107 protein-coding genes, 3 tRNA genes and 1 pseudogene (1 of these 111 running past the window's edge) are annotated in these 111,814 nt (G+C 58.8%); 74 read left to right on the forward strand and 37 right to left on the reverse strand.

All coding sequences use genetic code 11. The annotated features are described in order from the left end of the window. Positions 1-453, forward strand: partial view of a histidinol-phosphatase gene (gene hisN / locus AC2FNR_RS21340; protein WP_353393718.1) — the 3' portion only. 339 nt of this gene lie to the left of the window's left edge; only the last 453 of its 792 coding nucleotides appear in the window; its start codon lies beyond the left edge, outside the window; its stop codon occupies positions 451-453. Positions 454-568: 115 nt separating this feature from the next. Further along, the gene (locus AC2FNR_RS21345; protein ID WP_496851323.1) at positions 569-1,903 is read left to right on the forward strand and encodes an 8-oxoguanine deaminase; all 1,335 of its coding nucleotides are present in this window, start codon (positions 569-571) and stop codon (positions 1,901-1,903) included. A 62-nt stretch (positions 1,904-1,965) separates the two neighbouring features. Here AC2FNR_RS21345 and guaD read toward each other — a convergent pair whose 3' ends face one another. Continuing rightward, positions 1,966-3,255 carry a guanine deaminase gene (gene guaD, locus AC2FNR_RS21350; RefSeq protein ID WP_496851325.1) on the reverse strand — a complete coding sequence of 430 codons (1,290 nt, stop codon included), beginning with the start codon at positions 3,253-3,255 and terminating at the stop codon, positions 1,966-1,968. A gap of 138 nt (positions 3,256-3,393) precedes the next feature. Here guaD and mgtE point away from each other — a divergent pair, with 138 nt between their 5' ends. Beyond that, a complete protein-coding gene (gene mgtE, locus AC2FNR_RS21355) occupies positions 3,394-4,788 on the forward strand; it encodes a magnesium transporter (protein ID WP_496851327.1) in 1,395 nt (464 codons plus the stop codon). Then, complete coding sequence (locus AC2FNR_RS21360; protein ID WP_353393724.1) at positions 4,785-5,342, forward strand: 5-formyltetrahydrofolate cyclo-ligase; 558 nt, start codon at positions 4,785-4,787, stop codon at positions 5,340-5,342. The genes mgtE and AC2FNR_RS21360 overlap by 4 nt, the downstream gene beginning before the upstream one ends. Position 5,343: 1 nt before the next feature. Here AC2FNR_RS21360 and AC2FNR_RS21365 read toward each other — a convergent pair whose 3' ends face one another. Next, entirely contained in the window at positions 5,344-5,571 is a 228-nt protein-coding gene (locus tag AC2FNR_RS21365) for a putative hemolysin (protein ID WP_170352464.1), read from the reverse strand. An 89-nt stretch (positions 5,572-5,660) separates the two neighbouring features. On the opposite strand from AC2FNR_RS21365, the gene AC2FNR_RS21370 reads away from it, so the two are divergent. The 3 genes from AC2FNR_RS21370 to AC2FNR_RS21380 all read left to right on the forward strand — a co-directional run bounded on the left by AC2FNR_RS21370 (position 5,661) and on the right by AC2FNR_RS21380 (position 9,162). Further along, a complete protein-coding gene (locus tag AC2FNR_RS21370) occupies positions 5,661-6,476 on the forward strand; it encodes a TIGR00282 family metallophosphoesterase (protein WP_480867715.1) in 816 nt (271 codons plus the stop codon). 64 nt (positions 6,477-6,540) lie between these two features. Beyond that, the gene (locus AC2FNR_RS21375) at positions 6,541-8,319 is read left to right on the forward strand and encodes an SLC13 family permease (protein ID WP_496851329.1); all 1,779 of its coding nucleotides are present in this window, start codon (positions 6,541-6,543) and stop codon (positions 8,317-8,319) included. A gap of 96 nt (positions 8,320-8,415) precedes the next feature. Next, a complete protein-coding gene (locus AC2FNR_RS21380) occupies positions 8,416-9,162 on the forward strand; it encodes an META domain-containing protein (protein WP_496851331.1) in 747 nt (248 codons plus the stop codon). Here the strand turns inward: AC2FNR_RS21380 and AC2FNR_RS21385 are convergent, their stop codons facing one another. The 4 genes from AC2FNR_RS21385 to AC2FNR_RS21400 all read right to left on the reverse strand — a co-directional run bounded on the left by AC2FNR_RS21385 (position 9,163) and on the right by AC2FNR_RS21400 (position 14,283). Further along, entirely contained in the window at positions 9,163-10,824 is a 1,662-nt protein-coding gene (locus AC2FNR_RS21385; RefSeq protein ID WP_496851333.1) for an FAD-binding dehydrogenase, read from the reverse strand. It abuts the gene before it with no gap. After that, positions 10,821-11,687 (reverse strand): bile acid:sodium symporter family protein, encoded by an 867-nt coding sequence (locus AC2FNR_RS21390; protein ID WP_170753192.1) that lies wholly within the window; start codon positions 11,685-11,687, stop codon positions 10,821-10,823. The genes AC2FNR_RS21385 and AC2FNR_RS21390 overlap by 4 nt, the downstream gene beginning before the upstream one ends. Positions 11,688-11,759: 72 nt before the next feature. Then, complete coding sequence (locus tag AC2FNR_RS21395) at positions 11,760-12,494, reverse strand: glutamine amidotransferase (protein WP_496851335.1); 735 nt, start codon at positions 12,492-12,494, stop codon at positions 11,760-11,762. 16 nt (positions 12,495-12,510) lie between these two features. Then, positions 12,511-14,283: an SLC13 family permease gene (locus AC2FNR_RS21400; RefSeq protein WP_496851337.1), complete on the reverse strand. Its 1,773-nt coding sequence runs from the start codon at positions 14,281-14,283 to the stop codon at positions 12,511-12,513. Between the two features lie 110 nt (positions 14,284-14,393). Here AC2FNR_RS21400 and AC2FNR_RS21405 point away from each other — a divergent pair, with 110 nt between their 5' ends. Further along, positions 14,394-15,134: a YebC/PmpR family DNA-binding transcriptional regulator gene (locus tag AC2FNR_RS21405; protein ID WP_496851339.1), complete on the forward strand. Its 741-nt coding sequence runs from the start codon at positions 14,394-14,396 to the stop codon at positions 15,132-15,134. Between the two features lie 120 nt (positions 15,135-15,254). Next, positions 15,255-16,529, forward strand: coding sequence for an MFS transporter (locus AC2FNR_RS21410; protein WP_480867705.1), 1,275 nt, complete (start codon positions 15,255-15,257; stop codon positions 16,527-16,529). Between the two features lies 1 nt (position 16,530). On the opposite strand, the gene AC2FNR_RS21415 is transcribed toward AC2FNR_RS21410, so the two are convergent. Then, the gene (locus AC2FNR_RS21415) at positions 16,531-17,415 is read right to left on the reverse strand and encodes a LysR family transcriptional regulator ArgP (RefSeq protein ID WP_496851341.1); all 885 of its coding nucleotides are present in this window, start codon (positions 17,413-17,415) and stop codon (positions 16,531-16,533) included. Between the two features lie 88 nt (positions 17,416-17,503). On the opposite strand from AC2FNR_RS21415, the gene AC2FNR_RS21420 reads away from it, so the two are divergent. From AC2FNR_RS21420 to AC2FNR_RS21445, 6 genes are all read left to right on the forward strand, one after another. Beyond that, complete coding sequence (locus AC2FNR_RS21420; protein ID WP_496851342.1) at positions 17,504-18,103, forward strand: LysE/ArgO family amino acid transporter; 600 nt, start codon at positions 17,504-17,506, stop codon at positions 18,101-18,103. 40 nt (positions 18,104-18,143) lie between these two features. Beyond that, positions 18,144-19,052, forward strand: coding sequence for a DMT family transporter (locus AC2FNR_RS21425; protein ID WP_496851343.1), 909 nt, complete (start codon positions 18,144-18,146; stop codon positions 19,050-19,052). Between the two features lie 88 nt (positions 19,053-19,140). Beyond that, positions 19,141-19,713 (forward strand): choline-binding transcriptional repressor BetI, encoded by a 573-nt coding sequence (betI, locus tag AC2FNR_RS21430; protein ID WP_496851344.1) that lies wholly within the window; start codon positions 19,141-19,143, stop codon positions 19,711-19,713. Then, a complete protein-coding gene (gene betC, locus AC2FNR_RS21435; RefSeq protein ID WP_496851345.1) occupies positions 19,710-21,218 on the forward strand; it encodes a choline-sulfatase in 1,509 nt (502 codons plus the stop codon). The genes betI and betC overlap by 4 nt, the downstream gene beginning before the upstream one ends. Positions 21,219-21,306: 88 nt before the next feature. After that, on the forward strand, positions 21,307-22,965 hold the full coding sequence (betA, locus tag AC2FNR_RS21440; protein WP_496851347.1) for a choline dehydrogenase: 1,659 nt from the start codon (positions 21,307-21,309) through the stop codon (positions 22,963-22,965). A 78-nt stretch (positions 22,966-23,043) separates the two neighbouring features. Further along, entirely contained in the window at positions 23,044-23,283 is a 240-nt protein-coding gene (locus AC2FNR_RS21445) for an HP1242/YdcH family protein (protein ID WP_170352480.1), read from the forward strand. Between the two features lie 74 nt (positions 23,284-23,357). On the opposite strand, the gene AC2FNR_RS21450 is transcribed toward AC2FNR_RS21445, so the two are convergent. Both AC2FNR_RS21450 and AC2FNR_RS21455 read right to left on the reverse strand, forming a co-directional pair. Beyond that, positions 23,358-24,758, reverse strand: coding sequence for a helix-turn-helix domain-containing protein (locus tag AC2FNR_RS21450; protein ID WP_480496876.1), 1,401 nt, complete (start codon positions 24,756-24,758; stop codon positions 23,358-23,360). 65 nt (positions 24,759-24,823) lie between these two features. Beyond that, a complete protein-coding gene (locus tag AC2FNR_RS21455) occupies positions 24,824-26,029 on the reverse strand; it encodes a multidrug effflux MFS transporter (RefSeq protein ID WP_496851350.1) in 1,206 nt (401 codons plus the stop codon). Positions 26,030-26,213: 184 nt separating this feature from the next. Here AC2FNR_RS21455 and AC2FNR_RS21460 point away from each other — a divergent pair, with 184 nt between their 5' ends. The 4 genes from AC2FNR_RS21460 (at position 26,214) to AC2FNR_RS21475 (ending at position 28,828) form a co-directional block, all read left to right on the forward strand. Beyond that, complete coding sequence (locus AC2FNR_RS21460) at positions 26,214-27,746, forward strand: acyl-CoA carboxylase subunit beta (RefSeq protein ID WP_496851352.1); 1,533 nt, start codon at positions 26,214-26,216, stop codon at positions 27,744-27,746. A 262-nt stretch (positions 27,747-28,008) separates the two neighbouring features. Beyond that, a complete protein-coding gene (locus tag AC2FNR_RS21465) occupies positions 28,009-28,338 on the forward strand; it encodes a DUF6497 family protein (protein ID WP_353393756.1) in 330 nt (109 codons plus the stop codon). Between the two features lie 2 nt (positions 28,339-28,340). After that, on the forward strand, positions 28,341-28,481 hold the full coding sequence (locus tag AC2FNR_RS21470) for a hypothetical protein (protein ID WP_214648750.1): 141 nt from the start codon (positions 28,341-28,343) through the stop codon (positions 28,479-28,481). Next, on the forward strand, positions 28,475-28,828 hold the full coding sequence (locus AC2FNR_RS21475; protein ID WP_480496880.1) for a hypothetical protein: 354 nt from the start codon (positions 28,475-28,477) through the stop codon (positions 28,826-28,828). Before AC2FNR_RS21470 ends, AC2FNR_RS21475 begins: the two co-directional genes overlap by 7 nt. 86 nt (positions 28,829-28,914) lie before the next feature. On the opposite strand, the gene AC2FNR_RS21480 is transcribed toward AC2FNR_RS21475, so the two are convergent. Further along, positions 28,915-30,072 (reverse strand): DcaP family trimeric outer membrane transporter, encoded by a 1,158-nt coding sequence (locus AC2FNR_RS21480; protein WP_480867687.1) that lies wholly within the window; start codon positions 30,070-30,072, stop codon positions 28,915-28,917. 650 nt (positions 30,073-30,722) lie between these two features. Here AC2FNR_RS21480 and AC2FNR_RS21485 point away from each other — a divergent pair. Continuing rightward, positions 30,723-30,926, forward strand: a complete 204-nt coding sequence (locus tag AC2FNR_RS21485; protein WP_480867685.1) for a hypothetical protein — start codon at positions 30,723-30,725, stop codon at positions 30,924-30,926. A 114-nt stretch (positions 30,927-31,040) separates the two neighbouring features. After that, a complete protein-coding gene (locus tag AC2FNR_RS21490; protein WP_496851356.1) occupies positions 31,041-33,086 on the forward strand; it encodes an acetyl-CoA carboxylase biotin carboxylase subunit in 2,046 nt (681 codons plus the stop codon). Positions 33,087-33,162: 76 nt separating this feature from the next. Here AC2FNR_RS21490 and AC2FNR_RS21495 read toward each other — a convergent pair whose 3' ends face one another. Then, a complete protein-coding gene (locus tag AC2FNR_RS21495) occupies positions 33,163-33,609 on the reverse strand; it encodes a DUF4174 domain-containing protein (protein ID WP_170352489.1) in 447 nt (148 codons plus the stop codon). Between the two features lie 169 nt (positions 33,610-33,778). On the opposite strand from AC2FNR_RS21495, the gene scpA reads away from it, so the two are divergent. From scpA to AC2FNR_RS21525, 6 genes are all read left to right on the forward strand, one after another. After that, positions 33,779-35,905 carry a methylmalonyl-CoA mutase gene (scpA, locus tag AC2FNR_RS21500; protein WP_480867682.1) on the forward strand — a complete coding sequence of 709 codons (2,127 nt, stop codon included), beginning with the start codon at positions 33,779-33,781 and terminating at the stop codon, positions 35,903-35,905. Positions 35,906-36,005: 100 nt separating this feature from the next. Continuing rightward, the gene (locus tag AC2FNR_RS21505; RefSeq protein ID WP_496851359.1) at positions 36,006-36,608 is read left to right on the forward strand and encodes a VOC family protein; all 603 of its coding nucleotides are present in this window, start codon (positions 36,006-36,008) and stop codon (positions 36,606-36,608) included. Further along, positions 36,605-37,129 (forward strand): GNAT family N-acetyltransferase, encoded by a 525-nt coding sequence (locus tag AC2FNR_RS21510; protein WP_496851361.1) that lies wholly within the window; start codon positions 36,605-36,607, stop codon positions 37,127-37,129. The genes AC2FNR_RS21505 and AC2FNR_RS21510 overlap by 4 nt, the downstream gene beginning before the upstream one ends. Positions 37,130-37,138: 9 nt before the next feature. Then, entirely contained in the window at positions 37,139-37,819 is a 681-nt protein-coding gene (locus tag AC2FNR_RS21515; protein WP_170352493.1) for a molecular chaperone DjiA, read from the forward strand. 5 nt (positions 37,820-37,824) lie between these two features. Next, positions 37,825-38,823 (forward strand): endonuclease/exonuclease/phosphatase family protein, encoded by a 999-nt coding sequence (locus AC2FNR_RS21520; RefSeq protein ID WP_496851363.1) that lies wholly within the window; start codon positions 37,825-37,827, stop codon positions 38,821-38,823. A gap of 37 nt (positions 38,824-38,860) precedes the next feature. Next, complete coding sequence (locus tag AC2FNR_RS21525) at positions 38,861-39,232, forward strand: hypothetical protein (RefSeq protein ID WP_170753148.1); 372 nt, start codon at positions 38,861-38,863, stop codon at positions 39,230-39,232. Between the two features lie 3 nt (positions 39,233-39,235). On the opposite strand, the gene AC2FNR_RS21530 is transcribed toward AC2FNR_RS21525, so the two are convergent. The 5 genes from AC2FNR_RS21530 to AC2FNR_RS21550 all read right to left on the reverse strand — a co-directional run bounded on the left by AC2FNR_RS21530 (position 39,236) and on the right by AC2FNR_RS21550 (position 45,023). After that, on the reverse strand, positions 39,236-40,780 hold the full coding sequence (locus tag AC2FNR_RS21530; RefSeq protein WP_170753146.1) for a Ppx/GppA family phosphatase: 1,545 nt from the start codon (positions 40,778-40,780) through the stop codon (positions 39,236-39,238). Between the two features lie 49 nt (positions 40,781-40,829). Continuing rightward, positions 40,830-41,519, reverse strand: coding sequence for a P-loop NTPase family protein (locus AC2FNR_RS21535; protein WP_480867674.1), 690 nt, complete (start codon positions 41,517-41,519; stop codon positions 40,830-40,832). Next, positions 41,520-42,593 (reverse strand): AI-2E family transporter, encoded by a 1,074-nt coding sequence (locus tag AC2FNR_RS21540; RefSeq protein WP_170352498.1) that lies wholly within the window; start codon positions 42,591-42,593, stop codon positions 41,520-41,522. Between the two features lie 91 nt (positions 42,594-42,684). Next, complete coding sequence (locus tag AC2FNR_RS21545) at positions 42,685-43,659, reverse strand: isopenicillin N synthase family dioxygenase (RefSeq protein ID WP_496851366.1); 975 nt, start codon at positions 43,657-43,659, stop codon at positions 42,685-42,687. Then, complete coding sequence (locus tag AC2FNR_RS21550; RefSeq protein ID WP_496851368.1) at positions 43,659-45,023, reverse strand: FAD-dependent oxidoreductase; 1,365 nt, start codon at positions 45,021-45,023, stop codon at positions 43,659-43,661. The genes AC2FNR_RS21545 and AC2FNR_RS21550 overlap by 1 nt, the downstream gene beginning before the upstream one ends. 167 nt (positions 45,024-45,190) lie before the next feature. Between AC2FNR_RS21550 and proS the strand changes: the two genes are divergently transcribed. Together proS and AC2FNR_RS21560 are read left to right on the forward strand one after the other, a co-directional pair. Continuing rightward, positions 45,191-46,531, forward strand: coding sequence for a proline--tRNA ligase (proS, locus tag AC2FNR_RS21555; protein WP_170753139.1), 1,341 nt, complete (start codon positions 45,191-45,193; stop codon positions 46,529-46,531). Next, entirely contained in the window at positions 46,515-47,405 is an 891-nt protein-coding gene (locus tag AC2FNR_RS21560; RefSeq protein WP_496851370.1) for a glycosyltransferase family 2 protein, read from the forward strand. The genes proS and AC2FNR_RS21560 overlap by 17 nt, the downstream gene beginning before the upstream one ends. Here the strand turns inward: AC2FNR_RS21560 and AC2FNR_RS21565 are convergent. After that, positions 47,402-47,758, reverse strand: coding sequence for a hypothetical protein (locus AC2FNR_RS21565; protein ID WP_496851372.1), 357 nt, complete (start codon positions 47,756-47,758; stop codon positions 47,402-47,404). The two genes, AC2FNR_RS21560 and AC2FNR_RS21565, sit on opposite strands and share 4 nt — an antisense overlap. 324 nt (positions 47,759-48,082) lie before the next feature. On the opposite strand from AC2FNR_RS21565, the pseudogene AC2FNR_RS21570 reads away from it, so the two are divergent. The 4 genes and pseudogenes from AC2FNR_RS21570 to AC2FNR_RS21585 form a co-directional block, all read left to right on the forward strand. Further along, positions 48,083-48,772 (forward strand): annotated as a pseudogene (locus AC2FNR_RS21570) (DUF6492 family protein); the annotation flags it as partial. Positions 48,773-48,778: 6 nt separating this feature from the next. Then, entirely contained in the window at positions 48,779-49,072 is a 294-nt protein-coding gene (locus AC2FNR_RS21575; RefSeq protein WP_496851374.1) for a hypothetical protein, read from the forward strand. A 65-nt stretch (positions 49,073-49,137) separates the two neighbouring features. Then, the gene (locus AC2FNR_RS21580; RefSeq protein WP_496851376.1) at positions 49,138-50,433 is read left to right on the forward strand and encodes a lipoprotein-releasing ABC transporter permease subunit; all 1,296 of its coding nucleotides are present in this window, start codon (positions 49,138-49,140) and stop codon (positions 50,431-50,433) included. Further along, positions 50,426-51,112 carry an ABC transporter ATP-binding protein gene (locus AC2FNR_RS21585; RefSeq protein WP_170753129.1) on the forward strand — a complete coding sequence of 229 codons (687 nt, stop codon included), beginning with the start codon at positions 50,426-50,428 and terminating at the stop codon, positions 51,110-51,112. The genes AC2FNR_RS21580 and AC2FNR_RS21585 overlap by 8 nt, the downstream gene beginning before the upstream one ends. Here the strand turns inward: AC2FNR_RS21585 and AC2FNR_RS21590 are convergent. Beyond that, a complete protein-coding gene (locus AC2FNR_RS21590) occupies positions 51,096-51,533 on the reverse strand; it encodes a DMT family transporter (protein WP_170352507.1) in 438 nt (145 codons plus the stop codon). The two genes, AC2FNR_RS21585 and AC2FNR_RS21590, sit on opposite strands and share 17 nt — an antisense overlap. A 92-nt stretch (positions 51,534-51,625) precedes the next feature. Between AC2FNR_RS21590 and AC2FNR_RS21595 the strand changes: the two genes are divergently transcribed. Further along, positions 51,626-52,027 (forward strand): c-type cytochrome, encoded by a 402-nt coding sequence (locus AC2FNR_RS21595; RefSeq protein WP_480496895.1) that lies wholly within the window; start codon positions 51,626-51,628, stop codon positions 52,025-52,027. Positions 52,028-52,029: 2 nt separating this feature from the next. Here the strand turns inward: AC2FNR_RS21595 and AC2FNR_RS21600 are convergent, their stop codons facing one another. Together AC2FNR_RS21600 and AC2FNR_RS21605 are read right to left on the reverse strand one after the other, a co-directional pair. Continuing rightward, positions 52,030-52,716, reverse strand: coding sequence for a hypothetical protein (locus AC2FNR_RS21600; protein ID WP_496851379.1), 687 nt, complete (start codon positions 52,714-52,716; stop codon positions 52,030-52,032). A 41-nt stretch (positions 52,717-52,757) separates the two neighbouring features. Beyond that, entirely contained in the window at positions 52,758-53,420 is a 663-nt protein-coding gene (locus AC2FNR_RS21605) for a DNA-3-methyladenine glycosylase I (RefSeq protein WP_496851381.1), read from the reverse strand. Between the two features lie 390 nt (positions 53,421-53,810). Between AC2FNR_RS21605 and AC2FNR_RS21610 the strand changes: the two genes are divergently transcribed. From AC2FNR_RS21610 to AC2FNR_RS21630, 5 genes are all read left to right on the forward strand, one after another. Beyond that, complete coding sequence (locus tag AC2FNR_RS21610; protein ID WP_209195063.1) at positions 53,811-54,761, forward strand: ABC transporter substrate-binding protein; 951 nt, start codon at positions 53,811-53,813, stop codon at positions 54,759-54,761. A gap of 10 nt (positions 54,762-54,771) precedes the next feature. Then, positions 54,772-55,821 carry a quaternary amine ABC transporter ATP-binding protein gene (locus AC2FNR_RS21615; RefSeq protein ID WP_496851383.1) on the forward strand — a complete coding sequence of 350 codons (1,050 nt, stop codon included), beginning with the start codon at positions 54,772-54,774 and terminating at the stop codon, positions 55,819-55,821. Then, positions 55,818-57,878, forward strand: coding sequence for an ABC transporter permease (locus AC2FNR_RS21620; protein WP_496851385.1), 2,061 nt, complete (start codon positions 55,818-55,820; stop codon positions 57,876-57,878). The genes AC2FNR_RS21615 and AC2FNR_RS21620 overlap by 4 nt, the downstream gene beginning before the upstream one ends. A 102-nt stretch (positions 57,879-57,980) precedes the next feature. Continuing rightward, positions 57,981-58,646, forward strand: coding sequence for an NnrU family protein (locus tag AC2FNR_RS21625; protein ID WP_496851387.1), 666 nt, complete (start codon positions 57,981-57,983; stop codon positions 58,644-58,646). Positions 58,647-58,717: 71 nt separating this feature from the next. Beyond that, complete coding sequence (locus AC2FNR_RS21630; RefSeq protein ID WP_170352515.1) at positions 58,718-59,239, forward strand: DUF2478 domain-containing protein; 522 nt, start codon at positions 58,718-58,720, stop codon at positions 59,237-59,239. Positions 59,240-59,397: 158 nt separating this feature from the next. Here AC2FNR_RS21630 and AC2FNR_RS21635 read toward each other — a convergent pair. Further along, positions 59,398-59,481 (reverse strand) — tRNA-Tyr (locus tag AC2FNR_RS21635). 116 nt (positions 59,482-59,597) lie between these two features. Here AC2FNR_RS21635 and rlmB point away from each other — a divergent pair. The 4 genes from rlmB (at position 59,598) to AC2FNR_RS21655 (ending at position 61,880) form a co-directional block, all read left to right on the forward strand. Next, the gene (gene rlmB, locus AC2FNR_RS21640; RefSeq protein ID WP_496851388.1) at positions 59,598-60,371 is read left to right on the forward strand and encodes a 23S rRNA (guanosine(2251)-2'-O)-methyltransferase RlmB; all 774 of its coding nucleotides are present in this window, start codon (positions 59,598-59,600) and stop codon (positions 60,369-60,371) included. Then, the gene (locus AC2FNR_RS21645; protein ID WP_353393909.1) at positions 60,352-60,654 is read left to right on the forward strand and encodes a hypothetical protein; all 303 of its coding nucleotides are present in this window, start codon (positions 60,352-60,354) and stop codon (positions 60,652-60,654) included. The genes rlmB and AC2FNR_RS21645 overlap by 20 nt, the downstream gene beginning before the upstream one ends. A 100-nt stretch (positions 60,655-60,754) precedes the next feature. Further along, complete coding sequence (locus tag AC2FNR_RS21650; protein ID WP_234899415.1) at positions 60,755-61,210, forward strand: YHS domain-containing (seleno)protein; 456 nt, start codon at positions 60,755-60,757, stop codon at positions 61,208-61,210. 199 nt (positions 61,211-61,409) lie between these two features. Further along, complete coding sequence (locus tag AC2FNR_RS21655) at positions 61,410-61,880, forward strand: CoA-binding protein (protein ID WP_353393800.1); 471 nt, start codon at positions 61,410-61,412, stop codon at positions 61,878-61,880. A gap of 1 nt (position 61,881) precedes the next feature. On the opposite strand, the gene AC2FNR_RS21660 is transcribed toward AC2FNR_RS21655, so the two are convergent. The 3 genes from AC2FNR_RS21660 to hisF all read right to left on the reverse strand — a co-directional run bounded on the left by AC2FNR_RS21660 (position 61,882) and on the right by hisF (position 63,585). Next, positions 61,882-62,448 carry a hypothetical protein gene (locus tag AC2FNR_RS21660; protein ID WP_353393802.1) on the reverse strand — a complete coding sequence of 189 codons (567 nt, stop codon included), beginning with the start codon at positions 62,446-62,448 and terminating at the stop codon, positions 61,882-61,884. A gap of 61 nt (positions 62,449-62,509) precedes the next feature. Then, positions 62,510-62,827, reverse strand: a complete 318-nt coding sequence (locus tag AC2FNR_RS21665; RefSeq protein ID WP_170753107.1) for a phosphoribosyl-ATP diphosphatase — start codon at positions 62,825-62,827, stop codon at positions 62,510-62,512. Continuing rightward, positions 62,824-63,585 carry an imidazole glycerol phosphate synthase subunit HisF gene (gene hisF / locus AC2FNR_RS21670; protein WP_170756401.1) on the reverse strand — a complete coding sequence of 254 codons (762 nt, stop codon included), beginning with the start codon at positions 63,583-63,585 and terminating at the stop codon, positions 62,824-62,826. Before hisF ends, AC2FNR_RS21665 begins: the two co-directional genes overlap by 4 nt. Before the next feature lie 174 nt (positions 63,586-63,759). Between hisF and AC2FNR_RS21675 the strand changes: the two genes are divergently transcribed. Together AC2FNR_RS21675 and AC2FNR_RS21680 are read left to right on the forward strand one after the other, a co-directional pair. Continuing rightward, entirely contained in the window at positions 63,760-64,152 is a 393-nt protein-coding gene (locus AC2FNR_RS21675) for a DUF302 domain-containing protein (RefSeq protein ID WP_170753524.1), read from the forward strand. Between the two features lie 106 nt (positions 64,153-64,258). Then, a complete protein-coding gene (locus AC2FNR_RS21680; protein WP_496851392.1) occupies positions 64,259-64,633 on the forward strand; it encodes a hypothetical protein in 375 nt (124 codons plus the stop codon). A gap of 16 nt (positions 64,634-64,649) precedes the next feature. Here the strand turns inward: AC2FNR_RS21680 and hisA are convergent, their stop codons facing one another. Beyond that, a complete protein-coding gene (gene hisA / locus AC2FNR_RS21685) occupies positions 64,650-65,372 on the reverse strand; it encodes a 1-(5-phosphoribosyl)-5-[(5-phosphoribosylamino)methylideneamino]imidazole-4-carboxamide isomerase (protein WP_480867647.1) in 723 nt (240 codons plus the stop codon). 134 nt (positions 65,373-65,506) lie between these two features. Between hisA and AC2FNR_RS21690 the strand changes: the two genes are divergently transcribed. Continuing rightward, entirely contained in the window at positions 65,507-65,908 is a 402-nt protein-coding gene (locus AC2FNR_RS21690) for a DUF2147 domain-containing protein (protein ID WP_496851394.1), read from the forward strand. A gap of 4 nt (positions 65,909-65,912) precedes the next feature. Here AC2FNR_RS21690 and hisH read toward each other — a convergent pair whose 3' ends face one another. Next, positions 65,913-66,551: an imidazole glycerol phosphate synthase subunit HisH gene (gene hisH / locus AC2FNR_RS21695; RefSeq protein WP_496851396.1), complete on the reverse strand. Its 639-nt coding sequence runs from the start codon at positions 66,549-66,551 to the stop codon at positions 65,913-65,915. Continuing rightward, a complete protein-coding gene (hisB, locus tag AC2FNR_RS21700; RefSeq protein ID WP_170352535.1) occupies positions 66,552-67,139 on the reverse strand; it encodes an imidazoleglycerol-phosphate dehydratase HisB in 588 nt (195 codons plus the stop codon). Positions 67,140-67,295: 156 nt separating this feature from the next. Here hisB and AC2FNR_RS21705 point away from each other — a divergent pair, with 156 nt between their 5' ends. Next, positions 67,296-67,535 (forward strand): Lrp/AsnC family transcriptional regulator, encoded by a 240-nt coding sequence (locus tag AC2FNR_RS21705; protein ID WP_170753098.1) that lies wholly within the window; start codon positions 67,296-67,298, stop codon positions 67,533-67,535. Here the strand turns inward: AC2FNR_RS21705 and AC2FNR_RS21710 are convergent. The 7 genes from AC2FNR_RS21710 to AC2FNR_RS21740 all read right to left on the reverse strand — a co-directional run bounded on the left by AC2FNR_RS21710 (position 67,532) and on the right by AC2FNR_RS21740 (position 76,006). Continuing rightward, positions 67,532-68,398, reverse strand: a complete 867-nt coding sequence (locus tag AC2FNR_RS21710; protein WP_170753097.1) for a GNAT family N-acetyltransferase — start codon at positions 68,396-68,398, stop codon at positions 67,532-67,534. The genes AC2FNR_RS21705 and AC2FNR_RS21710 overlap by 4 nt on opposite strands. A gap of 97 nt (positions 68,399-68,495) precedes the next feature. Then, a tRNA-Gly gene (locus AC2FNR_RS21715) sits at positions 68,496-68,570 on the reverse strand. Between the two features lie 33 nt (positions 68,571-68,603). Continuing rightward, positions 68,604-68,678 (reverse strand) — tRNA-Gly (locus AC2FNR_RS21720). Positions 68,679-68,994: 316 nt separating this feature from the next. Next, positions 68,995-69,378 (reverse strand): MAPEG family protein, encoded by a 384-nt coding sequence (locus tag AC2FNR_RS21725; protein WP_496851399.1) that lies wholly within the window; start codon positions 69,376-69,378, stop codon positions 68,995-68,997. A 78-nt stretch (positions 69,379-69,456) separates the two neighbouring features. Next, entirely contained in the window at positions 69,457-72,894 is a 3,438-nt protein-coding gene (locus tag AC2FNR_RS21730; RefSeq protein ID WP_496851400.1) for a pyruvate carboxylase, read from the reverse strand. Between the two features lie 124 nt (positions 72,895-73,018). Continuing rightward, on the reverse strand, positions 73,019-74,176 hold the full coding sequence (locus tag AC2FNR_RS21735) for an alpha-hydroxy acid oxidase (protein ID WP_480867640.1): 1,158 nt from the start codon (positions 74,174-74,176) through the stop codon (positions 73,019-73,021). Positions 74,177-74,215: 39 nt separating this feature from the next. Continuing rightward, a complete protein-coding gene (locus AC2FNR_RS21740; RefSeq protein ID WP_496851403.1) occupies positions 74,216-76,006 on the reverse strand; it encodes a sensor domain-containing diguanylate cyclase in 1,791 nt (596 codons plus the stop codon). Between the two features lie 179 nt (positions 76,007-76,185). Here AC2FNR_RS21740 and AC2FNR_RS21745 point away from each other — a divergent pair, with 179 nt between their 5' ends. Then, a complete protein-coding gene (locus tag AC2FNR_RS21745) occupies positions 76,186-78,579 on the forward strand; it encodes an ATP-dependent helicase (RefSeq protein WP_496851405.1) in 2,394 nt (797 codons plus the stop codon). Positions 78,580-79,098: 519 nt separating this feature from the next. On the opposite strand, the gene AC2FNR_RS21750 is transcribed toward AC2FNR_RS21745, so the two are convergent. Beyond that, positions 79,099-79,323, reverse strand: a complete 225-nt coding sequence (locus AC2FNR_RS21750) for a DUF1127 domain-containing protein (protein ID WP_496851407.1) — start codon at positions 79,321-79,323, stop codon at positions 79,099-79,101. A 903-nt stretch (positions 79,324-80,226) separates the two neighbouring features. Here AC2FNR_RS21750 and mraZ point away from each other — a divergent pair. The 9 genes from mraZ to AC2FNR_RS21795 all read left to right on the forward strand — a co-directional run bounded on the left by mraZ (position 80,227) and on the right by AC2FNR_RS21795 (position 89,909). Further along, positions 80,227-80,730 carry a division/cell wall cluster transcriptional repressor MraZ gene (gene mraZ, locus AC2FNR_RS21755; protein WP_170352544.1) on the forward strand — a complete coding sequence of 168 codons (504 nt, stop codon included), beginning with the start codon at positions 80,227-80,229 and terminating at the stop codon, positions 80,728-80,730. A 4-nt stretch (positions 80,731-80,734) separates the two neighbouring features. After that, a complete protein-coding gene (rsmH, locus tag AC2FNR_RS21760) occupies positions 80,735-81,727 on the forward strand; it encodes a 16S rRNA (cytosine(1402)-N(4))-methyltransferase RsmH (RefSeq protein WP_496851409.1) in 993 nt (330 codons plus the stop codon). Further along, the gene (gene ftsL, locus AC2FNR_RS21765) at positions 81,724-82,092 is read left to right on the forward strand and encodes a cell division protein FtsL (RefSeq protein WP_496851411.1); all 369 of its coding nucleotides are present in this window, start codon (positions 81,724-81,726) and stop codon (positions 82,090-82,092) included. The genes rsmH and ftsL overlap by 4 nt, the downstream gene beginning before the upstream one ends. Next, a complete protein-coding gene (locus AC2FNR_RS21770) occupies positions 82,089-83,876 on the forward strand; it encodes a peptidoglycan D,D-transpeptidase FtsI family protein (RefSeq protein WP_496851413.1) in 1,788 nt (595 codons plus the stop codon). Before ftsL ends, AC2FNR_RS21770 begins: the two co-directional genes overlap by 4 nt. Positions 83,877-83,898: 22 nt before the next feature. Next, the gene (locus tag AC2FNR_RS21775; RefSeq protein ID WP_496851415.1) at positions 83,899-85,380 is read left to right on the forward strand and encodes a UDP-N-acetylmuramoyl-L-alanyl-D-glutamate--2,6-diaminopimelate ligase; all 1,482 of its coding nucleotides are present in this window, start codon (positions 83,899-83,901) and stop codon (positions 85,378-85,380) included. Continuing rightward, positions 85,377-86,771 carry a UDP-N-acetylmuramoyl-tripeptide--D-alanyl-D-alanine ligase gene (locus tag AC2FNR_RS21780; RefSeq protein WP_496851417.1) on the forward strand — a complete coding sequence of 465 codons (1,395 nt, stop codon included), beginning with the start codon at positions 85,377-85,379 and terminating at the stop codon, positions 86,769-86,771. The genes AC2FNR_RS21775 and AC2FNR_RS21780 overlap by 4 nt, the downstream gene beginning before the upstream one ends. Positions 86,772-86,795: 24 nt before the next feature. After that, positions 86,796-87,878 carry a phospho-N-acetylmuramoyl-pentapeptide-transferase gene (gene mraY / locus AC2FNR_RS21785; protein WP_170352550.1) on the forward strand — a complete coding sequence of 361 codons (1,083 nt, stop codon included), beginning with the start codon at positions 86,796-86,798 and terminating at the stop codon, positions 87,876-87,878. A gap of 150 nt (positions 87,879-88,028) precedes the next feature. Next, positions 88,029-89,429, forward strand: a complete 1,401-nt coding sequence (gene murD / locus AC2FNR_RS21790; protein WP_170753072.1) for a UDP-N-acetylmuramoyl-L-alanine--D-glutamate ligase — start codon at positions 88,029-88,031, stop codon at positions 89,427-89,429. A gap of 105 nt (positions 89,430-89,534) precedes the next feature. Continuing rightward, positions 89,535-89,909, forward strand: coding sequence for a glycine zipper family protein (locus tag AC2FNR_RS21795; RefSeq protein WP_170753070.1), 375 nt, complete (start codon positions 89,535-89,537; stop codon positions 89,907-89,909). Here the strand turns inward: AC2FNR_RS21795 and AC2FNR_RS21800 are convergent. Beyond that, the gene (locus AC2FNR_RS21800) at positions 89,906-91,084 is read right to left on the reverse strand and encodes a BaiN/RdsA family NAD(P)/FAD-dependent oxidoreductase (protein ID WP_496851484.1); all 1,179 of its coding nucleotides are present in this window, start codon (positions 91,082-91,084) and stop codon (positions 89,906-89,908) included. The genes AC2FNR_RS21795 and AC2FNR_RS21800 overlap by 4 nt on opposite strands. Before the next feature lie 150 nt (positions 91,085-91,234). Between AC2FNR_RS21800 and AC2FNR_RS21805 the strand changes: the two genes are divergently transcribed. From AC2FNR_RS21805 to AC2FNR_RS21880, 16 genes are all read left to right on the forward strand, one after another. Next, positions 91,235-91,570: a cupin domain-containing protein gene (locus AC2FNR_RS21805; protein ID WP_170352553.1), complete on the forward strand. Its 336-nt coding sequence runs from the start codon at positions 91,235-91,237 to the stop codon at positions 91,568-91,570. Positions 91,571-91,707: 137 nt separating this feature from the next. Further along, positions 91,708-92,871 (forward strand): putative lipid II flippase FtsW, encoded by a 1,164-nt coding sequence (ftsW, locus tag AC2FNR_RS21810; protein WP_170753068.1) that lies wholly within the window; start codon positions 91,708-91,710, stop codon positions 92,869-92,871. Beyond that, a complete protein-coding gene (locus tag AC2FNR_RS21815) occupies positions 92,871-93,968 on the forward strand; it encodes a UDP-N-acetylglucosamine--N-acetylmuramyl-(pentapeptide) pyrophosphoryl-undecaprenol N-acetylglucosamine transferase (RefSeq protein ID WP_480867624.1) in 1,098 nt (365 codons plus the stop codon). The genes ftsW and AC2FNR_RS21815 overlap by 1 nt, the downstream gene beginning before the upstream one ends. Further along, positions 93,965-95,374, forward strand: a complete 1,410-nt coding sequence (murC, locus tag AC2FNR_RS21820) for a UDP-N-acetylmuramate--L-alanine ligase (protein WP_496851420.1) — start codon at positions 93,965-93,967, stop codon at positions 95,372-95,374. The genes AC2FNR_RS21815 and murC overlap by 4 nt, the downstream gene beginning before the upstream one ends. 72 nt (positions 95,375-95,446) lie before the next feature. Beyond that, complete coding sequence (locus AC2FNR_RS21825) at positions 95,447-95,695, forward strand: DUF2484 family protein (RefSeq protein WP_170352557.1); 249 nt, start codon at positions 95,447-95,449, stop codon at positions 95,693-95,695. Continuing rightward, the gene (locus tag AC2FNR_RS21830) at positions 95,692-95,946 is read left to right on the forward strand and encodes a DUF2484 family protein (RefSeq protein ID WP_170352558.1); all 255 of its coding nucleotides are present in this window, start codon (positions 95,692-95,694) and stop codon (positions 95,944-95,946) included. Before AC2FNR_RS21825 ends, AC2FNR_RS21830 begins: the two co-directional genes overlap by 4 nt. A gap of 45 nt (positions 95,947-95,991) precedes the next feature. After that, positions 95,992-96,918, forward strand: coding sequence for a UDP-N-acetylmuramate dehydrogenase (gene murB / locus AC2FNR_RS21835; protein ID WP_496851423.1), 927 nt, complete (start codon positions 95,992-95,994; stop codon positions 96,916-96,918). Between the two features lie 102 nt (positions 96,919-97,020). Further along, the gene (locus AC2FNR_RS21840; protein ID WP_480867620.1) at positions 97,021-97,944 is read left to right on the forward strand and encodes a D-alanine--D-alanine ligase; all 924 of its coding nucleotides are present in this window, start codon (positions 97,021-97,023) and stop codon (positions 97,942-97,944) included. Further along, on the forward strand, positions 97,932-98,933 hold the full coding sequence (locus AC2FNR_RS21845) for a cell division protein FtsQ/DivIB (protein WP_496851425.1): 1,002 nt from the start codon (positions 97,932-97,934) through the stop codon (positions 98,931-98,933). The genes AC2FNR_RS21840 and AC2FNR_RS21845 overlap by 13 nt, the downstream gene beginning before the upstream one ends. 8 nt (positions 98,934-98,941) lie before the next feature. Then, positions 98,942-100,276 (forward strand): cell division protein FtsA, encoded by a 1,335-nt coding sequence (gene ftsA, locus AC2FNR_RS21850; RefSeq protein ID WP_496851486.1) that lies wholly within the window; start codon positions 98,942-98,944, stop codon positions 100,274-100,276. Next, positions 100,263-100,676: a hypothetical protein gene (locus tag AC2FNR_RS21855; protein WP_496851427.1), complete on the forward strand. Its 414-nt coding sequence runs from the start codon at positions 100,263-100,265 to the stop codon at positions 100,674-100,676. Before ftsA ends, AC2FNR_RS21855 begins: the two co-directional genes overlap by 14 nt. A gap of 350 nt (positions 100,677-101,026) precedes the next feature. Then, entirely contained in the window at positions 101,027-102,628 is a 1,602-nt protein-coding gene (gene ftsZ / locus AC2FNR_RS21860; protein ID WP_496851429.1) for a cell division protein FtsZ, read from the forward strand. A 213-nt stretch (positions 102,629-102,841) separates the two neighbouring features. Continuing rightward, on the forward strand, positions 102,842-103,762 hold the full coding sequence (gene lpxC / locus AC2FNR_RS21865) for a UDP-3-O-acyl-N-acetylglucosamine deacetylase (protein ID WP_170352563.1): 921 nt from the start codon (positions 102,842-102,844) through the stop codon (positions 103,760-103,762). Positions 103,763-103,889: 127 nt separating this feature from the next. After that, entirely contained in the window at positions 103,890-104,732 is an 843-nt protein-coding gene (locus tag AC2FNR_RS21870) for an outer membrane protein assembly factor BamD (RefSeq protein WP_209195103.1), read from the forward strand. 35 nt (positions 104,733-104,767) lie between these two features. Then, a complete protein-coding gene (gene recN / locus AC2FNR_RS21875) occupies positions 104,768-106,417 on the forward strand; it encodes a DNA repair protein RecN (protein ID WP_496851432.1) in 1,650 nt (549 codons plus the stop codon). A gap of 81 nt (positions 106,418-106,498) precedes the next feature. Then, complete coding sequence (locus AC2FNR_RS21880) at positions 106,499-108,184, forward strand: chloride channel protein (RefSeq protein ID WP_496851434.1); 1,686 nt, start codon at positions 106,499-106,501, stop codon at positions 108,182-108,184. Here AC2FNR_RS21880 and AC2FNR_RS21885 read toward each other — a convergent pair. Further along, positions 108,181-109,548 (reverse strand): DUF3179 domain-containing protein, encoded by a 1,368-nt coding sequence (locus AC2FNR_RS21885; protein WP_496851436.1) that lies wholly within the window; start codon positions 109,546-109,548, stop codon positions 108,181-108,183. The genes AC2FNR_RS21880 and AC2FNR_RS21885 overlap by 4 nt on opposite strands. A gap of 222 nt (positions 109,549-109,770) precedes the next feature. On the opposite strand from AC2FNR_RS21885, the gene AC2FNR_RS21890 reads away from it, so the two are divergent. Beyond that, on the forward strand, positions 109,771-111,396 hold the full coding sequence (locus tag AC2FNR_RS21890) for a PQQ-dependent sugar dehydrogenase (protein ID WP_496851438.1): 1,626 nt from the start codon (positions 109,771-109,773) through the stop codon (positions 111,394-111,396). Positions 111,397-111,814 lie beyond the last annotated feature (418 nt).

A 111,814-nucleotide genomic window follows, 5' to 3' on the forward strand; every position in this document is an offset into this window, starting at 1 on the left:
GGACCCGTCATGGGGGTGATTGATCAGCCCTATATTGGCGAGCGTTTCATAGGGTCGGCGGATACTGCCGAGGTCTCAGGTCCGACTGGTACGCTACCTTTGAAGACGCGCGCGACAGAAACGCTGGATCAAGCCGTTTTGTTTACCACGTTCCCCGAGGTGGGAACTTCGGAAGAACGCGCAGGATTTGAATCCGTAGCGCAGCACGTACGCCTGACACGTTACGGCATGGATTGTTATGCCTACGCGTTGTTGGCAGCGGGGCAGGTCGATCTGGTGATTGAATGCGGCTTGAATGCCTATGATATTCAGGCACCCATCGCAGTGATCGAGGCTGCAGGCGGTATCGTAACTGACTGGCAAGGTGGCCCGGCACATCAGGGTGGACGCGTGCTTGCTGCGGCGAATGCTGACCTGCATGCCAAGGCGCTGGCCATTCTGCACGACGTTTGAAACAGGTTGATGCGGGGGCGATGGTCAGGTAGCGTTCATCCCGCTGGTTCTTGAGCCCGTTTTCCGCCAGCCATCGCACTCCATGCATGAAACGGGCATGTGCAAGGAGGGCGAAGTGACAGAATTCCTTATCAAAAACGCAGATTCAATCCTGACCATGGATGACGCGCGCCGTGAACTGGCGGGTGCGGATATCTTGGTCCGGGGCGGTCAGATTGCTGCGATTGGCCAAGGGCTGACAACGCTGGGGGACGTGCACGATGCAGCCGGATGCGTCGTCACGCCGGGTCTGGTTAACACGCACCACCACCTCTATCAGACCCTTACGCGTGCTGTCCCCAATGGGCAGAATGCATTGCTGTTTCGGTGGTTGCAGACGCTCTACCCGATCTGGTCACGATTTGGGCCGGAAGAGATGTTTGTCTCGGCACAGATCGGGCTGGCCGAGCTTGCTTTGTCGGGCTGCACCCTGAGTTCTGATCACCTGTATCTTTACCCCAACGGCGCAAGATTGGACGATACCATAGCGGCGGCGGCCGAGATTGGCCTGCGTTTTCACCCGACCCGAGGCGCGATGAGCATTGGCGAAAGCGACGGGGGCTTGCCACCGGACGCGTTGGTTGAAAAGGAACAGGCAATCCTAGACGACATGATCCGCGTGGTGGACGCCTTCCATGATCCGTCCGAAGGCGCAATGTGCCGCGTCGGGCTGGCCCCCTGTTCGCCGTTCTCGGTCAGCCGCGACTTGATGCGGGATACAGCTGTTCTGGCGCGGGACAAGGGCGTGATGCTACACACCCATTTGGCCGAGAATGACGAGGATATCGCCTATTCTCAGGCGCAATTCGGCTGCCGTCCGGGGCAATATGCCGAGGATCTGGGCTGGACGGGTTCGGACGTCTGGCACGCCCATTGCGTTAAGCTGGACGGGGCCGAGATTGACCTGTTCGCCCGCACGCAAACCGGCGTCGCCCATTGCCCCTGTTCGAATTGCCGTCTGGGGTCTGGGATCGCCCCGGTCCGGGCGATGCGGGATCGCGGCGTTCCGGTGGGTCTGGGCGCGGACGGCTCGGCCAGCAATGACAATGGCAGCCTGATCCTTGAAGCCCGGCAAACCATGCTGCTGCAACGGGTCGCAAACGGAGCCGATGCGATGTCTTCCCGCGAGGCACTGGAAATCGCCACGCGCGGCGGTGCGGATGTGCTGAACCGCCCTGATTGTGGCCGGCTAGAGCCCGGAAAACGCGCCGACATTGCCATCTGGGACACGCGTGGCATCGAAAGCGCAGGCAGCTGGGACAAGGCTGCGCTGTTGTTGTCCGGTCCGATGAAGGTCAAACACCTGTTCGTCGAAGGCCGCCAAATCGTGCGCGACGGGCAGATCACAACGCTGGACCTGCCTAAAATCATCGAAACCCAAAACCGCCTAGCCCGCGCGTTGGCGGACTAGGTACGGATCCGCTTTTCATCTGACCAAAAATATCCCCGCCGGAGGCATGGGCCGCAGGCCCATCAAATTGAAACAGCCCGTCCCCCGACCCAGACCTCTGCTATGGCGCGGTCGTCACCCATCATGATGGTTGGAAAGATCGCCTCCCAAATATCGTCCGCACAAGCTTCGCGCTGGGCGATAGCAGGGGTTGAGGCCAAATCGAGCACAACCAGATCCGCTTCCATACCCGGCTCAACGTTTCCGATCCGGTCGTCTAGCCGCAGCGACCGCGCCGATCCCACGGTGCCCAACCACAACAGCTGCGCCGCGTGCAGGGGCGCGCCGCGCAGCTGGCCGATCTCATAGGCCGAGGCCATCGTGTGCAGCATTGAAAAGCTCGACCCGCCGCCCGTATCCGTGGCCAGCCCTACCCGGTGCCCGTCGCGCATCAACCCGGTCATGTCGAACAGACCCGAGCCAATGAACGTATTCGAGGTCGGGCAATGGATCAGCGCCGCGTCCACCTCGCGCAGACGATCCCGTTCGCGCGTCTCCAAATGGATGACATGGCCGTAGACGCCATGCGATCCCAGCAGGCCGAATTTCTCGTAGGTATCCAGATAATCCCGCGCCTCGGGGAACAGCTCGCGGACCCATGTGATCTCATCGGTCTGCTCGCTCAGATGGGTCTGCATCAGGCAATGAGGATGCTCGGCCCAAAGCGCGCCCATGGCCTCAAGCTGTTCAGGGGTCGAGGTGGGTGAAAAGCGCGGCGTGATGGCATATGACAACCGGTCGATGCCGTGCCATTTCTCCAACAGCGCCTGCGACTGGTCATAGGCGGTCTGCGCCGTGTCCCGCAGCCCCTCGGGCGCGTTGCGATCCATACAGGTTTTCCCCGCGACCACCCGCTGATTGCGGGCCTGGGCTGCGGTGAAAACCGCGTCCACACTTTCGGGATGAATCGTGCAAAAGCTGCACATGGTGGTGGTGCCGTGTGCCGCCGTCAGGTCCAAATAGCGGTTGGCAATCTCGGCGGCATAGGTCGGGTCGCCGAACTTCATCTCTTCGGGGAAGGTATAGGTGTTCAGCCAGTCGATCAGGCGTTTGCCCCAGCTGGCGATCATCGCCGTCTGCGGGTAATGCACATGCGCATCCACGAACCCTGCCATGATCACGTGCTGTCCGTGATCGACGACCGCCGCCTCAGGGTGATCTGCGCGCAGGCGAGTGGCCTCCCCAACGCCGGCAATGCGGTCGCCGTCGATCAGAACCGCCTCGCTGATTTTCGCCGCATCAGTGGGGTTGCCGTCAAAGGGCGAGCCCTCAAAGCTCAGCACACGGCCTTTCAGCAGCGTTTTTTGCGCCATTTTTTGTCATCTCCGCCTGTATGGGGTGTGGAAACACCATAGGGCGGCGAAACTTGTCGGTAAATCGCCGCATTGTCATTGTTTTCCGGTAGCTGCTTCTTCTAATTAGAGGCCAATGACCAGAACACGGGGGCAGACATGACCACAGGCTTTGATGAACCCGTAACCGAGTCAACCAGCGATGAGGACGTCTATGCGCTGGACCGGCGGACCGTGGCGGCCATTCTTTACGCGGTTGACGTAGATGACCGCGACAAGCTGGTCGAACTGATGGAGCCGCTGCACGCCGCCGACATCGCCGACTTGCTGGAACAGATCAACCCTTACGACCGTGCCCGCCTGATCCGGCTTTATGACAAAGAATTCGACGGCGACATCCTGTCTGAACTGGATGAGGCGATCCGTGAAGAGGTGATCGGCGTCCTGCGCCCGGACGTTCTGGCCGACGCTGTGCGCGACATGGAAAGCGATGATGTGGTCGACCTTCTGGAAGACCTCGAAGAGCCTCAGCAGGAAGCCATTCTTGACGTACTGGAGGATTCCGAACGTGTCGCTGCCGAGCAGGCGCTGTCCTACCCCGAGAACTCGGCCGGTCGCCTCATGCAGCGCGAGGTGGTCATGGCCCCCGAGCATTGGTCGGTAGGGCAGGCCATCGACTTCATGCGCGCCAACGATGATCTGCCCGAGCAGTTCTATCACGTGGTGCTGGTCGACCCGCGCCTCAAGCCGGTGGCGCAGGTGACTTTGGGCAAGCTGATGGCGACGCGGCGTGAGGTTCCTCTGCATGACATCGCCGAAGAAGAGTTTCACACCATCCCCGTGGATCAGGACGAGGAAGACGTGGCTTATGCGTTCAACCAATACCACCTGATCTCGGCCCCGGTGGTGGATGGCGACGGGCGGTTGGTCGGTGTGATCACCATCGACGACGCCATGGTCGTGCTGGATGAAGAACACGAGGAAGATATCCTGCGTCTCGCTGGGGTCAGTGACGAAAGCTCGATCTCGGACAGTGTGGCGGCGACCAGCAAGCGGCGTCTGCCGTGGCTGGCCGTGAACCTGTGTACGGCTATTTGTGCCTCGTTGGTGATTTCGCAGTTCGAGGCGGCGATTGATCAACTGGTGGCGCTGGCCATTCTGATGCCGATTGTGGCCTCGATGGGCGGCAATGCGGGCACGCAGTCGCTGACCGTGGCGGTACGGGCGCTGGCCACGCGCGACTTGACGGCGGCAAACGTGATGCGGGTGATCCGGCGGGAATTGCTGGTGGGGATGCTGAACGGGCTGTGTTTTGCCGTCGTGCTGGGCACAGTGGGGATGATGTGGTTCGATTCTCCGATGCTGGGTGTCGTGATCGGGTCGGCCTTGGTCGTGAACATGGTCATCGCGGGCTTTGCAGGTACGGTAGTACCGGTCGTGCTGGACCGTCTGGGCGTTGACCCTGCGCTGGCGTCGGGGACTTTTGTGACCACCACCACGGATGTCATGGGGTTCTTCATCTTTCTGGGGCTTGCCAGCGTGGTGCTACTGTGACCGATCTGACCGAAATCAAAGCCGCCGCGCGTAAGGCGGCTTTTGCGCGCCGCAAGGCCGCGTTTGACGCGCGGCTGCCCGGTGCGGCCGGACGTTTATCCGAAGTGCTGGCTGGGTACCGGGGCGTACCGATCTCGGGCTATATGCCCATCCGCACCGAGATTGATCCACTGCCCGCTATGGCCGAGGCTTCGGCCTATGGCCCGGTCGGCGTGCCTGTCATTCAAGCCGCCGCGCAGCCGCTAAAGTTTTCCCGCTGGACGCCCGAGGGCGCACTGAAAGACGGCCCGTTCGGCGCCAAAGTGCCCGAGGTCGACGACTATTTCGACCCCGAGATACTAATCGTGCCGCTGGTGGCGTTTGATGCACAAGGCGGGCGTCTGGGCTATGGGGGCGGGTTTTATGACCGCACGCTGGAAGGGCTGCGCGCCCAACGCCCGACGCTGGCCATCGGGTTCGCCTTTGATGCTCAAGAAGCGGAAGGGCTGCCGCTGGAACCGACAGATCAACCGCTGGATATGGTGATCACCGAAAGCCGGGTTCTGACGTTTTAAGTTAGCCCATGTTTTCTGCGCGGAAGAACTCCCACGCGTCTTGTTTTGACCCGTCGGGCAGGGTGCAGGTTCCGGTCTGTCCCTCGGCGCCGTCCACGATATCATATGTGCCGCCTTTTTCGACGCAGAACGTAGCCGCAGGATTGGCCAGTCCGACCTCAGGCCCAGGGGTGGGGTCACAGGCAGCCAACGGGGTAAGTAAAGCGGCCGAGAGAATGTAGCGGGTCATGAATGTCTCCTGATGCAATATGTTTCCCTGCGTTATGGCGGCAGTTTAACCACTTGTGCTTGGCCGAGGCCACACTTAGGACGGTTCGTATGAGAATATTGTTTCTGGGTGACGTTATGGGCCGTGCAGGACGCGCGGCCATTCAACAACATTTGCCACGTCTGCGCGATGAATGGCGGCTGGATTTTGTTGTGGTCAATGGCGAGAACGCTTCGAACGGGATGGGGCTAACCGGCGATCACGCCAAGCTGCTGCTGGATGCGGGGGCCGATTGCCTGACGCTGGGCGATCATGCGTTCGACCAGAAAGACATGCTGCAATTCATCGAGAAAGAGCCACGCGTCGTGCGCCCCGTAAACTTCGCCAAGGGGGCGCCCGGGCGGGGGCATCGTTTGTTCAACGCGCCGGGGGGGCGCAAGGTGCTGGTGGTGCAGGTGCTGGGGCAAGTCTTTATGAAGCGGCCCTTTGACGATCCGTTCTCGGGTGTTGAGCCGATCCTGAAGTCCCACCCGCGCGGCGGGCAGGCGAATGCGATCATTGTCGATATGCATTGCGAGGCGACGTCGGAAAAGATGGCGATGGGCCATTATTGCGACAAGCGCGCCAGCCTTGTGGTCGGCACGCACACCCATGTGCCTACAAGTGACGCGCAGATTCTGCCCGGCGGGACGGCCTATCTGACCGATGCGGGGATGTGCGGCGACTACGACTCGGTCATAGGTATGGATAAGGTCGAGCCGATGCGCCGCTTTATCACCGGGATGCCCAAGGCGCGGTTCACCCCCGCCAATGGCGAGGCCACCTTAAGCGGCGTGTTTGTCGAGACTGATGATCGCGACGGGCAGGCAAAATCTGTGCATATGGTGCGTGTTGGCGGGCGATTGCAGCAGGCGGGGCCGCAGTAAGGCTTGCTCTGTCTCGCGCAATGCGTGAAACTGACCGCCGGGCCAGAGGTCGGACACAACAGGAATGCAATTCATCCAACTGACAGAGACGGGCAGCGCGATACTGGCGCTGATGGTTGTCGCGGGCATGTTCATCATGTTCCTGCGCGAGATCTACCCAACTGAAGTGGTGGCTATTGGCGGCGTGGCCGTCATGCTGCTGACCGGTATCTTGCCTTACCAAAGCGCGCTGGCCGTGCTGTCCAACCCCGCGCCGTGGACCATTGCAGCGATGTTCATCATCATGGGGGCGCTTGTGCGTACCGGCGCGCTGGATGCGTTTACCTCCACCGCGCAAAAGCAGGCGCAGGTGAACCCGCGCTTTGCTATCGGTCTTCTGATGGCTTTTGTCGTTTTGGCCTCGGCCGTGGTGTCGAATACGCCCGTGGTCGTGGTGATGATCCCGGTCTTTGTGCAGATTGCGCGGACGCTGAACGTGCCGGCCTCAAAGCTGCTGATCCCGCTTAGCTATGCGGCGATTCTGGGCGGGACGCTGACCTTGATCGGCACGTCGACCAACCTGTTGGTGGATGGTGTGGCCCGGTCGCAGGGCATGGCCCCGTTTACCATCTTCGAGGTCACGCCATTGGGCATCGCACTAGTGATCTACGGCATGGTCTATCTGCGGTTCATTGCGCCGCGCCTGCTACCGGATCGCGACAGCATGGCTTCACTTCTAAGCGACCGCTCGAAGATGAAGTTCTTTACCGAGGCAGTTATTCCCCCAGAAAGCAACCTGATCGGGCGCGAAGTGACAGGAGTGCAGCTGTTCAAACGTCCCGGCGTGCGTCTGATCGACGTGGTTAGGGGCGATGAATCGTTGCGTCGCAACCTCAAGGGCGTTGAGCTTAAGCTGGGTGACCGCGTGGTTTTGCGCACCGAGATGACCGAGTTGCTGAGCCTTCAGAGCAACAAGGAATTGAAGCGCGTCGATCAGGTTTCGGCGGTCGAAACCAAGACGGTCGAAGTTTTGATCACCCCCGGTTGCCGAATGGTGGGCAGAACTCTGGGCGCGATGCGTCTGCGTCGGCGCTATGGTGTGTATGTGCTGGCTGTGCATCGCCGGAACCAGAATATCGGACGGCAGTTGGATGATCTGGTTGTGCGCGTGGGGGATACGCTGCTGTTGGAAGGCTCGCCTGAGGATGTTCAGAAACTGGCCGCAGATATGGATATGGTAGACGTCTCGCAGCCTTCGGCTCGGGCTTTCCGTCGCAGTCACGCGCCTATTGCGATCGGGTCACTTGTTGGCATAGTCGTGCTGGCGGCGCTTGGCGTTGCTCCGATCCTGCTGTTGTCGATCATCGCGGTTGCGGTGGTGTTGCTGACGCGCTGCATCGACGCGGATGAGGCGTTTTCCTTTATCGAAGGCCGTCTGCTGGCGCTGATTTTCTCGATGCTGGCGATTGGCGCAGCGCTGGATAAATCTGGTGCGGTGTCCCTGATTGTCGAAGCGGTTGCGCCCGGCTTAAGCTCTCTACCGCCCTTCCTGATCATTTGGGCCGTGTACCTGCTGACCTCGGTGTTGACCGAGCTTGTGTCAAATAACGCGGTGGCCGTGGTCGTGACGCCGATTGCCATCGGTCTGGCGCAGGCGGTGGGCATTGATGCGCGCCCGCTCGTGGTGGCGGTTATGGTGGCGGCCTCGGCCTCGTTTGCGACGCCAATCGGGTATCAGACCAACATGATGGTCTACGGCCCCGGCGGTTATCGGTTCACCGATTTTCTGAAGGTGGGTGTGCCGTTGAACCTGACCGTGGGGCTTCTGGCGTCGCTACTGATTCCGCTGATCTGGCCGCTGTAGCGACGGCACGTAATTGCCGAATAAAATGCCGGGGGCTTGTAAACGCTGATCAAGTCACGATCTTTTTATCAAATAGGAATGTGAAAGGATTGGAACATGCCTTTTCCGAAGCTCGGCCAGGCCATCGTCGTTGGCGCAGTTGCGCTGACCATTCTGGGAAGTCAAAGCCATGCGGGCACCGTTACCGGGACCGCCACATATCGCGAGCGGATCGCAGTGCTTCCGGACGCGACTCTTTACGTCGAACTGCAGGATATTTCTCTGGCTGATGCGCCTGCAGTGACGCTTGCGTCTCAGCGCTATGCGTTGACCAGTGTCCCTGCCGACTACCAGCTGACCTATGATGACGCGCTGATTCAAGATGGCCGGACATATGCCGTCCGAGGCTCAATCTACCATGGCAACAAACTGCTGTTCACAACAGATACGGTGAACCCAGTGCTGACGCGAGGAGCCGGGGATACGGCAGATCTTTTGTTGGTGAAGGTGCCTTCGCAACCAGCCGCAAGTCTGGATGGCACCAACTGGACAGCAATCGGCATTAACGGAGAAGTGGTGGACGCGAAACGCCCGCCTCAGATTACCTTTGCGCAGGGCGGCGCGTTCGGCGGTACCGGCGGGTGCAACAGGTTCTCGGGCCAGGCCGAAATCAGTGGTGACAGCCTGAATTTCCCTGACAACATGGCTGCGACCCTGATGGCATGCCCGCCCGAGCTTGAAGAGGTCGAAGATCAATTCCTTGCCGCGCTCCAGACTGTGACCCGCTATGCAATGGCCGGAGACAGCCTTGTGCTGTTGGACGCGGCAGGAGAGCCCGTTCTGAAATTCGTCCGCGCGCAGTAATCAGGCCACAGCGCGCGAGCGTCCCGCATTGCGGCCCGAGAAGATGCAACCGCCCAGAAACGTGCCCTCCAGCGCGTTGTATCCGTGGTATCCACCGCCGCCAAAGCCCGCAACTTCTCCGGCCGCGAACAGGCCGGGGACGACCTGACCATCCGTACCGATCATTTGGCTGTCGAGGTTGGTCTGCAGCCCGCCCAACGTCTTGCGCGTCAGAACGTGCAGTTTGACCGCGATCAGCGGACCGTTGTTCGGATCAAGGAACTTATGCGGCTTGGCGGTGCGGATCAGCCGGTCGCCACGATAGTTGCGCGCGGCCAGAATGGCAGCCATCTGGGCATCTTTGGTGAAGGGGTTATCAACCTGTGAATCCCGCGCTTCGATCTGGGCGCGCAGATGGTCCTCGTCGATTGGGGCCTCCCCCATCTGGTTCATGCCACGCACCAACTCGCTGAGCGTATTGGCGACAATGAAATCCTCGCCATGCTGTTTGAACGCCTCGACCGGGGCAGTGGCTTTTGATCCGGTCAGTATCCGCTGCAACAGCACTTCGCGCCAACCGCCTTCGGTCATGTCGGGGTTCTGTTCGGACCCTGACAGGGCGAATTCCTTCTTTATCACCTTCTGGGTCAGCACGAACCAGCTGTATTCATAGCCGGTTTTCAGGATTTCCTTTAGCGTACCCAGCGTGTCAAACCCCGGTAAACAGGGCGGCTTCATCCGGTTGCCGGTCGCGTCAAACCACATAGAGCTTGGTCCGGGAAGGATGCGGATGCCATGCGATGGCCAGATCGGATCCCAGTTCCGCACGCCTTCGGTGTAGTGCCACATCCTATCGCCATTGATCACGTGACCGCCTGCTTTCTCGCTGATGGCAATCATACGGCCATCAACGTGAAAGGGGACACCTGCGACCATGTCCTTTGGCGGCTCTCCCAGCCGTTCACGGGGCCAGTTCTTACGTACCATCTCGAAATTGCCGCCAATCCCGCCGGAACTTACGATGATCGAGGGCGCGTAGACCTCGAACTCACCCACTTCGTCGCGGTTGGTCTTGGCCCCGTGCTGGGCGGTGTCATCGGCCAGAACCTCGCCCGAGACACCCTTGGCGCAGCCGTTCTGCATAATGATATGGCTGACCTGATGGCGGAACTTCATCTGGATCAGCCCGTTATCCACATGTTCGCGCACGCGGCGGATAAAATGTTCCAATACGCCCGGCCCGGTGCCCCATGTGATGTGGAACCGCGGGACCGAGTTGCCATGCCCATCCGCATAAGACCCGCCGCGCTCAGCCCAGCCGACCACAGGGAACCAGCGCAGGCCCATATCGTGCAGCCAAGGGCGCATCTCACCTGCGGCGAATTCCACATAAGCCTCGGCCCATTTGCGCGGCCATGCGTCCTCATCCCGGTGGAACTGCGCGCTGCCCATCCAATCGCGCAAGGCCAGGTCGTGGCTGTCGCGGATACCCATGCGGCGCTGTTCCGGGGTGTCGATCATGAACAGCCCGCCAAGGCTCCAGAATGCTTGCCCGCCCAGAAAATGCGCCGGTTCCTGATCGACGATGATGACCTTTTTACCCCGGTCGCCCAGCTCGGCAGCGGCAGCCAGCCCCGCCAGACCGGCCCCAACGACGATGGCATCTGCTGTGTTATTGGTCATGCGACGTCCTTTCGGCGGAACCATAGGAGGAAGGGCACGGCCACGACATACATCGTGATCCCGTAAACGGCCGACGGAAGGGCCAGCGGGCTAAATCCGCTTTCGGTGCCAGTGATCAGCGCGGCCAGCGTGATGCCAAGGGTCGAGTTCTGAATGCCGGTTTCGATTGAGACGGTCTTAGCCTCATCCCATGACAAGTTCGCGGCTTTGGCAATCCCCAGACCGATCAGCAGTAGTGCAATGTTCAGGGTGATCAGGCTGCCGCCCATGATCCCGAGATTTTCGGTGAATGTCTGCCAATTGGCGGCCAATGCAGCCAGAACCACGAGCACGAACAAGACCGTTGCCAACTTGGACAAGCCGCTCTCGATCCGGTTTGCAAATCCAGTTGCGAAATGGCGGATGCCAATACCGATTGCGACGGGCAGGGTGGTGATCAGGAACATGGCGATTGCCAGTCCGGTGATCGAGACCTCGGGGGCGTCGGCCCCCATGAAATGCGCGATCGACCACGCAGCCAGAAACGGCACTGTCAGCATCGACAACAGGCTGATCACTGCCGTCAGGCTGACCGACAGGGCCACGTCCCCCTTGGCCAGTTTGGAAAGGATATTGCTAGTCACACCGCCGGGGCAGAAGCTGAGGATCATAAACCCCACCGCAATTTCGGGCGGCAGCGCGAACAGTTTGACTGTGGCAAAGGCCGCTATTGGCAGCAGCACGACCTGACACAGCGCGCCGATAGCAAAGGGGTAGCCGCGTGTCAGGACGCGGCGAAAATCTGCAATCTCAAGTCCTACGCCCAGAGATAGCATGATAATGGCCAGCGACAGGGGCAGGCCGACAGAAATGAGTAGATCCAAGAACAACTCCTCCCAAAGCCGTTCCGGTCAGCCTATGCGAGCGGTCCGCAATTGCGCAACCGCGCCGTTGGGTCAGCCATAGCGTTCCGCAAAACGGCGCAGGATCAGTGCCGGCTGGGTGACGTCGGCCGCGTGGCAGATGTCGATCAGGCGCTGGGCATCCTCTGGTGGAAAATAGCCGTGATGCTTGTAGATATTGATGCGTTCCTCAAAGTCCTTTGCCTCGGCCTCGGGATGGAACTGCGTCGCATAGACGTTCTGGCCGAAACGGATCATCTGAAACGGGCAGGGGTCAGAAGCCAGCAAGTGCACGCATCCTTCGGGCAGTGCCTGAACCGCCTCTTTGTGGCCGACAAACGCGTCGAAAGTTACGGGCAGCCCTACTGTTAGCTGGTCCTGCATACCGTCCTCGGTCACGTGGCAGGCCGAAGGCCCGACGGGTTCACCGTATTTTTCTTTACTGACCGCCCCGCCAAGGTGGGCGGCCAGAATGCCTAAGCCATAGCAACACCCCATGAAGGGATGGTCCTGCGCAGTAATCTGCGGCATCAATCCCATGATCGACGCCTCGACGCGGGCATCTACGTCAGATTTCGTTGCGGGATCATCGCTGACGCAGCCGGGGCCTCCGCCGACGATCACGCCTGCGTAATCGGTTACGTCGAGCCCCTCAGGCAGATTTTCGCAATCCAGACGGATGCGATGCGTTCGCTCGGGCGTTAGCCCGGTTTTGTCCAGGATCGAGGCATACTCAGCATCCGAGGCGTCCGTCTCAGGGCGCAATTGCAGGATCAGAAATCGTTTCATAAGCAGCCTTTATCCGTCACAGCGGCCAGAACACAAGGATCGAGGGGACTGAAACGGCGATGATCAGAACCTCCAACGGCAGTCCCATGCGCCAGTAATCGCCAAAGCGATAGCCGCCGGGGCCAAGCACCAGCGTGTTGTTCTTGTGCCCGATGGGCGTCAGGAACGCGGCCGAGGCCGCCACGGCCACCGTCATCAGGAACGGATCGGGCGAGACCTCCAGCGTGCGCGCCATCTGGATGCCCACAGGAGCGGCGACGATGGCGGTGGCGGTGTTGTTCAGCACATCCGACAAGGTCATCGTGACCACCATCAGCACCGTCAGAATGGCCCATGCAGGCAGGCCGTTGGTCAGCTGGATCAGAGCATTCGCAATCAGTTCTGTTCCGCCCGAGGTCTCGAGCGCGCTGCCCAACGGGATCATCGAGCCCAGCAGTACCACGACGGGCCATTCGATATGGTTGTAGATATCGGTGATGGGCATGATCTTGGTCAGCACATAGGCGACCACAACCAGACCCAGCGCAACGGGCAGGTAAATCAGCCCGATACTGGCGGCCAGAACAGCCGCACCGAACAGGCCAATGGCCAGCCACGCCTTGTCATTCTCGGTGACGTTCAGGCCGCGCTGCGCCAGAGGCAAACAGCCCAGCCACTCGGTCACATCCGCACTGCGGTCACGAGGGCAGAGCAGCAGCAGGATATCGCCCGCCTCAACCTCGGTCTTGCGGACTTGTTCGGTGATCTGACGACCCTGGCGCGAGATGCCCATCAGCACTGTGCTTTGTCGCCATGCCAGCCCCAACCCTTGGGCGGTGCGCCCGGCGATACGGGCGTTTTCGGTGGCGACGACCTCGATCACTTCCAAGCCGTCACCCTCGGCGGTCAGCAATTCCTGCCGTCGCGTGTCAGAGAAATCAAGGTTCAGCGCCGAGCGGAATTCGTCCAGCGCCTCGGGTCTGGCCTCCAGCACCAGCGCATCGCCCGCGTGCAGGGTGGCATGGGCTGAGCGCCCGTAGCGACGCTTGCCGTCGCGGATCAGGCCGATGATGGCGACGTCGGATTTCTCGGCCACCTCGTACAACTCGCTGACGCGCTTGCCGATCTGAGGGGATTCCGGCGGGATGGTCAGCTCGGCGATGTATTCGGCCAGCGCCTCAGAGCTTTCGGTTTGCGGCCCGCGATCGGGGATGAACCGCCATCCGATCAGCGCGACAAAAGCCAGACCGGCAATGGCTGCGATCCCGCCCACGGGGGCGAAATCGAACATATGGAACGGCTCACCCAGAGTTTCGGCTCGGATCGAGGCGATGATGATGTTGGGTGGCGTACCGATCAGCGTGACCATGCCACCCAGAATGGTAGCGAAACTCAACGGCATGAGTGACAGGCCCACAGACCGTCCGGCCTTGCGTGCGGTCTGGATATCGACCGGCATCAAAAGCGCAAGCGCCGCCACGTTGTTCATGAAGGCCGACAGGACCGCTCCGATCCCGCCCATCAGCGCAATGTGCGCGCCCAGCCCGCGCGAGGCATCGACCAGCGAGCGCGTAATCAGGAATACCGCGCCCGAGCGCACCAGCCCGGCAGACACAACCAGAACCAGCGCCACGATGATGGTTGCGGGATGGCCGAACCCGGCGAATGCGTTGTCCACGGGCACAACGCCCAGCACAACACTAATCATCAACGCCGAAAAGGCAACAAGATCATATCGGAATCGCCCCCATAGCAGCATTCCAAAAACTGTGGCGAAAAGGGCAAAAAGAATAATTTGATCACTTGTCATGTCGCCACCATACCCGCGACGGGATATCGGGCAAGCCGCTCTCTTGATCCTGCCCCCCGCAAACGTCTATATGAGCGCCGAACACGCAAACATGATGACGAGGACGCACTATGGCAGGCCACTCCAAATGGGCCAACATCCAGCACCGCAAGGGACGTCAGGACGCCGCGCGGTCCAAACTGTTTTCCAAACTGTCGAAAGAGATCACCGTGGCCGCCAAAATGGGCGATCCCGATCCCGACAAGAACCCGCGCCTGCGTCTGGCGGTGAAAGAGGCCAAGTCGAATTCGGTCCCCAAGGACGTGATCGACCGCGCTATCAAGAAATCGGTGGCCGGTGAAGGCGACGAATACGAAGAAATCCGGTACGAGGGCTATGGCCCGAACGGTGTCGCCGTGATCGTCGAGACGATGACCGACAACCGCAACCGGACCGCCTCAACCGTGCGCTCGACCTTTTCGAAGAACGGCGGCAATCTGGGCGAGACCGGTTCGGTCGGGTTCATGTTCGACCGCAAGGGAGAGGTTGTCTATCAGGCGGACGCTGGCGATGCAGACACGATCTTCGAGGCCGCGATCGAGGCGGGTGCCGAAGATGTCGAAAGCTCGGAAGACGGTCACATCATATGGTGCGCCGATACGGATCTGAACGACGTATCCAACGCGCTGGAAGAGACCTTGGGCGAATCCGAATCCACCAAGCTGGTCTGGAAACCCATGACCACGACCGAGCTGGGTCTGGAAGATATGCAAAAGCTGATGAAGCTGGTCGATGCGCTGGAAGACGATGACGACGTACAGCGCGTAACGACCAATTTCGAAGCGACGGATGAGGTCATGGCTCAGCTGTGATCCTGTCGTTAATCGATCAGGAAAACCCGGCCTCTGGTCGGGTTTTTTTATGCGCCTTTTCAGTGTGCTTGGCGGAATGCGTTAAACTCGGTAAGCTGTTCGTAAAACAGCAATGAGAGCATGACGGACAGTCCCCCGATCCCTGCGAAACGAAACCTGCCTGTGTTGACCGGGCAAAGCATCCTGTCGCAAATCGCTTGGACGCTTGGCAGCCCCTCTATCGTGCTGCCGTTTCTTGCTGTCTCGCTGGAATTGCCGATGTTCATAGCGGGCGCGCTGGTCTCGGTTCGCATGGTGGGCAGCGTGATTGCGGATGTGTTCCTAGCGCGTTCGATTTCGGCTCACGACCGCAAGAAACGCGGCATTGCGCTGACCGAAGTCGCGGTTGGCCTCTGCCTTCTGATCGCACTGGGGGTAGCGACGACGGGTTATGTGCCACTGATCGCGGCGGCGTTTGTCCTTGTTTTCTTCATCATCGGGTTGGTCGATGAGACGCAGATGCTCATGTATACCGATCTTCTAGGCGATCACGTTCAATCCAAATCCCGCATGATCATGCGCTATCTGCAACTAGGGGTCGGAGGGCTTGGCGCCATCGGTCTGGCGCTTTTAGTGCATGAGATCGTTAAAGAAAACCCACCTTTCTCGCGCCATTCAGCAATCATCTTCGTGTCCGTGGGCTTTTTTGTCCTGTCGGGCCTGGCCATTCTGGCGATGTTCGAAGGCGCGAGCGGTGATGAAAGCACCCGCGATGCCGCGCCCGGGCCGAAACGCAAATTCATCACGTATTTCACCGACATCACCGCGATGTTCAATGAGCCGTGGTTCCGGCGTTACATGATCATGCGCTTGCCTCTGGTCGCGGCCACGCTTTCAGTGCCCTTTTTCGCCCTGATCGCGGCTGAGGCGCACCATGCCTCGGCCAAGGGTCTGACAGCAATGATCGTTTCCTCGGCGTCTGGATATCTGGTTTCCGCTCCGTTGTGGCAGGTGGTGAACATGAAGTCTCATAGGGCGGTCATGGTGACGGGGAACCTTATGGTCGTCATCACTGGGACGGTGCTTTTGACCTTTCATTTCTTGCACTTGGATCATGATGTTCATCTTCACGCCATCGCGCTGTTTATCGTGACGGTGGCCGTGACCGGCATCAGCAGCGCACGAAAACTGTATTATCTGGACGTGGCCCCAAAGGATCAGCGGGTCAAAGGTGCGGCAGCGATTAAGAGCGTCAGCCGCCTGGTCGCGGTTATTCTTTCCGCCGCGCTGGCCGCGGTGGCGCATATGCACGAGGTCGCCTGGGCCATTGCCTTTATCGTTGTGGTGGCCGTATTCGCGGCGTTTGCCTGCTATCGCCTGGTTTTGCCGGTGGCGGAAAGCTCGGCTTCGGCTTGACCTATGCCGGCTGCAAGGCCCTGTTTACGCTGCGTTTCACCGCTTGGGTCAACGGGTGCAGCGCCGGGGCCAGAATGCGCCCGACTTGCCATGTCAGGGGAACATCGTAAGGCGCATCCGGAAGCAACTGGGACAGGCTGCCATCGCGCAACGCTGGCTTCACAAGGCTTTCGGGGTTCATCCCCCATCCCAGCCCGGCAATCGCGGCTTCGACAAATCCATGCGAAGAAGCCAGATAGTGAGAGGGTGGCGAAAGGCGCCGCCCGGTTTGTTGAGTGATCCAGGCCCTTTGCAGGCCGTCTTTACGGTTAAATGTCAGGTTTGGCGCTTGGCCAAGACTGTCGATGTTTACCCCTTTTGGAAACCACCTTTGCATGAATGCCGGACTTGCTGTCGCCAAGTACCTTAACGACCCGAGCGCGATTGCATCACAGCCCGCGACAGGTTGACCTCCGATAGTGACGGCTGCGCTGACCTCTCCGCGCTTTAACCAGTCAGCGGAATAATCCTGATCGTCGATCACAAGATCAAACAGCATGTCGTCCACCTGCGCCATGGCGTCGATAAACCATGTTGCCAGCACGTCGGCAGGCACTGCGATCCGAACGCGCGTAGGGTTCGTGTTTTGGTCCAGCGTCAATTCACGTGCCAGTTGGGCCTCTAGCAATCCGATGTCCTCGGCGTGTTGGGCGATGCGCAGACCCGCCGGGGTGGCAGTGCAGGGTGTGCCGCGAAGGATCAAGGCGGCACCGACCCGGTCCTCTAACGCTTTAATTCGCTGGGAAATAGCGGAAGGTGTGACCGATAGCTCGGACGCGGCGGCCTCAAAGCTGCCATGACGCAGAATGGCAGACAAAGCGGACAGGTGATTGGGGTCGAGCAGCATTAGTAAAACTTAATCGGGCTAAACATCTTTAATTTGATAGACAGCCTTGGGCATCGTAGTCAACTGGCCAACAGCTTAAGGAGTTCTCATGCCCACGTCTCTGATTGCCGGTTTTGCGCTCGGCTTTAGCCTGATCCTTGCTATTGGGGCGCAGAATGCTTTTGTTTTGAGACAGGGCTTGCGGCGCGAGCATGTATTTCCCCTGTGTCTAACCTGCGCGGTGTCGGATGCGATCCTGATCGCAGCGGGTGTGGCCGGTTTCGGATCGCTGGCGCAGATGGTTCCTTGGTTCGAAACCGCGATGCGGTACGGGGGCGCGATTTTTCTGACCTGGTACGGGTTGCGAAGCCTGAATTCCGCGTGGCGCGGGGGCGCAGTGATGGAGGTAGAGGGCGGTCAGCGATCTGGCTTGCGGTCTGTGCTGCTGACGGTGCTGGCTTTCACCTGGCTGAACCCGCACGTTTATCTGGATACGGTTGTGCTAATCGGGTCGATTTCAGCCCAATACGAGGACCGTTTGGCTTTTGCTGTTGGTGCGATGACCGCAAGCTTTGTCTTCTTTTTCTCGCTCGGCTACGGGGCAGGGTTTTTGTCTCCGATATTCGCCCGTGCCAGGTCGTGGCAGGTCTTGGATATGATTATCGGTGTGGTGATGTTGGCGATCGCGGCCAAACTTGTCGTGATCTGAGGGCTTGTCCCCAAGCGGTATTCAGTGTTGAACCGTTAACATGACAACTCTTACCGCCCCCGCTCGGCCTGTTGCTGGCATGTTCTGGATGTTCTCGGCCGGGTTGTCTTTTGTGGTCATGACAGCGTTGGTCAAGTCGTTGGGGTCCAGCATGGATCCGATACAGGCTGCTTTTCTGCGGTTCGTTTTTGGGTTGGTCTTCCTCTTGCCCGCACTGCGCCTGGTCGTCTCGACACGGTTGTCGCGCAGGCACTTAACCCTGTTCGGCATACGCGGGATCGTTCACGCGGTGTCGGTGATGTTGTGGTTCTATTCCATGACCCAGATACCCTTGGCCGAAGTCACAGCGATGAACTACATGACCCCGGTCTACGTGACACTTGGTGCGGCGCTGTTTCTGGGCGAGCCATTGGCGTTTCGCCGCATCGCTGCCATTGGAGTAGCCCTGATTGGGGTTGCCATCATCCTCAGGCCCGGCTTTCGAGAGGTTTCGCCGGGACATATCGCTATGCTGATGACCTCGCTGACGTTAGGGGCGTCATATTTGCTGGCCAAACGGCTAGTGCAGGACCTGCCGCCCTCAGTCGTAGTGGCGCATATGTCGATCTGGGTGACACTCGCGCTGATCCCCTTTGCGGCGGCCGTCTGGACGCCGCCTAGTCTGTATGACCTCGGCGTGTTGTTTCTGGTCGCCAGTTTTGCCACTCTGGGCCATTACTTCATGACGCTGGCACTGCAGGCGGCACCCGTGGCGGTGACGCAGCCGGTCACGTTTCTGCAGCTGATCTGGGCGACCCTCATGGGTGCGCTGGTGTTTCACGAAAGCGTCGACATCTGGGTCGTTGCCGGAGGCACTCTGATTCTGTCCGCCGTCAGCTTTATTGCCTGGCGCGAAGCCGTTCTGAACCGCAGCAGCCTGACGACACCCAGTATCGCTCCGAAACTGTAGCTGTTTCCGAAGGAATAAGGCGTTATTGATTGACGGGTCAATAAAAACCTCTTAGCGTTTTTTCATCTTGCGCAGTGGAGGGATAACGATGCCAAAACTCGGAATGGAGCCGATCCGTCGGGATGCGATCGTCAAAGCCACGATTGCCGAACTGGGGGCGAAGAAATCCCTTGATGTCACGGTCAGCCAGATCGCCAAGCGAGCAGGGATGTCCAGCGCGCTGGCGCATCACTATTTCGGGGGCAAGGACCAGATTTTCCTGGCCGCCATGCGCCGTATCCTTTCGGATTTCGGGGCCGAGGCCCGGCAGGAGTTGAAAGGCACCGCACCTAACGAGCGTGCTCAGGCGATTATCCGGTCCTGTTTTGCCCCTTCCTGCTTCACGCCTGACGTAATCGCAGCTTGGATGACCTTTTATGTGCTGGCACAAACCAATGATGAGGCGCTGCGTCTGTGGCAAATCTATCAGGCGCGTATTCGGTCGAACTTGATTTATGCGTTGCGCCCTTTGCTGTCCGATCCGATTGAGGCGGCAGAGGATATGGTCGCGCTGATCGACGGCCTGTATATCCACGCCGCCCTTAACGCGCCTGAAAAGCCGGAACGTGCGGTCAACCACGCGATGCGTGTGCTCGATACTTTTCTTGAGGCTGAAACATGACACAACCTAACATTCTGATCCTGATGGTGGATCAGTTGAACGGGACCCTTTTTCCGGATGGTCCCGCAGACTGGCTGCATGCACCGAACCTCAAGAAACTGGCAGCGCGGTCCACGCGTTTTGCCAATGCCTACACAGCTTCACCTTTGTGCGCGCCGGGCCGGGCCAGTTTCATGTCCGGGCAGTTGCCTTCGCGCACCGGCGTCTATGACAACGCGGCCGAGTTCCGCAGCGACATCCCCACCTATGCGCACCACTTGCGCCGGGCTGGGTACTATACCTGCTTGTCAGGCAAGATGCATTTCGTCGGTCCCGATCAATTGCACGGGTTCGAGGACCGCCTGACCACTGACATCTACCCCGCCGATTTCGGCTGGACGCCCGATTATCGCAAACCGGGCGAGCGGATCGACTGGTGGTATCACAACATGGGTTCGGTGACGGGTGCTGGCGTGGCCGAGATTTCCAACCAGATGGAATATGACGACGAGGTCGCATATAACGCCAAGGCCAAGCTCTATGATCTGGCGCGCGGCAAGGACGATCGCCCATGGTGCGTGACCGTCAGCTTTACCCATCCGCATGATCCTTACGTGGCTCGTCGGAAATATTGGGATCTGTACGAGGATTGCGAGCATCTGCTGCCCGAAGTTTCGGACCTTGGCTATGACAATCAGGACGCGCATTCCAAACGGATTTTCGACGCGAATGACTGGCGTAGCTTTGACATCTCTGAGGACGATATCCGCGAGTCCCGCCGGGCCTATTTCGCAAATATCTCGTATCTGGACGATAAGATCGGCGAAATCCTCGAAGTGTTGGAAACCACGCGGCAAGAGGCAACGATCCTGTTTGTCTCGGACCACGGCGACATGCTGGGTGAGCGGGGCCTGTGGTTCAAGATGACCTTCTTCGAGGGCTCGTCGCGGGTGCCGCTGATGATCTCTTCGCCCGATTTACCAGCAGGTCGGATTGAGGCACCGGTCTCGACCATCGACGTCACGCCGACTCTTGGCGCGCTTGCAGGTGTCGACATGGCCGAAATCGCACCATGGACCGATGGCGAAGACCTCGTGCCGCTGGCTAAAGGCGCCGAGCGTACTGCGCCCGTGGCGATGGAATATGCGGCCGAGGCGTCATACGCGCCGCTGGTTTCGCTGCGGTATGGCAAGTGGAAATACAACCGTTGCGCGTTGGACCCCGACCAGTTGTTCGACCTTGAGGCCGATCCGCATGAGTTGGAAAATCTCGCCGAAAAACCTGAACATGCAGGCACCTTGCAAACCCTGCGTGCCAAGTCCGAGGCGCGTTGGGATCTAAACCGGTTCGACGAAGATGTACGTGCCAGTCAAGCCCGCAGATGGGTGGTGTATGAGGCGCTGAGGCAGGGGGGGTACTACCCTTGGGATTATCAGCCCCTGCAAAAGGCATCCGAGCGTTACATGCGCAACCACATGGACTTGAATGTCGTCGAGGAAAGCCAACGCTTTCCCCGCGGAGAATAACAGACTGATTTAGTAATACCCCCTTCGGTTCGGCCAAGGTTTTTCGATGGAAAATCTTGGTGCACCGGTGGGAAACGGAGACCCAAAAATGGAAGCAGATTTCGTCATCGTCGGCGCAGGTTCCGCAGGCTGCGCGATGGCATACCGGCTAAGCGAGGCAGGGGCCTCGGTTCTGGTGATCGAGCATGGCGGAACGGATGCTGGACCGTTCATCCAGATGCCGGCTGCGCTGAGCTATCCGATGAATATGTCGCGCTACGACTGGGGCTATCAGTCCGAGCCCGAGCCGCATCTGAACAACCGTCGTTTGGCCTGTCCACGCGGCAAGGTGATCGGAGGGTCTTCCTCGATCAACGGCATGGTCTATGTGCGCGGCCACGCGCGGGACTTTGATACCTGGGCTGAGATGGGGGCGGATGGGTGGTCCTATTCGGATGTGCTGCCCTACTACAAACGCATGGAGACCTGGCACGACGGTGGGCACGGGGGCGACAAGGCGTGGCGCGGCACCGATGGTCCGCTGCATGTGTCGCGTGGGCCCCGCGAGAATCCGCTGTTCAAGGCGTTCGTCGATGCGGGCCAGCAAGCAGGGTACGAGATCACGGGCGACTATAACGGCGAAAAGCAGGAAGGCTTTGGCCCAATGGAGCAAACCGTCTGGAAGGGGCGGCGCTGGTCGGCGGCGAACGCGTATCTGAAGCCTGCGCTCAAGCGTGACAATTGCGATATTGTGCGGGGTCTGGCGTCGAAGGTCGTAATCGAGAATGGCCGTGCGACCGGAGTTGAACTTGTGCGCGGTGGCAAGACTGAAGTCATCCGTGCCCGGCGCGAGGTGGTGCTGGCGGCGTCGTCCATCAACTCGCCCAAACTGTTGATGTTGTCAGGGATTGGCCCGTCCGCGCATCTGGCCGAGCATGGGATTGAGGTTGTTGCGGATCGCCCCGGTGTGGGCGCAAACCTGCAGGATCATCTGGAGCTTTATATCCAGCAGGCGTCGCTTCAGCCGATCACGCTGTATAAACACTGGAACCTGATCAGCAAGGGCTTGATCGGCGCGCAGTGGCTGTTTACCAAAACCGGGCTTGGCGCATCGAACCAGTTTGAAAGCGCGGCGTTCATTCGCTCGCAGCCGGGTGTCGAATATCCTGACATTCAGTACCACTTCCTGCCGATTGCCGTACGCTATGACGGGCAGGCGGCGGCCGAGGGGCATGGGTTCCAGGCGCATGTTGGTCCGATGCGGTCGCCGTCGCGGGGTGCTGTGACATTGCGATCCAAAAGGGCCGAGGATGCCCCTGTGATCCAGTTCAACTACATGAGTCATGAGGCGGATTGGGAAGACTTCCGCACCTGTATCCGCCTGACCCGCGAGATTTTCGGGCAGGAGGCGTTCAAACCTTATGCCGGCAAGGAAATCCAGCCCGGTGCTGAGGTTCAAACAGATGATGAATTGAACGCTTTCATCGCCGAACATGCCGAGAGCGCCTATCACCCATGCGGAACTTGTCGGATGGGGCGTGCGGATGATCCAAACGCGGTTGTCGATCCTGAAGGCCGCGTGATCGGTGTGGATGGGCTGCGGGTGGCCGATAGTTCGGTTTTCCCTCAGATTACCAATGGCAACCTCAATGCGCCTTCCATCATGGTCGGGGAGAAGGTCTCGGATCATGTGTTGGGGCGCAACCCGTTGCCCAAGGCCAATGACCGACCATGGATTCATCCTCAATGGGCGACATCACAGCGGTGATTTGATCCGCGTCAAAGCGGGGTAGCGCAGACATCTATAAACCTGAATCGCAACGACTAATCTAAGGAGCGAACAGAAATGTCCAACACCCCGCATGAACTGGCCGAAGAGTTTCCGGACAAAGTTGAGGTGATGAGCCAGCTCAAGCAATCAGACGCTCACTTTGCGCGGCTGGCAGAGGAATACCATGAGATCAACCGCGTGGTGCACCGAGCCGAAACCAATGTCGAGCCCATGGAGGATTTGGCCGAAGGTGAATTGCGCAAGAAACGCGCGGTTCTAAAAGATGAGATCTGGGCGATTTTGTCCAAAGCATAAGCCAAAAGGGCGGGGGCTCTGCCCCCGTCGCGGCACACCGCGCCTCCACCGGGATATTTCAGGCTAAGTGAAGTTCAGGTGACTTCGTAAGGCAAGGTATTGCGGGTATGGGCGTCGATGGTCAGGCGACGTTCGAGTGGTGGAACCGAACGCTGATGGCAGTTCTGCCTTTCACAGATACGGCAGGATATTCCGATAGGTTCGTAGGCGCTGGCGTTGTTGATATCCAAATTATCTGCATAGACGAGCGCTTCGGCGTGCCGGACTTCACATCCAAGCGCGATGGCGTAGCGACGCACAGGCGCGCCGAAGGATCCCCCGGATTTCGAAACGTCCCGCGCCAACGAGATGTATTGAACGCCATCGGGGGTTTCCGCTAGTTGCCGCAGGAAATGGCCCGGTGTTTCAAAGGCGCGGTGCACGTTCCAAAGGGGGCAGGCGCCGCCAAAGCGGGCGAATTGCAGGCGTGTGGCCGAGTGGCGTTTGGTGATTGTGCCGGCCTGATCGACGCGGACAAAGAAAAACGGAATACCCTTGGCACCGGGACGTTGCAGTGTCGAAAGGCGGTGAGCGACCTGTTCGATTGAAGCCCCAAAGCGGTTGCTGAGCAGTTCCAGATCATGGCGGTAGTCTTGCGCGGCTCCAAGGAATGCGCTGTAGGGCATCAGGGATGCGCCTGCGAAGTAGTTTGCGAGGCCGATCTTGGCGATGGCGCGGGCTTCATCCGTTTGGAATTTGGCAAAGTCCAAAGTCGCTTCGAGCAGCTTGTCCTGGTTTATCAGGGCGACTTGCAGCAAAAGCTGGAACACCTGCGTTTGAGGCGCGCTGCGCGAGGACAGAGACAGGGTTTTGCTGTCAGCGTCATACCGTCGGGTTTCTTTGATATCAGCAATGTGTACCCGAATATCCCTTTCTCGCAGGCTGCTGATCGCCGCATCGCGAATGCCGCCGGTTTCCTGTGCGATTGACGCAAAACGCTCGGCCGCCCGATCCACGGCGTCAATGTAGTTGTCGCAATAGTGGAAGAAATCCCGGACCTCTTCCCAGGGGCTGGCTTGAATTTGCGCATCTTCACGCCCCAATGCTTCGTCCAGCGATGCAAGCCGTTCGTGGGTCTGCCGATAAGTGCGGTGCAAAGCGATAAACGCGCGGGCCAACGCAGGCGCATTTGATGCCGCCAGTCGCAGATCGGCCAACGGGGGCATTGCATCGTCAAAAACCGGATCGGCGAGTGCTTCGCGCATGTCTGACACAAGGCGTTCGCTGTCGCCGGTGCTTAACTCGGTCACGTCCATGCCGAATTCCTGCGCCAATGCCAGAACAACCGTGGTCGAGATGGGACGGTTGTTGTTCTCCATCTGATTAAGATAAGGGAGCGAAACCCCCAGCTTGGCGGCGAATTCCTTTTGGGTCAGGGTCAGGCGCGTACGCATCTCGCGCAGTTTCGCGCCTGCATAGAGTTTCTGGGTCGCCATGGCGCGCCTTTGCAACTATTCCGTTGTGGGAAATTAACTTTGCAAATCGCGGGGCGCAAGCATTGCTAGAGTCCCAGGCGACGCTCCCGCCGGATTACAGATGTAATTGCAAAGACAGCCAGCAAGGCGGTTATCAGCATCAGCCACAGCAAGGGCATCGCCCCTGTTTCGCGGGTCAGCAGCGACCCGGCCAGTGCGCTGAGACCAGCCCCACCCGCCAGCATGATAGCGCCGCTCAGGCCCGCGGCCGTTGCCGCCAGATGTGGCCGCACTGACAGAGCGCCCGAAGTGGCGTTCGGGATCGTCATGCCATTTCCAAGGCCGACGAATGTCATAAGCCCAAAGAAACTAAGGGGTGTGCCTAGCCCAAACAGGAACAAAAGCGCCGACAGAAAAACGCCAGCGGCATTCAGGATGCAGCCCCGCAGGACCATTCGGTTGACACCAAATCGGACGGAATACCGACCGCTTAGGAAATTACCGGCAAAATACCCAATCGCAGGCGCGCCAAAATATACGCCAACTTCTGCGGCTGACATTCCGAATATCTCGGTCCCGATAAATGGAGCTCCACCGAGGTAGGCGAAGAAGGCACCTGACGACAACGCAGAGGATAGCGAATACCCCCAAAAGCGAGGGGACGTCAGCAGTTCAGGATACTCTCGAAACTGTTGCAGCAGGGTCTTCCCGCTTTTGGCTGAGGTTTCACCGAAGTCTTTGAAGCAAAGGATCAGCGTCAATGTGCCCAAAACGAAAGGCAGCCAGAAATTAGCCTTCCATCCGAGGGATTCTTCCAGCAGCCCTCCGATCGCGGGGGCAATCATCGGGACGACCGCCATCCCCATAGTCACGTAGCCAATCATCGAGGCAGCCTGATCCTGATCGTAAAGATCCCGCACGGCAGCCCGGCTAAGCACCATGCCGACGACTATTATCGCCTGGGACATCCGAAACGCCAGAAAGACCGTGGCGTTCGGCGCGTAGATGCAGCCCAATGTCACCACAAGGAACAGGGCAAGGCCATACAGTAAAACTGGCCTGCGGCCGGCCTTGTCTGCGATCGGGCCGATAAGAATCTGCAGCACCGCGCTGACCATCAGATACAGGGCGATCGAAAGCTGCATGACCTTGTAGTCTGTCTGGAAATAAACAGCCATGTTTGGCAGGCTGGGAAGATAGAGATTCAGACTAAGTGCCGACAGCCCTGACAATAGCACAAGCGTGGCAATAGATGGGGGTGAGCGTCGAGCGGAAGATGACCTGAACTGCATAGTTCAATTGTATAGTCCGCGATTTTGGGATTGGCATTAGCATTGTGATCTCAGCGTTGAAATTTGCTGATTTGCATTACGCAATCAAAAAATGTCCAAAGGTTTGCAAATTTGCCGAAAGTTGCTTTGGGCTGGCAAGCATAACGTATAGTGTCCCGCCAGATTACATTAGGGGATCACTGTCATGAAAGACATCCTGACCGAGCTTGAAGACCGCCGTAACAATGCCCGTTTGGGTGGTGGTCAAAAACGGATTGACGCTCAGCATGCGCGCGGCAAGCTGACTGCGCGGGAACGTATCGAACTGCTGTTGGATGAAGACAGCTTTGAAGAGTTTGACATGTTCGTCAGTCATCGCTGCACCGATTTTGGTATGGAAAGCCAGAAACCTGCGGGCGATGGCGTAGTCACCGGCTGGGGCACGATCAACGGTCGGATGGTTTATGTGTTCAGCCAGGATTTTACCGTATTTGGCGGGTCTCTTTCGGAAACGCATGCCCAGAAGATTTGCAAGATCATGGATATGGCGATCCAGAATGGCGCACCAGTGATCGGCATCAACGACTCGGGCGGCGCGCGGATTCAGGAAGGCGTCGCCTCGTTGGCAGGCTATGCCGAGGTGTTCCAGCGCAACATCATGGCTTCGGGCGTGGTGCCGCAGATCAGCGTGATCATGGGACCCTGTGCAGGTGGCGCAGTGTACAGCCCGGCGATGACCGACTTTATCTTTATGGTCAAAGACACCTCTTACATGTTTGTGACCGGTCCCGATGTGGTGAAAACTGTCACCAATGAGGTTGTCACGGCCGAAGAACTGGGCGGCGCATCTACCCACACCAAGAAATCCTCGGTCGCGGATGGCGCCTTTGAAAATGACGTTGAAGCGCTGGCCGAAGTACGCCGTCTGGTCGATTTCCTGCCGCTCAACAACCAAGAGAAACCCCCTGTCCGTCCGTTCTTTGATGAACCCGACCGGATTGAAACCTCGTTGGATACCTTGATCCCGGACAATCCGAACACGCCTTACGACATGAAAGAACTGATCACTAAGGTGGCGGATGAAGGCGACTTCTACGAGATTCAGGAAGACTACGCCAAAAACATCATCACCGGTTTCATTCGCCTCGAAGGGCAGACTGTCGGTGTTGTCGCCAACCAGCCGATGGTTCTGGCCGGGTGCTTGGACATCGACAGCTCGCGCAAGGCGGCCCGTTTCGTGCGGTTCTGTGACTGCTTTGAAATTCCGATCCTGACCCTGGTGGATGTTCCAGGCTTTTTGCCAGGTACGTCGCAGGAATATGGCGGTGTCATCAAACACGGTGCAAAGCTGCTGTTTGCCTATGGTGAGGCGACCGTCCCTAAAGTCACCGTGATTACCCGCAAAGCCTATGGCGGGGCTTATGACGTTATGGCGTCGAAGCACCTGCGCGGCGATTTCAACTATGCGTGGCCGACAGCCGAGATCGCGGTGATGGGCGCCAAGGGCGCGACCGAAATCATCCACCGCGCCGATCTGGGCGATGCCGAGAAAATCGCGCAGCACACACAGGATTACGAAGACCGTTTCGCCAATCCATTCGTTGCTGCGGAACGTGGCTTCATCGACGAGGTGATCATGCCACAATCGACGCGGCGTCGCGTTTCGCGCGCTTTCGCAAGCCTGCGCAACAAAAAGCTGAAAAACCCCTGGAAAAAGCACGACAACATCCCGTTGTAAGTGCTTGGGCGGGGTCGGTTTCTAGTCAACTCGACCCCGATTGTCTTTTGCAGTCCAAGGTAACGAAGACCTGACGGGGACTTGAGTTTGACATTGAGGGCAAAGCTGATAAATGAGTGCTCTTACCAGATATAGAAAAGCGCGGGCCAAAAGCCATGCGCGCGCGATCCCGGAGAGAGGAGCTCACCTTTGGTGGGTCCGGGGTCGCGCCTTTTGTCTAGGTTTTCTGACCCTGTCATCCCCTGTAGTTGCGGAAACCAATTTGGCTGTCCCTTCGGGTCAGCCCGTGCATCTGAGCGATGTTCTGTTGGACAACAACCCCGGCGAACTATGGGTCCGTTTCCGCTTTGTCGCTCCGAAGATCGGTTCCGACGTAGGTCGTATCGGCTATGACGTCGCCTCGGTCGATATGGAGCACCTGTGCCATACGCTGGCCGTCGCTTATGTTGCTGAATACGATTTGGAACCGGCACGCGTAGTGATCTCGCTGTCTGATAGGCCAACGGAATTTGGACAAGCCGCACCTGACGCCACGCAGTATTTCGAAGCCTACCGATTGGAGCAGGCGCAGTGTATCTGGGAGGGGCTCTGATCATGAGACCCGGTTTTCAGATCGTCAGAGCGTTTCTGACCAGCAATGCGGCTTTGGAGGTGCGCAAGATGAACTCATCCATCACAGGATGCGATTTCGATGTTTTTGGGGACATTTACGTCAGCGGAGGAGCAACATGCTGAAGCACCGCGGATTTCCCGGTCGTTTGGCCGGAACAGATTTCCAATTCACAATCCGCCGGGCCAATCCCAAGGGCGTGACGCCGCTAACCAGACGAGAACGGTTCCGTGATCGCAAACCGGCCGACCGCCGGGCGGATGCGGGCTTTATGGAGGCGCTCTGGCAACATTTCGGCGACCAGCCTTTTGAGAGGGGTAATCTGGATGCCGGTCGTCTTAGCTGGTTGTTTGAGCGTGAAGTCATTCCAGCCGAGGATCCTTTTGATCCGGCCAGCTATGACGCATTGCTGGTGATCGATCCTGACGCTGCAAGGCTGTCGTTTCCGGATATTTTCGACGGACTGCGCTGATTGTGACCTATCAGGCCGTATATCCTCACGCGGGCAATGCTCCGTGGAAAACCCTGCCCCGATGGGGGCAGGGTCGTGATATGCGATCAGAAGTTCAACTGCGCCGCAACTTGAACGCGGCTGCCGTCAAAGTCATCGCCCGAGTTCACGTCGTTCCGCTCACCATAGATGTATTCGGCGCTCAGTGTCAGAGTCTCGGTCGCCTGATAGAAGGCGTTTACGTGGATCGTCTCAAGCTCGGTAAAGGCCAGGTCACCAGTCGAGGTTGCCAAGTCATAGTCCTCGTAACCGTAGGCGATACCGACGTTCCATTTCGGACCGATGTCCTGACGCAGTTCGACGGTGAAGCCGTCAACATCGTTGGCTTCGCCATTGACCACCGCATCACCCAAGCCGATCAGCCACGGTCCAAGCGCCTGACCGGTCACGTAGTTGACCTGGAACAGGCCACCCTGCCAAAGCCGCGCCGATCCGGACAGGGTCACACCCCATTGGTCGACTTCATTGATGCCGGCGTCGTCCTGGGCTCGACCGTAAAGACCGGCAATTCGGGCGACGTAAGTGCCATCATTGTATTCGGCCGACGCGGTGAAAACCGGATCATCCGAGTTGGAGCTACCGACGTTTTCCTCGATGGAGAGTGCAAATTCGGCATTTTCAGAGAATGCGTTAGTGTAACGGATCTGCGGAACACGGGCGAAGGCGATACCAACGGGACCGTTGAATTCAACCGAGGTCGGATACGTGTCCAAAGGCTGGAAGTTGGTCCAGAACTGGCCGATCAACCACTGGTCGCCGATACGGATATTGGCGTGACGCAAACGCAGTTCAGCAGCGCCGCCGCCTGCAAACAGGTCAAGCTCCAACTGACCGCCGATATCGCCAATGGCGCTAGGCGTACTGGTGAGCAAGCCGATCCGCGACTGACGGACGGTTGCGCCAAAGGTACCGCTGGTCTCAGCAGAAGGTTCACCAATTACGTTGACGAACGCTGTATCGCCTTGGTCAAAGTCGAAATCGTAGAAGAAGTCGGCTTTGACATAGCCATAGACGTCCAGTGTCGTATTCCCGATCCTAAACTCACCGGGTGTCGCGTTCGGTCCCTGAGATTCCAAGGCTTCGATCCGGAGGCGAAGTTTCTCCAGTTCGGCCTGCGTATTCGCATCCTGGGCATAAGCAAGCGTGCCAGTCACACTAAGCGCAGTGGCAGCGAGCAGAGATGCCGTTTTTCTCTTTGTAATCATTTGGATGTTTCCTTGTGTGCGAGTGTGCACGCGCAACGTTCCACGCCGACGATTTTCAGGGAAATCACGAGATTGGGACAATCAAACGCAAAAATCTCAAGAAAATTTGTGGGAAAAGCAGACCTGGATCACAGCAAGGTGAACAGATCGGTTAACCTTATGAGTGCAGTGTTTTTTTTCGTCGCTATCGCGTGCGCAAAACGTGATGCTGCAAGTGCAAAGCTTGTTTTTCGGGTCAACGTTTGTAACGGGATTGTGACGAACATTCACGTGAGTCCCCGTGAATATGCGCGAAACAGCGTCGGCGCAAAATTGCGCGGCTTTTCCTTGAATGGGCAGATTCCAGCCGGAAAAATTGCAACTCGTGAATCACAGTTTGCAGGTGCAACCACACCGTGCATGGTGTCCAAGCCGTGCGGCTCTACTTTGCCTGCGCCGCACATGCACCTACTATTCCGTACCCCTTCCTTCCGCGGGCAGGCTTGTGAGTTTCACAAATCCCTGCCCGCGTTTTTCTTTGCGCACACGGAGGGGGATCGACGGCATAAAGCTGCGCATATTTGGCCTAATACCTGTCTGTTATTGAATAGCGGTACACGAACCGCGCATCTGGCTTCGACTGATTCAAATCAACAGATGAGGCAGAAATCATGCGACTCTCGAAACTTGCGATTGCATTGGCGACCTGCGCCGGGCTTGCAGCCTGTGGCGACACCACGGGCGAACAGGCGATCTTGGGCGGTGGCGCCGGCGCGGTCGGCGCGGCGGTGCTGCAATCGGACCCGCTCTTTGGGGCCGTGGTCGGCGCGGCCGGCAACGTGCTGTATTGCAAGACGCAAAACAACTGTAGCTAACGAAGTCATCGGGGCTTACTCGGCCCCGACCGTCATCGCTGATCACGCCGTCGTGGGGTTAAGTCCTCGCGGCGGCGTGTTACGTTTTTCGAACACCAAGACAAAGGACGTTCCATGTTCAACAAGATACTGATTGCCAACCGGGGCGAAATCGCCTGCCGGGTCATCAAGACTGCGCGCAAGATGGGTATCGGCACCGTTGCCATTTATTCGGACGCGGACCGCAACGCGCTGCACGTATCAATGGCCGATGAGGCCGTTCATATCGGCCCGCCCCCTGCGAACCAGTCCTATATCGTGATTGACAAGGTCATGGACGCGATCCGTCAAAGCGGCGCTCAGGCGGTACATCCCGGTTACGGCTTCCTGTCGGAAAACTCCAAGTTCGCCGAAGCGCTTGAGGCCGAAGGCGTGGCTTTTGTCGGTCCCCCGGTCGGCGCGATCGAAAGCATGGGCGACAAGATCACCTCGAAGAAAATTGCGCAGGACGCAGGCGTGTCGACCGTGCCCGGTTACATGGGGCTGATCGAAGACGCGGAAGAGGCAGTGAAGATTTCGAACGAGATCGGCTACCCGGTCATGATCAAGGCCAGCGCCGGTGGCGGCGGCAAAGGCATGCGGATCGCGTGGAATGACGACGAGGCGCGCGAGGGTTTCCAGTCGTCCAAGAACGAGGCCGCGAATTCCTTTGGCGATGACCGGATCTTCATCGAGAAATTCGTGACACAACCCCGCCATATCGAAATTCAGGTTCTCTGCGACAGCCACGGCAACGGTATTTATCTGGGCGAGCGTGAATGCTCGATCCAGCGTCGGAACCAGAAGGTTGTGGAAGAGGCCCCGTCGCCCTTCCTCGACCCCGAGACACGCAAGGCAATGGGTGAACAGGCTGTCGCGCTGGCCAAAGCTGTAAACTATGCCAGCGCCGGGACGGTCGAGTTCATCGTGGATGGGGATAAGAACTTCTATTTCCTGGAAATGAACACCCGCCTGCAGGTGGAACACCCTGTGACCGAGCTGATCACCGGTGTCGATCTGGTGGAACAGATGATCCGCGTTGCCGCAGGTGAGAAACTGACCATCACCCAAGATGACGTCACCCTGACTGGCTGGGCGATTGAAAACCGTCTGTATGCCGAAGACCCGTATCGCAACTTCCTGCCCTCGATTGGCCGTTTAACCCGCTATCGCCCGCCGATGGAAACGGCGGCTGGTCCGATGTTGGTGAATGGCAAATGGCAGGGTGACGCGCCCGAAGGCGAGGCCGCAGTGCGTAACGATACCGGCGTCTATGAGGGCGGCGAGATCAGTATGTACTATGACCCGATGATCGCCAAGCTCTGCACCTGGGCGCCGACCCGGGAAGCCGCGATCGAGGCGATGCGCGTGGCGCTGGACAGCTTTGAGGTCGAAGGTATCGGTCACAACCTGCCGTTCCTGTCCGCCGTGATGGATCACCCGAAATTTGTCAGCGGTGACATGACCACCGCTTTCATCGCCGAAGAGTATCCCGACGGTTTTGAAGGCGTCACCCTGCCAGAAGAAGACCTGCGCCGTATCGCTGTGTCTTGCGCGGCGATGTACCGTGTCGCTGAAATTCGTCGCACCCGCGTCTCGGGCCGTATGGACAACCACGAGCGCAAGGTCGGCGCGCATTGGAATGTTGCGCTGCAGGGTCAGGAGTTCGACGTCAAGATCGAAGCGGATAAAGAGGGCGCGACGGTGGCCTTCTCGGATGGCACAAGCCTGCGGGTTGCCTCGGATTGGACGCCGGGCGACCAACTGGCTGTTTTGGATGTCGACGGAGAGGCGCTGGTCATGAAGGTTGGCAAAATCTCGGGTGGGTTCCGTATCCGCAACCGGGGTGCAGACCTGAAAGTGCATGTGCGCCGTCCGCGTCAGGCGGAGCTGGCCAAACTGATGCCCGAGAAACTGCCACCCGATACCTCGAAAATGCTGCTCTGCCCGATGCCCGGCCTGATCGTGAAGATCGACGTTGAACTGGGCCAAGAGGTGCAGGAAGGTCAGGCGCTATGCACTGTCGAGGCGATGAAGATGGAAAACATACTGCGCGCCGAGAAGAAAGGTGTGGTCGCCAAGATCAACGCAGGCCCCGGCGACAGTCTTGCCGTGGACGATGTGATCATCGAGTTCGAGTGATCATGATGGCGCTTTTGTCATACCCCATAGCTCTCCCGGCGTTCTGCGCCGGGGGCTTGGGGCTTGGCGAAGGCTATCAACCGCCCTCGCGCCGTTCGCGAATCTCGCGTTCGCGGAGGGGGGTCTTGTCGATGGATCGACCGATCTCACGCACGCTCCACGGGGACGGTTTGCGCAGTTTGACCACGCCGTCCTTGTCGACGAACACCATCTGGAAACCACGCGGGCGCAATTGCGACCGTATCGGGGATTTGGCCGCCGGGTCCGTGTCGGTGATGACAATCACATCGCGGTCACGCATCGCGGCTTCGCCTTCGATCAGCATGTCGATTTGTTGTTGGAAGCGGGGGTCTGCGGGCGTGTCGGCAAAGACGACAATGGGTCTGTTGACCCATAAAAACTCGCTCAACTCGCTGTCACCTGCGGGTCGGACAAATTCATCCTCATCCGGCGCAGACCCATCGGCGGCCATCGCGGCCAGCGGGATTAGTGCCGAGAAAACAAGGGCAAGCGTTCGTGTCATGGGGCCTCCTGTTCCATCGAATATAGCCCCTGTTCAGATGAATGCGACCAGTGAAATGCAATGCGCGCTCAATTTGTCGCGCGCAGCCCGGATTGGCTGGGCACTTCGAAACATAACTGCGTGCGGGTTCCTCTTCGCGCGCAACCCGAAATAGGAAAAGGAAATCGCCATGACCGATACCAAAGACTGGCAGGCGCTGGCCGAAAAAGAGCTGCGCGGGCGTCCGCTGGAAGATCTGACCAAAGAGACGCTGGAAGGCATCGACGTCAAGCCGCTCTATACAGCCGAAGACACGGCGGATCTGCCGCACATGGGTACGCTGCCGGGGTTCGGCCCGTTCACGCGCGGGGTGAAGGCTACGATGTATGCAGGCCGCCCATGGACGATCCGTCAATATGCGGGTTTTTCGACCGCCGAGGAATCGAATGCCTTCTACCGCCGCAATCTGGCCGCGGGTCAGCAGGGCGTGTCGGTAGCCTTCGATCTGGCCACGCATCGCGGCTATGACAGCGACCACCCGCGCGTTGTGGGCGATGTGGGTAAGGCGGGTGTAGCAATCGATTCTGTCGAGGACATGAAGATCCTATTCGATGGCATTCCACTGGACAAGGTTTCGGTCTCGATGACCATGAACGGTGCTGTGGTCCCAATTTTGGCGAGTTTCATCGTGGCAGGCGAAGAGCAGGGACATGACAAATCCGTCCTGTCCGGCACCATTCAGAATGACATTCTGAAAGAGTTCATGGTGCGGAATACCTATATTTACCCGCCCGAGCCGTCGATGAAGATCATTTCGGACATCATCGATTATACGTCGAATGAGATGCCCAAGTTCAACTCGATCTCGATCTCGGGCTACCATATGCAAGAGGCCGGCGCGAACCTGGTGCAGGAGCTGGCCTATACGCTGGCGGACGGGCGCGAGTACGTGCGCGCTGCGACGCAGGCCGGGATGGACGTGGACAAGTTCGCGGGACGTCTGTCGTTCTTCTTTGCGATTGGTATGAACTTCTTCATGGAGATCGCAAAACTGCGCGCCGCCCGCACCCTGTGGCACCGCGTGATGACCGATTTCGGGGCGAAATCAGAGCGGTCCAAGATGTTGCGCACTCACTGTCAGACCTCTGGCGTTTCGCTGCAGGAACAAGACCCATACAACAACGTGATCCGCACGGCCTATGAGGCGATGAGCGCGGTTCTGGGAGGCACGCAAAGCTTGCACACCAACGCGCTGGACGAGGCAATCGCGTTGCCCACTGATTTCTCAGCCCGCATCGCCCGCAACACACAGTTGGTGCTGCAGGAAGAGACCGGTGTAACCGATGTGGTCGATCCTCTGGCGGGCTCATATTACATCGAAAGCCTGACCAATGAGCTGGTCGAAAAAGCCTGGGCCCTGATGGAAGAGGTCGAAGAGATGGGCGGGATGACCAAGGCTGTTGCCTCGGGCATGCCCAAGCTGCGAATCGAGGAAAGCGCCGCGCGCCGTCAAGCGATGATCGACCGGGGCGAAGAGGTTATCGTAGGCGTCAACAAATACCGCAAGGAACAGGAAGACCCGATCGACATTCTGGACGTCGACAACGTCGCCGTGCGCGAGGCGCAGGTCGCGCGCTTGGAACGTATCCGCGCCACCCGTGATGAGGCGGCATGTAAAGACGCGCTGGACGCCCTGACCAAAGCCGCCCAGGAGGGCGGAAACCTGCTGGCTGCTGCGGTCGAAGCCGCCCGCGCCCGCGCATCCGTAGGAGAGATCAGCATGGCAATGGAGAAAGAGTTCGGCCGCCACCGCGCCGAGGTGAAAACACTGGCCGGTGTCTATGGTGCCGCCTATGAGGGCGACGAAGGCTTTGCCGCGATCCAGAAATCCATCGACGAATTCGCCGAGGCAGAGGGCCGCCGCCCGCGCCTGTTGGTGGTCAAGATGGGTCAGGACGGGCATGACCGGGGTGCCAAGGTGATCGCGACCGCCTTTGCCGATATCGGCTTTGACGTGGATGTTGGCCCACTGTTCCAGACACCTGCTGAGGCGGCGCAGGATGCGGTCGACAATGACGTTCATGTGGTCGGGATTTCGTCTCAGGCCGCGGGACACAAAACGCTGGCCCCGCAACTGGTCGAAGAACTGAAAAAGGCCGGAGCTGAAGATATTATCGTCATTTGCGGCGGTGTGATCCCGCAGCAGGATTATCAGTTCCTCTATGATCACGGCGTCAAGGCGATCTTTGGACCGGGCACGAACATTCCCGAGGCTGCACAAGACATCTTGCGCCTGATCCGAGAAGCCAAAGGGTAAGGCTAAAGATTTTTCGACGAAAAATCTTGTGATCCCGGCGCTTTGACGGAAACATGCGACCAGACCCAAAAGGTCTGGTCGCACTACGTTGGAGGCACTCATGTTACTGGATCATCTGGCCGTCTCAGGCGAAACCGTTGAGGAGGCTGCAGCCCATATCGAAGACGCGCTGGGTGTGACCCTGCAAGAGGGTGGCAAACACGAAGCCTTCGGAACACATAATCGTCTACTAGGGTTGGCCGATGGATTTTATCTCGAAGCCATTGCAATCGACCCGGCCGCACCCAATCCCGAGCGAACACGCTGGTTCGATCTGGATCGGTTCGAGGGCCCTCCGCGTTTGACCAATTGGATTTGCCAGGTGCCGAATATTGACGCGGCGCTGGATGTGTTCCCCGATGGTGTTGGACATCCAATCGACTTGGCCCGAGGTGCGTTGCGGTGGCAGATGGCGGTCCCACCGAGTGGTCGTTTGCCTTTCGACAACCTGTTTCCGGCTCTTATTCAATGGCATGGCGATCTGCACCCGGCGCGGATGTTAACGCAAAGCGGTTGCCGATTGCGCCGCTTGGTGGTCTCGCATCCGGAAGGTCTGGAGCTTGCGAAACTGTTGGGCCAGATGGAGGGCGTGGTTTTCGACAGCGGTGCTGCGGCATTGCGGGCGGAGTTTGAGACACCGCATGGACCGCGCATGTTGGAATGAAAATTCGTCAGGCTCAGGTGGCGGATGCCAAGGCAATCGCGGACATTGCGAATACTATCATTCGGGACACACTGATCACCTTTAAGACGGCGGAACGCAACACCGACAGCATTGCAGAGGATATCCGACAACGGGACCGCGCCTATCTGGTGGTTGAAGACGCCGCTTTGGTTCAGGGATTTGCCACCTATGGCCCGTTCCGATCCGGCCCCGGATATGCCCAATGCCGCGAGCATTCTGTTCAGTTATCAGAGCAAGCACGCGGCAAAGGCGCGGGGAGGGCCCTGATGGCTGCACTGGAAGAAGTCGCGCGGCATGAGGGCGTTCATGTGTTGGTCGCCGGCATCTCTTCGGCCAATCCGGGGGCTGAGGCGTTCCATGCAGCGCTTGGGTTCCAACATGTCGGACGGATGCCCGAGGTAGGATACAAATGGGGCAAACGGCTGGATCTTGTGCTAATGCAGAAAATTCTTGCCCCCAAGCCACTAGTCACACCTGACACCGGCGTTTTCAAAGGCTAGGGTGCGCTCATGTCGATCTGGACTCGCATATCCGATGCGCTAAGCGCGCTTGCCAAGGGCGAAAGCCTGACTGCTGTTTTCGAAAAGCTGCGTACGCCGCCTGAACGGTCGGTGGCCTTTACGATCGCAGTGATCGCGCTGGGCGCCAAGATGGCCAAGGCCGATGGGCAAGTAACCCGCGATGAAGTCACCGCATTTCGTGATGTCTTTCAGATCGCGCGCGAAGATGAGGCAGACGCCGCCCGTGTGTTCGACATGGCCCGAACCGACGTTGCGGGGTATCAGGAATATGCCCGCAAGATCGCGGGGATGTTTGCCGATGACAGCACCACCTTCTGCGACCTGATGGAGGGGCTGTTCCACATCGCCATGGCCGATGGGTTCTACCACCCCAACGAAAACGAGTTTCTGGAAGAGGTCAGCCGCATCTTTGGCCAGACCGAGGCGCAATTTCTGGCCTTGCGCGCGCGGTTTGTCCCGGATGCGCCTAATGATCCCTACATTGTGTTGGGTGTTCCGCGAGATATGCCATTACTTGATATCCGAAAGGTCTGGCGGCAATTGGTGCGCGAAACCCATCCCGACGCGATGATGGCGCGTGGCGTCCCCGAAGAGGCGATCCGACTGGCCGAGAAGAAGATGATCGACATCAACCGCGCATGGGATGAGATCAACGGCGCTCGGGCCTGACCGCAATGCGGTTGGCGACCTACAATATCGAGTGGTTCGCCAATCTTTTTGATCGTCAGGACAAGCTGATTGTCGACGACAGTTGGTCCGGCAGGCACAACATCACCAAGGCGGAACAGGTTGAGGCGATTGCCAAAGTTTTGACGGCCGTAGATGCGGACGCGATGCTCATAGTCGAAGCGCCTAACACTGGTAAGACCCAGAACACTGTGCGCGCGTTGCAGCGCTTTGCCGAAGCATTTGATCTGCGCACCAGTCACGCGGTGATGGGTTTTGCCAACGACACGCATCAGGAACTGTCGCTGATGTATGACCCGATGGCCATGGCAGTAAATCACGACCCGAAGGGGACGGGTGACAAGAACGCCCCGCGGTTTGACGGCGTGTTTCATATTGACCTCGACATCGACGCGACCGAAGACCGCGTTCGGTTTTCAAAGCCTCCGATGGAGCTATTGGTGCGGACACCGGCGGGTGGGCGCTTTCGTCTGATCGGCGCGCATCTGAAGTCAAAAGCCCCTCATGGGGCCGAAAGCCGGGATGAGGCTATACGAATCTCGATCGCCAATCGACGCAAGCAATTGGCTCAGGCGGTGTGGCTGTCGCGGCGGGTAGGGGCCCATTTAGACGCGGCAGAACCCGTGATCCTGATGGGCGATCTGAACGATGGACCGGGGCTGGATGAGTTTGAAAACCTGTTCGGCCGATCCTCGGTCGAGATTTTGTTGCAAGCGGGCCTGTTCGACCCTCACGCGGTCGAGGCCTATGCGGATCAACCGGGTAGTTTGTTTTCGACGGCGCGCTTTGCGCGCCCGACCGAAGGTGAGAATCTTGAGGCTCTACTGGACTACATCATGATCAGCGAGGAATTGCGGGCGTGCAGTCCGCAATGGCGCATCTGGCATCCTTTTCATGATCCCGCCTGCCTGGCTGTGAAGGACTTGCATCAAGCGCTTTTGACCGCATCCGATCATTTCCCCGTCACACTGGATATTGATCTGTGACCTTACATGACCGGCCTGATGGCTCTATATTGCCAGTATGAGACATTTCATCACGATCTGCGCGATTTCCGCAGCCTTGACCCACCCGGCCCACGCTGAAGATGACAGCGGCCCGTCGCTGATGGAGCAAGGCGCCGAACTGTTCTTTGAAGGGCTGCGAAAGGAAATGGAACCAGCGTTCGATGAATTGCTGGGGCTGGCTGATCAGTTTGGACCAGCGATGCAGTCTTTCATGGCCGAGATGGGTCCAGCGCTTGCGGATCTGGCTGCCGAGATCGAGGACTGGAGCACCTATGAGGTCCCGGAAATCCTGCCCAATGGCGATATCATTATCCGCAAAAAGCCTGAAACACCCGAAATCGAACCGGTACAGCCGCAGGACGCGCCGGAAGGTGAGATTGATATCTAAGGCTCAGCCTTTGATCACAACGCGGGTTTCCGACCTCAGTGCAGACGCCAGTGAATTCAGGCGCGCTTGGGCCACTTCGCTGAAGAGCGAGGCAGCGGTTTCAGGCAAAAACAGTTCAAGCTGTCGCTTTTTTGGATAAAAGCGCAACTTACCCATCGTGGCGTCGTTCTGCATCCAAAGCATCGCGCCGAACCGCATGGCTTTGCCCAGAATCTCGGCCTGTTTCTGGCCGCTTTCATCTAACAGGTCATAAAGCGGTGCAAACCGGTTATCTTCGCGCTTGTTGCGGTATCGGTGCTGCAGGGCAAGCCCGATGAATACCCGCTCGGAGTGTTTTAGGCCCCCCAAATTGGCGCGTGTGACATAGTCAAAGCAGGTCTCGGCCCGGTAGTCGGGATGCGCGCGCCAACTTACATCATGCAGCAGGCAAGCCGCCTTGATCAGACGCACCCGTGCGTCGGGGGCGGATTTGAACAAGGGCATCACGAAGTCAAACAAGTGTTTGCTGAACCCGGGCAAGCGAGCATCTTTCGCCTCATAAAATCGACTGGCTTCGATCAATGGATCGCGGTCGCGCAGGATTTGCGGCATCTGTTCGTATAGCAAGCCTTCACGGATGCCATAGCTTGAGATCGCGATATCCTTAGGTTTGAACGTCCGCACCAACCGGGCCAGTACATCCATCGCAAAGGGCATCAACGCCATACGAGAGCCAGACACACCAGCAAGGCTTCGCAGCTTGTCCGGGTCGCCCTTTTCAATGAATTTTATTGTCTCGTGAACCTGTTTGGTGGTCATGCGGTATTCATGCAGCACGTTCAGCGGATAGCCCCGGCGCAACATGTCCAACCGTGCAAAAGCACGCCAACTGCCACCGACCAGAAACAGCCGGTCACGCTGCGGCCCCATTTGATCGCGCAGCTCTTCCATCGTGGCTTTGATATGTGCTTTGCGCGCCCGTCGCCCACCTTTGATATCGCGCAGCTTGAGCGGACCAAGGGCCGATGTCACGCGGCGGCCCACATCGCCGCCTCCGATCTCGGCCAGTTCCATCGAAGACCCGCCGATGTCGCAGATCAAGCCATAGGCTCCGGGCCAGCCCAACAGGACGCCTTGCGCAGACAGGCGCGCCTCTTCACCGCCGTCGATAACCGAGACGGTCAGGCCAGTTTCGGCAAACACCTCTTTGCAGAAGGCAGGCCCATCTGTGGCTTCGCGCACCGCAGCCGTCGCGACAACATGCAGGCCCGGCAGCCCCAAATCCTGGGCCAGTTGTGCAAACCGACGCAGGGCAGCCAATGCGCGTTCCCGTCCGCGTGGGTTCAGACGCCCGGTCTCGGACAGGCCTGCGCCCAGTTCGCACATAACTTTTTCGTTGTAGAAATAGGCTGGCGACCGTGCTGCACCGTCAAAGATAACCATTCGGACCGAGTTCGATCCAACGTCGACCACTCCGACACGCGACAGGGCGCGGGCCTCGGGGTTGTCGAATAGCGGTTTTCCGAAAGGCCCCCAGTCGGGGATGTCTGTGTCGACGGTCTGATCCATGTCTCTTCCAGATATTCCGTGCTTAGAATGCGAAATCGTCGGGTTTGGGTCAATCGTCAGATGCGACATCACCTACGTCCGAGTTCAAAACACGCACAGCCAGCGAGCGGGTGATGTCACGTTTTTCAGTCAAAGCCACCAAATCCAACTGCGCGACAACATTTGCGGCTGTCTCGAACCTACGATCCATGTGTTTCACAAGGTAGGATATCACCTCGGGGCCCGGGTTAAGCTGTCGGTCCAGAAACAGTTTAGCCAGAACCGCCCCCAAAAGGGCGTCGTCTGGCGGGTCCAGTGCTACGTGGTGTGCCCCCTCGATCCGGCTTTGAAGGTCAGGCAGCGGCAGTTCCCAGAACTTCGGAGCCATGCGCCCTGTCATCAAAAGAGCGTTGCCTTCCGCCAGCGTCAAGTTGTGCAAATGGAACAACGTCTTTTGGAGGTCGGGATCACCGGCGATCATCGGCACGTCTTCCACAGCAATCGGCGTGCTGGCCAGTGCGGGTACATCGTCATAGCGCAGATCACGGGCCTGAATAATCCGGCCTCCGGTCTCAGCCGCCCAGACATGGGCCAGGTGAGTCTTTCCCGCGCCCGCCGGGCCGCTTAGCACCAGCTTGTTGCCGGGCCACGAGGTCGCAGAAATCATCGCCACCGCCAGCGCATTGGCAGGCGAGACAAAGAAATCCTCGCGGCCCAAGGCGGTTTTGGCCGGCAGGTCAAAGCTCAGTTGGCGGGGCATTTATTCGTCGTCCTGTTGAAGCCCTTCAAGGCCCGTATACAAGCGGCTGTCCAGATAAAGAGAGGTCATGAACCGGGCCACAACACCCAGTGCCGCCGCGACCGGAACCGCCACCAGCATCCCGACAAATCCGAACATGGCGCCAAACACCGATAAAGCCAGCAAAAGCCAGACAGGGTGCAAACCTACCGAACTGCCCACCAGCTTGGGGGTCAGGAAATTGCCCTCGGTCACTTGTCCCAGCGCGAAGATCCCGGCGACCAGCCCGATCTGCGCCCAGTCGCCCCAGAACTGAAACAGGGCCAGCCCGATTGCCAGCGATCCGCCGATCAGTGCGCCCAGATAGGGGATGAAGGTCACGAGCCCGGCGATAAAGCCCACGATCAGGCCAAACTGCAGGCCCACCGCCATCAGCGCCACGGCATAATAGGTGCCAAGGATCAGGCAGACCGTCCCCATACCGCGCACGAACGAGGCCAAAACGGCGTCAATCTCGCTGGCCAGGCGCTTTATGGTGGGGGCGTGGTCGCGGGGCAACAGCTCTCCGACACGGGCGATCATACGGTCCCAGTCCAACAGCAGATAGACAGCGACAACGGGGACGATCACCAGCAGCACCACCACATTGATCGCGGATCCCAGCGACGCCGCCACCGATTGCAGCACATCCCCGGTTTTGGATTGCAGCGTCTCGCCCAGCGAGACAAGGAATTGGTGCGAGCTGGATTCGCGGTCCAGCAGCGAGGGGAATTGTTGCTCGACAAACCCGCGCAGCTGTTTGATCAGGCTGGGCATGAACTCGACAAGGTCGATCAGCTGCGTGACCAGCGCGGGCACGACCATCAGGATCATCAGGACAAAGCCCAGAACTCCGACAACGGTTATAATCGCGGTTGCCGCCATGCGTGACAGCCCCAGATTTTCCAGCCGGTCGGCAACCGGGTCAAGAAAATAGGCAATCGCACCGCCAATTACGAAAGGCAAAAGCACATCGCCCAGCGCCCACATCAGGAACACGAAGACAACAGCGGCAATGCCCCAGTATCTGAGTTGGTCCTTCACTGGCAGCGCCATGCCCGTCCCCTTGTTGCCGGTTCTTGCATATGTTCTTGGCGTATGCGGCGCGGCGATGCAAGCGGTTCATGGGGCTGTGGATTTCTGCCCCTCAATCGGCAAGCGTTCCCAGTTCCGGCGTCGCCTCATCGGCATGTTCATCTGGCCAGTTGGTGCGCCATATCTCGGCCGACCAATGGCCGCAATGGACCGAAGGGCGGTCGAATCCGTCCAAAGGCTCCAGCAGCGGACGCACAACAACATCATGACGAGGTACAGCGAAATATGGGAAGGAATAGCGTTCTTGCCCAGATCGGTTGACAACCCGGTGTGGCGTGGATTTCAGGCGTCCACCGGACCAAAGCTCTAGCATGTCACCGATATTCACGACAAACCCGCCCGGCGGGCAGTCCGGCATGATCCAGCCGCCTTTGCGGGTCTGAACCTCCAGCCCGCCGACGGGGTCGGGGGCGATGATGGTCAGGGCGTCGGTATCCTTGTGCGGGTGGATACCATATCCACCCTCATCCGGTGCCTGCGGCGGGTAATGCAGCAGGGTCATGTTGGTCATTGGATCGACAAAGGCATCGCGCAGGGCGCGCGCAGGCAGGGCCAGGCCGACCTCTAGCGCGCCCAGCAGGTGATCGGCCACCGTGTCCAGTTGCGACCAATAGCCCAGTATCGTGTCGCGCGCGCCGTCCACGCCCTTTGGCCAGAGGTTCGGGCCATACAGCGCGCAGTCCTGCCGGATCGGTGCATCGAGGGCCACGTCATAGTGCAGCTTGTAGCCCTCGTATTTGTCGGCCTTTCCCGATCCGTCATTCGGGGTAAAGAACCCCATCGGGATGTATCCGCGGTAATTCTCGCGCGTGATGGCCTGATCCCATTTGGCGCTTTCCTCGACCGCAAAGATATCGCGCACGCAGGCGCGCACGGCGTCTGCCGTATCGGGGGAAATGCCCGTGCCGGTGATCGACAGAAAGCCGATACCGGTGCAGGCGTCCATGATTTGCTGAACGGTGCTAGCGTAGTCCGAGTGCGCCGAGTCGCGCAGGGGGGTGATGTCGATGGTTGGGATATGCTGCATCAGTGAATCCGCACGCCCTGACGATCGAGTTCTTTGTGGACGGGGGCGAGGTTCATCGTGTCGACCTCCTGATTGCTTTTCAACGATAGCGCAGCGGCGATGCCTGCGCCTTGGCCCATGACAGCGCAGCAGGCCATGTTGCGTGTGGCGGCATGGGCCACTTTGTCGGCTCCGTGGGAGCGGCCCGCGACCAGCAACCCTTTGATTCCCTTGGGGAGCATCGAACGATAGGGCACCTGCATATACCGCCCCGTGGTGGGTAGGATCAGGATGCCATAGCCGTCAATGAATTCGGGGTAGATGCCGATCGTATCTTCGAACCGGCCCTGATGGCGGGCGTCATCCTCGGTCATGTTGTAGACCGCGTCGATCTTGCGTGTGTCACGGATACCGATGGTCATGCCGAAATTTCGCAGCCGCGCGTTTTCGCAGCCTGGCATGAAACGGCGCAGCGCCTCAATGGCCAGCATCGACTGACGGCGGCCCTCGATCTCGCCCCGCGTCAAGCTGTCGGGATCGGTGCCGTCAATCTCGGCCAGATGGATGAGGTTCATATAGGTCAGCTCACCCGTATCATGCATCGCACCCCACGTGCCTGCGATGGTGTTCAGGTGCGGCGGGATCATCCCTGCATCAATCGCCTGTTGGAAGGGCTTGTGAACGAAGGGCGAGAACATGTCATCCTCTTTCCCCGAGGTCTCGATATTCCACTCACCGCCGCCGCCCCAGTCCTTGTAGGTCTGCGGATCGGCCTTGACGCCCTCCATAAACACGCGCTTGTCGACACCGGCCAGATGAAACATGACCGAGGCGGCCATCATATCCTCGCGCGCGGTTTTATGGGTCGGGGCACCGGCGCGGTGGGCGACATCTGCGTCGCCGGTGGCGTCGATTACAACGCGGGCCAGAATCGCCTCGCGCCCCGCTTTGGATTCGGTGATGATGCCGGTGATCCGGTTGCCGTTCATGATCGGGGCCACGAACTGACGGTGCAGCATCGGATGCACACCCGCCTCTTCGACCAGTTTGTCGGCGACCAGCTTGAACCCCTCGCTGTCCAGCTCATAACTCAGCGACTGGCTTTCCGGCACCGCCGCGCCCATGTCCTTGGCGCGGGTCTCAAACTCCATGCCGATGCCGCCTGCCTCGACCGTTTGTTCGTGGCGATACCATGCGAACCCCTCTACCCCCACGGCGGTGATATTGCCGCCCATGCAGCCAAAGCGGTCAACCAGTGACACTTCGGCCCCGGCGCGCGCGGCGGCCAAAGCGGCGGCCAACCCGGCGGGGCCAGAGCCCACGACCAGAACATCCGTCTGGTGAACAACAGGAATTTGACGGGCGGGTTCCGAGATTGTCTGCATCGGGGCCTCACATTTTTACATTCCTGTCACATTTGAGGTTCCTGACTGGCGGGTCAATAAAAAATGCGACGGGCCAGGGGTCGCAAAAACGCCAATGCGTGATTGCCCCCGGCGAGGCTTTGGCATAATCACCTTGCAGCGAAATTTTCACCTTTGAAGGTCCTCCCATGCGCCTGAGCCGTTACTTTCTGCCCGTTCTCAAGGAAAACCCCTCCGAGGCTCAGATCGTCAGTCACCGGCTGATGCTGCGCGCGGGCATGATCAAGCAGGCTTCGGCCGGGATTTACTCGTGGCTACCGATGGGCTTCAAAGTGCTGCGCAAGCTGGAAAACATCATCCACGAAGAGCAGGCGCGCGCTGGCCACATAGCGATCCAGATGCCGATCATCCAATCGGCGGACCTGTGGCGCGAATCCGGGCGTTACGACGACTATGGTCAGGAGATGCTGCGGATGAAGGACCGGCATGACCGGGATATGTTGTTTACGCCGACTGCCGAGGAACTGGTGACGGATATTTTCCGTGGCCACGTCAACAGCTACAAAGACCTGCCGCTGACCCTGTACCAGATCCAGTGGAAGTTCCGCGACGAAATCCGCCCGCGTTTCGGCGTGATGCGGGGGCGTGAGTTCTATATGAAGGACGGCTACAACTTCGACCTGACCAAAGAGGATGCGCTGCACGCTTATAACCGCCATCTGGTCAGCTATCTGCGCACCTATGAGCGTATGGGCCTGCAAGCCATCCCGATGCGCGCCGATTCCGGCCCCATCGGTGGGGATGACACTCATGAATTCCTTGTGCTGGCCGATACAGGTGAATCCGAGGTCTTCTATGACAGCGCTGTCACCGATCTGAGTTTTGGCGATCGTCAGATCGACTATGACGACCGCGCGCAATGTCAGGCGATCTTGGAAGAGTTCACCTCGAAATATGCGCGCACCGATGAAACCCATGACGAGGCGCTGTTCAATCAGGTGCCCGAGGATCGCCGCCGTGTGGCGCGTGGGATCGAAGTAGGGCAGATCTTCTATTTCGGCACCAAGTATTCCGAGGCGATGGGCGCAACCGTTCAAGGCCCGGATGGCAAGCCGACGCCCGTTCACATGGGCAGCCACGGCATCGGCGTCAGCCGCCTGATCGGCGCCATCATAGAAGCCAGCCATGACGATAAGGGCATCATCTGGCCCGAAGGCGTAACCCCGTTCCATTGCGGCATCGTGAACCTGAAGCAGGGCGATGAAGAGGCAGATGCGGCCTGTGACAAGCTCTACGGTGCGCTGACTGCGCTGGGGCTGGAGCCGCTCTATGATGACCGCAACGAGCGGGCAGGTGGCAAATTCGCCACCATGGACCTGATCGGCCTGCCATGGCGCATCACCGTTGGTCCGCGCGGGTTGAAAAACGGTGTGGTGGAACTGACCTGCCGCCGCACTGGCGAGAGCGAAGAACTCAGCCCCGAGGCCGCCGTCACTAAGATCGCCGAGATCTATGAGCAAATCGGCTGACACAGACGCGCCGCTGATCTCGGTTGTCACGGCGACGCATAACCTGCTGTCCCAAGGGCGGCAGGATAGCTTTCGCGAGGTAATCGCGTGCATGGCCCGCCAGAACTGCTTGAGGGCCGAGCATATTATTCAGGACGGTGCCTCAACGGATGGCACCGTCCCGTTTCTTCAGGACGTCACTGCCAATGCAGAACGGACCCGCGTGATCAGCGAACCGGACCGCAACCTCTATGATGCGATGAACAAGGGGGCAGGGGCCGCGCGTGGTCAATACCTTTTGTTCCTGAACTCGGATGACTCACTCGCTTCGGATGACATCCTGAACATAGCCGCTGAACGTTTGACCGCGACCCGGCCCGACTTCCTGTACGGGTCCACCTTGCGCCGGTTCAAGGACGGGACGGAAAGCCGCGAAAAACGCATGTCTCTGACTGCGATCCTTCAGCGTATGCCGTTCTGTCACAACTCGGTCCTGATCCGAAGCGACGTGTTCAAGGCGCTGGGCGGCCATGATCCGCAATTTCGCGTGGCGGCTGATTATGACCTGATGCTGCGCATGATATCTGCCGGGTATCAGGGCGAACGTATGGACGAGCCGATTTCGATGTTCTGGGGGCGCGGTGCAAGCAGTGATACGGATCTGACGGCCCGGGACTATGCGCGCGTTTGGATGAAGTACTACGATAAGCTGAAGGCCGCAGATGGTTTGACCGAAGATGATTTCTGCCGGTTCTACCATCGCGGCCACATGCCCGCGAAACTGGTCCTTGGGCTAATGCTGCAACCTGGCACTTGCACCGGTATCAAAGCGGCGGCGCTCCACAGCCTGTGGAAGGCCACGCGGCGTTCAGTCCAGTTCTGGCGCAGCTTTTAAGCACCGTTCACCGAAGGTCGGGCGGCCAGCAGGTCTCCGGTTTCACTGTCGCGTGCAACAACTATGGGGCGTCCCATCCGCTGCACCAAGTCGCGGAACTCCAGCCCCAGGAACTTCAGCCCACACACCCGCTTTGCCGATGCGATGTCGGTAATGCACAGGCGTCCTTGCCGGAAGGCAAGCTGGTAGCCTTTGTCTTTAAGGATGTCTGTCAGGCCATTCCAACTGGCCGCACTGGCAAACAAAGGACGTATCGCGGCCCTCAGCAATGCCGCTGTTTCGCAATCCAGTTCTGTCGATGCCTGCCGGGCCGAAATCGCGCCCGCTTTTTCTTTGTTTAGTCGAATACTCATGAGCGACCCCCGCTCCAAAAATTGTATTCCCCCAAAGTCAGGGTGGCAAAATTTCGAAAAATAATCAAAAAGCGAAATATTATTCCAACGAAAATGTTGCATTTTGAGTTCAGTCAATCACGCGAACCCGGCATTGACTACACAGCTGAAACAGTCGCCGCTGGTCTGTGAACGGTATCACAACCTTTGGTTTTGAGAGGTTCGACTAAATCATCCTTACCTCGAATAGCGGTTTGCCGGAACCGACGACTGATTCGTGGTGTGGTTCGCTTGGACAGGTCGGCAAATGCTGCTAGATGAGCGGAAAAACGCAAAAAGGTCTGCGCGGTGCTGAGTTTCGCAACGGTTGTATATTCCAGGGACTTTCCTTTGCTGGAACTTCAGGCCCTTTCCTTCGCCCGGTTTGTTGATCCAGCGCAGGTCGGGTCGATCCATGTGATCATGAACGACGTTGATGAGGGTGCGTTGCGGCAGCGCATCGAGCCGATTCTACCTGCCTACGGAGCACTGCAAGACAAGGTGCGTGTCCTCAGTGGGGACGATGTTCTACTGGGGGAGGGTCATTGTGCGCGACGCCCGGCGCTGGATCGTGTGCTGATCGAGAACCGCTTTCGCATTCCGCTGATCCGCAAGGGCGGGTGGCGTGGCAACAATGGCTACCGCAATCAACAGATTCTGAAACTGGGCGCGGCGCGGGTCGCGGCCTCCGAGAATATGGTCATTCTGGACACCAAGAACCTGTTTCTGCGCGAGTTTGATGAGGCAGAGTTCTTTACGCCCGGCGGCGCGGCGCGCATCCCGTTCATTGACATTGAAAGTGATTTTCACCGCAACTGGCTGCTGCAAAGTTTGGATGCCCTAGGTGCGCCACGGTCTGATCCAGGGCAGATCAAGACGACAACCTTTGCCACGCCGTACCCTGTGCGCCGGTCGCTTGTCCTGTCTCTGCTGGATGAAATCAACGCGCGCTACGGCTCGGTTCAGGCCTTGTTCGCGTCGCGCAGGCGGCCCTGAGAGTTCATGCTGATGAACGCGTTTTGCCTGAAATCCCACGACGGTTACGCCCCATGGTTCGAAGAGGCGGAGTCTACAGCCATCGGGCTCTGGCCTACGTATTCGACCGAGGCGCTGACGCAGTTGCTGGGACGGCTGGATGACCCGCGCAGTTTGACGCTTGGGTTGCACAACCGCGCCATCGCAAACCTGCCCCAGGATTTGCGCGACCGTGTCTTTCACGAGCTTGAGGCGCGCGGCATTTGTGTCCGGAACCGGGCCGAGGCCGTTTTGCAGCAAACCGCAGCCCTGTCGGGATAACGCGCGGCTTGACCATTTGGCCAAATGCCGAAAGGGTCACGTCCAACAAAAACACCGGAGCAGGCATGGCCAAGACACCCCCGCCCTTTGCACCTTTTGAATGGAAAATCGCCTGGCGATACCTACGCGCGCGCCGCGCCGAGGGGGGCGTCAGCGTGATGACCTGGATCTCGCTGATCGGGATCACCTTGGCCGTGTTCGCTCTGATCGCCACGTTGGCTGTTCGATCGGGTTTCCGTGCCGAGTTTGTCGGCACCATTCTGGGGGCCAACGCGCATGTGACGGTTTATTCGGCTGGGAATTTTGATGCCCAGGGGCGCGTAGATCGGACCATTGAAAACTACGATCAGGTGGCTGACAGGATCGGGCAGGTGCAGGGCGTTCAACGGGCGGCACCTTTGGTCAAGGGGCAAGTGCTGATCACCAACCGCGACCGCAGCAGCGGTGTCGAAGTTTTTGGGATACAGCCGGACGACTTGTTGGACCTGCCGGGCATCGCCGAAAGCGATCAGGCGGTTGGCGATCTGTCGGAATTCCAGAACGAGGAATTCGTTATTGCGATCGGTTCGGGCGTGGCGCGCAGTATCGGGGCTACAGTAGGGGATACAGTCAAGCTGACCTCGCCTAACGGGGTAAAGACGGCTTTTGGCACCTCGCCCCGCGTCAGCGCCTATCGGGTGGTTTATGTGTTTTCGGCCGGGCGCTATGACATCGACCGCACCCGTGTCTACATGCCGTTCGAACAGGCGCAGACCTTCTTTAACCGGGAAGGTGTGGCCGATGAGATCGAGGTTATGGTGGATGATCCGGAGAATCTGACACCCATTCTGATCCCCATCCTGGAAGCAGCAGGCGAACGCAGTCAGATATGGACATGGCAGGACGCCTCGGGCGGGTTCCTGCGCGCGCTTGAGGTCGAGGACAATGTGATGTTCATCATCCTGTCGATCCTTGTACTAATTGCGGCGATGAACATCGTCTCGGGTCTGATCATGCTGGTCAAGAACAAGGGGCGAGATATCGGCATCCTACGCACCATTGGCCTCAGCGAGGGGTCTGTCCTGCGCGTGTTCTTCATCTGCGGGTCATTTACGGGCATTATCGGCACCACGATGGGTGTGGTGTTGGGCTGTCTGTTTGCCATTTATATCGACCCGATCTTCAGCTTTGTGAATTTTGTCATGGGCGGCGGGGTCTGGGATCCTTCGATCCGGGGCATCTATGCGTTGCCGGCCGAGTTGCACCTGTCCGATGTGCTTAAGGCCGTGGGGCTGTCGCTTGGCTTGTCCTTCTTCGTCACCTATTTTCCGGCCCGTCGCGCGGCGCGGCTGAACCCGGTTGAGGCGCTGCGCTATGAGTGATGTGACATTGCGGCTGAACGGCCTGACCAAAACCTATCTGCAGGGCACACCGGGCGAGGTGCAGGTGCTGCGCGGCGTCGATCTGGACCTACGCGCGGGCGAGGCAGTTGCACTAGTGGCGCCCTCTGGGGCGGGCAAGTCGACGCTGCTGCATATTGCCGGGCTGCTGGACACGCCCGATAGCGGCACCGTTGAGATCGCAGGGCAGAGCATCGCAGGCAAAGGCGACCGCACCCGCACCGCGCTGCGGCGGCAGGATGTAGGCTTTGTCTATCAGTTCCACCATCTACTGCCCGAGTTCACAGCGCTGGAGAACATCACCCTGCCGCAACTGGCCAATGGTGTCTCCGAGAAGGCCGCACAGGACAGGGCGATGGCGCTGCTGGATCGCGTCGGTGTTGCGGCGCGCGCGGATCACCGCCCGGCGGCCCTGTCTGGGGGCGAGCAACAGCGGGTCGCCTTTTGCCGCGCGCTGGCCAACGCGCCGCGCGTATTGTTGGCGGATGAACCGACGGGCAATCTCGACCCCGAGACCTCGGATCAGGTGTTCGATGCGCTAATGGCATTGGTGCGGGACGAGGGGCTCTCGGCCCTGATCGCCACGCACAATATGGATCTGGCCGCGCGGATGGATCGCAAGCTGCGGTTGGATGGGGGCGTTCTTAAGCCAGTTGAGTGATCGCCACCCCGGCGGCCATCACGGCAATACCGCCCGCGCGTATCCATGTCAGCGGCGTGACTTGCGCACCGAACAGGCCGAAATGGTCTATGGCAGCGGCGCTGATCAACTGTCCGATCAACACGAAGAACACCGCGTTGCCCACACCGAAATGCGGGGCGACGTGGGTGATAGACAGAACGTAGAAGGCGATAAGCACACCCGCAAGCAGCAGGTGTCTTGGTGCCCCGGCGATTTTCGATAAGGCTCCGAACCCCGGAAATAGCACCATGACGACCGCCGAAGATGCAAAGGCGATGGCGAACAGAACCACTGCGGCGGTCGTGGGGGAACCGATCATCTTGCCCAAAGCCGCGTTCAATGCGGCGAGGATGGGAACTCCGATTCCGGCGGCCAACATGATGGCTGCGTATTGTGTCATGGCCCGTGTCCTATGGTTTCGTTGATCTGGATCATTGCGCCAAGCTGCGCAACGAGCAAGTCTGCAAATGTCAGTCGTGACAGGAGGATGCGATGATCAGACGGGTACTCGGGCTTGTTTCGATAGGGTTAGCAATGGGGTCTCAGGCCATAGCGCAGGATGTGCAAGAGGGTGCGAAACTGTACCAGCACTATTGCGCGACGTGCCACGGCATTGATGCTACCGGGCAGGGTCCTATGGCCGGGGTGCTGGTGATCCAGCCGACAGATTTGACCACATTGGCCAGCGCGGATGGCACTTTCCCGGTCGCACGTGTTGTCGCGCGGATTGACGGGCGCGATCCCTTGGTCAGTCACGGCAGCCCTATGCCGGTCTACGGGCCATATTTCGATGGTCAGGATACTTCGATGAAAACACCTCAAGGGCAGCCAATTCTGACAAGCCAGCCAATTGTGGACTTAGTAGCGTATCTGCAAACGTTGCAAGCGAAATAGCCTTAACGGCAAATTCCCTCGATTTCAGCATCGGCCCAGGGGATCACCACGTCCCGTTCGCGGCGTTCGCCGGGCAGCGCTGCTAGGTCAAAGTGCTGTCCCAGCATTTCATGCAGCCGTTGCGTGCGCGGTGCTGTAGGGTCCAGTGCACGGCAGCAGATGTATTCCTCGACAATAGCGCCCTGCTGCTCGAACCCGTAGGACAGGAAATCGGGCGAGGTCGTCAGATCAAATTGATAAGGATCCGTATTGCCCCCATGCTCGGCCGCTGCACGCAATGGGTGATAGCCCGTGGTTTGCCGGTTCTGCCACTGCCACACGTGGGTCAATTCATGGGCCAGCAACATGGCGGCGATCAGATCCATCTGTTCCGGAAACTCGGACATATAATCCTCGAGGTACCAGTCTTTCGTGAAGTAGACTTTGTTAAATAACGCGACGGCGGCAGGTTTTGCAGTGACCACGCCTTCCTTGGTTGGCGGCAGGATACGCTCGCGGCAGGCCAGGCGCGGACGGTCTTTGCGATAAAAGGTGATCGGCACGACCGGGGCGCCTTCGACCAAACGTACGTTCTTTAGGTCCAGCGTGTTGCCCTGAACAGCGCTTGCAAAGGCGACCTCGTTTTCCGTTAGGGGACGGCCGCACGAGTAAAGAAACAACAAAGACGTCATCAAAAAGAGGCGCAACATGTTCCGACCTTAATCCCTGACCTTCAACCTGCAACCTGTTTTCAAACGCTCATAGCCAGAACGCGGCTGATTTCCGTGAGCGAAAGCCCGGATTGATCCATCCACGTATTAAAAGCAGCCTGCACAGCGTTCATGGCTTTCTTCGAGGTCGGCGCTTTGTCTACGACGCCTTCGGCAATCAACCGTGCGGTGACGTCCTGCGAGAGAATGAAGCTGTCACGGCCTGCAAAGCGCATTGCGATCTGCGCCGAGGTTCCCCCCAAGCGCGCACCACGCTTACGCAGCATCTCAAGCAGACCGACAAAGTCGGTCGAAGGCCAGCCACCCAACACCCGGCCTGCACCACCTTCTTCACGCAGTTCCAGCAGAAAGGCCGCGTTGTCACGCACGGCGGCGATCTTGGTGCCGTTGCGCACGATTCGGGTATCTTCCAAGACGTTGTCGAACTTTTCGTCGTTCATGAAGGCGCATCGGCCCACGTCAAAACCGTCGAACGCAGCCTCGAACCCGTCCCATTTGGACTCGATCACTTTCCAGCTGAAACCGGCCTGAAATATGCATTTGGTCATCACCGATAGCCAGCGGTCTTCTGGCAGATCCGCCAGTACTTCAGGGGATTTGGGTGTCTCGAGCTGCGAATTCAGGGCGTCGGCACCGCCATGTCGGTCGGCGGCCATCCGAAAGATATCGTCAAAATGGTGCATAGCGGTGTCCTTTCTGATCAGCGTTGCTTGTCAGGCCCGGGGTTTCAAGGCCCCGAATACTGGGCAAGGCCTAAGCGTTTCGGGAAAAAAGTTGGAAAATTGGAAAGAAACACTCGACAAATCAGGTGATTCTGGTTTGTGATTGACTGGTCAATCAATGTCCGTGCCCAGCGAAATGTGAAAACACGTGGGGGCGGGCTTTCGGTGCATGCCGGCAGGCGGGGGACATTTAGGTCGGTCGAGCGTATGATTTCCGCGCTGGACCCAACTGTTTGCTTTCCCTTTCCGGCTTTAATTGTGCATGTTGCGGCATGGTAATGTCGTGAGACAGCCCCCAAGGTGCGTGCTTGTGCCGGGGCGGGCGAAGCAAAAAAGACAGGGAGAATGTCGATGAAAAAACTCAGTGTAAGCCTTTTGGCGATGACCGTTGCGGGCTCGGCTTTTGCGGCCGATATGGGCGCCGTGGATGAACCGATCAAATTGGCGATCAACGAGTGGACTGGTCAGCATGTGACCACCCATGTGGCCGGTGAGATGCTGAAAGCCGCAGGGTACAACGTGGAATATGTCACGGCTGGCATGATGAACCAGTTCCAGGCACTGGCCGATGGCGATATCGATGCGACGCTCGAAATCTGGTCGTCGAACGTTTCCGACGAATATGCCAAGAAGGTCGACGAAGGCACCGTTGTGGAAATCGGTGATCTGGGCCTGAACGCCAAGGAAGGCATCGCCTATCCTGCCCACGTGGCCGAACTGTGCCCGGGTCTGCCCGCATGGGAAGCTCTGAAAGACTGCGCGCAGGTTTTCGCAACGGCTGAAACGCTGCCCGGTGGTCGTTTGGTCGATTACCCGGCGGATTGGGGGACTCCTGGCGCGGACCGTATGACCGGTCTGGAACTGCCGTTCAAAGCCGTGCCCGCTGGTTCGGAAGGCGCTTTGATCGCCGAGCTGCGCGCCTCGACCGAGCGTAAATCACCGCTGCTGATTACCTTCTGGCAACCGCATTGGGCGATGTCGGCCTATGACGTGCAATTTGTTGACCTGCCCGTTGGTGAAGAAGCCTGTTTCAACGATCCCGCATGGGGCCCCAATCCCAACGCGGTGAATGATTGCGACTTTTCGCCCTCGCGTATCTTCAAGGCAAGCTGGAGCGGCATGGAAGACAAATGGCCCGCAGCTTATGAAATCCTGACCAACTATCAGCTGGCGGTCGAAGATCAGCAGCCGATGATGGGCGCGATCGACGTCGATGGCGGCAAGGTCGAGGAAGTCGTCGCTGCGTGGATGGCTGAGAACGAAGGTAAGTGGCGTCCGGTCGTTGACGCGGCAACACAGTGAGCCAGCCTAAGTGACGCAAGCTAAAACGCCAGCCATTGCCTGCCAGAATCTCTGGCAGGTGTTTGGCCCCGGTGCAGACAAGGCCCTGACCGACGCGCTGTCTCGGTCAGGGAGTGACTCCGACAAAGCCGCCTCCGATCTGCGCGAACGCGGGTTCATCCCTGCCGTGCAGGACGCCAATTTCGAGGTCAAAGAGGGCGAGCTTTTCGTTATCATGGGCCTGTCGGGTTCGGGCAAATCGACGCTGATCCGCTGCATCTCGCAACTGCTACCCGGTACGGGCGGTGAAATCCGCGTGGATGGCGAGAACGTCATTGGAGCCTCGAAGAAGGTACTGACGGACCTGCGCCGTAAGAAGCTGGGCATGGTGTTCCAGCATTTCGGTCTTTTCCCCCATATGACCGTCGCCGAAAACGTGGCCTATCCGCTGCGTGTTCAGGGCGTCGGAAAAAAGGAACGTCTGGCCCGCGCGCAAGAGGTGATCTCATTGGTCGGTCTTGAGGGGCGCGAAGACAGCTTCCCTCGGCAGCTTTCGGGCGGTCAGCGGCAGCGCGTGGGAATCGCCCGCAGCCTTGCCGTGAACCCCGACATCTGGTTTTTGGATGAGCCGTTCTCGGCCCTCGATCCCCTGATCCGTCGTCAGTTGCAGGACGAATTCCTGCGCATTCAGGCGACGTTGAAGAAATCCATCGTCTTTATCACTCACGATATCCAAGAGGCGCTGAAACTGGCCGACCGCATCGCGATCATGCGCGATGGCAAGATCGTGCAGATCGGCACGCCCACCGATATCGTGCTGCGCCCGGTCGATGACTATGTACGCGAATTCTCGAAAGACGTCGCCAAGGGCCAACACGCCAAGGTCGCCTCGGTCATGCGCGACGATTCCGAACGTGGCCCGGACGATCCCGGTCTGACAACCAGTATGACATTGGACGCCGCGCTGGCGCATTGCATGGAGCTGTACGAACCGGTGCCCGTGCGGGATGAGGCGGGCAATATCGTCGGCACGGTTCACCCGTCCGATCTGGCTGCGGCGCTTCAGGTGGATGAGACATGACGGCGATCACGGACATCCCTGCACAGGCGCGCCTGACGATCGGAGCCAAGGCGGCACTGATTACTGTTGTCGTCGGCGCGCTGTGTCTTGCGCTTGAGGGTATTGCCCCGTGGCTGGTTAAATGGCCCGCCGCATGGGAGTTGCCGGCGACGCAGTGGGTCGGAGCCTTCCTCGACTGGTTCCTGAACGGCATCAAACCGGCGATGCGGTTGTTTTCCGACCTGATGACCTATCCGATGGATGCGGCGAATTTCGTTCTGGCAAATACGCCATGGCCGATCCTGATTGGGCTTGTCACCGCGCTGGGCTGGTATCTGGGCGGGCTGCCCATGGCGGCGCTGGGGTTCTTCGGCCTCAGCTTCGTGCTGGCCTCGGGCTATTGGGCTGAAAGCATGAACACTCTGGCGCTGGTGGCCGTTTCGGTCCCAGTGGCGCTGGTTGTGGGTGGAGGGATCGGCATTCTGGCCAATGAGATCCCCCGCGTGAAAAATTTTGTTCAGGCCGTGCTGGACGTCATGCAGACCGTGCCGACCTTCGCTTATCTGACGCCTTTGCTGCTGCTCTTTGGTTTTGGCCCGGTGGTGGGTTTGATCGCGTCGGCCATCTACGCGGCACCGCCCATGGCGCGCAACGTGATGCTGGGCTTGGAACGGGTCGAGCCCGAGATCAAAGAGGCCGCCATCATGTCCGGTGGCACACGGTTCCAGCAGCTGTTTCAGGTGGAAATCCCGGCAGCGGCAACGCAGATCATGGTCGGTGTGAACCAATGCCTGATGGCGGCCTTGTCGATGGTGATCATCGCGGCCGTGATCGGTGGCTTCAACGATATCGGCTGGGAGGTTCTGCTGACCATGCGCAAGGCGCAGTTCGGCGAATCCCTGATGGCCGGTCTTGTGATCGTGGTGTTTGCCGTCGTCATCGACCGTATGAGCGGCACGCTCGCCACCGAACGCAAACGCTATGACCAGCGAGTCGTCTGGGCGGTTCTGGGCTTTACCGTGCTGTTCACTGCGGCCTTCTGGCTGTGGCTGCCGAACCCGTCCGAGCTGACCCTTCTGGATCCGATGGCCGAAGCGATTGACAGCGGCTTGACCGCCTTCACTCAGGCCAACGGTCCGTGGTTAGATGCGCTCAAGAACAACTCGCTGTTCTATGTGCTGCTGCCTCTGCGGATTGGTCTGGATCAGGCAGTGTTGCCGTTTACGTGGGGCTTTCAGTGGACGCCGAGCATGAGCTATGGCCTGTTCGCCGTGGCTGCCGTCATCGCTGCGCTGATGGCATGGCGCGGGCATCTGACCGGAGGGCTGGTTGTGCTGATCCTGATCGGCATGTTGGAAACTGGCATTGCGAACCTGCCATGGCCCTTTGTCCTGACCGGTGCCGCTGCGCTCAGCTATGTTGCAGGCGGCTGGCGACTGGCTGCGCTGTCAGTGGGGCTGCTTTGCACCATCCTCGTCTCGGGCCTGTGGGAGCGCGCCTTGCTGTCGCTTTACCTCAGCGGTGCGGCGGTGTTTTCCTGTGCTGTGGTCGGCGGGCTGATCGGTCTGGCCAGCGCGGTTTGGACGCCCGTCTGGAAAATCGTCCGCCCGATCTGTGACATGCTGCAAACGATCCCTCTATTCGTGTTCCTGATCCCGGTGCTGATGGTGTTCCAGATTGGCGAGTTCTCGGCGTTTCTGGCGATCTGCGCCTATGCGATCGTGCCGATGATCCGGTACACCCGCCATGGTCTGGTAAACACACCCGAGGAAATGATGGAGGCCGCAATCTCCAGCGGCGCGACCGAGTGGCAGATCATGCGCGATGTCCGCGCGCCCTATGCCGCGCCGACCATCCTGCTGGGGCTGAACCAAACCATCCTCTATGCATTTGCGATGCTGGTGATCGCGGCACTGATCGGCACCACCGGTCTGGGCCAGTCGATCTATCTGGCGTTGGGGCAGGCGGATGTGGGGCTTGGCATCTCGGCCGGGGCGGCGATGGCCATTCTGGCGCTGATCGCCGACCGTATGGTGCAGGGCTTTGCCGAGGAACGCCGCAAGGCACTGGGACTATAACTCAGGGCAGGGGCGGCGCGACCGCCCCGCCTGGCTTGATTTCGAACAAAGACGGTCCCAACCTATAGGGCTAAACCGGGCGCAACACGTTCGGAGACTCTGATGACTGGTTGGGTCCTATTCCTTGCAGCGCTGATCACATTCATGCTGACGCACGCTATTCCGGCGCGTCCCGCCTTGCGTGGGCAGTTGATCACAGCGTTGGGGCGCAAGGGATATTTCGCCGCTTATTCGGCTTTGTCACTGCTGGTTCTGGGCTGGCTGATTGTCGCAGCCAGTCGCGCGCCCTATGTCGAGGTCATCCCACCTTGGCCTGTTTTCCGCTGGTTACCATTGTTGGTCATGCCTATCGCCTTGTGGCTGGCCGCCGCCGGTGTGGCGATACAGAATCCGTTCTCATTCGGTGGATTGGGTCAACGCCCGTTCGATCCGGAAAAGCCGGGCGTTCTGCGCGCCACTCGACATCCGGTGCTGGCGGCGCTGATGCTTTGGGCACTGGCGCATCTGCTGGCCAATGGCAGCCTTTCGCACGTGATCCTGTTTGGCCTGTTCGCGGTGTTCGCGGCGATGGGAATGGCCTTGATTGACCAGCGCAAATCCCGCGAGATGGGCATCGAATGGATTCGCCTGTCCCGTAACACCGCGCGCTTTTCCCTGCGCGCCCCGCATCCCTGGCCACCCCTTTGGGTCTGGCTGGTTTCACTTGCCGCATACGCGGTTCTGCTTCACCTGCACGCAGCTGTGATCGGACTTTCTCCTTTACCTTAGGGTAAAGGAGTGGCCGGAGCGTATCTTGCGTGCTATCTGGAATGTCACAGTTTTACGACGAGGGTCTCTGAATGTACCTGGGCTATGTAACCACCACCGACCGTGGCGCGACCGATCTTTTGCTGGCCGCAGCTGCTGAACAACTGTTGAAATCTGGCGCTCGGCTTGCAGGCGTTGTGCAGACCAACACTGAATGCGTTGACAGCACCAAATGCGATATGGACGTGCGCGTTCTACCCGAAGGTGACACCATCCGCATCTCGCAGTCACTGGGCACCCAATCCCGAGGATGCCGGTTGGACCCAGCCGCGCTGGAACAGGCTGTGGGGTATGTGACCGCTTCGCTTGCCGACAAGCCGCAATTGTTGATCGTCAACAAGTTCGGCAAACATGAGGCTGACGGGCGCGGGTTTCGTCCTTTGATTGCCGAGGCATTGGCGCAGGACATCCCTGTTTTGGTTGGCGTGAACGGTCTTAACATGGAAAAGTTCCAAGAGTTCACGGGCGGCGGAGCAGAAGAAATCACGCCGAAACGCGATGCCATTCTGGAATGGTTTGACCGTATCACAGCGCAACGAGCAGCCGCTGCTTAACGCGGGTTCTTTCATCATACAAAAACAACGCCTTTGGTATGCCAAGGGCGTTTTTTTTGAAAACTCGCAACGTCACTCAGAGATTCAATTTCGCGAACGGAGATGATGCGCGCTGCACATTACGCAACCCGTTGCGCTTTTTTACCATCTGAGGAAGATGGTGGGCGACCCTGGAATCGAACCAGGCGTGCGTCTCCGCGAGGGAGTTACAGTCCCCTGCCACACCTTGCGGCCTGTCGCCCACTGTCAGGCGTTGCACCTGACGTGGAGGCGTGATTACTAGCGCCTTAAACGAGCGTCAACAGGAAAATACTGCTTTGGCGCAGGAAACCGAATTCCCGGCCAGGAGGCCCAAGAAATGAAGAAACCCAAGTGGGTCGTTGAAAAGGAACAGGCGCGCAAGGCGGCCGCTTCTGAAGCTGTATGGCTGTTCGGCTTGCACGCTGTGCGCGATGCCCTGATGAACCCCAAACGGCAGAAATTGCGCCTAATCGTGACCCGGAATGCCCGCGACAAGCTGAACGAAGCCATTGAATTCGCAGGGATCGAGGCTGAAATGGTTGATCCGCGCAAGTTCACGGCTCCGATTGATCCCGGCTCGGTGCATCAGGGCGCGGCGCTTGAGGTCAAGCCGCTGGACTGGGGCGGATTGGCTGAGAACTGTATCGGGCGTGAACATCCGCGTGTCATTCTGCTGGACCGTGTGACCGACCCGCATAACGTCGGGGCGATTCTCCGCTCGGCCGAGGTTCTGGGGGCCAGCGCGGTCATCGGCACCCGTCACCACTCGGCGCCGGAAACCGGTGCCTTGGCCAAAACGGCCAGCGGAGCGCTAGAGCGGCAACCTTACCTGCGCATGCGCAACTTGGCCGATACAATCGTTGAGCTGCAGAATATGGGTTTTCTGGTCCTGGGCCTGGACGGTGAGGCCGAGCAGACGATTGAGGCGACGCTGGATAGCAAGTTCGACCAACCGGTCGCCTTGGTGCTTGGGGCCGAGGGGCCGGGGTTGAGGCAGAAAACCAAGGAAACCGTTGACCACTTGGTGAAAATTGACGCGGCAGGCGGCTTTGGATCGCTGAATGTCTCAAATGCGGCCGCAATTGCCCTATATGCTTCAAGGCATAGATAGACAGGAGAGCGCCATTTCCACCCCTTCGAAAATTGTCACCTGCTGCTATTGCGGCACCCGAGCTGCGCTGGTCCTGAAAGGTAAGCAACGCCACGAGCTAAGCTGTTCAAGTTGCGGCGCACCGTTGCACGACCTCAAAATGGTGCCGAAGCGCAAGCTGTCCGACGCAAAGTCGGACCACCGAATCGAAAAACAGCGAAAGACCAAAAAGAAGAAGAAAAAGAGCGTCTTTTCACGCGTGTTCGACGAAGCATGGGATGTGATCGAGGATATTTTCGACTAGGGCGTTTATTCGCCCACGCGCGATCACATCCGCGTTAATTGGGGTTTCAGCGGCGTTAATCAATTGCATCTTGATACCCTGACTTCCTAATGAAGACCTTATGAAGATGTACCGACGTTTCCTATTGGGCGCGATAACCGCCTCTATGCTTGCTCCTGCTGCGTTCGCGCAGCACTTACCCGTGTTTTACAAGACGGATGGCGCAGCCATGGCTGGGTATGATGCGGTGTCGTATTTCAACGGCGATGCCCCTGTTCGCGGCCGTCCAGAGTATTCTGTGGTGTGGAAAGGGGCCGAGTGGCACTTTGCGACACCTGAAAACCGTGATGCGTTCGAAATGAACCCGCGTGCGTACGCGCCTCAGTTCGGAGGGTACTGCGCTTATGCAATGGCTCAGGGGGAATTGGTCAGTACAGACCCGAACCTGTGGCAGGTGATCGATGGACGCCTTTACCTGACGCATTCGCCAGCGATCGAGCGTATGTGGGAACAGGATACAAGCGGTTTTATTCGAATGGCCGAGGCAAACTGGCCTGTTATCCTCTACGAGAACTAGGCGAATTTCCGCTTTTCGTGATCTGTCATCACAAAAATGCGCTCCCCCTCTTTTTTTTAACCGGGACATGCTTAAATGTCACAGTGACCGCGGAACGGAACTGCCGCGGGTCATTTCACTGTCCCTCGTTCCAACACCTTGCGCCCGGGTTATCACCTGGGCGCTTTTTTCTTTGATGGACTGCGCATAGGGTGGCGGCATGACTGAATACACAGACGCATTTCTGTCGAACATCCTTAAGCGCACGAAAACTGTCGCCGTGGTTGGTGTTTCGATGAACCCGGTCCGGCCCAGCTATTATGTTGCGCGCTACTTATCGCTCAAGGGGTACACGGTTATCCCGGTCAATCCTGGGCATGCGGGAAAAGAGCTGTTTGGCACCAAGGTTCGGGCGTCTTTGTTAGATGTTCGGGAATCGGTCGATATGGTTGATATTTTTCGACGGTCCGAGGCTGTCCCTCCGATCGTTGATCAAGCACTGGATGCGTTTCCGGAATTGGGAACCATTTGGATGCAGATCGGTGTAGAACACGCCGACGCTGCAGCAAAGGCGCAGACGCGCGGTGTTGATGTGGTGATGAATCGCTGTCCCAAGATCGAATATCAGCGCCTTTTCGGCGAGCTGCGGATGGGTGGGTTCGCGACCGGGGTGATCTCGTCCAAGCTATAAGCTATTCGCCTGTATAGGCGAGGAGCTCGCCGTATTGTTCGATACGCCTTTGTGCCAACACAATCTCGCGCGGGACCCAGTCATATCGGGTGTCCTCGCTGAAGGGTGACCAAAAAAGAGTTCCGCCGTACCGCCAGGGGTCCAGAATGATTCCGTCCTGCATCTCATCCTCTGAGCGACTGATAATCGCGGTGCTGTGGTCAATTCGCAGCGGGTTATCCGCATTGGCGATGGCCCGGTGAATCTTCAGGGTTTTGAAACCTTCTTGGTTCAGACGCTGCTCGATATCCTCGGCCCAGTGCCAGCACAGTCCGCGCGGCTTTAGGCCCTTGTTGACCTTGGCATTGTGGATCAGCGGAGGATCGGTAATCTGGTATTCCTGCGCCAGCTGCGCGGTATAGGCATAGGTGATACGTGCAGCGCGGTCGGCCTCGGATGGATCAATGCCGGGGCCCAGATTTCGGATTTCGGTGGCCAGACGCTGCGCCTCGTCCCCGGTCTGGGACGGAGGGCTGGCACAAGCAGTCAGCGCCACAAGGGCCAATAGGGTGGCCAAGGTTTTGATCATCTGCGGGCCCTTTGATCCGTTCGGTGTTGAAACCCGATCATAAAGGCACGTCGGCGAAAGCCTAGTCCTTTGGCCTTGCAGCTTTTTCGGAGATGCCGCTGATACCTTGACGGCGGGCCAGTTCGGCCAACACGTCATCCAGCGCCACATCGCGCGCGGCCAACATGACCAGCAGGTGATACAGCACATCCGCTGCCTCGGCTGTCAGCCCGGCTTTGTCGTTCTTGACTGCTTCGATGATGGCTTCTACGGCCTCTTCGCCGAATTTCTCGGCGCATTTCTCGGGGCCTTTGGACAACAGCTTGGCCGTCCAACTGCTGTCTGGGTCCGTCCCCTTGCGCGAGTCGATCGTGGCGGCCAGATCGTGCAGGATACTCATGTCAGCCTCATGGGGATGCCGGCGGCGGCCATATGCTCTTTGGCCTCGCGGATAGTGTATTCGCCGAAATGGAAGATCGAGGCCGCAAGAACCGCACTGGCCCCACCTTCGGTGACGCCTTCGACCAGATGATCCAGATTGCCGACCCCGCCCGAGGCGATCACCGGCACGTCCACAGCATCAGAAATGGCGCGGGTCAGCGGCAGGTTGAACCCCGCCTTGGTGCCGTCGCGATCCATTGATGTCAGCAGGATTTCACCCGCACCCTTGGCAACGACGGTTTTGGCGAACTCGACCGCGTCGATACCGGTGGGCTTGCGGCCGCCATGGGTGAAAATCTCCCACTTGCCGGGGCTGACGGTTTTGGCGTCAATGGCGCACACGATGCACTGACTGCCGAACTGATCGGCGGATTCGGCGATCACATCGGGGTTGGCCACGGCGGCCGAGTTGAAGCTGACCTTATCCGCCCCGGCCAACAGCAGGGCACGAACATCGTCCTTGGTGCGTACGCCGCCGCCAACGGTCAGGGGGACAAAGCACTGCTCGGCCGTGCGCTGAACCACGTCGAACATGGTGCCGCGGTTTTCATGGGTGGCGTGAATGTCCAGAAAACAGATCTCATCCGCGCCAGCCTCATCATAGGCCTTGGCCGATTCCACCGGATCGCCCGCATCGCGCAGGCCAACAAAATTGACGCCCTTGACCACGCGGCCATCAGCGACGTCCAGGCAGGGAATGATGCGTGTTTTCAGCATGTCGAAGTCCTTTGTTGGCGCACCTCTAACGGCAAAGCCCCGCCGATGCCAGACTTGTGATTGTGATCTCCCGCGAAGCCGTGGAAATTAGGGATGAAATTCATGAAAAGGATTATCGAGATGCGACATCTTATTCTGGCTTCAATACTCACATTCGGAGGGGCACTGTCCGCCATGGCAGACGACATCATCAAAGTTGAGACAAATAAATCCGTGGCCGAGGCGTTGGACGCGCTTGAGGCTGCTGTCGGCAATGCAGGCGCAACCGTCTTTGCCCGTGTCGACCATGCCGCCGGCGCCGAGAAGGTGGGTACACCGATCCCGGCCAATCAGGTGCTGATCTTCGGCAACCCTGCACTTGGTACACCCGCCATGCAGATCGACCCGCGCGCCGGGCTGTTCCTGCCGCTGAAGGTTCAGGCTTATGAGGACGCCAACGGGCAGGTTTGGTTGGCCTATGAAGACCCGAAAGAGACCTTGGAGGATCTCAATGGTGTCTCTGACGCCCCAGTCATCGAAAAGATGCGCGGCGCACTGGCCAAACTGACTGCAGCGGCCGCGCAATAAGGTTCTGCCACGCCGGCGGGTGCGTGGCGATACCTCTCAAGTTTTGGGATGGCGGCGATTTGTGATAGAATTGCCGCATTTCAAAGCACATATTGGGAGGTTTTTTATGAAAATTGCCTTACAAACAATCAGCGCAGCAGTGATGTGTGTCGGGGTGTTTACCACCGGAGCGTTTGCGCAAGATTTCATGTCCAAGTCAGAATTTTTGGCAACCCTACCCGGGTCAACAGTCCGGTCTATTTCTAATCAGGATGACAAGACGCAGTGGGCACAGGCATACAGCACTGGTCGCAAAAAAGGTAAACTTGCCGGTAATTTCGGGGGAAACTCCTACGACGGCGAGTGGTATGTTGATGGCGATAAGTGGTGCGAAAAGACCGGAGACTGGACGGGTTGTTTTCAATTCATAAAAATCAGTGAAACGGAGCTGCAGCCATACAAAGATGGGCAGCCCCGGAAACACACATGGAAGCTGGAATAACCGCCGGTCGGCTTGATTACGCGCCGAGCGTGGCCAGCGCTTCTTTCAGATCAAGCGCCCCGTCGTACAGCGCACGGCCCGAAATGGCGCCATTCAATTCCACGCCACAATCGCGCAGGGCGATCAGATCATCCAGCGAGCTCACTCCGCCCGACGCGATCACCGGAATGGACACGGCGCGGGCGAGGGCGGCTGTGGCTTCAATATTCGGGCCCTGCATCGCGCCGTCGCGGTTGATATCGGTGTAGATGATGGCCGCGACGCCCGCATCCTCGAAACTGCGGGCAAGTTCGGTGACCTCGACATCGGTTTCCTCGGCCCAGCCTTTGGTGGCGACCATGCCGTTGCGGGCGTCGATACCCACGGCGACCTTGCCGGGAAACTCACGCGCGGCTTCGCGGACCAGATCGGGATTTTCGACCGCAACGGTACCAAGAATGACGCGGGCGAGCCCTTTGTCGATCCAGGTTTCGATTGTTGTCATGTCGCGGATGCCTCCACCTAGCTGGGCGGGGACTTTGCATGCCGACAGGATCGCCTCGACCGGGGCGGCATTGACCGGCTCGCCGGCGAAGGCACCGTTCAGGTCGACCAGATGCAGCCACTCGCAGCCGGCTTCGACAAATGCTTTCGCCTGGGCGGCCGGGTCGTCATTGAACACAGTCGCCTTGTCCATTTCGCCACGCAACAGGCGCACGGCCTGGCCGTCTTTGAGGTCGATGGCGGGGTAGAGGATCATGATCGGCGGCCCTATATCAGTGTTACACGCGGGGGATATCGCACAAGCGGGGCAGGGGATGCAACGCGACGCGGGGTCATTCTTGCCCGACGACATAAGGCGCGACAAAGTGGCCTCATAAAAGGGAGAAGATCATGAAATCTACATTCATTGCAGCAGCGGCCTTTTCTGTTCTTGCTACGGCAGCGCTGGCAGACCCGGTCGACGGTCTTTGGAAAACCGAGCCCGGAGATGAAGGCAACTATCTGCACGTTTCGATCCAGCCCTGCGGCAGTGCCATCTGTGGAACCATCGATAGCGCGTTTGACGCCTCGGGCAATCAATCGTTGAACTATGAGAATCTGGGTAAACAGATGATCTGGGATATGCAGGCGCAAGGGGATGGCGCTTATGGTGGTGGCAAAATCTGGGCCCCGGACCGCGATAAGACCTACAGTTCAAAGATGCAGCTGGACAGCCAGAACAAGCTGACCGTCAAAGGCTGTGCTGCGGGTGGTCTGATCTGCCGCGGCCAGGCCTGGACCCGGGTTCAGTAAAGGATCAGGGCTTCCACGTCAGGAAGTTGCCGATCATGCGCAGCCCCACATCCTGGCTTTTCTCAGGGTGAAACTGCATTCCAACCATCGTGTCACGGCCAATCACGGCCGTGACGTCCTGCCCATAGTCCACATAGGCCAGGCGCTGTGCTGGGTCCGCGACCCGAAAGTGGTAGGAGTGGACGAAATAGGTGTGATCGCCGGATTTTATCCCGTCAAACACCGGGTGATCGCTTTCCAGAACCAGATCGTTCCAGCCCATGTGCGGGACTTTCAGCGCGCTGTCTGACGGTTCAATCCGCACCACATCGCCCGCAACCCAGCCCAGACCATCAGTATCGGTGTATTCATGGCCTGTAGAGGCCATCAGCTGCATCCCGACGCAGATGCCAAGAAACGGACGGCCTTTTTGCTCCACCGCCTCAACCATGGCGTCGTGGATGCCCTTATGGCCGCGCAGTTCGGCGGCGCAGGCCGGGAAAGCCCCGTCGCCAGGCAGAACCAGCCGGTCGGCGCGCGCGACAACATCTGCGTCCGCGGTCACGACGACCTCGCCCGCATCCAATTCCCGCGCCATCCGCTGAAACGCCTTTTCCGCCGAGTGCAGGTTGCCGCTTTCGTAGTCAATGATCGCTGTCAGCATCTACAGCGCGCCTTTCGTGGATGGAATCGCATCCGCCTTGCGCGGGTCGGTTTCGACCGCGAGTCGCAGGGCGCGGGCGACGGCTTTAAAGGCAGCTTCGGCAATGTGGTGGCTGTTGAAGCCGTGCAACTGGTCGATATGCAGGGTGATGCCGCCATGGGTGGACAGCGCCTGAAAGAACTCACGTACCAACTCGGTGTCGAACGTGCCGATCTTGTGCGTCGGCAGGTCCACGTTCCAGATCAGGAACGGACGGCCCGACAGGTCAAGCGCACAGCGCACCTGCGCGTCATCCATCGGCAAATGGCATTCGCCATAGCGCCGGATGCCCTTCTTGTCGCCCAATGCCTGCGTCAGCGCCTGACCCAGCGCGATGCCGGTGTCTTCGACCGTGTGGTGGTCGTCGATGTGGTAATCGCCCTTGGCGCGGATCGTCATGTCGATCAGCGAATGACGCGCCAGCTGGTCCAGCATATGATCGAAGAACCCGACGCCGGTCTGGTTGTCATAGGTGCCGGTGCCGTCCAGATTGACCTCGACCGAGATTTCGGTTTCGGCGGTCTGACGGCTGATCTTTGCGCTGCGCATGGGCGAATTCCTTTTGCTACAGGCGCGCTTATAGACGGGGAAGGGCGCGCATATCCAGACCGCAAAGGCGCATTCGCCGTAAACTGTTGCAGGTGGTTGCACCCTGGCGCGCCTCGTGCCAGCTTGCGACCAACACGAACCAATAAGGCCCGGCCCATGTCCACCTGCGTTTTCATCCAGATCCGCTGCAAACCCGGCACCACCTATAAGGTGGCCGAAGACATCGCCCTGCGCGAAATTCATTCCGAGCTTTATTCGACCAGTGGTGAATACGACCTGCTGCTAAAGCTCTATATTCCGGAAACTGAAGATGTGGGTCATTTCATCAACGAAAACTTGCTGGTGATTCCTGATATCGAAAGATCGCTGACCACGATGACGTTCAAGGCGTTCTAACCCAACTCAAACGTAGTTACCCCGAAAACCCGACTCAGGTCGATGTCCGGTTCATGATCGGAATACATGCGCGCTGTTTCGAACACTTTCTTTAACTCCAACTGCTGCGCCATCGCGATGGCGGCATCGTTGGGCTGGGGCATGTCGACAAAGACATCGTGATCGCGATGATCTACGGGAATAGCGGCGAGCAAACTGGCCAAAAGCGCCTGAGCAATTGCGGCGTCATCGGCAAAAAGCGGGCCGACTTTGTACCCCGTTTTGCAGGGGCGAAGGGTGGCATATCCTCTGATCTGACCATTTTCGGTGTAGACGCGTGAGATGTGGGAGTAGGCGCTTAGCCAGCTTTGCAAAAATGCGTCCCGCGCTGCCGGGAATAGCTGTCGGTCGTAGGCTTTAAGGGCGTCGGTGGCTGTCTTTATGGGCGCAACCCCATTGCCCAGAACTTGACCCAGTTTGGGCAAGACCTGTCGAACGGGGGCGCCGAAGCGGAAATTGTTGTAGGCAAAGGTGAACCCTGATTTCCGGTAATTATCCTGTTGCTCGACCACGCCATCCAGCCCCATGTTGCGGCCTTCACAATGGGCAAGTGCGTGTCTGGCTATCTCGAGACCGTGGCCGTGATGTCGAAATTCGGGCCGAACAATGTAAAAGCCAAGGAACGAAAAAGCGTCGTCATAGTTCACGGCCGAGACCGACGCGATCATCTCACCATCCAGAAAGCCGCCCAGAAATCCACTTGGGTCTGTTGGGCGAAAACACTGAGCGTCGTGCACGCCGGGGTTCCACCCTTCGCGGCCGGCCCAGTCAACGGCGTGTTGCAATTCATCGGCGGTCAGTGACCTGATACTATATCCTGACATGTTAAAATCCTGAAACTTGTAACGATAACACCTACAACGCCAACAGAATGGCGCAACAATTGGCAGGTGGCCAGAAAAGTTTCAAGAATTTGGTATCTGGAGCGGGCGAGGCGATTCGAACGCCCGACCCTAACCTTGGCAAGGTTATGCTCTACCCCTGAGCTACGCCCGCATCAGATACTATGTTGGTCCGAAGACCTCTCAATGGAGCGGGCGAGGCGATTCGAACGCCCGACCCTAACCTTGGCAAGGTTATGCTCTACCCCTGAGCTACGCCCGCGCCGTTGAGTGAGGAGGGATGTATAAATTCCCGCGCAGGGCTGCAAGCGGAAAAGCACAAAAAGGTGCAAAAATATTTCGACGGAAATGCGCTGCTGAAGTGTTCAACACATAGAGCAACGCAAAACAACAAGGATGGAAACGAGGAAATGAAGCGGGTAGCAGACATAAAGACGGCTCTATTGGCCGGTTTGATCATTTTAAGCTGTGCACTGAGTGTGCGGGACGAGGACAGGCTTGGAAAGGCCGAGCCTGACCTCGGGCAATTGCCTAGGGTTGAAACACGTGTTTTGACCGGCTGACCCGTGTTGCGGTGATCAAAAGGCCAATATCAGATTCGAGATAGCCGCCACCAGAAGGGCTGTGAACGTCAAAACCATACCGAGTTGGCGTAGGATAACGATCTGAGGCGTCTTACCGAATCCGTAGGCATGCAGCATGCGTCCGGACAGCAAACACAGCCCCAACAGATTGACCAACAGGCCGCTCGCCCCCTGAAGCTCGACCATGGCGATCAGCAGCAACCCAAACGGAGCATATTCTGCAAAGTTGGAATGGGTTCGTACCGCTTTAAGCATCTCGCCGTTGCCCGAGTCGCCATACGAGATCTTTTGGCTCCGGCGGGTACTAATGACCCAGCCGCTGAGAGCGACGTAGATGATCGCCAGCAGCGCAGCGTAGATAGGTGTGATAGACAGCATGTTTTCCCTCCCGTTTGCAAAGCGACGGGCCGCCCGGATGTCCGAGCGGCCCGAAGGTTGGGAATTAAACTAGATCGTTCACTCAAGTTCGACCAGTAGGTCCTTAGCGTCAATCTGGCCGCCGGGCTGCACGTGGATCGCCTTAACGGTCGCGTCACGCTCTGCGTGGATGCCAGTTTCCATCTTCATGGCTTCGATGGTCAGCAACAGGTCGCCTTCCTTCACCTCTTGTCCGGCAGTAACGGAAACGGTTGCGACGACGCCGGGCATTGGTGCGCCGATGTGGCCGGGGTTGCCGGTTTCAGCCTTGGGGCGCGTCTGTGTCGATGAGGTGACAAGACGGTTCGGTACTCGAATTACGCGCGGTTGGCCGTTGAGTTCAAAAAAGACCTTCACTTCACCTTTTTCGTCGGTCTCACCAATAGCCTGACACCGAATTTCCAACGTCTTGCCGGGGTCGATCTCGGCCGTGATTTCTTCGCCCGGTTCCATTCCATAGAAAAAGGTGCGCGTGGGCAGGGTGCGAACCGGACCATAGGTACGGTGGCGGCCCATATAGTCCAGGAAGACCTTGGGATACATCAGATACCCGTTCAGATCCTCGTCATCGACCTCTTTGCCTTCCAGTTGCTTCGACAGCTCGGCGCGGGTGGCTTCAAGATCGACGGCAGGTACATCCTTGCCGGGGCGGTCCGTGTTGGGAGCCTCGTCCTTGAGGACCTTGTGGATGATGGTGTCGGGGAACCCGCCCGGAGGTTGGCCCAGGTTGCCGCGCATCATGTCCACGACTGAATCAGGGAAGGCCACATCCGTATCCGGGCTTTCAACGTCAGCACGGGTCAGGCCCTGGCTGACCATCATTAGCGCCATGTCACCAACCACCTTGGACGATGGTGTCACCTTGACGATATCGCCGAACATCTGGTTCACGTCGGCATACATCTGAGCGACCTCATGCCAGCGTTCCTCCAGCCCCAAGCTGCGCGCCTGCGCCTTGAGGTTGGTGAACTGACCGCCGGGCATTTCGTGCAGATAAACCTCGGAGGCCGGAGCCTGCAGGCTGGACTCAAACGCCGCGTATTGGCCACGAACTGCTTCGAAGTAGTCACTGATCTCGCGGATGGCCTTGATGTCCAACCCGGTGTCACGATCCGTGTGGCGCAGCGCCTCGACCACGGTGCCCAGCGTCGCCTGAGAAGTGTTGCCCGAGAAGCTGTCCATCGCGCAATCCACCGCGTCCACGCCCGCCTCGGACGCGGCCAGAATGGTGGCGCTGGCGATGCCCGCGGTGTCGTGCGTGTGGAAGTGGATCGGCAGTCCGACCTCTTCCTTCAACGCGCGGACCAAGATCTTGGCCGAGGCCGGCTTCAACAAACCCGCCATGTCTTTCAGGCCCAGAACATGCGCGCCCGCGTCGCGCAGCTCTTTCGCCATGCCGACATAGTATTTCAGGTCATATTTGGCGCGATCCGGGTCCAGAATATCACCGGTATAACAAACGGTGCCCTCACAGATTTTGCCGCTTTCAACGACAGCATCCATGGCCACGCGCATGTTCTCGACCCAGTTCAGCGAGTCAAACACCCGGAACACATCGATATTCTGCGAAGCCTGGCGGACAAATTCCTGCACCACGTTGTCGGGGTAGTTGGTATAGCCAACCCCGTTCGCGCCGCGCAGCAGCATCTGGGTCATCAGATTCGGCATTGCTTCGCGCAGGTCACGCAGACGCTGCCACGGGCATTCCTGCAGGAACCGATAGGCCACATCAAAGGTCGCACCGCCCCAGCATTCGACGCTGAACAGCTGCGGCAGGTTGGCCGCATAGGTCGGTGCCACCTTGATCATGTCGATCGAGCGCATCCGCGTGGCCAACAGCGACTGGTGCCCGTCGCGCATGGTGGTGTCGGTGATCAGCAACTGGCGCTGCGCCTTCATCCAGTCGGCCACGGCCTGCGGGCCTTTTTGCTCCAGCAGGTTGCGGGTGCCCATCTTGGGTTCACCCTTCAGAGCGGGCGGTTTGGCCTCTTTCAGGTCGGCGCGGGGTTCGGGACGGTCCTTGGTTTCAGGATGCCCGTTGACGGTGATATCCGCGATATAGGTCAGAACCTTGGTGCCCCGGTCACGGCGCCGCTTGAAGGTAAACAGGTCCGGCGTCGTGTCGATGAACTTGGTGGTATATTCGTTCGACAGGAAGGTCGGGTGTTTCAGCAGGTTGATGACAAAGTCGATATTGGTGCTGACACCGCGAATACGGAACTCGCGCAGCGCCCGGTCCATCCGCGCAATCGCAGCCTCAGGCGTGGGCGCCTTGGCCGTGACCTTGGTCAGCAACGAGTCGTAATAACGCGTGATCACCCCGCCCGCATAGGCCGTGCCGCCATCCAGACGAATGCCCATTCCGGTGGCCGAGCGATAGGCGGTGATGCGGCCATAATCGGGGATAAAATTGTTCTGCGGATCTTCGGTCGTGATCCGCGTCTGCAGCGCGTGACCGTTCAGACGCACGTCGGACTGGCTGGCAGCACCAGTTGCTTCGGCCAGAGTTTTGCCCTCGGCGATCAGGATTTGCGCCTGCACGATGTCGATGCCCGTGACCTCTTCGGTGACGGTATGTTCGACCTGTACGCGGGGGTTCACTTCTATGAAGTAGAACTTGCCGGTTTCCATATCCATCAGGAATTCGACCGTGCCCGCGCATTCATAATTCACATGGGCGCAGATTTTGCGGCCGAGTTCACAGATTTCCGCGCGCTGTTCGTCAGACAGATACGGGGCAGGGGCGCGTTCCACGACCTTCTGGTTCCGGCGCTGAACCGAGCAGTCGCGTTCGTACAGGTGGTAAATCTCACCGTGCTTGTCGCCCAGAATCTGCACCTCGACATGGCGGGCACGGGTGATCATCTTTTCCAGATAGCCTTCGCCATTGCCAAAAGCGGCCTCGGCCTCGCGGCGGCCTTCCAGTACCTTTTCTTCCAGCTCTGCCTCGGATTCGATCGGGCGCATCCCGCGTCCGCCTCCGCCCCAGCTGGCCTTCAGCATCAGCGGGTAACCGATCTCGGCGGCCTCTGCGCGGATCGCGTCCATGTCATCGCCCAGAACCTCGGTTGCCGGAATGACCGGAACGCCAGCTGCAATCGCAACGCGGCGGGCGCTGGCCTTGTCGCCAAGGGCGCGCATGGTTTCAGCTTTCGGTCCGATGAAGGTTATGCCGTTCTGCACACAGGCATCCACGAAATCGGGGTTTTCCGACAGCAGGCCGTAACCCGGGTGGATCGCGTCTGCGCCGCATTCCTTGGCGACGCGGATGATTTCATCAATCGAAAGATATGCAGCCACCGGGCCCATGCCTTCGCCAATGCGATACGCCTCATCCGCCTTAAAACGGTGCAGGCCCAGCTTGTCCTCTTCGGCGAAGACAGCGACGGTGCGTTTGCCCATCTCATTGGCTGCGCGCATCACGCGAATGGCAATCTCGCCGCGGTTGGCGATCAGGATCTTGTTGAAGTCGGTCATTTGCGGTCCCGGTCTTTATGGTTTGGCCGTGTTCATAAGCGGACAATACGCGCACGTATATCAGTCGTTCTGGGTAGAACCGGCATGTTAACGCTCGCAAACGCCCTATGTTGGCGCTAACGTATTACACGTGCCGCGCCGCAGCATCAATCTGAGATATTGCAGGTGGCAAGTGATCTAGAGATTCTGCCCCCAGCTGACCCATATTCGCCAGCAGATCTTGCCGCAGAATGTCTATCGCATGGTCAGGGCCATCGACGCCTAGGGCTGCGAGAGCATACATGAACCCACGCCCAAGCATGACCAAATCTGCGCCCAGTGCTTTCGCGCGCAGAATATCCAGCCCCCCTTCGATGCCGCTATCGAGTATCAGTGGCAGATCTGTCGCGGCACGAATGGCTGGTAGCGCCTCGATACTTGCGGGGGCGGCGTCGAACTGTCGACCACCGTGATTGGATATCCACAAGGCGTCGACACCCGCCTGTTTCAGCGGTTCAGCATCCTCGGCACGCATAACCCCTTTAACTATGAAAGGACCATCCCACGCATCGCGCAGCCATCTGACATAGTCCATGTCCGGCGACGTGCGCAGTAGATACCCAACATGCGCTGTCGGAGGGAGATTGCTTGAATCGTCGGTGTACTTGTCCAATGTGCGCATCCGCGGTGGCCCGCTACGCGCCATGGCAAGGGCCCATGCAGGCCGTTGAATGATTTGTGCCAGCAAGCGGGGGGTCAGCCTGGGCGGGTTCGTAAGCCCCGAACGGATTTGTCTTTCCCGTCGAGACGCCACCGGCACGTCCGCAGTCATTACCAGCGTTGAGAATCCGGCAGCTTTGACCCGGTTGAGCAAATCCATGCGGATGTCTGGGTCCTTTGGGGGGTAGAGTTGAAACCACGCGTCATCCCCGATGTGGCCGTCCAAGTCTTCGGGGCTTTGGGTCGCAACGTTTGAGAGGGTAAAAGGCAGGCTTGCGGCCGCGCAGGCCCGCGCCAAAACCCCCTCGGCATCGGGCCAGATCAAGCCCGCCATTCCGATCGGAGCTACACCAAACGGGAGCGGGTAACGTTTCCCCAAAAAATCGGTGCCGGTGTCGCAAGATATCGTTCCGTGCAGGATTGAGGGTAAAAAGCCAATGCGATCCAGGGCGGCGCGGTTTCGGTTGAGTGTCGCTTCGACTCCGGTACCGCTGTCCAGGTATTCCCACACGAAATGGGGGATTCTGGTTTTGGCCCGACGCTTCAGATCTTCGATGCTGGGGTATCTGCTGTGCAAATCCATACGGATTGATCGTGGTTGGCGTCTGATTCGGCAAGAAATTTAGGACTTTGCGCTAATTTTGGCGATGGAAGGCGTTGTAACGCCAGTCTGATCCCCGCGCCCAGAGCTCGGATCAATCTTTCCGGCAACCTGAACTTGATTGCGACCCTTGTCCTTGGCCTCATACAGCGCATCATCCGCCGAGCGCATAAGATCCTGCGGCATGGTTCCATGCGCCGGGTAATTGGCGACACCCACAGAAATCGTTATGCGGGGTAGCGATTTTTCACCGTACCGCACGGTAATACCTTCAACCGCCTGGCGCAGCTGTTCAGCGCGGGTCATGGCATCTTCCTGAGTATTGTCGGGCAGGATCAGCATGAACTCTTCCCCACCGATCCTGCAGGCGATCTCATCCCGGTCACACTCTTGTTCCATTGCCGATCCAACAGCGCGCAAAACCATATCTCCGGCGTCGTGCCCATGAGTGTCGTTGAACTTTTTGAAGTGATCCACGTCCACAGCAATCAGGCTGAGCGGAGCGCCTGTTTGCTGGCTGCGGCTAATGGACTTGCGCAACGTCTCGGTCATGTGCCGCCGGTTGAACAAGCCGGTCAGCGGGTCCCGCACTGACTGGTCATGCAACTGGTCGCGCATCCGAACGTTGGCGATTGCCATGCTGATTTGCTCTGCACATAGCTGCGCCAGTTTGCGGCTTTTGTGAAAGCACTTGTCGCGACCTTCCAGCGCCCGCAGATGCAGCAGACCAACCGTTTCGCCGTGGGCCAGAATCGGGAAGCAGAAGTAAGGACGGCCATCATGGGGCTCGGCATGTTCACATACAAAGTCAATCTCGGACGCACCGAATTCATAGGTTCGCCCCCGACGCAGGCCCCAGCATCCTTCGGGGTGGATGTGAGACTTATGCGTGCCACCATTCCAACTGGCACACCCATCCAGCACATCGCGTGAGTTCGAGTATACATACACACTGCCCTCTGCCTCGGGCAGGATGTGGGTCATGAAACGCGAGACCATGTCGAACAGCTCGTCCAGAGACCGGCTGGATTGCAGCCATTCATTCAACTCGCCCAGCAAACGGACTTCTCGGGCCAAACGCAATTGTTCGTCCATAAGCTCACGTTCCTTGGCTGCGCGCCCGCGAAGGCTTTGAACCTGACGGCGGTTAGAGCGGAACACGACCAATGTCACGACACTGAACGCAAGAAGGGCAACAGTGCTGAGAATAAACAGAGACAACCGCACGCGATCGATGAACAGGTTCCTGACATCCGTAATGTCCGAATAGAACTCAATCGCGCCCAGAAAACGACCGTCTCGAATGATTGGAGTGTAGATTTCCGCAACGTGGCGTGTTTGCGGGCCCGAGGCGTGAATAGCGTCGCCATCGAAATCCTCGACCTCGGACAAAGGTTTTTCTTCGTGTTTATAGTAGATATTGCCCTGTTTGATTACGGTGTCAAAGTACGGTTTGGAGTTCACTGACCCTAGGTCGGAGGACCGTGAAGACCAGAAGACGCGACCATCTGCGTTGAACAGTTTGAAACGATAGATGTCGGATGTTGCAGGCAAAAGCTCAAGAAACTCCTGATCATGGCCGCCGACGAATCCTGTTTGGAACGTGGCATGAACATCCTTCAGGTGCGATGTCACTTGTTTGCCGAGCTGCGTGGCTTCTTTTCTGAGGTCCGCTTCAAGCATACGGTCCACGACCGGAGCAGGCACTGCGTATATTCCCCAGCCAGAAAACGCGGTCAGGGACAAAAGCGTCAGCACAATGGCCGCCAATTTCAGCCGATATGACCAGCCTGGTTTAAGTTTTTGTTCCATGATCGCGCTCCCACAGCTTTGAATTCACTATCGAGTGCGCTTTTTGAGCAAAGGTTAACGCGGGCCGGCAAACTGCAGAGCTGTTGAATAGAATTGCTTATAGTTCAAACGGCAAATCTTGGCGAACAAGGGGTGAACAAACCCTTTCCCTCGGGCCTTATTCGGCGTAGCTTGGCACGATGAGCAGTTTCGATGAAATGGACGCCTTTGAAGGCGCATTCCTGTCCCAGCGCGCCATGGTTGCGCGCCCCGCACCTTATCTTGATGAACTGAACCCGGCGCAGCGCGAAGCGGTTGAGCGTCTGGATGGGCCGGTTCTGATGTTGGCCGGGGCGGGGACCGGCAAAACCAAGGCACTCACGGCGCGGATTGCGCATCTTCTGACCAAGGGGCAGGCGCGGCCGAATGAGATTCTGGCCGTGACATTCACCAACAAAGCCGCGCGCGAGATGCGTGATCGCGTGGGTCGCCTGTTGGGCCAACCGGCCGAGGGGATGCCGTGGCTGGGCACATTTCATTCGATCTGCGTCAAGCTGCTGCGCCGCCATGCGGAACTGGTGGGTTTGAAATCGAACTTCACCATTCTGGACACGGATGATCAGCTGCGCCTGCTCAAGCAGTTGATCAAGCTGGCGAATATTGACGAGAAACGCTGGCCCCCGCGAATGTTGGCCGGGATCATCGACGACTGGAAGAACCGCGCGCTGACGCCCGACAAGGTGCCCGCTGCCGATGCGGGGGCGTATAACAGCAAGGGTATTGAGCTTTATGCCCAATACCAGACCCGCCTGCGCGAGCTGAACGCCGTCGATTTCGGCGATCTGCTGTTGCACATGGTCACGATCTTTCAGCAGCACGAGGATGTGTTGCAGCAATATCAGCGCTGGTTCCGCTATATTTTGGTGGACGAGTATCAGGATACCAACGTCGCCCAATACCTGTGGCTGCGGCTGTTGGCCGGGGCGCACAAGAACATCTGCTGCGTGGGCGATGATGATCAGTCGATCTATGGCTGGCGCGGGGCCGAGGTGGGCAATATCCTGCGGTTCGAAAAGGATTTCCCCGGCGCGTTTGTCGTGCGGCTGGAGCAGAATTACCGCTCGACCCCGCATATTCTGGCCGCTGCCTCGAACGTCATTCGCGGCAATGAAAACCGTCTGGGCAAAGAGCTGTGGACGGATGCCGAAGACGGCCACAAGGTCAACCTGATCGGCCATTGGGATGGCGAGGAAGAGGCCCGCTGGATCGGCGAAGAAATCGACGCGCTGCAGGGCGGCACGCGCGGGATTCGTCCGATGAACCTGGATGAGATCGCGATTCTTGTTCGTGCCTCGCACCAGATGCGCGCGTTTGAGGATCGGTTTCTGACCATCGGTCTACCATATAAGGTGATCGGCGGGCCCAGATTCTATGAGCGGATGGAGATCCGCGATGCCATGGCCTATTTCCGGTTGGTGGTCAGTCCCGGAGACGATCTGGCGTTCGAGCGGATTGTGAATACGCCCAAGCGCGGTTTGGGCGACAAGGCGCAGCAGACGATCCAAGTGACCGCGCGCGAAAATGGCGTGTCGCTGGTCGATGGGGCACGGATTGCGGTCGACAATGGGCTGATCAAGGGCAAAGGCGGCAAGGCTTTGCGAGAGCTGATCGAGGGGCTGGCGCGCTGGAATGAGATGACGCGCGGGCCGCGGATCGAGGTCGAGGATGATACGGTCATCGACGACGGCGCGCCGCTGCGGTTTGGTGAGCCTGAAGTGTCGCATATCGAACTGGCGCAGATCATTCTGGATGAATCCGGCTATACGGCCCACTGGCAGAATGAAAAGACGCCCGAGGCGCCGGGGCGGTTGGAAAACCTCAAGGAACTGGTCAACCAGTTGGATAATTTCGAGAACCTGCAGGGGTTCTTGGAACATGTCAGTCTGGTCATGGACAATGAGCAGGACGGCGACGGGGCCAAAGTCTCGATCATGACGCTGCACGCGGCCAAGGGGTTGGAGTTTCCTGCCGTGTTCCTGCCGGGGTGGGAGGATGGGTTGTTCCCCTCGCAACGCTCGATGGACGAATCCGGCCTGAAGGGTTTGGAGGAGGAGCGACGGCTGGCCTATGTCGGTATCACACGCGCTGAAGAGGTCTGCACGATTTCCTTCGCGGCCAATCGGCGGGTGTTCGGGCAGTGGCAAAACGCGATGCCATCGCGATTCATCGACGAGTTACCCGAGGACCATGTAGAGGTGCTGACGCCCCCGGGCCTGTACGGTGGCGGACAGGCTTCGGCCAGCATCGAAACCCGCGCGGCCGAAGCGAATGGCTATAACTCGCCGGGCTGGAAGCGGATGCAGGCGCGGCAGGGGCAGTATGGGATGTCTCAGCCCAAAGAAAGCCGCAATACGGTGATCGATGCGACGGCACTGGCGAGTTTCACGCTGGGTGAGCGGGTATTTCACCAGAAATTCGGCTATGGCGCGGTGATCGACATCGAAGGCGACAAGGTCGAGGTCGATTTCGACAAGGCCGGGGTGAAGAAGGTCGTATCGCAATTCCTGTCGGCTAAGGACGACGTACCGTTTTAATCAAATGGAATGTGCCTGACGGCACATGCTCGATTCTGCGAGGGCGCCCGGTTCTGACCGCGGTGCCTTTTTTGCGTTCAGAAAAAGAAAAACGGCGGTTTCCAGGGAGGAGGAGAGGAAACCGCCGTTCTTTGCAACATCGAGACAGGGAGGAGGAGAGTCCCGATGTATCCGAACCCGGGTTTGATCCCGGTATGTGTAAGTCGCGACGACACCAGGGAGGAGGAGAGGTGTCGTCGCGCTCTTTCAACATCAGGGCAGGGAGGAGGAGAGCCCCGATGTATCTGTTTCCGGGTCTGATCCCGGTATCTGTAAGACGCGGCGACGTCAGGGAGGAGGAGAGACGTCGCCGCGCGCTTTCAACACCGGGAAAGGGAGGAGGAGAACCCGGTGTGTCACGTTCCGGCATTCAGGGCCGGTATAATCTGCGGCGACACCAGGGAGGAGGAGAGGTGCCGCCGCTGAAATACAGGTCCTAAAGGGAGGAGGAAGGACCTGATCTCGGTTGTGTCGGTGCGCTTAGCGTGCGCAGTATTCTTCTGCCGCCTGCATCGCGAGACGACGGATCATCGACCGGTGTAGGCCAAGATCAGCCAGTTCGCGGTTCGACAGTTCAGACAGCTCGTTGACCGTCTGGCGATAGATGCGATAACGGGCGTACCGGGTTTTTGCGGCTTCAATCAGAGAAGCCAGGCCGGTTACCGGTGCGCCCTTGAGCGCGGTCTGATGTGCTACTGCTGCCATTTGCTTAACCCGATATGTCTCGTTGCTGCCGGATCGTTCCGGCGTTTGCTTGAGACAGAAGATAGGCGAATGCTGCGATTGCACAATAGCTCACGTCGTCAATGCTGCTATGCGGCAAGTGCATAGATATCAAAGCGTTGTAAGATATCTGCCAAAAGTGCCTTAAAAATAAGGGTTTTCACGATTTACAGTTTTCGCCACAAGTGTCACCTTGATTTCTTACGCATAAAGTTTGCCCCAACTTTCATCGCCATTTCCTGAAATTTGTGCGCTTTGAGAGCGCCCTCGCTCATTGAAAAAGAGAAGAATCTTTTGGGGGAGGGGTAAATGGGAAACCATGGGTCTTTCTGCAGACGATGATAATCAGCTCGTTTTCAGACGCTGATTCGCGGTTTCTAGGGCGTGTTTGAATGGCGATCACCCAAGAATCCGCACATTTTGGAAAAAAGTTGGGAAATCGTGGGACATAGTGGGTTCAGCTAATATTTATCTATATATCGTAGCTAGGCGCGATATGGATACTTTTTCTGGTATCCTTTTCCTGTTTGCGTCTATTGAATTCCTCCTTATATTGGGTCTTCCGTGATGACGTGCCTGAATTTTTTATTTGATTTCCATGAATTCCCATGGCATCCCTTGTGCATCCGATGAGGACGAGGCACATGGGGCACCAAACGACCCCGAACCAATAAAATTCAGGTTTCATACAGGCATCTCGCTTTCATCAATCAAGAGATCCGGCGCGCGGGCGAGCAGACATCCCCCCAGGTGGCGCGCGCAGCTGGACTTCCCGCTCAGCGGGCCAATGCGGCGGGTTGATCAGTGGCAGCAGATCAACCCGCCGTTTTTCATCCGGGGGAAACGTGAAGTTCAAGTGGGGCGCAAGCGAAAGGGACAGTCGTCTTGGCGCGCAGGTTCAGAGGTGAAAGCCACCACAAGGTGGATACGAAGGGCAGGGTGTCGATCCCGGCCTCATTTCGCCGTGTGCTTGAAACTTCGGACCCGAACTGGCAACCCGGTGATAACCCTGAGCTTGTGATAGTCTACGGCGATCATCGTCGAAAATACCTTGAATGCTACACAATGGAAGCGATCGACGAGGTCGACGCCAAGATTGATGCTTTGCCGCGCGGATCTATGCAGCGCCGGATGCTGCAACGCATGTTCCACGGTCAGTCCCATCCGACCAACGTTGATGAAACGGGTCGTCTGGTACTGCCCGCCAAGCTGCGCAACAAGATCGATCTGGAAGGCGAGGCTTTCTTTATAGCCGCCGGCGATACCTTCCAGATTTGGAAGCCCGAGACCTATGAGGCTGAAGAGCTGGCAAAGGCGGAAGAATGGTTGGACGATCTGCCCGATGACTTCGACCCGATGGTCTATCTTGATGGCGTCGAGGGGGCGTAGCGGCATGGCCGACGCTCTGACCCCTTCGGACAAACCTCATATCCCTGTTTTGTTGCGCCCATTGCTGGCGGCTGTGGCTCCGGTCTCGGGCGTATGGTTGGATGGCACGTTCGGCGCCGGTGGGTACACAAAAGGTTTGCTTGAGGCGGGGGCTGACAAGGTTATCGGCGTGGACCGCGATCCGTTGGCCTTTGAAATGGTCGCGGATTGGGTTGGTGACTACGGCGACCGATTGGTGATGCAACCCGGTGTGTTCTCACGCATGGATGAGTATGCACAGGATTTGGACGGAGTTGTGTTGGACCTGGGCGTGTCCTCGATGCAGCTGGATCAGGCCGAGCGTGGGTTTTCCTTCATGAAGGACGGCCCGCTGGATATGCGGATGAGCCAAGAAGGCGAAAGCGCTGCAGATCTGGTCAATGCCGCGTCCGAGGCGCAGTTGGCTGATATCCTGTTTCACTTTGGAGAAGAGCGCGCCAGCCGCCGCATTGCCAAGGCCATCGTCAAGGCGCGTGCGGAGGAGGCGATCACGACGACCCTGCGTTTGGCCGAGATCATCGAATCCTGCCTGCCGCGCCCGAAGCCGGGTCAATCGCACCCGGCAACGCGAAGCTTTCAGGGTCTGCGAATTGCGGTAAATGCGGAATATGAGGAACTGTTTCAAGGTCTTATGGCCGCCGAGCGGGCTTTGAAGCCCGGCGGACAACTGGCAGTGGTGACGTTCCATTCCATCGAAGATCGCATGGTCAAACGGTTTTTCCAGTCGCGGGCGGGTAAAACCGGGCGTGCTAACCGCTATGCGCCCGAGATGGAACAGGATCTGCCGCAATTCACGCTGAAGACGCGCAAGGCGGTGGGGCCAGACGAGCAGGAATTGCAAGAAAATCCGCGCGCGCGCTCGGCCAAGTTGCGTGTTGCTGTGCGGACCGAGGCTCCGGCGGGGGAAATTGAGGCCCGCGCCATTGGGATGCCGCAAATTGGGGGAAGGGCAAAATGAAGAGTGTATTGTATGTGATGACTGCGCTTTCGGTATTTGGGTTGGCTTTGTGGGCCTATCAGGAAAACTACCGCACGCAGCAGGTTGTCAAAGAGACACAGAAGCTGCAGCGTGAGATCGGCATGGCGCAAGTTCGGCTGGCGGTTCTGAATGCAGAATGGGCCTATCTGAACCGCCCGGACCGGTTGCGTGAGCTCGCCGACCTGAATTTCGAGCGTCTGGGCCTGCTGCCTCTGCGCGCAGAACAGTTTGGGCGGGCTGACCAGGTCTCTTATGCCGAAGATCCGGATCTGCCGATCATTGATCCGATCGAACTGCAGGCGATCACGAACATTCAGGCGTTTGGCGAGGTGCAAATCCCATGACCCGGACACCGCTGCGCCCCTTAGCCCGTATCCTAGACGCCCGCGCCCGCGGCGAAAACCCCAAAGCCATCGAGCGCGAAAATATCCGCCAGCGTCACGAAGACATGAAAGACCGCGCCCGCGCCCGCGCCGAGGGGCGGCTTTTGGTTTTGGGCCTGTTCTTTTTCTGTGCGTTTTCGGTAGTTGGTTTTCGCATGGGGATGCTCGCCACCTCCGAGGCGCAAGAGCCGCTGGCCAGCGCGCCCGGTGCCGCCATCGCCATGCAGCGCGCCAATATCGTCGACCGTGAAGGACGCATTCTGGCGACCAATCTGGACACATACTCGGTCTATGCGCAGCCGCCCTTGATGATCGACCCCGAAGCCGCCGCTGATCAATTGGTGGCGATCTTCCCCGATCTTGAAAAAGAACGTCTGGTCAAGGATTTCACCGGCAATCGTAAATTTCTGTGGATCAAGAAACGCATCTCGCCCGAGCAGAAGCAGGCCGTCCATGACATCGGCGACCCCGGCATCCTTTTCGGCCCGCGTGAGATGCGGCTTTACCCCAACGGCAAGCTGGCCGCACATATTCTGGGCGGCTCGGGCTTTGGCCGTGAAGGCGTCAGCGCCGCCGAGGTAATCGGTGTCGCGGGCGTTGAAAAGCAATTCGACGATTATCTGCGTGATCCGGCCAACGGCAACAAACCTCTTCAACTGTCTTTGGACCTGACTGTTCAGGCGGCGGTCGAACAGGTTCTGTATGGCGGCATGAAAATCATGAACGCCAAGGGGGCCTCGGCCGTTCTTATGAACGCCCATACGGGTGAGGTCGTGTCGGCAGCCTCGCTGCCGTCTTTTGACCCCAATGACCGCCCCCGCCCGCCAACTTCTGGGTTTGATCCCTCGGACAGCCCATTGTTCAACCGCTATGTGCAGGGCGTGTACGAGCTGGGCTCGGTCTTCAAGATTTTCACTGCGGCGCAGGCGGTTCAGCTTGGGCTGGTGAATTCCGAGACGATCATCGACACGTCGGGCCCGATGCGGATCGGTCGCTTCCCGATTGGCGAGTTCAACGGCAAAAATTACGGCAAGATCAGCGTGGCGGATGTGATCGTCCACAGCTCGAACCGGGGAACGGGGCGGCTGGCGCTGCAGATCGGCGCAAAACGGCAGCAGAATTTTCTGCGTTCGCTGGGTATGTTCGAACCGACCCCGTTTGAAATTGTCGAGGCCAAGGGCGGCGAGCCTTTGAAGCCCAAGAAATGGGGCGAACTCAGCACGGTTACGATCTCTTATGGCCATGGTCTGTCGACAAGCCCGATGCATCTGGCGGCGGGCTATGCGACGATTGCCAATGGCGGGCACTATGTCAGCCCGACGATCCTGCGCAAAAATGGGCCTCAATACGGGCCGCGCGTGATGTCTGACAGTGCAGCGCAACAGGCGCAGCGGATGTTGCGCAAGGTTGTCACCGACGGCACCGCCAGCTTCGGCGATGTTGCAGGCTATGACGTGGCGGGTAAGACCGGCACGGCTGATAAGCCCAAACCACGTGGCGGCTATTATGATGACAAGGTGATTTCCACCTTCGCGACAATCTTCCCGGCCTATGATCCAAAATACGTGCTGATCGTCACGCTGGATGAGCCATCGATCGTCGCCTACGGCGAAAAGCGCCGCACGGCTGGCTGGACAGCCGTGCCCGTTGCTGCCGAGCTGATCGGGCGCATTGCCCCGTTGCTGGGGTTGCGACCTCGGCTTGAGCCTGAAGCGCGCGCTGCTATAACGCTCACCTCAAATTAGACCGTCCGACAGAGGGTAGGGCATGGGCACAAGACCAAAAACACTCAGCCAACTGGCCCTGACCGCACGCGGAGGCGCGAATCCCGAAATCACCGGTCTGGCCGTAGACAGCCGCGAGGTGCAGGAGGGCTTTCTGTTCGCTGCCTTGCCCGGCACGCGGGTTCATGGCGGCGCGTTCATCCAATACGCCCTGCGCATGGGCGCGGCGGCGATCATGACGGACGCCGAAGGGGCCGAGATTGCAGCCGATGAACTGGCCGCATCAGACGCGGCCTTGGTCGTCGTCGAAGACCCGCGTCAGGCGCTGGCCGGTTGTGCCGCACTATGGTTTGGCGCGCAGCCACAGACCATTGTGGCCGTGACCGGGACCAATGGAAAAACCTCGATCGCCACATTCGTGCGCCAAATCTGGATGGAGCTGGGCCACGCCGCCGTTAACCTTGGCACCACCGGGGTCGAAGGCGCATGGACTGCCCCTCTGGCCCACACCACGCCCGAGCCGATCACGCTGCATCGCTGTTTGTCCGAAGCTGCCGCAAATGGCGTGACCCATGCGGCGATGGAAGCTTCCTCGCACGGGTTGGAACAGCGCCGTCTGGACGGGGTCCATCTGGCGGCTGCGGGATTTTCGAATTTCACGCAGGACCATCTGGACTATCACGAGACGTTCGAAGCGTATTTCGCCGCCAAGGCTGGTCTCTTCGACCGGGTTCTGCCCCAGGACGGCACAGTCGTGATCAATATGAGCGACCCCAAAGGAGCCAAGGTCCGCAAGATCGCCAAGGCTCGTGGACAGGAGGTTCTGACCGTTGGTCTGGGCGATGCCGATCTGTGCCTGATGAACCAGCGTTTTGACGCGACCGGTCAGGATTTGCGGTTCTCATGGAAGGGCAAGGTGTTCCAAACCCGCCTGAACCTGATCGGAGGGTTCCAGGCCGAAAACATCCTTCTGGCCTGTGGTCTGGTGATCGCGGGCGGGGAAGAGCCTGAACGCGTGTTTGAAACTCTGCCGCATCTGACAACCGTGCGCGGTCGGATGCAGCTGGCCGCCACGCGCCAAAACGGTGCGGCGGTGTTCGTCGACTATGCCCATACGCCGGATGCTGTGGCCACTGCCCTCAAGGCGTTGCGCCCGCATGTGATGGGACGGTTGGTTGCCATTGTTGGCGCAGGCGGCGACCGCGATGCGACCAAGCGGCCTTTGATGGGGCAAGCGGCAGCAAACCATGCCGACGTGGTTTTTGTCACCGACGACAACCCGCGTAGCGAAGACCCCGCCACCATCCGCGCCGCTGTTCTGCTTGGCGCGCCCGAGGCGACTGAAGTTGGCGACCGGGCCGAAGCGATCCTGCGCGGCGTCGATGCGCTGCAACCGGGCGATGCTCTGTTGATCGCGGGCAAGGGGCATGAGACCGGCCAGATCGTTGGCGATCAGGTTCTGCCCTTTGATGATGTGGAACAGGCCAGCATCAGCGTGGCCGCGCTGGATGGGAGGGTAGCATGACGCTCTGGACTGCGGCTGAGGCGGCCGAGGCTACCGACGGGCGTGTGACCGCCGACTGGGTGGTGAATGGCGTGTCGATTGACACGCGCACTTTGCAACCGGGCGATCTGTTTGTGGCGCTGAAAGCGGCGCGAGACGGGCATGATTTCGTGGCGCAGGCGTTGGAGAAGGGGGCAGGGGCCGCTTTGGTCTCGCGCATCCCCGAAGGCGTGGCCGAGGATGCGCCGTTGCTGATCGTCGACGATGTGCAAGCGGGGCTGGAGGCGTTGGGCCGAGCCGGTCGGGCCCGCACGGATGCGCGTGTGGTTGGTGTGACAGGAAGTGTCGGCAAGACTTCGACCAAGGAAATGCTGGCCAATATCTTGGAAGCGCAGGGGAAAACCCACGCCAGCGTCGCCAGCTACAACAACCATTGGGGCGTTCCGCTGACCTTGGCGCGGATGCCACGCGACACCGAATTCGCCGTGATCGAGATTGGCATGAACCATCCCGGAGAGATCGCTCCGCTGGCTCAGCAAGCCCGCCCGCATGCGGCGCTGGTGACGACCGTGGCGGCCGTGCATCTTGAGGCGTTCGAGTCGGTCACAGGTATCGCCCATGAAAAGGCTGCGATTTTCGAGGGGCTGGAGCCCGGAGGCACAGCCATCGTGAACGCCGACATTGACGACGCGGATGTGTTGCGCAGCTGTGCGCAGGCTCAAGGGGCGGGAATCGTCGAATTTGGGCGGAACGCTGCGGATTATGTGCTGACGGATGTGGCGCAGACCGCCGACTCGGTCCATGCTTCTGCGGCGCTGGACGGGGTGCCATTAAGTTTTGACGTAAGGTCGGCAGGGACGCATTTCGCCATGAACGGGCTGGGTGCTTTGGCGACATGCGTTGAGCTGGGCGTTGATCTGGAACAAGCCATTGCCGGGCTGCGCCGGTGGTCTCCGGTCGCGGGTCGCGGCGTGCGCGAGACGCTGCCGCTGGCGAGCGGTGGGAAGATTGAGCTTCTGGATGACAGCTATAACGCCAACCCGACCTCGATGGAGGCGGCCTTGGACGTTCTGGCCGCCGCGCAGGGCCCGCGTAGGATCGCGTTCTTGGGCGATATGAAGGAGTTGGGCGCACAGGAAACCGCCATGCACGCGGCCATGGCCGATGTTGCGGCGATGGCGCATGTGGATCAGGTGCATTGCATCGGTCCGTTGATGCAGGCGCTGCATGATGCGTTGCCCGAGGGGAAACGCGGGCTTTGGACGGAAACCAGCGCCGAAATGGCCTCGCATCTGCCGGATCTGATCCGCGCGGGCGATATCGTGCTGGCCAAAGGATCTTTGAGCATGGCGCTGGCGCGGATTGTTGACGGTTTACGGAAAATGGGGCAAGGGGGCGCGCTTGAGCCATGATCGCCGCACGAGAAAGGTGTTAGAATGCTTTATTGGTTGACCAATCTGTCCGATGGCGGGGATTTCTTTAACCTCTTTCGCTATATCACCTTCCGTGCGGGCGGTGCCTTTATGACAGCGCTGATCTTCGGGTTCCTGTTTGGCAAACCGTTGATCAACGTGCTGCGCCGCAAGCAGGGCAAAGGTCAGCCGATCCGAGATGACGGCCCCGAGGGGCATTTTTCAAAGGCAGGTACACCTACAATGGGCGGGTTGCTGATCGTGGGGGCGTTGGTGACGTCAACGCTGGTCTGGGCACGGTGGGACAACCCCTATGTCTGGATGGTCTTGTTCGTGACGCTGGGCTATGCGGCGATTGGCTTTGCGGATGACTACGCAAAAGTGTCCAAACAGAACACTAAGGGCGTGTCGGGCAAGATGCGTTTGGCTTTGGGCGTGTTGATCGCAGTGCTCGCTTCGGTCTGGGCAACCCTGCACCACCCCGAGGCGTTGCAGAACCAACTGGCGGTGCCTGTGTTCAAGGATACGCTGGTCAATTTGGGTATTTTCTATATCCCGTTCGCGATTGTTGTAATTGTTGGCGCTGCGAACGCTGTGAATTTGACCGATGGGCTGGACGGTTTGGCGATCATGCCTGCGATGATCGCGGCCTCGACTTTAGGTGTGATTGCCTATGCGGTTGGGCGGGTCGACTTTACCGAGTATCTGGATGTGCATTACGTGCCGGGTACAGGCGAGATTTTCATCTTTACCTCGGCCTTGTTCGGCGCAGGGCTTGGGTTCCTGTGGTACAATGCACCCCCGGCTGCGGTGTTCATGGGCGATACTGGATCATTGGCTTTGGGCGGTGCCTTGGGAGCCATCGCGGTAGCGACCAAGCACGAACTGGTGCTGGCCGTGGTTGGCGGCCTGTTCGTCGTTGAAGCCCTGAGTGTTATCATTCAAGTTCTGTATTTCAAACGCACCGGACGGCGGGTGTTTCTGATGGCGCCAATCCACCATCACTATGAGAAAAAGGGCTGGGCTGAGCCCACCATCGTGATCCGGTTCTGGATCATCTCTCTGATCCTGGCGATGATCGGGTTGGCGACGCTTAAGGTCCGGTAACGCTCCCGCCAGGTTCGGGGGGCCTGCGGCCCGCCTGCCACCTGTTGGGCCCGGCTCGCGCTGACGCGCGAGCCTTTTGCGTCTCTTGCCAAGGCTTGTGTCTTCTGCGCAGGGTGGCCGCGACATGTACGACAGAACAAGGTGGGCAGGATGATCCCGGTCAAAGGGTTTTCGGGGCAGAAAGTAGCGGTGCTTGGGCTTGGTCGCTCGGGTCTGGCCACGGCGCGTGCGCTTAGGGCAGGCAAGGCAGAAGCCGTCTGTTGGGATGACAATCCAGCCGCCCGCGAAAAAGCCGAGGCCGAGGGGTTTGCCTGTGCCGATCTGCGCCGCCAAGGGGCGTTCGATCAGATCGCTGCGCTGATCGTCTCGCCCGGTATCCCTCATCTCTACCCTGTACCAAATCCCGTCGTCGCGGCCGCACTTGATGCCGGCGTGCCGATCGACAATGATATCGGGTTGTTTTTTCGATCGTTTGCGGGCCCGGAATGGGATAATTTCGACACGCCCCCACGTGTTATTGCGGTCACGGGCTCTAATGGCAAATCAACCACGGCGGCATTGATCCATCACATTCTGACCGAGGCAGGCCGAGAGGCCCAGTTGGCCGGAAACATTGGGCGTGGGGTTCTCGATATTGAACCCGGTCGGGATGCTTCAGTCGTCGTGCTGGAGCTGTCGAGCTATCAAACCGAACTGGCGCGAGCGTTAACGCCGGATATCGCGGTGTTTACCAATCTGTCTCCGGATCATCTGGATCGGCACGGGGGTATGGGTGGCTACTTTGCCGCCAAACGTCGCCTGTTTGCCGAAGGTGGCCCGGACCGGGCAGTGATTGGCGTCGACGAAAATGAAGGCGCGTTTTTGGCCGGGCAATTGGCCGAAGGCCCAACGGATGACCGGGTGATCCGGATCTCGGTTGCCCGAAAACTGACGGGGCCCGGGTGGCAGGTTTTTGCCCGCAAAGGGTTCTTGTCCGAATACCGCAAAGGTCGACAGGCAGGCGCGATTGACTTGCGTAACATTAAAGGGCTGCCGGGCGCGCATAACCATCAAAACGCCTGTGCTGCTTACGCGGCATGTCGCGCGCTTGGGCTGGCCCCGCGCGTGATTGAGGATGCGTTGCACAGCTATCCCGGTCTGCCGCACCGCAGTCAGATCATCGCCGAAGCGAATGGCGTGACCTTTGTGAATGATTCGAAGGCCACCAATGTAGACAGCGCGCTCAAGGCGCTAAGTGCGTTTAAGAACGTCCGGTGGATCTGCGGCGGTCTTGAGAAGGAAGGCGGTTTGTCTGCCTTGAACACAGCCTGCGATCAAGTCGTCAAAGCCTACGTCATTGGGCGGGAGGCCGCCGGTTTCGCCATGCAGCTCGAGGTGGAGGCGCAGGTCTGTACCACAATGGCCGAGGCCGTCGCGCAGGCTGTGGCGGATGCGGCGCCGGGGGACACAGTATTGCTAGCCCCAGCTGCGGCCAGTTTCGATCAATATGACAATTTCGAGCAACGCGGAGAGGATTTCGCAGCACAGGTTCGATTGAACCTTTCACTTTAGAAATTTGCAATAGATTGCCGGTTGGGCCAAGCTGCGGTGCTATGTGCTTGACGCCCATTACTAATTGGTCTTGCTTGCCTGTAAATTCAACACGAGGTTATCAATATGACTTACCGTAAGTTTTCTCTGGTCCTGCCTGCGCTTTTGGTGGCCGGAGCCTGTACAAACACTGGTGCGAATTATCAGCCCGTCATCGATGGGCCGGTCGGCCCGAATTACAACGTCGACCTACAGCAATGCCAACAGCTGGCAGCTTCGCAGGCTTCGGTTGATGGGACTACGGCCGGTAACGCGGCAATCGGGGCTGCGGGTGCCGCGGCAGTTACCGGGATCGTTCAGGACAGCAGCGACAATCTGGGGCGCGCCGCAGTCGCAGGTGCGCTGGTAGGTGCCGGTGCCGACGTGATAAACAAGAACCAGAACAAGGAAGTTCTCGTGCGCAACTGTATGCGCGGCCGTGGCTATAACGTCGTAGGCTAACCTGCAGCTATGGCGGTTCCGGCGGCGTGACCCGAAGACCACGCCCACTGGAAATTGTAACCGCCCAGCCAGCCGGTAACATCCACCGCTTCGCCAATCGCATAGAGGCCGGGGACATCCCTGGCCTCCATCGTTTTGGACGACAATTCATCCGTATTGATCCCGCCCAAAGTAACCTCGGCGGTGCGATACCCTTCGGTACCAGAGGGGGTGAGGGACCAGTTGGACAGCGCCGTCACCAGATCGTTCAGGGCGGCGTCGGACTGGTCGGCCAGATTACCGCGCATTGGTATTTGGTGTTTCAGATAGTCGACCAGCCGTGCGGGCAGGTGCCGTGCCAGTTCGGTGGTCAGGGCCTTGCGCCCTCCGGTCTGGCGCTGATCGCGCAGCAGGTCGAACAGGGGCAGGTCGGGGATCAGGTTCGCACGGATCGCCTCACCTTCATGCCAGTATGACGACAGTTGCAGCACCGATGGCCCGCTAAGTCCGCGATGGGTGAACAATAGCGCTTCGTCAAAGTTGGTGCGATCGTTTGACAGGCGGGCGGGCAGGGACACACCCGAAAGCTCCTTGAACCGGCCATCCGAAAAGGTGAAGGGCACCAGCGCCGCCCGCGTGTCTGTAACGCTGAGGTCGAATTGATGGGCGATGTCATAGGCTAACCCCGTTGCGCCCATCTTGGGGATCGACTTGCCGCCTGTCGCCAGCACCAGATTTCGGCAAATCAGGTTTTGGCGCTGGCCTTCGCGCTCGACCTCGATCGCAAAGCCGTATTCGGTTTTGCGCAGATCACGTACCGAGGTTTGCAGCCAGAGTTCAGCCCCGGCGCGGGTCATCTCGTCCAACAGCATCTGGACAATCTGCTTCGAAGACCCATCGCAGAACAATTGCCCCAGAGTTTTCTCATGCCACGCGATTCCGTGACGCCCGACCAGATCGATAAAATCCCATTGCGTGTATCGCGCCAGTGCGGATTTGCAGAAATGTGGGTTTTGCGACAGGAAATTTCCGGGGCCCGCATACATATTGGTGAAATTGCAGCGCCCCCCGCCTGAGATGCGGATTTTCTCTCCGGCTGCTTTGGCATGGTCGATCACCAGAACGCGCCCGCCGCAGTGGGAGGCACACATCATACCGGCTGCACCGGCACCAAGGATGATCGTGTCAAAGGTCATGGACGAGGGGATGGCGCGGATCGCGTCGGAACGCAAGAGCATGCCGTCGTCTCGCTCAAGGTGTGCTGGTAAGTGGGCAATCCCGATTGCCAGCCGCTGAAAGCACTGTCATCCTGTGGCGACAGTTCACCCGAGGAGAAGGAACAATTCATGCATTACCCAGACTTCATAACGGTCTTTCCGAAACTGGACGTTCCTTTCCCTGAAGATGTGGTGCAGACGGCTGTCATTCGCTCGGAAGCAGGTCTGGTAGCGTTCTTCACTTTTCTGAAGGATATGGAGCTTCCGCTTCATTCGCATGGTGCGCAATGGGGCACGGTCGTTGAAGGTGAGATTGCACTGACGATCGGAGACCAGACGAAAACTTACCGTCCGGGCGACAGCTACTCGATCCCGGCGGGCGTCGAACACGGAGGCCAGATCAAGGCCGGTACACGCGTGATTGATGTCTTTGAGGAACCGGACCGGTACCCAATTAAAGCGTGACGCGTTATTTCAACTCTGGGGCTGATCGAATTCCGCTTATGCCCCTCATTTCCCTAGCCCCAAAGCCAAAATCGCTGTAGAGTCTCAATCAGACCCCGAAAACGGGGCGTGAACGAGGCAGATAGTGGCGGTATCTCATGACTGAGATGGTGTATGGCGCGGTCCGGGACACGCGCGGCGAACCGATTCTACCAAAGTGGTGGCGCACGATTGATCGCTGGACCATGTCCTGCGTGCTGATCCTGTTTGTCATCGGCTTGCTACTGGGGCTGGCTTCATCGCCGCCTTTGGCCGGGCGCAACGGGTTTGATCCCTTCCACTATGTCGAGCGACAGGCGCTGTTTGGCGGGCTGGCGCTGGTGGCAATGCTGCTGACCTCAATGATGTCGCCCACATTGGTGCGGCGTTTGGCGGTGCTGGGCTTTCTGGGCGCGTTTGTGGCGCTGGCCTTTCTGCCGGTCTTCGGCACCGATTTCGGCAAGGGTGCGGTGCGGTGGTATTCCTTGGGATTTGCCTCGCTGCAACCCTCAGAGTTTCTAAAACCCGGCTTTATCGTTGTCGCTGCGTGGCTGCTGGCGGCCTCGCAAGAGATCAACGGCCCTCCGGGGCGATTGTGGTCCTTTGCGCTGTGCATGGCGATTGTGGCGATGCTGGTGCTGCAACCGGATTTTGGGCAGGCCTGTCTGATCCTGTTTGGCTGGGGCGTGATGTATTTCGTGGCCGGTGCGCCGATGCTTTTGCTGGTCGGCATGGCCGGGGCCGTCGTGCTGGGCGGGATGTTCGCCTATTCCAATTCCGAACACTTTGCTCGTCGCATTGACGGATTCCTCAACCAAGAGGTCGATCCGACCACGCAGCTGGGCTATGCCACTAACGCCATCCGCGAAGGCGGGCTGTTCGGCGTCGGAGTAGGTGAGGGGCAGGTGAAGTGGTCTTTGCCCGATGCTCATACCGATTTCATCATCGCCGTCGCGGCCGAGGAATACGGGCTGATTCTGGTGCTGATCATAATCGCGCTCTACTCGCTGATCGTGGTGCGTTCGCTGCTGCGGCTAATGAAGGAACGGGACATGTTCATCCGTCTGGCCGGAACCGGTCTTGCCTGTATGTTTGGCGTTCAGGCGATGATCAACATGGGCGTCGCGGTGCGCCTGCTGCCCGCCAAGGGTATGACGCTGCCTTTCGTCAGCTATGGCGGCTCGTCGCTTATAGCGGGCGGTATCGCAGTTGGCATGTTGCTGGCGTTCACCCGCACCCGACCACAGGGCGAGCTGGGCGATATTCTGCGCGGACGGGGTTGATGAGCAAACCGTACCTATTGATTGCGGCGGGCGGCACCGGGGGCCACATGTTCCCGGCGCAGGCGCTGGCCGAGGCGATGTTGCAAAAAGGCTGGCGCGTACGCCTGTCCACCGATGCGCGCGGTGCGCGCTATACCGGTGGCTTTCCCCCTTCGACCGAGATTGTCGAGGCGACATCGGCCACCTTCGCGCGTGGCGGGCTGGCGGCCAAGGCGATGGTCGGCCCCAAGATCGCGGGTGGCGTGACAAGTATGGCAATGCAGATGATGCGCGACCGGCCCAATGTGGTGGTTGGGTTCGGAGGCTACCCTTCGATCCCGGCGCTGGGTGCAGCGACGCTGTTGAACATTCCACGCATGATCCATGAACAGAACGGTGTGCTGGGCCGCGTGAACCAACTGTTCGCCAAGCGCGTAGCGCAGGTGGCCTGTGGCGTCTGGCCCACGGATTTGCCCGACGGCGCAAAGGGTGTCCATACCGGCAATCCGGTGCGCGGTGCGGTGTTGGAACGTGCCGCGGCAGGCTATATCCCACCCGGAGACTACCCAATGTCGGTTCTGGTGATGGGTGGCAGTCAGGGTGCACGCATCCTCAGTGATGTGGTGCCCGGTGCGCTTGCGGCCTTGCCCGATGGTCTGCGCGACCATATCCGTGTGGCCCATCAGGCCCGCGATGAAGATGGTGAACGTGTCACCGCCTTTTACGCCGACCATGGTATCCGGGCCGAGGTTCTGCCCTTTTTCGATGACGTTCCCCGGCGCATGTCCGATGCGCAGCTGGTGATCAGCCGCTCGGGCGCGTCTAGTGTGGCCGATATCTCGGTCATCGGGAGGCCCTCGATCCTTGTCCCCTTTGCCGCCGCTGCGGGCGACCATCAAACCGCCAATGCGCGCGGGCTGGTGCAGGCGGGTGGCGCGATCATGATCCCCGAAAACCTGCTTGACGTTGCCGCGCTGACCGAGCAAATCACCGCCGTTCTGACAAACCCCGAGGCCGCACAAAAGATGGCCCGTGCCGCCCTATCGACCGGAGCCCCGGACGCGACCGAGCGTCTGGTTCACCTTGTCGAAGAGCTGGCGCAGAAGGAGACCCCATGAATCCAGCCACCAAACTGCCGCAAGACGTAGGGCCGATCCACTTCGTTGGCATCGGCGGAATTGGGATGTCGGGCATTGCCGAGGTGCTGCTGAATCTGGGCTACCGGGTGCAAGGCTCGGACCTGAAAGCTTCCAAGATCACCGACCGTCTAGCTGGTCTGGGGGCCGAGATTTTCGTGGGCCAGCGCGCCGAAAACCTTGAAAACGCAGCCGTTGTTGTGGTCTCCACAGCGATCAAGCCGGGCAACCCGGAACTGGATGGCGCCCGCGCGCAGGGCCTGCCGGTTGTGCGCCGCGCCGATATGCTGGCCGAGCTGATGCGCCTGAAATCAAACATCGCCATTGCCGGAACTCATGGCAAGACCACCACGACCACCATGATGGCCGAGCTTATGGTGGCGGGCGATTTCGACCCCACCGTGATCAATGGCGGCATCATCCATGCCTACGGGTCCAACGCGCGGATGGGACAGGGTGAATGGATGGTGGTCGAGGCCGACGAATCCGACGGCTCGTTCAACCGCCTGCCTGCGACGATTGCCATCGTCACCAATATCGACCCAGAGCATATGGAGCATTGGGGTGATTTCGACCGGCTGCGGGATGGGTTTTACGAGTTCGTCTCGAACCTGCCCTTCTACGGTCTGGCCGTGTGCTGTACCGACCATGCCGAGGTGCAGACGCTGGTGGGCCGCATCAGCGATCGGCGCGTGCGCACCTATGGGTTCAACGCGCAGGCCGATGTGCGGGCCGTGAACTTGACTTATAAGGACGGCGTCGCGCATTTCGATATCCACCTGCAATACGAAGACACGGTGATCGAGGGCTGCACCCTGCCTATGCCCGGCGACCACAATGTTTCGAACGCTTTGTCCGCCGTGGCTGTGGCCCGCCATCTGGGCATGAAAACCGCTGAAATCCGCGAGGCTCTGGCCAATTTCGGTGGCGTAAACCGCCGCTTTACCAAGGTCGGAGAGGTTGATGGCGTTACCATCATCGACGACTACGGCCACCACCCGGTTGAGATTGCCGCCGTGCTGAAAGCCGCACGCCAAGCCAGTGATGGGCGTGTGATCGCCGTTCACCAGCCGCACCGTTATTCGCGCCTGTCGAATCTGTTTGACGATTTTTGCACCTGTTTCAACGATGCCGACGTGGTCGCAATCGCTGATATTTTTGCTGCGGGTGAAGACCCGATCGAAGGTGCATCGCGTGATGATCTGGTGCAGGGCCTGATCCGCCACGGTCACCGTCACGCCCGCGCGCTGCTGGATGAAAACGATCTGGAGCGTCTGGTCCGCGAACAAGCCCGTCCTGGTGACATGGTTGTTTGCCTCGGCGCCGGGACAATCAGCGCCTGGGCCAACGGTTTGCCCGACCGGTTGCAACGTAAACAAGCTGTGTGACGCAGGGAACCAACTTGACGCTCGACTGATTTGAGCGTTTGCAGCCGCGAAACAACGTCCTCGGAGGGGCGCATGGTAAATTCAGTGGTGTTTGCGGGGCTGTGGGTCATTGCCTCGACCATCGTGGCGATGTTGCCGATGCGTCTGCAGTTTCCGCCAGGCGTGGTGCTGTTTGTCAGTGCACCCGCGCTGATCGTCTGGTTGGGTCATGACTTCGGCTGGTTCATTTCGGTGCTGGCCTTTGCCGCTTTTGCATCGATGTTCCGCAACCCGATTCGCCACTACTGGCGCCGTTGGACCGGGCAGGAGGTTCAGGAATGAATTGGTCAATCGCTCTGGCTGCGTTGTGGGGGATCGCCGCAAATGTGCTGGCGATGATCCCAAGTAAGGACAACCACTGGACCCGCGCCTATGTCCTGATCGCGGTGGGGATTCCGATATTGGGCTATGTCACCCTGCAGAACGGCCCGTGGATCGGACTGTTGGTGCTGGCGATGGGTATGTCCGTGCTGCGCTGGCCAGTGATTTATCTGGGGCGGTGGGTGCGTCGGATGCTTGGTTCGGCTCAGTGACAGTTACGGCTTGCGCGGAGGAAATAAATCCGCGAAGGATCCGGAATGACATCTCTTCCTGAACCCCGTGGCAAACTGACCCAGAACCGAGCGTTGAACGACCTGACATGGCTTCGTGTCGGCGGTCCGGCGGATTATTTGTTCCAACCTAAGGATATTGACGATCTGAAAGCGTTTCTGCACGACCTGCCCGAAGATTTCGACGTGTTCCCCATGGGTGTCGGATCAAACCTGATTGTTCGTGATGGTGGCTTGCGCGCCGTGGTGATCCGGCTGGGGCGCGGGTTCAACGGGATCGAGGTCGCAGGCAACACCGTCACGGCGGGCGCGGCGGCGCTGGATGCGCATGTGGCGCGCAAAGCGGCAGATGCAGGAGTAGATCTTACGTTTTTGCGAACCATTCCGGGCTCGGTTGGTGGGGCGGTGCGGATGAACGCAGGTTGCTATGGCAGCTACACGGCGGATGTGTTGCGCAAGGCCACGATAGTGACGCGCCAGGGGGAGGTCGTGGACCTGACACCGCAGGACCTGAACTTCCGCTATCGTCAATCGGATTTGCCCGATGGGGCGGTGCTGATTTCGGCCACGTTCGAGGGGCCCGCGGGTGATCCACAAGCGCTGCATGACCGGATGGCGGCGCAGTTGCAAAAACGCGATGAGACCCAACCCACAAAAGACCGCAGCGCAGGTTCGACCTTCCGCAACCCGGCAGGGTTTTCCTCGACGGGCAGGGCGGATGACGTGCATGATCTGAAGGCGTGGAAAGTGATCGACGATGCCGGGATGCGCGGGGCCACCAAGGGTGGTGCGCAGATGAGCGAGAAGCACTCGAATTTCCTGATCAACACTGGCGGTGCCACTGCCGCTGACCTCGAAGGTCTGGGCGAAGAGGTGCGAAAAAAGGTTTACGAAACAAGCGGCATCACGCTAGAGTGGGAAATCATGCGGGTCGGTGACCCGTTGAAGGAATAAAGCCCCAACCGTCAGACCAAAACAGGCAAATTCAGGCGGCGGATCAAAGGCATAAACGCAGTACGGACCACCGCATAAGGTCCGGGGACATTGAGGCGCTAAGTGGGTAAGTCGAGCAGGACACACCCCAAAGTGGCGGTATTGATGGGCGGCCCCTCGGCGGAACGCGAGGTGTCACTCAGCTCTGGGCGCGAATGCGCAGCCGCCCTTAGGGGAGAAGGCTTTGAAGTGGTCGAACTGGACGCGGGTCCCGACCTCTATGCGCGTCTTTTGGACATCAAGCCGGATGTGGTTTTCAACGCTCTGCATGGACGCTGGGGTGAAGATGGCTGTGTGCAGGGCCTGCTGGAGTGGATGCGCATTCCGTACACGCATTCCGGCGTGCTGGCCTCGGCGCTCGCGATGGACAAACAGCGCAGCAAAGAGGTGTTTTCCGCAGAAGGTTTGCCTGTTGTTCCCAGCGTGATCGTGCCCAAGCCCGATGTGTCCGCCGCACATGTGATGGATCCGCCCTATGTGGCCAAGCCCAACAACGAAGGGTCCAGCGTCGGGATCTATATCGTCCACGAAGGCTCGAACGGGCCACCGCAACTGTCCGACGACATGCCAGATTACGTGATGGTCGAGAAATACGTGGCCGGGCGCGAGTTGACCGTGACCGTGATGGGCGATCGCGCTCTGACCGTGACCGAGATCATGACTGATGGCGGATGGTATGACTATGATGCCAAATACAAGCCCGGCGGCTCGTGGCATGTGCTGCCTGCCGACATCCCGCAGGATATTTTCGACCGTTGCATGAATCATGCGCTGAAAGCCCATAACGCACTGGGCTGTCGCGGTGTGACCCGTACTGATTATCGTTGGGATGACAGCATGGGCGCAGATGGTCTGTTTCTGTTGGAGACCAATACCCAGCCCGGAATGACACCGACCTCATTGGTGCCCGAGCAAGCCGAACATTGCGGTATGACCTTTGGTCAGCTGTGTGCCTGGATGGTGGAGGACGCCTCATGCGACCGTTAAAAGCCACGCGCGCACCTGTCATTCATCGGTCCAAGCCATTGGCGGGTCCGGATGCCGATTTCGCTTCAGGCGAGCGCCACGAAACAGAACCAAAACTGCGGTTAGGCGGCGTGAAACTGTTCGGGCGCAAATCGCAACGGTTCGACCCGGCTCCGTCTCGCCTCAGCTACCGACTACAGCGTTGGATGCTTACGCCGGGCATACGCCGCGGTCTGAAGTATGGGTTGCCCATCCTGGCCATTTGCGCGGCTACGGGGCTTTATTTTAGCGCAGAGGACCGGCGAGAGGCGGTTGTGGCTTATGTCAATGACATCAAGACCTCGATCCAGCAAAGACCGGAATTCATGGTTAACTTGATGGCCATTGATGGCGCTGGGCCGAATCTCTCCAAAGACATTCGCGAGGTTGTGCCACTGGATTTCCCGATCAGTTCCTGGGATCTGGACGCCGAACAAATCCGCGACACGATTACCGGTCTTGATCCTGTCAAATCTGCGACGGTTCGCATTCGCCCCGGCGGAATTCTTCAGGTTGATGTTGTTGAACGCCAACCCGTGGTGGTTTGGCGCACGCGCAGCGGAACCGAGTTGCTGGACGAAACCGGCGCGCATGTTGAGCGTGTCGCCTCCCGCAAGGACCACGCGACCCTGCCGCTTATTGCAGGAAAGGGCGCGGACGAACATGTCGCTGAGGCACTGCAACTGCTGACAACAGCGCGCAGCCTTGGGGCGCGTGTGCGGGGTCTTGTTCGAATTGGCGAACGCCGCTGGGATCTGGTTCTTGACCGAGGTCAGCGCATCATGCTGCCAACCGATCGGCCCGTGCGCGCACTGGAACGCGTCTTGGCGGTTAATGAGGTGCAGGACCTGTTGGAACGTGACGTGGCCGTTGTGGATATGCGGCTCGGACAACGTCCAACCATAAGAATGACCGAAGCTGCCAGCGAAGACTGGTGGAGTACAAAAACAGACGTGAGTAGCAGGCAGTAACGACCATGATGACCGATCTCTATCAGTCCCAACGGGCCATGCGGCAGATGCGCAGACAGGCGATGCAACGCGGTGTTGTTGCGATTCTGGATGTAGGAAGTTCCAAGATTTCCTGCTTGGTGCTGCGTTTCGACGGAACAGGGCGGTTAAGTGAGGACAAAGGCATCGGGTCTCTGGCCGGTCAGACCGGGTTCCGGGTTATCGGCGCTGCGACCACACGTTCGCGCGGGGTACAGTTTGGCGAAGTCACTGCGATGCAGGAAACCGAACGCGCCATCCGCACCGCTCTTCAAGCTGCGCAGAAGATGGCCGATATTCGGGTCGATCACGTGATCGCCTGCTTCTCGGGCGCGAACCCCCGGTCTTATGGGTTGGATGCGCAGGTCGATCTGGAAGGGCAGGTGGTCAGCGAAGCCGAGGTCGGACGTGTGTTGAACGCCTGCGACGTGCCGGACTATGGCGCGGGCCGCGAGGTACTGCACGCACAGCCGGTGAACTTTGCGTTGGACAATCGCTCGGGCCTTATCGACCCTCGGGGGCAGATGGGTCAGACCCTTGCGGTCGATATGCACATGCTGACAGTTGATGCGGTCGCCATTCAGAATATCGTGCGCTGCATCAAGCGCTGTGATCTGGAATTGGCCGGGATCGCGAATTCGGCCTATGTTTCGGGCATTTCCGCACTGGTTGAAGATGAGCAAGAGTTGGGCGCGGCCTGTATCGACATGGGTGGCGGCACGACAAGTGTGTCTATCTTTATGAAAAAACACATGATTTATGCCGATTGCGTACGCATGGGCGGCGATCATGTGACGTCGGACATTTCGATGGGGCTTGGCGTTCCTGCGAATGTGGCCGAACGTATTAAGACCTTCAACGGCGGCGTGCATGCTACCGGAGCGGATGATCGCGACCTGATCGACATCGGCGGCGATACCGGAGATTGGGAACATGACCGGCGCACCGTCAGCCGCGCCGAGTTGATCGGCATCATGCGTCCTCGTGTAGAAGAGATTTTGGAAGAGGTCCGCATTCGACTGGATGCTGCCGGGTTCGATCATCTGCCCAGCCAGCAGATCGTTCTGACCGGTGGAGGAAGCCAGATTATGGGTTTGGACGGTTTGGCGACTCGTATTCTGGGGCAGCGCGTTCGTCTTGGCCGTCCCCTGCGTGTTCACGGGTTGCCGCAATCGGCGACTGGTCCGGGATTTTCTTCGGTGGTGGGGCTCAGCTTGTTTGCGGCGCATCCGCAGGATGAATGGTGGGACTTCGAGATCCCTGTCGACACCTATGCTGCACGCCCGTTCAAGCGGGCTGTCCGTTGGTTCCGTGACAATTGGTAAGACACTGGTCGCGGCGCTGTTTGTCGCGATTCCCGCCTCGGTTCAGGGTCAGACCCTGATCACGCCCGAGGCTTTTCTGGGGGCTGTTGTAGGCAAGACCGTCAAATTCTACGATTTCCATAACGGTGGCTTGGTTGGCGCCGAAGAGTTCCTGAGCCCGAGTCTCTCGGTCTGGCGCATGGAGGGTAGGGGTTGCGTTTACGGAAAAATTACAACCCCCGATGGCCAGCTTTGTTTCCTGTACGACGACGATGCCGATGGGTTACCTGTGTGCTGGTGGCCTTTCGTGCACAATGGTAGTTTCATGGTTCGCCTGGCGACATTGGCGAATACCGAAATCCAGATTGTGAGAGAGATTTCTGATGAGGGACTGAACTGTCCAAGTACTCCTATTGGTTGAAGAATTCTCTTGCGGATGAACGTCGAATCCAGCAAGATATCCACAAGGCCCGACAGAGGCCAAGCGTGAGGACCCGAGCAGTTTTCCGCGCCTTGTAAAGACAAGAAATCCGTACGTGACATGCCCGTAATCTACGGCGCGTCGGTCGCATCTGTTGTGCTGGATTGAGTTCGTTCCGCAACATCTGGCAAACAATACGAAATACTGGCGTGGAACGCCTTATTTCCTCCATATTTTGTGGATTCTGGCGATTTTTGGCGTGACGTTTGCGGTTTCGGTCGGTAGAATTGTAGCAGGATAGGTAAGAAAAACACCGCGTTGGCGGAGCATATAAACAGGCGGACAGAAGCATGACATTGAATCTTTCGATGCCCGGGCACGATGAATTGAAGCCTCGGATTACGGTATTTGGCGTAGGCGGGGCAGGCGGCAATGCCGTCAATAACATGATTGAAAAACAGTTGGATGGCGTGGATTTCGTGGTCGCCAACACCGACGCTCAGGCGTTGCAGCAGAGCCAGTCGTCGGCTCGTGTGCAATTGGGCGTGAAAGTCACCGAAGGTCTGGGCGCCGGGGCGCGTCCGACCGTGGGTGCCGCAGCCGCCGAGGAAAGCATCGAGCAGATCGTGGATCATCTGGCTGGCGCGCACATGTGCTTCATCACCGCCGGAATGGGCGGTGGCACCGGAACGGGTGCGGCTCCGATTATCGCGCAAGCCGCGCGCGAATTGGGCGTGCTGACCGTGGGCGTTGTGACCAAGCCCTTCCAGTTCGAAGGCGCCAAACGGATGCGTCAGGCCGAAGACGGCGTTGAATCGCTGCAAAAGGTCGTCGATACACTGATCATTATCCCGAACCAGAACCTGTTCCGCCTGGCCAACGAAAAGACCACGTTTACCGAGGCGTTCTCGATGGCGGATGATGTTCTGTATCAGGGCGTCAAGGGCGTGACTGATCTGATGGTGCGTCCGGGCCTGATCAACCTCGACTTTGCGGATGTTCGTGCCGTGATGGACGAGATGGGCAAAGCCATGATGGGAACGGGCGAGGCCACTGGCGAGGATCGTGCGGTTCAGGCTGCCGAGAAGGCGATTGCCAACCCGCTGCTGGACGAAATCAGCCTGAAAGGTGCCAAGGGTGTCCTGATCAACATCACCGGTTCGCATGATCTTACCCTGTTCGAGTTGGACGAGGCGGCCAACCGTATCCGCGAAGAAGTCGACCCCGAGGCGAACATTATCGTTGGTTCGACCCTGGACACGGCCATGGAAGGCGGAATGCGGGTTTCGGTCGTTGCCACTGGCATTGACGCGACCGAGAAGTCCGAGGAGGTGCCGGTTGCGCGTCGCTCGATGTCAGCCCCGTTGACGCGCACTGTGTCGGCGGAAGAGCCTGCGCAGGAAGACACATATGTTTCCGCGCCCGAACCTGCAGAGGCCGAACCGGCTCGTGAGCCTTCGCTGTTCGAAGCGGCCGAAGAGCCTCAGTTCCAGCCGCGCGCCGAACAGGATGACGATGACCTGCCTCCTCCGGCTTATCAGCCGCGTGTAGCTGAATTCGAGCCGACGCCTGATCCGGTTGAAACCGCGACCGACAGCTATGTCGCGCCTCAACCGCAGCCAGCTGCTGGGACACCATCACCGGAAGCGCTGCAGCGTTTGCAGGCAGCGGTTCAAAATGTTCCACCGTCTGATCGTGGGTATGTGGCGCCGCGGCCTCAGCCAACGGCTGCGCCGGCACCCGCAGCTCAATCCGATGCGGATCGTCCCCGGTTTGGGTTTAACCGACTGATCGACAGAATGACTGGCCACGCGGCCGATACGCCGGCACAGCCCCAGCGCCAACAGCCCGTGATGCGCCAATCTGACGCTACGGCGCCAGCGCATGATGAGGCAGACCCCGAGCAAGATCGGATTGAAATTCCGGCCTTCTTGCGGCGTCAAGCCAACTGATCGCGGTAACAAATTGATTAAGAAGGGTCGCTGTTTGGCGGCCCTTTTCCGTTTTAAAACAATTACGTAACCGGGTGTAAGCAGGCTTTTGCCGATCTGTTACATTCATGTTTCATTCGGTTACAAAGAGTGAGTTGAGCCTTTTGCCCGCGTTCCTTAACTGAGATGCCAACACGGCCAAACTAGGTCGGACACCACTCACCGAGGCCCAAATTGCAACATACGCTCAAATCTCCGATCACGTTTACCGGTGTAGGGCTGCATAGCGGCAAGCCTGCGAATATGGTGCTGAAACCGGCGGCAGCTGGCCATGGCATCTGGTTTAAACGTACGGATATTGAACTGGGCAATGCACTGGTCCCTGCGATCTATGATGTGGTCGAGCGAACTCCGCTCTGCACCCGACTGATCAACGATGCGGGTGCTTCGGTGTCGACGGTTGAACATATAATGGCTGCGCTGGCAGGATGTGGTGTCCACAACGCACTGATCGAGATTGATGGCCCCGAAGTTCCGATCATGGATGGATCGTCAATCGAATTTGTGCGTGGGATCATGGCGAAGGGCGTGCGCCGTCAGGCCAGCCCGGTTCTGGCCTACGAAGTATTAAAGCCTGTGACTGCTTCACGGGAAGGAGCGAGCGCTTCGATTGCGCCTGCCGACGGTCTGATTATCGACTTCCACATTGATTTTGAGGACGGCGCCATCGGACGCCAGACTAAAACTCTGGACATGCGTAACGGCTCATTTGCGCGGGAACTCAGCGATTGCCGCACTTTCTGCCGCCGCACAGATGTTGAAGCGATGCGCGAAAACGGTTTGGCCCTTGGTGGAACGCTGGAAAACGCGGTCGTCGTGCAAGGGAACGAAGTTCTGACACCCGGCGGGTTCCGTCATGCCGACGAAGCTGTGCGCCACAAAATGCTGGACGCACTAGGCGATCTGTACCTGGCCGGTGGTCCGATTCTCGGCCACTTTACCGGGGATAAGTCGGGACATGCGATGACGAACACTCTGCTGCGGAAGTTGTTTGAGACCCCCGGAGCAGTTCGTCCGATCCTGTGCACGCCGGAACAGGCTGCCCGTTTGCCAGGGCAAGGGCTGGTTTGGAACGAAATTCCCGAAGTCGCTTGATTGGATCAACTCTGTCGACAATTCCGACAGTAGGCAGACTAAGGCGTTTTGCCCCGGAATTATATGTGCTAAACCAAGCCTCAAACCGGGGCGTGCCTCGACAAGCAAGACGACAAGGATAGGCGGAATGGGTGGCACCAAGGCGGCAGTCAGATTCGCGGGCGCGTTACTTCTGACAGCAGTTTTGACAGCATGCGGAGGCCAGGGGGCTGACCGCAACCAGAATCTTGAGGGGTTCACTCCTGAACAGATATTCACGCGTGGCGAGTTCGAGCTGTCGCAGAATCGGCAGGACGACGCGGCTTGGTACTTCTCTGAAGTAGAGCGCTTGTACCCTTATTCCGATTGGGCCAAGCGAGCGTTGATCATGCAGGCCTTCTCGTATCATTCCGACAAGAATTATGAAGAAAGCCGTGCTGCGGCACAGCGGTTCATAGATTTTTATCCGGCGGATGAGGATGCAGCTTATGCCCAGTATCTTCTGGCGCTTAGCTATTATGACCAAATCGACGAGGTTGGACGAGATCAGGGGCTGACGTTCCAGGCGTTGCAATCGTTGCGGACCGTGATCGAAGTCTATCCTGACAGCGAATATGCAACTTCTGCCGTTCTGAAGTTCGATCTGGCCTTCGACCATCTGGCCGGCAAGGAGATGGAGATCGGGCGCTATTACTTGCGTCAGGATCACTACACTGCGGCGATCAACCGCTTCCGCGTCGTGGTTGAGGATTTTCAAACCACCTCACACACCGCCGAAGCGCTCTATCGTCTGATCGAAGCGTATCTGTCGCTGGGTCTGGTGGATGAGGCACAGTCGGCAGGGGCAATTTTGGGATTCAATTACCAATCTTCCGAGTGGTATGACGCGGGCTACAAGTTGCTGACGTCGCGCGGGCTTGACCTTAAGAGCCGTGGCAACAACTGGCTTAGCACAATTTACCGCCAGACCGTCAAAGGTGAGTGGTTGTAATCGTCATGGCCAAAGCTCCGGGACGCTAGGATCCGATGCTTCGCGCCCTTGATATTCGCGACATGCTGATCATCGACCGGCTGGAACTGACGTTCCAACCGGGTTTGAACGCGTTGACAGGCGAAACCGGCGCAGGCAAGTCGATCTTGTTGGATTCCCTGGGCTTTGTGCTGGGCTGGCGTGGACGGGCCGAACTGGTCCGTCAGGGGGCCGCGCAGGGCGAGGTGGTGGCCGAGTTCGAGCTGTCCGAAGATCACCCCGCCCATGCGATTCTGGCCGAGGCCGGGCTGCCGGGCGGCGAGGAACTGATCCTGCGTCGTGTCAATACCGCCGAGGGGCGCAAAACTGCGTGGGTCAATGACCGGCGCTGCTCGGGCGAGGTGTTGCGGGCGTTGTCCGAGACCCTGGTGGAGCTGCATGGCCAGCATGATGACCGGGGTTTGCTTAACCCGCGCGGGCATCGGGCGATGCTGGACGAGTATGCCGGCGTTTCGGATGATCTGGCTGCGGTACGCACCGCTTGGTCTGATATGTCGCGGCTGCGCAAGGCGCTGGCTGAGACCGAAGCAGCGCTGGCCGCTATGCGCGCAGAAGAGGAATTCTTGCGCCACGCTGTGGCTGAGCTGGACAAGCTGGACCCACAAACGGGCGAGGATGCCGATCTGGACGCGCGCCGCCGCATGATGCAGGGCGCCGAGCGCATTCGCGATGACGTGGCCCGCGCGTATGATCTGTTGGGCGGGAACGGGGCCGAAACGGCCATGTCCGATGCCGTGCGCTGGCTGGAGGGCGTGTCTGACAGCGCCGGTGGTCAGTTGGAGGAGCCGATCGCCGCCTTGGGCCGGGCTCTGATTGAGTTGGGCGAGGCGCAGGACGGTGTGAATGCTTGCCTGCAGGCGTTGGAGTTCAATCCGGCGGAGCTGGAACAGGCCGAAGAACGCTTGTTTGCAATCCGCGCTCTGGCCCGCAAACATGACGTGGCCCCGGACGATCTAGGCGCCTTCGCTGATACGCTGCGCGACCGTCTGAACAAGCTGGACGCAGGCGATGCCGATCTGGCCGACCAGCGCGCAGCGGTTGCGGCTGCGCAGGATGCCTATGATCAGGCGGCAGCCGAACTTAGCACTGCACGCCAGCAGGCGGCAGGGCAGTTGGATGCGGCTGTGATGGCTGAACTGGCACCGCTCAAGATGGAACGCGCGGTGTTTCAGACCGAACTCACCGCCGCCGATCCGGGCCCCGAGGGCATTGACGCGGTGGCCTTCACGGTCGCCACCAACCCCGGCGCGCCGTCCGGGCCGCTGAACAAGATCGCCTCGGGTGGGGAACTCAGCCGGTTCCTGCTGGCGCTCAAGGTCTGTCTGACCGGCGATGACAGCGCCCGCACGATGATCTTTGATGAGATTGACCGCGGCGTCGGTGGCGCGACTGCGGATGCGGTGGGGCGGCGTCTGGCGTCTTTGGCACAGGGTGGGCAGGTGCTGGTCGTCACACACTCGCCGCAGGTCGCGGCCCGCGCGGCGCATCACTGGCGGGTGCAGAAACAAGTGACCGACGGGCTGACCCTGTCCACTGTCATCCCGCTGGCCGAACCGGACCGCGTGGATGAGATCGCGCGCATGGTCGCGGGCGACACGATCACGGATCAGGCCCGCGCCGCCGCCCGTGCCCTGTTGGACGCATAGCGCCTCACAGACGCGCGATCCGGCTTTTATCTGTGCCCTCCGTGGCTTAGTAAGGGATATGTTCTGATCCCCCGAGGGCACATGACCCAGTCAACCCGCACCGTTCTGCGCAACCAACTACATCAGGCTTTGGCCGCGATGAAGGATGGCTGGCGGGTAATGCGACGGCGGGGGCCAAGCCAGATCCAGTTCTGGTTCATCGCTCTGGCCATCGGCATCGCCGCAGGGTTCATGGCGCTGGGGTTCCGCAAGGGGATCCGGGCGCTGCAGGCGTGGGTCTATGACACCGAAGATATCCTGCTGCTGCATTCCCATGTCGAGAAACTGCCCTGGTTCATCGTGCTGATAACGCCGATCATCGGAGGTCTGATTGTGGGTATCATCCTACACAGGTTCACCGATGACGGGCGCGTGCGTTCGGTCGCGGATGTGATCGAAGGCGCGGCGCTGACTGATGGCCGGGTCGAAGGCAAGGCGGGGATCGCATCCTTGTTTGCCTCGCTGATCACGCTTAGCACTGGCGGGTCCACGGGGCGCGAGGGGCCGGTGGTGCATATGGCCGGGGTGATCTCGACCTGGGTGTCGAACCGTATCCACGCCGATGGGATAACGGGCCGCGACTTGTTGGGTTGCGCAGTGGCGGCGGCGGTTTCGGCCAGCTTTAACTCGCCCATAGCAGGCGCGCTGTTCGCGCTCGAGGTGGTGCTGCGCCATTTCGCGGTTCATGCATTTGCGCCGATCGTGATCGCCTCGGTTGCGGGAACAGTGATCAACCGGCTCGAGTATGGCGACGTGACCGAGTTTACCCTGGATACCCCCGGATCGTTGCAGTTCTATGTCGAGTTGCCGGCCTTTCTGATCCTTGGCCTGATCTGCGGCCTGGTGGCGCTATTGCTAATGCGTTCGATCTTCTTTGCCGAAGACATCGGCAATCACATCCAGACTCGCCTGTCCTTGCCGGGTTGGCTGCGCCCGGCCGTGTCTGGGGCGATGCTTGGTCTGATCGCCATCTGGTTTCCCCATATCATCGGTGTGGGCTACGAAACTACGATCCGTGCCCTGACCGGAGATTTGGTTCTATCGGCAGCCATCATGTTTGCCGTGATTAAGACCGTGGCTGTAGCGATCACCATGGGTGGGCGTATGGGGGGCGGGGTGTTTTCGCCGTCACTGATGGTGGGGGCGCTGACTGGGTTGGCCTTTGGCCTGATCGCCACTGGGTTGCTGCCGGATGTGTCGGGGACGCATACGTTGTATGCTTTCGCCGGAATGGGGGCGGTGGCCGCTGCCGTTCTGGGCGCACCGATCTCGACTACAATGATCGTTTTTGAACTGACCGGAGACTGGCAGATCGGGTTGGCCGTGATGGTCTCGGTCTCGATGTCGACCGCGCTTGCCTCGCGATTGGTGGACCGGTCGTTCTTTTTAACCCAGCTAGAGCGCCGTGATGTGCATCTCGCCGCCGGGCCGCAAGCGTATCTGCTGGCGATGCTGCGTGCTGGGACGGTGATGCGGCCCTTGGGGGATGCCCGATCGATCAGCCGCGATGAGGCACAGGCGCTGATCGAGCAGGGCTTGTGTGTGCAGGCCAGCGCGACGCTTGAGGCCGCGATGCCTTATTTCGACCGCGAGGATATCTCTTGTATCCCGGTCGTAGTGATAGACGATGACGGGTGCGAAAACCCGGTCGGCGCACTTTATCACATAGATGCGCTTAAGACTTATAACCGCGCGCTGGCGGCCACGGCCGCCGAAGAGCATTCCTAGCCGCGATAAACTGTTGCCGTGTCGCCCAGATAGTTGTCCCATGCGAACCAGTACGAGATATGCCCGGCCACGCGCGGCAATTCCGTACCGTCCGGTCCGATCAGTTTTTCCTCGGTCAGGTGCCATTTGCGACCCTGCTGATCAACCAGTCCGCCCTCTGACGCGGTAAAACGGTTTGATCCGCGCTCATAAGCGCGCACGGCGCGTTTGTCGGGATTACCGATCAGAACCAGCGGGCGGTTGGCAATCGCGTCGTTGATCACGCCCGTGTTGTTGAACGCATCCAGCGGCCAGGCCCGTGCCGCGCCGAACTGTCGGATTGCAAAGATATAATCCTTTTGCCGGTGCTGTGATTGATCCACCAGTGCCGGGAACATCAGCTCGGGCGACGCAAAATACTCGCGATAAACCACGCCCGAGCCATAATTCCGACGATGCCCGGTGTTCAGGGACAGGATTTTGGTATCGGGGTGCGACCCTTTCCAGCTTTCCCAAGTGGTGATCACCACGGGGCGCTGTTTCAGCTCGATCCCGCTATCGACCAGCGGGCCGACGACGGGTTTGCCGGTGTATTGGTTCCACAGCGAATGGGTCTCGCGATCGAACATCAGCTTGTTGGACCGATAGAGGAACCCCGACGAGCCAAAGACCAGCGGTTTGCTGCGCCCCGACACTTGCGTTTCAAACAAAATGCCCGATCCGCAGAGCGTGCAATAAGCCAACGCCAGAGGCACCCCACCGATTACATCGTTGAACATCTCGTGCCAGCCCATGATCCGCAACGGATAGGCGCGCGAGTCCCCGTTGATCGAGACGCCAAAGACCAGGTCATCGTTCTTCATGTAGTCCGCGCGCGCGGCCGGGATCAGCGTCGGATTGTCCAGCGAGGGGATGCCGTCCTTTTGAACACCGCCCCATGTGATCTCTTCCAGCCGGATCTTCATTTTGCCGGGTTGCAGGTATTCAGGGCGCAGGAAATCGTCAAAATTCGAGTCTATCCCTAACAGCACCTCGCGCTTGAACGGGATCAGCGATGGGTGCGGTACGATCTGTGGATTGCGTTCTTGCCAGATCATCCAGTCGAACCAATCCACACCGATATTCTCACCAGCCAGGGTTTGCATGACTTCCGTGATCTCATCACTGCGCCGACGTCCATAGCGCATCGCTGTCAGCAGCGCCGGAATGACATCCGGTTTTCCGCGTTTGACAAGAAACGCCATGCCTTCTTCGAATTCAGAACTGCTTCCGTAAAGTGTCGTGCGGATGGCATCCAGGACAGGATCGCTCTGAGCCCAAAGCGGGGCGGGCAGCATTGCAGCGGCCCCCAGAATTCCAGTGAAACTACGGCGAGTGATCGACATTGCGTCCTCCGGCTATGGTCACATGTATTTTGCATGGGATCGTACAAGAAATCATTCAACAGCCGCGTGAACTCATCGTGAGGGCTGCAAGGGTGCAACGCGAGCGATCTTGTTGTGCGCGGCACGGTCTGGTCGGGTTGATACCGGTTGTGTTTCAGGGTTCTATGTGGCCGAGCAGCGCCAGAATGCACGGCGAAAACAAAAAAATTTTGAGGTCAGGGAATGAAACTGTTTAAGCGGATTTTGACCAGCCCGGTCATCATGGTGACACTTGCTGCATCTGTCGTGCTATTGGTGCTCGAGGTCGAAGAACTGCGTGAAAGCCACTCGGGTATTACGCATACTGCGCCAATTTGGTCATCTGACCGTGTTGCGCAGGTCGAGACAATTTTTGCCGCCTTGAACATGGAAACTTTGGACGTTCCGGTTGAGCGTGTTGGAAGCGGAGGCGCACTAACCAGCCTTGGGAACGATCTCGTTCTTATGACGCACGAGGGTGGCTTCTTTGAGGTAGGTGGCGAAGAATCGAAACGACTTGACATAGAGGCTCCACCAAACGGGTGGTCTGCCATGCTGGATTTTGAATCTTCTAATCCAGACTACAATTTTGCCCACTATTTCTTTCGATACAATGATGTGGATGTCGTAGACGATCAACTGATCGTTTCTTTCACAGAATGGGTCGAGGGCGAAAACTGTTATCGCACGGCAATCTCGACCGCGCCATTGCAAGGCGCGTCTGCTGAAACTGCCTCAATCAAAGCCGAAGACTGGACGGTGCTGTTCGGGACAGAACCCTGCCTTGCGCCCAACTCCGAAGGTCGCGCGATTCAGGGCCATATGGCGGGCGGACGGTTTCGTGTAGACGCGAATGGCACATTGTACTTGGCTGCAGGTGACTATGCGCAAGACGGAATTTATGCTCCTGTGCCATTGTCGCAAATCCCGGACCAGATGTACGGCAAGGTGATCGCAGTGGATTTGGCCACTGGCGATAGCCGTGTTGTCAGTCAGGGTCATTCGAACATGCAGGGAATAGCGCTGGACCAGGACGGCAAACTTTGGACGGTCGAACATGGCCGGCGCGGCGGGGATGAGCTGAACCTGATCCGCGAAGGCGAGGACTATGGATGGCCACAGGTCTCGCTTGGAACGAGATACAACAAATTGCCGTTACCTGATACGCTGGACTATGGTCGCCATCCCGACTTTCAGCTGCCGGCGTATTCCTGGCTGCCCTCAGTGGCTGTTAGTTCATTGATGTACGTTGATGACTTTCATCCTGCCTGGGATGGGGATTTGATTGCCGGATCGCTGGCCGGGAACAGCCTGTTTCGAATTCGTACCAACGGAGAGAGCATTCTGTTCGCAGAACGTATCCCACTGGGGCTGCGGATTCGATATGTCCATCAACACGGGGACGAGCTTGCATTGTGGACTGATCAGCAAAAAGTGGTCCGTCTAACAGTTGGCGAATTTGACCCCAGTTTCCAATTTGCAGTTTCGAAAATCGGCGATTTGGGGCTGTCAGGACGAAAAGCCAGCGCAGTAGAAACGGCCTTGGATGGCTGTGCGGAGTGTCACGGATTCGGCGTGCTACCCAGCACCAGCGCCCCGTCTTTGGGCGAAGTTTTCGGTCGTCAGATCGCGGGCCTGACCGATTTCGACTACTCGCAGTCATTGTCTGAAGTGGGTGGTAAGTGGACCCGGGACCAGCTTGTCGCGTTCCTTGATAATCCGCAATCCATCGCTGCCGAAACGTCGATGCCTGATCCGTCTCTGGACGACCCCGAAGTGGTAAATGCTATCGTGGATATCCTTGTCTCGCTGAGGGAGCAGGCCGAGTGACTTGATACTCTCGCATTTTGGTTTCAACCGCTGAGTGTCGCACCCTGGCCATGGTTACAGAACGCCATGGCCCAGTGTTTTCATTGATTGCCCGGAGAAAATCGGCGTTTCACGGGCTGAAACACACTTTGGCTCAACTTTTCTTGATCTAGCTGTTAACTTTCGGTTAATATTAGCCAAGAGCATTCCGCCCGAGTTCCGCGCTGACCACCTATTGCAACTCTGATTTTGTGCATGGCGTAAGGCTACTCGGCTTTCATATTTTTGAACGACCAAACGAATAACGAACTGTTTTAGCACCAGAACTCATGTGAATGGGAGTGGTTGGTAATGTATTTAAAGAGTTTCGTTCAGCGTCTCTGGCTAGGTTCGAGGGGCGCGGGATACGCGCTGCCAGTGCTGGGGTCTGACGCAGATT

It is taken from the genome of Ruegeria sp. SATB045 (genome assembly GCF_059613525.1).

What these genes read in the sequence shown, in the direction of transcription:
- AC2FNR_RS21665 (WP_170753107.1), bottom strand. Translation starts at nt 62,827, where the DNA reads ATGAGTATCCTGCACGATCTGGCCGCCACGATCGACTCGCGCAAGGGG.
- AC2FNR_RS21645 (WP_353393909.1), top strand. Translation starts at nt 60,352, where the DNA reads ATGCTTCAAGGCATAGATAGACAGGAGAGCGCCATTTCCACCCCTTCG.
- AC2FNR_RS21400 (WP_496851337.1), bottom strand. Translation starts at nt 14,283, where the DNA reads ATGACAAGTGATCAAATTATTCTTTTTGCCCTTTTCGCCACAGTTTTT.
- AC2FNR_RS21560 (WP_496851370.1), top strand. Translation starts at nt 46,515, where the DNA reads ATGAGCAAATCGGCTGACACAGACGCGCCGCTGATCTCGGTTGTCACG.
- AC2FNR_RS21805 (WP_170352553.1), top strand. Translation starts at nt 91,235, where the DNA reads ATGCATTACCCAGACTTCATAACGGTCTTTCCGAAACTGGACGTTCCT.
- AC2FNR_RS21490 (WP_496851356.1), top strand. Translation starts at nt 31,041, where the DNA reads ATGTTCAACAAGATACTGATTGCCAACCGGGGCGAAATCGCCTGCCGG.
- AC2FNR_RS21450 (WP_480496876.1), bottom strand. Translation starts at nt 24,758, where the DNA reads ATGGCGACCCAGAAACTCTATGCAGGCGCGAAACTGCGCGAGATGCGT.
- betC (WP_496851345.1), top strand. Translation starts at nt 19,710, where the DNA reads ATGACACAACCTAACATTCTGATCCTGATGGTGGATCAGTTGAACGGG.
- AC2FNR_RS21675 (WP_170753524.1), top strand. Translation starts at nt 63,760, where the DNA reads ATGGCAGACGACATCATCAAAGTTGAGACAAATAAATCCGTGGCCGAG.
- proS (WP_170753139.1), top strand. Translation starts at nt 45,191, where the DNA reads ATGCGCCTGAGCCGTTACTTTCTGCCCGTTCTCAAGGAAAACCCCTCC.
- AC2FNR_RS21375 (WP_496851329.1), top strand. Translation starts at nt 6,541, where the DNA reads ATGCAATTCATCCAACTGACAGAGACGGGCAGCGCGATACTGGCGCTG.
- AC2FNR_RS21770 (WP_496851413.1), top strand. Translation starts at nt 82,089, where the DNA reads ATGACCCGGACACCGCTGCGCCCCTTAGCCCGTATCCTAGACGCCCGC.
- AC2FNR_RS21565 (WP_496851372.1), bottom strand. Translation starts at nt 47,758, where the DNA reads ATGAGTATTCGACTAAACAAAGAAAAAGCGGGCGCGATTTCGGCCCGG.
- AC2FNR_RS21620 (WP_496851385.1), top strand. Translation starts at nt 55,818, where the DNA reads ATGACGGCGATCACGGACATCCCTGCACAGGCGCGCCTGACGATCGGA.
- AC2FNR_RS21725 (WP_496851399.1), bottom strand. Translation starts at nt 69,378, where the DNA reads ATGCTGTCTATCACACCTATCTACGCTGCGCTGCTGGCGATCATCTAC.
- AC2FNR_RS21585 (WP_170753129.1), top strand. Translation starts at nt 50,426, where the DNA reads ATGAGTGATGTGACATTGCGGCTGAACGGCCTGACCAAAACCTATCTG.
- scpA (WP_480867682.1), top strand. Translation starts at nt 33,779, where the DNA reads ATGACCGATACCAAAGACTGGCAGGCGCTGGCCGAAAAAGAGCTGCGC.
- AC2FNR_RS21370 (WP_480867715.1), top strand. Translation starts at nt 5,661, where the DNA reads ATGAGAATATTGTTTCTGGGTGACGTTATGGGCCGTGCAGGACGCGCG.
- AC2FNR_RS21710 (WP_170753097.1), bottom strand. Translation starts at nt 68,398, where the DNA reads ATGTCAGGATATAGTATCAGGTCACTGACCGCCGATGAATTGCAACAC.
- AC2FNR_RS21780 (WP_496851417.1), top strand. Translation starts at nt 85,377, where the DNA reads ATGACGCTCTGGACTGCGGCTGAGGCGGCCGAGGCTACCGACGGGCGT.
- AC2FNR_RS21460 (WP_496851352.1), top strand. Translation starts at nt 26,214, where the DNA reads ATGAAAGACATCCTGACCGAGCTTGAAGACCGCCGTAACAATGCCCGT.
- hisH (WP_496851396.1), bottom strand. Translation starts at nt 66,551, where the DNA reads ATGCTGACAGCGATCATTGACTACGAAAGCGGCAACCTGCACTCGGCG.
- mraY (WP_170352550.1), top strand. Translation starts at nt 86,796, where the DNA reads ATGCTTTATTGGTTGACCAATCTGTCCGATGGCGGGGATTTCTTTAAC.
- AC2FNR_RS21690 (WP_496851394.1), top strand. Translation starts at nt 65,507, where the DNA reads ATGAAATCTACATTCATTGCAGCAGCGGCCTTTTCTGTTCTTGCTACG.
- AC2FNR_RS21575 (WP_496851374.1), top strand. Translation starts at nt 48,779, where the DNA reads ATGCTGATGAACGCGTTTTGCCTGAAATCCCACGACGGTTACGCCCCA.
- AC2FNR_RS21890 (WP_496851438.1), top strand. Translation starts at nt 109,771, where the DNA reads ATGAAACTGTTTAAGCGGATTTTGACCAGCCCGGTCATCATGGTGACA.
- rsmH (WP_496851409.1), top strand. Translation starts at nt 80,735, where the DNA reads ATGGCCGACGCTCTGACCCCTTCGGACAAACCTCATATCCCTGTTTTG.
- AC2FNR_RS21705 (WP_170753098.1), top strand. Translation starts at nt 67,296, where the DNA reads ATGTCCACCTGCGTTTTCATCCAGATCCGCTGCAAACCCGGCACCACC.
- AC2FNR_RS21455 (WP_496851350.1), bottom strand. Translation starts at nt 26,029, where the DNA reads ATGCAGTTCAGGTCATCTTCCGCTCGACGCTCACCCCCATCTATTGCC.
- ftsZ (WP_496851429.1), top strand. Translation starts at nt 101,027, where the DNA reads ATGACATTGAATCTTTCGATGCCCGGGCACGATGAATTGAAGCCTCGG.
- AC2FNR_RS21410 (WP_480867705.1), top strand. Translation starts at nt 15,255, where the DNA reads ATGACGGACAGTCCCCCGATCCCTGCGAAACGAAACCTGCCTGTGTTG.
- AC2FNR_RS21775 (WP_496851415.1), top strand. Translation starts at nt 83,899, where the DNA reads ATGGGCACAAGACCAAAAACACTCAGCCAACTGGCCCTGACCGCACGC.
- AC2FNR_RS21605 (WP_496851381.1), bottom strand. Translation starts at nt 53,420, where the DNA reads ATGCACCATTTTGACGATATCTTTCGGATGGCCGCCGACCGACATGGC.
- AC2FNR_RS21505 (WP_496851359.1), top strand. Translation starts at nt 36,006, where the DNA reads ATGTTACTGGATCATCTGGCCGTCTCAGGCGAAACCGTTGAGGAGGCT.
- rlmB (WP_496851388.1), top strand. Translation starts at nt 59,598, where the DNA reads ATGAAGAAACCCAAGTGGGTCGTTGAAAAGGAACAGGCGCGCAAGGCG.
- AC2FNR_RS21795 (WP_170753070.1), top strand. Translation starts at nt 89,535, where the DNA reads ATGACTTACCGTAAGTTTTCTCTGGTCCTGCCTGCGCTTTTGGTGGCC.
- AC2FNR_RS21630 (WP_170352515.1), top strand. Translation starts at nt 58,718, where the DNA reads ATGTACCTGGGCTATGTAACCACCACCGACCGTGGCGCGACCGATCTT.
- AC2FNR_RS21485 (WP_480867685.1), top strand. Translation starts at nt 30,723, where the DNA reads ATGCGACTCTCGAAACTTGCGATTGCATTGGCGACCTGCGCCGGGCTT.
- hisF (WP_170756401.1), bottom strand. Translation starts at nt 63,585, where the DNA reads ATGCTGAAAACACGCATCATTCCCTGCCTGGACGTCGCTGATGGCCGC.
- AC2FNR_RS21515 (WP_170352493.1), top strand. Translation starts at nt 37,139, where the DNA reads ATGTCGATCTGGACTCGCATATCCGATGCGCTAAGCGCGCTTGCCAAG.
- AC2FNR_RS21885 (WP_496851436.1), bottom strand. Translation starts at nt 109,548, where the DNA reads ATGTCGATCACTCGCCGTAGTTTCACTGGAATTCTGGGGGCCGCTGCA.
- AC2FNR_RS21535 (WP_480867674.1), bottom strand. Translation starts at nt 41,519, where the DNA reads ATGCCCCGCCAACTGAGCTTTGACCTGCCGGCCAAAACCGCCTTGGGC.
- AC2FNR_RS21625 (WP_496851387.1), top strand. Translation starts at nt 57,981, where the DNA reads ATGACTGGTTGGGTCCTATTCCTTGCAGCGCTGATCACATTCATGCTG.
- betA (WP_496851347.1), top strand. Translation starts at nt 21,307, where the DNA reads ATGGAAGCAGATTTCGTCATCGTCGGCGCAGGTTCCGCAGGCTGCGCG.
- AC2FNR_RS21525 (WP_170753148.1), top strand. Translation starts at nt 38,861, where the DNA reads ATGAGACATTTCATCACGATCTGCGCGATTTCCGCAGCCTTGACCCAC.
- AC2FNR_RS21580 (WP_496851376.1), top strand. Translation starts at nt 49,138, where the DNA reads ATGGCCAAGACACCCCCGCCCTTTGCACCTTTTGAATGGAAAATCGCC.
- AC2FNR_RS21600 (WP_496851379.1), bottom strand. Translation starts at nt 52,716, where the DNA reads ATGTTGCGCCTCTTTTTGATGACGTCTTTGTTGTTTCTTTACTCGTGC.
- recN (WP_496851432.1), top strand. Translation starts at nt 104,768, where the DNA reads ATGCTTCGCGCCCTTGATATTCGCGACATGCTGATCATCGACCGGCTG.
- betI (WP_496851344.1), top strand. Translation starts at nt 19,141, where the DNA reads ATGCCAAAACTCGGAATGGAGCCGATCCGTCGGGATGCGATCGTCAAA.
- AC2FNR_RS21815 (WP_480867624.1), top strand. Translation starts at nt 92,871, where the DNA reads ATGAGCAAACCGTACCTATTGATTGCGGCGGGCGGCACCGGGGGCCAC.
- AC2FNR_RS21680 (WP_496851392.1), top strand. Translation starts at nt 64,259, where the DNA reads ATGAAAATTGCCTTACAAACAATCAGCGCAGCAGTGATGTGTGTCGGG.
- AC2FNR_RS21880 (WP_496851434.1), top strand. Translation starts at nt 106,499, where the DNA reads ATGACCCAGTCAACCCGCACCGTTCTGCGCAACCAACTACATCAGGCT.
- AC2FNR_RS21845 (WP_496851425.1), top strand. Translation starts at nt 97,932, where the DNA reads ATGCGACCGTTAAAAGCCACGCGCGCACCTGTCATTCATCGGTCCAAG.
- AC2FNR_RS21425 (WP_496851343.1), top strand. Translation starts at nt 18,144, where the DNA reads ATGACAACTCTTACCGCCCCCGCTCGGCCTGTTGCTGGCATGTTCTGG.
- AC2FNR_RS21610 (WP_209195063.1), top strand. Translation starts at nt 53,811, where the DNA reads ATGAAAAAACTCAGTGTAAGCCTTTTGGCGATGACCGTTGCGGGCTCG.
- AC2FNR_RS21530 (WP_170753146.1), bottom strand. Translation starts at nt 40,780, where the DNA reads ATGGATCAGACCGTCGACACAGACATCCCCGACTGGGGGCCTTTCGGA.
- AC2FNR_RS21655 (WP_353393800.1), top strand. Translation starts at nt 61,410, where the DNA reads ATGACTGAATACACAGACGCATTTCTGTCGAACATCCTTAAGCGCACG.
- AC2FNR_RS21420 (WP_496851342.1), top strand. Translation starts at nt 17,504, where the DNA reads ATGCCCACGTCTCTGATTGCCGGTTTTGCGCTCGGCTTTAGCCTGATC.
- hisB (WP_170352535.1), bottom strand. Translation starts at nt 67,139, where the DNA reads ATGCGCAGCGCAAAGATCAGCCGTCAGACCGCCGAAACCGAAATCTCG.
- mgtE (WP_496851327.1), top strand. Translation starts at nt 3,394, where the DNA reads ATGACCACAGGCTTTGATGAACCCGTAACCGAGTCAACCAGCGATGAG.
- AC2FNR_RS21445 (WP_170352480.1), top strand. Translation starts at nt 23,044, where the DNA reads ATGTCCAACACCCCGCATGAACTGGCCGAAGAGTTTCCGGACAAAGTT.
- AC2FNR_RS21830 (WP_170352558.1), top strand. Translation starts at nt 95,692, where the DNA reads ATGAATTGGTCAATCGCTCTGGCTGCGTTGTGGGGGATCGCCGCAAAT.
- murB (WP_496851423.1), top strand. Translation starts at nt 95,992, where the DNA reads ATGACATCTCTTCCTGAACCCCGTGGCAAACTGACCCAGAACCGAGCG.
- AC2FNR_RS21590 (WP_170352507.1), bottom strand. Translation starts at nt 51,533, where the DNA reads ATGACACAATACGCAGCCATCATGTTGGCCGCCGGAATCGGAGTTCCC.
- AC2FNR_RS21395 (WP_496851335.1), bottom strand. Translation starts at nt 12,494, where the DNA reads ATGAAACGATTTCTGATCCTGCAATTGCGCCCTGAGACGGACGCCTCG.
- AC2FNR_RS21730 (WP_496851400.1), bottom strand. Translation starts at nt 72,894, where the DNA reads ATGACCGACTTCAACAAGATCCTGATCGCCAACCGCGGCGAGATTGCC.
- AC2FNR_RS21550 (WP_496851368.1), bottom strand. Translation starts at nt 45,023, where the DNA reads ATGCAGACAATCTCGGAACCCGCCCGTCAAATTCCTGTTGTTCACCAG.
- guaD (WP_496851325.1), bottom strand. Translation starts at nt 3,255, where the DNA reads ATGGCGCAAAAAACGCTGCTGAAAGGCCGTGTGCTGAGCTTTGAGGGC.
- ftsW (WP_170753068.1), top strand. Translation starts at nt 91,708, where the DNA reads ATGACTGAGATGGTGTATGGCGCGGTCCGGGACACGCGCGGCGAACCG.
- ftsA (WP_496851486.1), top strand. Translation starts at nt 98,942, where the DNA reads ATGACCGATCTCTATCAGTCCCAACGGGCCATGCGGCAGATGCGCAGA.
- AC2FNR_RS21540 (WP_170352498.1), bottom strand. Translation starts at nt 42,593, where the DNA reads ATGGCGCTGCCAGTGAAGGACCAACTCAGATACTGGGGCATTGCCGCT.
- AC2FNR_RS21520 (WP_496851363.1), top strand. Translation starts at nt 37,825, where the DNA reads ATGCGGTTGGCGACCTACAATATCGAGTGGTTCGCCAATCTTTTTGAT.
- murC (WP_496851420.1), top strand. Translation starts at nt 93,965, where the DNA reads ATGAATCCAGCCACCAAACTGCCGCAAGACGTAGGGCCGATCCACTTC.
- AC2FNR_RS21475 (WP_480496880.1), top strand. Translation starts at nt 28,475, where the DNA reads ATGCTGAAGCACCGCGGATTTCCCGGTCGTTTGGCCGGAACAGATTTC.
- AC2FNR_RS21385 (WP_496851333.1), bottom strand. Translation starts at nt 10,824, where the DNA reads ATGACCAATAACACAGCAGATGCCATCGTCGTTGGGGCCGGTCTGGCG.
- AC2FNR_RS21495 (WP_170352489.1), bottom strand. Translation starts at nt 33,609, where the DNA reads ATGACACGAACGCTTGCCCTTGTTTTCTCGGCACTAATCCCGCTGGCC.
- AC2FNR_RS21415 (WP_496851341.1), bottom strand. Translation starts at nt 17,415, where the DNA reads ATGCTGCTCGACCCCAATCACCTGTCCGCTTTGTCTGCCATTCTGCGT.
- AC2FNR_RS21405 (WP_496851339.1), top strand. Translation starts at nt 14,394, where the DNA reads ATGGCAGGCCACTCCAAATGGGCCAACATCCAGCACCGCAAGGGACGT.
- AC2FNR_RS21745 (WP_496851405.1), top strand. Translation starts at nt 76,186, where the DNA reads ATGAGCAGTTTCGATGAAATGGACGCCTTTGAAGGCGCATTCCTGTCC.
- AC2FNR_RS21750 (WP_496851407.1), bottom strand. Translation starts at nt 79,323, where the DNA reads ATGGCAGCAGTAGCACATCAGACCGCGCTCAAGGGCGCACCGGTAACC.
- AC2FNR_RS21870 (WP_209195103.1), top strand. Translation starts at nt 103,890, where the DNA reads ATGGGTGGCACCAAGGCGGCAGTCAGATTCGCGGGCGCGTTACTTCTG.
- AC2FNR_RS21660 (WP_353393802.1), bottom strand. Translation starts at nt 62,448, where the DNA reads ATGATCAAAACCTTGGCCACCCTATTGGCCCTTGTGGCGCTGACTGCT.
- AC2FNR_RS21470 (WP_214648750.1), top strand. Translation starts at nt 28,341, where the DNA reads ATGAGACCCGGTTTTCAGATCGTCAGAGCGTTTCTGACCAGCAATGCG.
- AC2FNR_RS21380 (WP_496851331.1), top strand. Translation starts at nt 8,416, where the DNA reads ATGCCTTTTCCGAAGCTCGGCCAGGCCATCGTCGTTGGCGCAGTTGCG.
- ftsL (WP_496851411.1), top strand. Translation starts at nt 81,724, where the DNA reads ATGAAGAGTGTATTGTATGTGATGACTGCGCTTTCGGTATTTGGGTTG.
- AC2FNR_RS21545 (WP_496851366.1), bottom strand. Translation starts at nt 43,659, where the DNA reads ATGCAGCATATCCCAACCATCGACATCACCCCCCTGCGCGACTCGGCG.
- AC2FNR_RS21510 (WP_496851361.1), top strand. Translation starts at nt 36,605, where the DNA reads ATGAAAATTCGTCAGGCTCAGGTGGCGGATGCCAAGGCAATCGCGGAC.
- hisA (WP_480867647.1), bottom strand. Translation starts at nt 65,372, where the DNA reads ATGATCCTCTACCCCGCCATCGACCTCAAAGACGGCCAGGCCGTGCGC.
- murD (WP_170753072.1), top strand. Translation starts at nt 88,029, where the DNA reads ATGATCCCGGTCAAAGGGTTTTCGGGGCAGAAAGTAGCGGTGCTTGGG.
- AC2FNR_RS21825 (WP_170352557.1), top strand. Translation starts at nt 95,447, where the DNA reads ATGGTAAATTCAGTGGTGTTTGCGGGGCTGTGGGTCATTGCCTCGACC.
- AC2FNR_RS21365 (WP_170352464.1), bottom strand. Translation starts at nt 5,571, where the DNA reads ATGACCCGCTACATTCTCTCGGCCGCTTTACTTACCCCGTTGGCTGCC.
- AC2FNR_RS21735 (WP_480867640.1), bottom strand. Translation starts at nt 74,176, where the DNA reads ATGGATTTGCACAGCAGATACCCCAGCATCGAAGATCTGAAGCGTCGG.
- AC2FNR_RS21595 (WP_480496895.1), top strand. Translation starts at nt 51,626, where the DNA reads ATGATCAGACGGGTACTCGGGCTTGTTTCGATAGGGTTAGCAATGGGG.
- AC2FNR_RS21650 (WP_234899415.1), top strand. Translation starts at nt 60,755, where the DNA reads ATGAAGATGTACCGACGTTTCCTATTGGGCGCGATAACCGCCTCTATG.
- AC2FNR_RS21800 (WP_496851484.1), bottom strand. Translation starts at nt 91,084, where the DNA reads ATGACCTTTGACACGATCATCCTTGGTGCCGGTGCAGCCGGTATGATG.
- AC2FNR_RS21480 (WP_480867687.1), bottom strand. Translation starts at nt 30,072, where the DNA reads ATGATTACAAAGAGAAAAACGGCATCTCTGCTCGCTGCCACTGCGCTT.
- AC2FNR_RS21740 (WP_496851403.1), bottom strand. Translation starts at nt 76,006, where the DNA reads ATGGAACAAAAACTTAAACCAGGCTGGTCATATCGGCTGAAATTGGCG.